Source organism: Streptomyces sp. NPDC088732, from assembly GCF_044751205.1.
Taxonomy (GTDB): domain Bacteria; phylum Actinomycetota; class Actinomycetes; order Streptomycetales; family Streptomycetaceae; genus Actinacidiphila.
Genome location: NZ_JBIVLI010000002.1, coordinates 1 through 112894, shown reverse-complemented (window position 1 = coordinate 112894; position 112894 = coordinate 1). Strand labels below are relative to the sequence as shown.

The 112894-nt window shown below is 73.2% G+C and carries 102 protein-coding genes, 3 tRNA genes and 1 pseudogene (1 of these 106 cut by a window edge); 55 read left to right on the top strand and 51 right to left on the bottom strand.

What is annotated here, in order from left to right; genetic code table 11:
• Window positions 1–997, bottom strand: partial view of a DHA2 family efflux MFS transporter permease subunit gene (locus tag ACIP9H_RS03375; RefSeq protein WP_401582628.1) — the 5' portion only. The gene continues 416 nt to the left of window position 1, outside the view; the window shows 997 of its 1413 coding nt (coding positions 1–997); its start codon is at window positions 995–997; its stop codon lies beyond the left edge, outside the window.
• A 119-nt stretch (window positions 998–1116) separates the two neighbouring features.
• Here ACIP9H_RS03375 and dusB point away from each other — a divergent pair, with 119 nt between their 5' ends.
• The 3 genes from dusB to ACIP9H_RS03360 all read left to right on the top strand — a co-directional run bounded on the left by dusB (window position 1117) and on the right by ACIP9H_RS03360 (window position 6876).
• Window positions 1117–2268, top strand: a complete 1152-nt coding sequence (gene dusB, locus ACIP9H_RS03370) for a tRNA dihydrouridine synthase DusB (RefSeq protein WP_360906739.1) — start codon at window positions 1117–1119, stop codon at window positions 2266–2268.
• Between the two features lie 417 nt (window positions 2269–2685).
• Entirely contained in the window at window positions 2686–5382 is a 2697-nt protein-coding gene (gene ppdK, locus ACIP9H_RS03365; RefSeq protein WP_401583196.1) for a pyruvate, phosphate dikinase, read from the top strand.
• A gap of 132 nt (window positions 5383–5514) precedes the next feature.
• Entirely contained in the window at window positions 5515–6876 is a 1362-nt protein-coding gene (locus tag ACIP9H_RS03360; RefSeq protein WP_401582625.1) for an O-antigen ligase family protein, read from the top strand.
• Window positions 6877–6930: 54 nt separating this feature from the next.
• Here ACIP9H_RS03360 and ACIP9H_RS03355 read toward each other — a convergent pair whose 3' ends face one another.
• Complete coding sequence (locus ACIP9H_RS03355; RefSeq protein WP_401582623.1) at window positions 6931–7128, bottom strand: antitoxin; 198 nt, start codon at window positions 7126–7128, stop codon at window positions 6931–6933.
• 107 nt (window positions 7129–7235) lie between these two features.
• Window positions 7236–7937, bottom strand: a complete 702-nt coding sequence (locus ACIP9H_RS03350) for a vancomycin high temperature exclusion protein (RefSeq protein WP_401957624.1) — start codon at window positions 7935–7937, stop codon at window positions 7236–7238.
• A gap of 38 nt (window positions 7938–7975) precedes the next feature.
• Between ACIP9H_RS03350 and ACIP9H_RS03345 the strand changes: the two genes are divergently transcribed.
• From ACIP9H_RS03345 to ACIP9H_RS03320, 6 genes are all read left to right on the top strand, one after another.
• The gene (locus tag ACIP9H_RS03345) at window positions 7976–8404 is read left to right on the top strand and encodes a gamma-glutamylcyclotransferase family protein (protein WP_401582621.1); all 429 of its coding nucleotides are present in this window, start codon (window positions 7976–7978) and stop codon (window positions 8402–8404) included.
• Window positions 8405–9083: 679 nt separating this feature from the next.
• The gene (locus ACIP9H_RS03340; protein ID WP_401582620.1) at window positions 9084–10391 is read left to right on the top strand and encodes a deoxyguanosinetriphosphate triphosphohydrolase; all 1308 of its coding nucleotides are present in this window, start codon (window positions 9084–9086) and stop codon (window positions 10389–10391) included.
• Window positions 10392–10553: 162 nt separating this feature from the next.
• Window positions 10554–11816 (top strand): NAD(P)/FAD-dependent oxidoreductase, encoded by a 1263-nt coding sequence (locus ACIP9H_RS03335; protein WP_401582619.1) that lies wholly within the window; start codon window positions 10554–10556, stop codon window positions 11814–11816.
• Between the two features lie 30 nt (window positions 11817–11846).
• Window positions 11847–12299: a GNAT family N-acetyltransferase gene (locus tag ACIP9H_RS03330; protein WP_401582617.1), complete on the top strand. Its 453-nt coding sequence runs from the start codon at window positions 11847–11849 to the stop codon at window positions 12297–12299.
• A 31-nt stretch (window positions 12300–12330) separates the two neighbouring features.
• Window positions 12331–14244, top strand: coding sequence for a DNA primase (gene dnaG / locus ACIP9H_RS03325; RefSeq protein WP_401582616.1), 1914 nt, complete (start codon window positions 12331–12333; stop codon window positions 14242–14244).
• Between the two features lie 1064 nt (window positions 14245–15308).
• Window positions 15309–16586 carry an RNA polymerase sigma factor gene (locus ACIP9H_RS03320; RefSeq protein WP_401582614.1) on the top strand — a complete coding sequence of 426 codons (1278 nt, stop codon included), beginning with the start codon at window positions 15309–15311 and terminating at the stop codon, window positions 16584–16586.
• 82 nt (window positions 16587–16668) lie between these two features.
• Here ACIP9H_RS03320 and ACIP9H_RS03315 read toward each other — a convergent pair whose 3' ends face one another.
• The 4 genes from ACIP9H_RS03315 to ACIP9H_RS03300 form a co-directional block, all read right to left on the bottom strand.
• The gene (locus ACIP9H_RS03315; RefSeq protein ID WP_401583194.1) at window positions 16669–18576 is read right to left on the bottom strand and encodes an ABC transporter ATP-binding protein; all 1908 of its coding nucleotides are present in this window, start codon (window positions 18574–18576) and stop codon (window positions 16669–16671) included.
• 44 nt (window positions 18577–18620) lie between these two features.
• On the bottom strand, window positions 18621–20363 hold the full coding sequence (locus tag ACIP9H_RS03310) for an ABC transporter ATP-binding protein (protein ID WP_401582613.1): 1743 nt from the start codon (window positions 20361–20363) through the stop codon (window positions 18621–18623).
• Window positions 20364–20465: 102 nt separating this feature from the next.
• A complete protein-coding gene (locus ACIP9H_RS03305) occupies window positions 20466–21920 on the bottom strand; it encodes an FGGY family carbohydrate kinase (RefSeq protein WP_401582611.1) in 1455 nt (484 codons plus the stop codon).
• Between the two features lie 62 nt (window positions 21921–21982).
• On the bottom strand, window positions 21983–22279 hold the full coding sequence (locus ACIP9H_RS03300) for a YtxH domain-containing protein (RefSeq protein WP_360906713.1): 297 nt from the start codon (window positions 22277–22279) through the stop codon (window positions 21983–21985).
• 179 nt (window positions 22280–22458) lie between these two features.
• On the opposite strand from ACIP9H_RS03300, the gene ACIP9H_RS03295 reads away from it, so the two are divergent.
• From ACIP9H_RS03295 to ACIP9H_RS03270, 6 genes are all read left to right on the top strand, one after another.
• Window positions 22459–22531, top strand: a tRNA-Asn gene (locus ACIP9H_RS03295).
• A gap of 14 nt (window positions 22532–22545) precedes the next feature.
• Window positions 22546–22618: transfer RNA gene (locus ACIP9H_RS03290), tRNA-Asn, on the top strand.
• 165 nt (window positions 22619–22783) lie between these two features.
• Window positions 22784–22857 (top strand) — tRNA-Ile (locus ACIP9H_RS03285).
• A gap of 363 nt (window positions 22858–23220) precedes the next feature.
• A complete protein-coding gene (locus tag ACIP9H_RS03280; RefSeq protein WP_401582609.1) occupies window positions 23221–23499 on the top strand; it encodes a hypothetical protein in 279 nt (92 codons plus the stop codon).
• A 56-nt stretch (window positions 23500–23555) separates the two neighbouring features.
• Entirely contained in the window at window positions 23556–23753 is a 198-nt protein-coding gene (locus tag ACIP9H_RS03275) for a hypothetical protein (protein ID WP_401957203.1), read from the top strand.
• Window positions 23754–23993: 240 nt separating this feature from the next.
• The gene (locus ACIP9H_RS03270; protein WP_401582607.1) at window positions 23994–24221 is read left to right on the top strand and encodes a hypothetical protein; all 228 of its coding nucleotides are present in this window, start codon (window positions 23994–23996) and stop codon (window positions 24219–24221) included.
• Between the two features lie 32 nt (window positions 24222–24253).
• Here the strand turns inward: ACIP9H_RS03270 and ACIP9H_RS03265 are convergent, their stop codons facing one another.
• The 3 genes from ACIP9H_RS03265 to ACIP9H_RS03255 form a co-directional block, all read right to left on the bottom strand.
• Entirely contained in the window at window positions 24254–24664 is a 411-nt protein-coding gene (locus ACIP9H_RS03265; protein WP_401957200.1) for a hypothetical protein, read from the bottom strand.
• Window positions 24665–24774: 110 nt separating this feature from the next.
• On the bottom strand, window positions 24775–26010 hold the full coding sequence (locus tag ACIP9H_RS03260; RefSeq protein ID WP_401957197.1) for a glycoside hydrolase family 88 protein: 1236 nt from the start codon (window positions 26008–26010) through the stop codon (window positions 24775–24777).
• A gap of 116 nt (window positions 26011–26126) precedes the next feature.
• Window positions 26127–26285: a hypothetical protein gene (locus ACIP9H_RS03255; RefSeq protein WP_360906700.1), complete on the bottom strand. Its 159-nt coding sequence runs from the start codon at window positions 26283–26285 to the stop codon at window positions 26127–26129.
• A 177-nt stretch (window positions 26286–26462) separates the two neighbouring features.
• Here ACIP9H_RS03255 and ACIP9H_RS03250 point away from each other — a divergent pair, with 177 nt between their 5' ends.
• Window positions 26463–27377, top strand: a complete 915-nt coding sequence (locus ACIP9H_RS03250) for an NmrA family NAD(P)-binding protein (RefSeq protein WP_401582603.1) — start codon at window positions 26463–26465, stop codon at window positions 27375–27377.
• Window positions 27378–27420: 43 nt separating this feature from the next.
• Here the strand turns inward: ACIP9H_RS03250 and ACIP9H_RS03245 are convergent, their stop codons facing one another.
• The 3 genes from ACIP9H_RS03245 to ACIP9H_RS03235 all read right to left on the bottom strand — a co-directional run bounded on the left by ACIP9H_RS03245 (window position 27421) and on the right by ACIP9H_RS03235 (window position 30717).
• Window positions 27421–28065 (bottom strand): hypothetical protein, encoded by a 645-nt coding sequence (locus tag ACIP9H_RS03245; protein ID WP_401582601.1) that lies wholly within the window; start codon window positions 28063–28065, stop codon window positions 27421–27423.
• The gene (locus ACIP9H_RS03240) at window positions 28062–29777 is read right to left on the bottom strand and encodes a PHP domain-containing protein (protein WP_401582600.1); all 1716 of its coding nucleotides are present in this window, start codon (window positions 29775–29777) and stop codon (window positions 28062–28064) included. Before ACIP9H_RS03240 ends, ACIP9H_RS03245 begins: the two co-directional genes overlap by 4 nt.
• 283 nt (window positions 29778–30060) lie before the next feature.
• Entirely contained in the window at window positions 30061–30717 is a 657-nt protein-coding gene (locus tag ACIP9H_RS03235) for a YoaK family protein (RefSeq protein ID WP_401582599.1), read from the bottom strand.
• Window positions 30718–30862: 145 nt separating this feature from the next.
• Between ACIP9H_RS03235 and ACIP9H_RS03230 the strand changes: the two genes are divergently transcribed.
• The 7 genes from ACIP9H_RS03230 (at window position 30863) to ACIP9H_RS03200 (ending at window position 37022) form a co-directional block, all read left to right on the top strand.
• A complete protein-coding gene (locus ACIP9H_RS03230) occupies window positions 30863–31894 on the top strand; it encodes a Dyp-type peroxidase (RefSeq protein ID WP_401957192.1) in 1032 nt (343 codons plus the stop codon).
• On the top strand, window positions 31891–32697 hold the full coding sequence (locus ACIP9H_RS03225; protein WP_401582596.1) for a family 1 encapsulin nanocompartment shell protein: 807 nt from the start codon (window positions 31891–31893) through the stop codon (window positions 32695–32697). Before ACIP9H_RS03230 ends, ACIP9H_RS03225 begins: the two co-directional genes overlap by 4 nt.
• Before the next feature lie 28 nt (window positions 32698–32725).
• Window positions 32726–32911 (top strand): hypothetical protein, encoded by a 186-nt coding sequence (locus ACIP9H_RS03220; protein WP_401582595.1) that lies wholly within the window; start codon window positions 32726–32728, stop codon window positions 32909–32911.
• 61 nt (window positions 32912–32972) lie between these two features.
• A complete protein-coding gene (locus ACIP9H_RS03215) occupies window positions 32973–33431 on the top strand; it encodes an SRPBCC family protein (protein ID WP_401582593.1) in 459 nt (152 codons plus the stop codon).
• A 101-nt stretch (window positions 33432–33532) separates the two neighbouring features.
• Complete coding sequence (locus ACIP9H_RS03210; protein ID WP_401582592.1) at window positions 33533–34426, top strand: cupin domain-containing protein; 894 nt, start codon at window positions 33533–33535, stop codon at window positions 34424–34426.
• A complete protein-coding gene (locus ACIP9H_RS03205) occupies window positions 34423–35787 on the top strand; it encodes a beta-ketoacyl-[acyl-carrier-protein] synthase family protein (protein WP_401582590.1) in 1365 nt (454 codons plus the stop codon). Before ACIP9H_RS03210 ends, ACIP9H_RS03205 begins: the two co-directional genes overlap by 4 nt.
• Complete coding sequence (locus tag ACIP9H_RS03200; protein ID WP_401582588.1) at window positions 35784–37022, top strand: beta-ketoacyl synthase N-terminal-like domain-containing protein; 1239 nt, start codon at window positions 35784–35786, stop codon at window positions 37020–37022. Before ACIP9H_RS03205 ends, ACIP9H_RS03200 begins: the two co-directional genes overlap by 4 nt.
• Window positions 37023–38120: 1098 nt before the next feature.
• Here the strand turns inward: ACIP9H_RS03200 and ACIP9H_RS03195 are convergent.
• Window positions 38121–38441, bottom strand: coding sequence for a chaplin (locus ACIP9H_RS03195; RefSeq protein ID WP_401582587.1), 321 nt, complete (start codon window positions 38439–38441; stop codon window positions 38121–38123).
• A 171-nt stretch (window positions 38442–38612) separates the two neighbouring features.
• Here ACIP9H_RS03195 and ACIP9H_RS03190 point away from each other — a divergent pair, with 171 nt between their 5' ends.
• Window positions 38613–39884: a S8 family peptidase gene (locus tag ACIP9H_RS03190; protein ID WP_401582586.1), complete on the top strand. Its 1272-nt coding sequence runs from the start codon at window positions 38613–38615 to the stop codon at window positions 39882–39884.
• 74 nt (window positions 39885–39958) lie between these two features.
• Here the strand turns inward: ACIP9H_RS03190 and ACIP9H_RS03185 are convergent, their stop codons facing one another.
• Entirely contained in the window at window positions 39959–40327 is a 369-nt protein-coding gene (locus ACIP9H_RS03185) for a chaplin (RefSeq protein ID WP_401582585.1), read from the bottom strand.
• 294 nt (window positions 40328–40621) lie between these two features.
• On the opposite strand from ACIP9H_RS03185, the gene ACIP9H_RS03180 reads away from it, so the two are divergent.
• Together ACIP9H_RS03180 and ACIP9H_RS03175 are read left to right on the top strand one after the other, a co-directional pair.
• Complete coding sequence (locus tag ACIP9H_RS03180; protein ID WP_401582584.1) at window positions 40622–41398, top strand: IclR family transcriptional regulator; 777 nt, start codon at window positions 40622–40624, stop codon at window positions 41396–41398.
• On the top strand, window positions 41395–42258 hold the full coding sequence (locus ACIP9H_RS03175; RefSeq protein WP_401582583.1) for an SMP-30/gluconolactonase/LRE family protein: 864 nt from the start codon (window positions 41395–41397) through the stop codon (window positions 42256–42258). The genes ACIP9H_RS03180 and ACIP9H_RS03175 overlap by 4 nt, the downstream gene beginning before the upstream one ends.
• Before the next feature lie 471 nt (window positions 42259–42729).
• On the opposite strand, the gene ACIP9H_RS03170 is transcribed toward ACIP9H_RS03175, so the two are convergent.
• Both ACIP9H_RS03170 and ACIP9H_RS03165 read right to left on the bottom strand, forming a co-directional pair.
• The gene (locus ACIP9H_RS03170) at window positions 42730–43104 is read right to left on the bottom strand and encodes a hypothetical protein (protein ID WP_401582581.1); all 375 of its coding nucleotides are present in this window, start codon (window positions 43102–43104) and stop codon (window positions 42730–42732) included.
• A gap of 182 nt (window positions 43105–43286) precedes the next feature.
• Window positions 43287–43712 carry a MarR family winged helix-turn-helix transcriptional regulator gene (locus ACIP9H_RS03165; RefSeq protein WP_401582579.1) on the bottom strand — a complete coding sequence of 142 codons (426 nt, stop codon included), beginning with the start codon at window positions 43710–43712 and terminating at the stop codon, window positions 43287–43289.
• An 86-nt stretch (window positions 43713–43798) separates the two neighbouring features.
• Between ACIP9H_RS03165 and ACIP9H_RS03160 the strand changes: the two genes are divergently transcribed.
• The gene (locus ACIP9H_RS03160) at window positions 43799–44806 is read left to right on the top strand and encodes an NADP-dependent oxidoreductase (protein ID WP_401582577.1); all 1008 of its coding nucleotides are present in this window, start codon (window positions 43799–43801) and stop codon (window positions 44804–44806) included.
• A gap of 145 nt (window positions 44807–44951) precedes the next feature.
• On the opposite strand, the pseudogene ACIP9H_RS03155 reads toward ACIP9H_RS03160, so the two are convergent.
• A pseudogene (locus tag ACIP9H_RS03155) lies at window positions 44952–45508 on the bottom strand (TetR/AcrR family transcriptional regulator).
• 161 nt (window positions 45509–45669) lie between these two features.
• On the opposite strand from ACIP9H_RS03155, the gene ACIP9H_RS03150 reads away from it, so the two are divergent.
• Window positions 45670–48153, top strand: coding sequence for a glycoside hydrolase family 3 protein (locus ACIP9H_RS03150; protein WP_401582576.1), 2484 nt, complete (start codon window positions 45670–45672; stop codon window positions 48151–48153).
• A 909-nt stretch (window positions 48154–49062) separates the two neighbouring features.
• Here ACIP9H_RS03150 and ACIP9H_RS03145 read toward each other — a convergent pair.
• Window positions 49063–51099, bottom strand: coding sequence for an alpha-galactosidase (locus tag ACIP9H_RS03145; RefSeq protein WP_401582575.1), 2037 nt, complete (start codon window positions 51097–51099; stop codon window positions 49063–49065).
• A gap of 390 nt (window positions 51100–51489) precedes the next feature.
• On the opposite strand from ACIP9H_RS03145, the gene ACIP9H_RS03140 reads away from it, so the two are divergent.
• The 8 genes from ACIP9H_RS03140 to ACIP9H_RS03105 all read left to right on the top strand — a co-directional run bounded on the left by ACIP9H_RS03140 (window position 51490) and on the right by ACIP9H_RS03105 (window position 58810).
• Window positions 51490–52068 carry a hypothetical protein gene (locus ACIP9H_RS03140; protein ID WP_401582574.1) on the top strand — a complete coding sequence of 193 codons (579 nt, stop codon included), beginning with the start codon at window positions 51490–51492 and terminating at the stop codon, window positions 52066–52068.
• Window positions 52069–52129: 61 nt separating this feature from the next.
• On the top strand, window positions 52130–52939 hold the full coding sequence (locus ACIP9H_RS03135) for an EI24 domain-containing protein (protein WP_401582572.1): 810 nt from the start codon (window positions 52130–52132) through the stop codon (window positions 52937–52939).
• Between the two features lie 37 nt (window positions 52940–52976).
• A complete protein-coding gene (locus ACIP9H_RS03130; protein WP_401582571.1) occupies window positions 52977–53177 on the top strand; it encodes a hypothetical protein in 201 nt (66 codons plus the stop codon).
• Between the two features lie 37 nt (window positions 53178–53214).
• A complete protein-coding gene (locus tag ACIP9H_RS03125; RefSeq protein WP_401582569.1) occupies window positions 53215–53409 on the top strand; it encodes a hypothetical protein in 195 nt (64 codons plus the stop codon).
• 60 nt (window positions 53410–53469) lie between these two features.
• A complete protein-coding gene (locus ACIP9H_RS03120) occupies window positions 53470–54252 on the top strand; it encodes a class I SAM-dependent methyltransferase (RefSeq protein ID WP_401582568.1) in 783 nt (260 codons plus the stop codon).
• 102 nt (window positions 54253–54354) lie between these two features.
• Window positions 54355–55575, top strand: a complete 1221-nt coding sequence (locus tag ACIP9H_RS03115; protein ID WP_401582566.1) for an exo-alpha-sialidase — start codon at window positions 54355–54357, stop codon at window positions 55573–55575.
• Between the two features lie 110 nt (window positions 55576–55685).
• A complete protein-coding gene (locus ACIP9H_RS03110) occupies window positions 55686–56903 on the top strand; it encodes a pyroglutamyl peptidase (protein ID WP_401582564.1) in 1218 nt (405 codons plus the stop codon).
• Between the two features lie 287 nt (window positions 56904–57190).
• Window positions 57191–58810 carry a pyridoxal phosphate-dependent aminotransferase gene (locus tag ACIP9H_RS03105; protein ID WP_401582563.1) on the top strand — a complete coding sequence of 540 codons (1620 nt, stop codon included), beginning with the start codon at window positions 57191–57193 and terminating at the stop codon, window positions 58808–58810.
• A gap of 79 nt (window positions 58811–58889) precedes the next feature.
• Here ACIP9H_RS03105 and ACIP9H_RS03100 read toward each other — a convergent pair whose 3' ends face one another.
• The 8 genes from ACIP9H_RS03100 to ACIP9H_RS03065 form a co-directional block, all read right to left on the bottom strand.
• Window positions 58890–60077: an aldose epimerase family protein gene (locus ACIP9H_RS03100; protein WP_401582562.1), complete on the bottom strand. Its 1188-nt coding sequence runs from the start codon at window positions 60075–60077 to the stop codon at window positions 58890–58892.
• Between the two features lie 27 nt (window positions 60078–60104).
• Window positions 60105–61361, bottom strand: a complete 1257-nt coding sequence (gene mmsB, locus ACIP9H_RS03095; protein ID WP_401582561.1) for a multiple monosaccharide ABC transporter permease — start codon at window positions 61359–61361, stop codon at window positions 60105–60107.
• Window position 61362: 1 nt separating this feature from the next.
• Window positions 61363–62913 (bottom strand): multiple monosaccharide ABC transporter ATP-binding protein, encoded by a 1551-nt coding sequence (gene mmsA, locus ACIP9H_RS03090; RefSeq protein WP_401582560.1) that lies wholly within the window; start codon window positions 62911–62913, stop codon window positions 61363–61365.
• Between the two features lie 65 nt (window positions 62914–62978).
• Entirely contained in the window at window positions 62979–64103 is a 1125-nt protein-coding gene (gene chvE / locus ACIP9H_RS03085; protein WP_401582559.1) for a multiple monosaccharide ABC transporter substrate-binding protein, read from the bottom strand.
• Between the two features lie 6 nt (window positions 64104–64109).
• A complete protein-coding gene (locus ACIP9H_RS03080; protein WP_401582558.1) occupies window positions 64110–65156 on the bottom strand; it encodes a hypothetical protein in 1047 nt (348 codons plus the stop codon).
• 136 nt (window positions 65157–65292) lie between these two features.
• Complete coding sequence (locus ACIP9H_RS03075; protein ID WP_401582557.1) at window positions 65293–66315, bottom strand: zinc-binding dehydrogenase; 1023 nt, start codon at window positions 66313–66315, stop codon at window positions 65293–65295.
• Window positions 66312–67472 carry a mandelate racemase/muconate lactonizing enzyme family protein gene (locus tag ACIP9H_RS03070; RefSeq protein WP_401582556.1) on the bottom strand — a complete coding sequence of 387 codons (1161 nt, stop codon included), beginning with the start codon at window positions 67470–67472 and terminating at the stop codon, window positions 66312–66314. Before ACIP9H_RS03070 ends, ACIP9H_RS03075 begins: the two co-directional genes overlap by 4 nt.
• Before the next feature lie 188 nt (window positions 67473–67660).
• On the bottom strand, window positions 67661–68572 hold the full coding sequence (locus tag ACIP9H_RS03065; protein ID WP_401582555.1) for an SGNH/GDSL hydrolase family protein: 912 nt from the start codon (window positions 68570–68572) through the stop codon (window positions 67661–67663).
• 236 nt (window positions 68573–68808) lie between these two features.
• On the opposite strand from ACIP9H_RS03065, the gene ACIP9H_RS03060 reads away from it, so the two are divergent.
• Entirely contained in the window at window positions 68809–69303 is a 495-nt protein-coding gene (locus ACIP9H_RS03060; protein ID WP_319662641.1) for a DUF3145 domain-containing protein, read from the top strand.
• Here ACIP9H_RS03060 and ACIP9H_RS03055 read toward each other — a convergent pair.
• From ACIP9H_RS03055 to ACIP9H_RS03040, 4 genes are all read right to left on the bottom strand, one after another.
• Window positions 69291–71429: an MMPL family transporter gene (locus ACIP9H_RS03055; protein ID WP_401582553.1), complete on the bottom strand. Its 2139-nt coding sequence runs from the start codon at window positions 71427–71429 to the stop codon at window positions 69291–69293. The genes ACIP9H_RS03060 and ACIP9H_RS03055 overlap by 13 nt on opposite strands.
• A complete protein-coding gene (locus ACIP9H_RS03050; RefSeq protein WP_401582551.1) occupies window positions 71426–72247 on the bottom strand; it encodes a hypothetical protein in 822 nt (273 codons plus the stop codon). Before ACIP9H_RS03050 ends, ACIP9H_RS03055 begins: the two co-directional genes overlap by 4 nt.
• 89 nt (window positions 72248–72336) lie before the next feature.
• Window positions 72337–73848 (bottom strand): SDR family oxidoreductase, encoded by a 1512-nt coding sequence (locus ACIP9H_RS03045; protein ID WP_401582549.1) that lies wholly within the window; start codon window positions 73846–73848, stop codon window positions 72337–72339.
• The gene (locus tag ACIP9H_RS03040) at window positions 73845–74561 is read right to left on the bottom strand and encodes an alpha/beta hydrolase (RefSeq protein WP_401582547.1); all 717 of its coding nucleotides are present in this window, start codon (window positions 74559–74561) and stop codon (window positions 73845–73847) included. Before ACIP9H_RS03040 ends, ACIP9H_RS03045 begins: the two co-directional genes overlap by 4 nt.
• 176 nt (window positions 74562–74737) lie before the next feature.
• Here ACIP9H_RS03040 and ACIP9H_RS03035 point away from each other — a divergent pair, with 176 nt between their 5' ends.
• Genes ACIP9H_RS03035 through ACIP9H_RS03015 form a run of 5 tightly spaced genes read left to right on the top strand, consistent with a single transcriptional unit; the run spans window position 74738 to window position 80112 of the window.
• On the top strand, window positions 74738–76009 hold the full coding sequence (locus ACIP9H_RS03035; protein WP_401582545.1) for an NAD(P)/FAD-dependent oxidoreductase: 1272 nt from the start codon (window positions 74738–74740) through the stop codon (window positions 76007–76009).
• Window positions 76003–76752: a DUF1365 domain-containing protein gene (locus ACIP9H_RS03030; RefSeq protein ID WP_401582543.1), complete on the top strand. Its 750-nt coding sequence runs from the start codon at window positions 76003–76005 to the stop codon at window positions 76750–76752. The genes ACIP9H_RS03035 and ACIP9H_RS03030 overlap by 7 nt, the downstream gene beginning before the upstream one ends.
• Window positions 76638–78026 carry a class I SAM-dependent methyltransferase gene (locus tag ACIP9H_RS03025; RefSeq protein WP_401582542.1) on the top strand — a complete coding sequence of 463 codons (1389 nt, stop codon included), beginning with the start codon at window positions 76638–76640 and terminating at the stop codon, window positions 78024–78026. Before ACIP9H_RS03030 ends, ACIP9H_RS03025 begins: the two co-directional genes overlap by 115 nt.
• On the top strand, window positions 78023–79309 hold the full coding sequence (locus ACIP9H_RS03020) for a class I SAM-dependent methyltransferase (RefSeq protein ID WP_401582540.1): 1287 nt from the start codon (window positions 78023–78025) through the stop codon (window positions 79307–79309). Before ACIP9H_RS03025 ends, ACIP9H_RS03020 begins: the two co-directional genes overlap by 4 nt.
• Window positions 79303–80112, top strand: coding sequence for a DUF1295 domain-containing protein (locus tag ACIP9H_RS03015; RefSeq protein ID WP_401582538.1), 810 nt, complete (start codon window positions 79303–79305; stop codon window positions 80110–80112). Before ACIP9H_RS03020 ends, ACIP9H_RS03015 begins: the two co-directional genes overlap by 7 nt.
• On the opposite strand, the gene ACIP9H_RS03010 is transcribed toward ACIP9H_RS03015, so the two are convergent.
• The 3 genes from ACIP9H_RS03010 to ACIP9H_RS03000 form a co-directional block, all read right to left on the bottom strand.
• Window positions 80025–81383: a cryptochrome/photolyase family protein gene (locus tag ACIP9H_RS03010; protein WP_401582536.1), complete on the bottom strand. Its 1359-nt coding sequence runs from the start codon at window positions 81381–81383 to the stop codon at window positions 80025–80027. The genes ACIP9H_RS03015 and ACIP9H_RS03010 overlap by 88 nt on opposite strands.
• A gap of 95 nt (window positions 81384–81478) precedes the next feature.
• Window positions 81479–82258 carry an anti-sigma factor domain-containing protein gene (locus ACIP9H_RS03005; RefSeq protein WP_401582535.1) on the bottom strand — a complete coding sequence of 260 codons (780 nt, stop codon included), beginning with the start codon at window positions 82256–82258 and terminating at the stop codon, window positions 81479–81481.
• Window positions 82255–82815, bottom strand: a complete 561-nt coding sequence (locus ACIP9H_RS03000; RefSeq protein WP_360906609.1) for a sigma-70 family RNA polymerase sigma factor — start codon at window positions 82813–82815, stop codon at window positions 82255–82257. Before ACIP9H_RS03000 ends, ACIP9H_RS03005 begins: the two co-directional genes overlap by 4 nt.
• Before the next feature lie 172 nt (window positions 82816–82987).
• Here ACIP9H_RS03000 and ACIP9H_RS02995 point away from each other — a divergent pair, with 172 nt between their 5' ends.
• Complete coding sequence (locus ACIP9H_RS02995) at window positions 82988–83884, top strand: NAD(P)-dependent oxidoreductase (protein ID WP_401582533.1); 897 nt, start codon at window positions 82988–82990, stop codon at window positions 83882–83884.
• A gap of 608 nt (window positions 83885–84492) precedes the next feature.
• On the opposite strand, the gene ACIP9H_RS02990 is transcribed toward ACIP9H_RS02995, so the two are convergent.
• The 3 genes from ACIP9H_RS02990 to ACIP9H_RS02980 all read right to left on the bottom strand — a co-directional run bounded on the left by ACIP9H_RS02990 (window position 84493) and on the right by ACIP9H_RS02980 (window position 86634).
• Complete coding sequence (locus tag ACIP9H_RS02990; RefSeq protein WP_401582532.1) at window positions 84493–85254, bottom strand: hypothetical protein; 762 nt, start codon at window positions 85252–85254, stop codon at window positions 84493–84495.
• Between the two features lie 3 nt (window positions 85255–85257).
• Complete coding sequence (locus ACIP9H_RS02985) at window positions 85258–85959, bottom strand: hypothetical protein (RefSeq protein WP_401582531.1); 702 nt, start codon at window positions 85957–85959, stop codon at window positions 85258–85260.
• 72 nt (window positions 85960–86031) lie between these two features.
• The gene (locus tag ACIP9H_RS02980) at window positions 86032–86634 is read right to left on the bottom strand and encodes a TetR/AcrR family transcriptional regulator (protein ID WP_401582530.1); all 603 of its coding nucleotides are present in this window, start codon (window positions 86632–86634) and stop codon (window positions 86032–86034) included.
• Between the two features lie 62 nt (window positions 86635–86696).
• Here ACIP9H_RS02980 and ACIP9H_RS02975 point away from each other — a divergent pair, with 62 nt between their 5' ends.
• Complete coding sequence (locus ACIP9H_RS02975; protein WP_401957166.1) at window positions 86697–87665, top strand: beta-ketoacyl-ACP synthase III; 969 nt, start codon at window positions 86697–86699, stop codon at window positions 87663–87665.
• A gap of 87 nt (window positions 87666–87752) precedes the next feature.
• Here ACIP9H_RS02975 and fabF read toward each other — a convergent pair whose 3' ends face one another.
• The 9 genes from fabF to ACIP9H_RS02930 form a co-directional block, all read right to left on the bottom strand.
• Window positions 87753–89015, bottom strand: coding sequence for a beta-ketoacyl-ACP synthase II (gene fabF / locus ACIP9H_RS02970; protein ID WP_401957163.1), 1263 nt, complete (start codon window positions 89013–89015; stop codon window positions 87753–87755).
• 63 nt (window positions 89016–89078) lie between these two features.
• Window positions 89079–89327 carry an acyl carrier protein gene (locus ACIP9H_RS02965; protein WP_319662619.1) on the bottom strand — a complete coding sequence of 83 codons (249 nt, stop codon included), beginning with the start codon at window positions 89325–89327 and terminating at the stop codon, window positions 89079–89081.
• A gap of 75 nt (window positions 89328–89402) precedes the next feature.
• Complete coding sequence (locus tag ACIP9H_RS02960) at window positions 89403–90437, bottom strand: ketoacyl-ACP synthase III (RefSeq protein WP_401957160.1); 1035 nt, start codon at window positions 90435–90437, stop codon at window positions 89403–89405.
• 14 nt (window positions 90438–90451) lie between these two features.
• A complete protein-coding gene (locus ACIP9H_RS02955) occupies window positions 90452–91375 on the bottom strand; it encodes an ACP S-malonyltransferase (RefSeq protein ID WP_401582525.1) in 924 nt (307 codons plus the stop codon).
• A gap of 101 nt (window positions 91376–91476) precedes the next feature.
• Window positions 91477–92676: a helix-turn-helix domain-containing protein gene (locus tag ACIP9H_RS02950; protein WP_360906590.1), complete on the bottom strand. Its 1200-nt coding sequence runs from the start codon at window positions 92674–92676 to the stop codon at window positions 91477–91479.
• 65 nt (window positions 92677–92741) lie between these two features.
• Window positions 92742–93566, bottom strand: coding sequence for an ABC transporter permease (locus tag ACIP9H_RS02945; protein WP_401582523.1), 825 nt, complete (start codon window positions 93564–93566; stop codon window positions 92742–92744).
• A 12-nt stretch (window positions 93567–93578) separates the two neighbouring features.
• Window positions 93579–94466: an ABC transporter permease gene (locus ACIP9H_RS02940; RefSeq protein WP_401957156.1), complete on the bottom strand. Its 888-nt coding sequence runs from the start codon at window positions 94464–94466 to the stop codon at window positions 93579–93581.
• A 7-nt stretch (window positions 94467–94473) separates the two neighbouring features.
• A complete protein-coding gene (locus tag ACIP9H_RS02935) occupies window positions 94474–95667 on the bottom strand; it encodes an ABC transporter substrate-binding protein (protein WP_401582519.1) in 1194 nt (397 codons plus the stop codon).
• A complete protein-coding gene (locus tag ACIP9H_RS02930; RefSeq protein WP_401957153.1) occupies window positions 95658–96764 on the bottom strand; it encodes an ABC transporter ATP-binding protein in 1107 nt (368 codons plus the stop codon). Before ACIP9H_RS02930 ends, ACIP9H_RS02935 begins: the two co-directional genes overlap by 10 nt.
• Window positions 96765–96876: 112 nt before the next feature.
• Here ACIP9H_RS02930 and ACIP9H_RS02925 point away from each other — a divergent pair, with 112 nt between their 5' ends.
• Entirely contained in the window at window positions 96877–97617 is a 741-nt protein-coding gene (locus ACIP9H_RS02925; RefSeq protein WP_401582515.1) for a FadR/GntR family transcriptional regulator, read from the top strand.
• Window positions 97618–97670: 53 nt separating this feature from the next.
• A complete protein-coding gene (locus ACIP9H_RS02920; RefSeq protein ID WP_401582514.1) occupies window positions 97671–98387 on the top strand; it encodes a cache domain-containing protein in 717 nt (238 codons plus the stop codon).
• A gap of 313 nt (window positions 98388–98700) precedes the next feature.
• On the opposite strand, the gene ACIP9H_RS02915 is transcribed toward ACIP9H_RS02920, so the two are convergent.
• Window positions 98701–99519, bottom strand: a complete 819-nt coding sequence (locus ACIP9H_RS02915; protein ID WP_401582512.1) for a serine hydrolase domain-containing protein — start codon at window positions 99517–99519, stop codon at window positions 98701–98703.
• Window positions 99520–99580: 61 nt separating this feature from the next.
• Between ACIP9H_RS02915 and ACIP9H_RS02910 the strand changes: the two genes are divergently transcribed.
• Both ACIP9H_RS02910 and ACIP9H_RS02905 read left to right on the top strand, forming a co-directional pair.
• Window positions 99581–100042 (top strand): MerR family transcriptional regulator, encoded by a 462-nt coding sequence (locus tag ACIP9H_RS02910; RefSeq protein ID WP_401582510.1) that lies wholly within the window; start codon window positions 99581–99583, stop codon window positions 100040–100042.
• Window positions 100043–100047: 5 nt separating this feature from the next.
• A complete protein-coding gene (locus ACIP9H_RS02905; RefSeq protein ID WP_401582508.1) occupies window positions 100048–101067 on the top strand; it encodes an aldo/keto reductase in 1020 nt (339 codons plus the stop codon).
• Here ACIP9H_RS02905 and ACIP9H_RS02900 read toward each other — a convergent pair.
• Genes ACIP9H_RS02900 through ACIP9H_RS02890 form a run of 3 tightly spaced genes read right to left on the bottom strand, consistent with a single transcriptional unit; the run spans window position 101028 to window position 103801 of the window.
• Entirely contained in the window at window positions 101028–101813 is a 786-nt protein-coding gene (locus tag ACIP9H_RS02900) for a DUF4429 domain-containing protein (RefSeq protein ID WP_401582506.1), read from the bottom strand. The two genes, ACIP9H_RS02905 and ACIP9H_RS02900, sit on opposite strands and share 40 nt — an antisense overlap.
• 54 nt (window positions 101814–101867) lie before the next feature.
• On the bottom strand, window positions 101868–103064 hold the full coding sequence (locus tag ACIP9H_RS02895) for an alpha/beta hydrolase (protein WP_401582505.1): 1197 nt from the start codon (window positions 103062–103064) through the stop codon (window positions 101868–101870).
• A 53-nt stretch (window positions 103065–103117) separates the two neighbouring features.
• Window positions 103118–103801, bottom strand: a complete 684-nt coding sequence (locus ACIP9H_RS02890; protein WP_401582503.1) for a TetR/AcrR family transcriptional regulator — start codon at window positions 103799–103801, stop codon at window positions 103118–103120.
• 107 nt (window positions 103802–103908) lie between these two features.
• On the opposite strand from ACIP9H_RS02890, the gene ACIP9H_RS02885 reads away from it, so the two are divergent.
• Together ACIP9H_RS02885 and ACIP9H_RS02880 are read left to right on the top strand one after the other, a co-directional pair.
• Complete coding sequence (locus ACIP9H_RS02885) at window positions 103909–105510, top strand: MFS transporter (protein ID WP_401582501.1); 1602 nt, start codon at window positions 103909–103911, stop codon at window positions 105508–105510.
• A 137-nt stretch (window positions 105511–105647) separates the two neighbouring features.
• On the top strand, window positions 105648–106022 hold the full coding sequence (locus ACIP9H_RS02880) for a peptidase inhibitor family I36 protein (protein ID WP_401582499.1): 375 nt from the start codon (window positions 105648–105650) through the stop codon (window positions 106020–106022).
• 72 nt (window positions 106023–106094) lie between these two features.
• Here ACIP9H_RS02880 and aceE read toward each other — a convergent pair whose 3' ends face one another.
• Window positions 106095–108836 (bottom strand): pyruvate dehydrogenase (acetyl-transferring), homodimeric type, encoded by a 2742-nt coding sequence (gene aceE / locus ACIP9H_RS02875; protein ID WP_401582497.1) that lies wholly within the window; start codon window positions 108834–108836, stop codon window positions 106095–106097.
• 403 nt (window positions 108837–109239) lie between these two features.
• On the opposite strand from aceE, the gene ACIP9H_RS02870 reads away from it, so the two are divergent.
• The 5 genes from ACIP9H_RS02870 to ACIP9H_RS02850 all read left to right on the top strand — a co-directional run bounded on the left by ACIP9H_RS02870 (window position 109240) and on the right by ACIP9H_RS02850 (window position 112744).
• Window positions 109240–109680, top strand: a complete 441-nt coding sequence (locus ACIP9H_RS02870) for a DUF3052 domain-containing protein (protein WP_319662596.1) — start codon at window positions 109240–109242, stop codon at window positions 109678–109680.
• A gap of 148 nt (window positions 109681–109828) precedes the next feature.
• Entirely contained in the window at window positions 109829–110287 is a 459-nt protein-coding gene (locus tag ACIP9H_RS02865) for a peroxiredoxin (RefSeq protein WP_401582496.1), read from the top strand.
• 73 nt (window positions 110288–110360) lie between these two features.
• On the top strand, window positions 110361–110936 hold the full coding sequence (locus ACIP9H_RS02860) for a TerD family protein (protein ID WP_360906988.1): 576 nt from the start codon (window positions 110361–110363) through the stop codon (window positions 110934–110936).
• 67 nt (window positions 110937–111003) lie between these two features.
• Entirely contained in the window at window positions 111004–111579 is a 576-nt protein-coding gene (locus ACIP9H_RS02855; RefSeq protein WP_401582494.1) for a TerD family protein, read from the top strand.
• A gap of 16 nt (window positions 111580–111595) precedes the next feature.
• Window positions 111596–112744 (top strand): DUF475 domain-containing protein, encoded by a 1149-nt coding sequence (locus tag ACIP9H_RS02850; protein ID WP_401582492.1) that lies wholly within the window; start codon window positions 111596–111598, stop codon window positions 112742–112744.
• Window positions 112745–112894 lie beyond the last annotated feature (150 nt).

The following is a 112894-nucleotide window of genomic DNA, read 5'->3' as shown; positions in this document are numbered from 1 at the left end:
GTGGCAGCCGCGGCCCGCGGCTGCCGACCATGCGGCCGGACAGCGGGGCGAAGACGAGCGCCATGGCGGCCATCGGCAGCAGGTGCAGTCCGGCGTCCAGGGCGGACAGCTTGCGTACGTCCTGGAGGTAGAGGGTGTTGAGGAAGAGGAAGCCGGCGAGCGCGGCGAAGGCGCTCACCGCTATCACCGTGGCCCCGCTGAAGGGCGCGCTGCGGAAGAAGCGGGGGTCGATCAGCGGTTCCCTGCGCCGCCGTTCGTAGCCGATCAGGCCCGCCGCCGAGCACGCGGCGACCACCAGGCAGCCGATGATGAGGGGCGAGCCCCAGCCCGCGCCCGGCGCCTCGATGATCGCGTACGTCAGCGAGCCGAGCAGCGCGATGATCAGCAACTGGCCGACGGGGTCGATGCGGCGCGGCCTGGGCGCCCGGGACTCGGGGACGAACAGGGCGGTCAGCACCAGGGCCAGGAAGCCGATGGGCAGGTTGATCCAGAACACCGAGCGCCAGCCGATGGACTCCACCAGCGCGCCGCCGACGATCGGGCCGGCCGCCATGCTGATGCCGACGACGCCGCCCCACACGCCGATGGCCCGTGCCCGCTCCCGCGGGTCGGTGAAGACGTTGGTGATGATCGACATCGCCACGGGGTTGAGCATCGAGCCGCCGACCGCCTGGAGCATGCGGAAGACCACCAGCCATTCCAGGCTGGGGGCGATGCTGCACAGCCCCGAGGCAACGGTGAAGATCACCAGCCCGATGCGGAAGATCCTGCGCCGTCCGATGCGGTCGGCGGTCGATCCGGAGAGCATCAGGAGCGAGGCCAGCACCAGGGTGTACGCGTCGATCGTCCACTGCAGTCCGGAGATCGAGGCGTGCAGGTCCGCGCGCATGGAGGGCAGCGCCACATTGAGGATCGTGTTGTCGAGGCTGACGATGAGCAGGCTCATGCAGCAGATGGCCAGCACCAGCAGACGCCTGCGGTGGCTGAGCTCCGGCATCGGTACCCCGTCCGCTCCGCCGGGACTCCCGCCCCGGACTTTGATTGTATTTGTGTAACCATTTCAATCTACACCCACCTCGGGCCCGGGTCTCCCGTGCGTACGCGAGAATGGGTGGCATGACTGCAGACGCCATCACCGCCCCGTCGCTCACGATCGGCCCGCACACCGTGTGGCCGCCTGTGGTGCTGGCGCCGATGGCGGGCATCACCAACGCCCCCTTCCGCACGCTGTGCCGGGAGTTCTCCGGCGGCAAGGGGCTCTTCGTCTCCGAGATGATCACCACTCGGGCGCTCGTCGAGCGCAATGAGAAGACCATGCAGCTCATCCACTTCGACAAGAGCGAGAACCCCCGCTCGATCCAGCTGTACGGGGTGGACCCGGTGATCGTCGGCAAGGCGGTCCGGATGATCGTCGACGAGGACCTGGCCGACCACATCGACCTCAACTTCGGCTGCCCGGTCCCCAAGGTGACCCGCAAGGGCGGCGGTGCGGCCCTGCCGTACAAGCGCAACCTGTTCCGGTCGATCCTGCGCGAGGCCGTCGCGGGCGCGGGCGACCTGCCGGTCACCATCAAGATGCGCACGGGCATCGACGACGATCACGTCACCTACCTGGACGCGGGCCGTATCGCCGTCGAGGAGGGGATCGCCGCCGTCGCGCTGCACGGCAGGTCGCTCGCCCAGCACTACGGCGGCTCGGCCGACTGGGAGAAGGTCGCCCGCTTGAAGGAGCACGTCCCGGAGATCCCCGTGCTCGGCAACGGTGACATCTGGAGCGCCGAGGACGCGGTCCGGCTGATGCGCGAGACCGGTTGCGACGGCGTGGTCGTGGGCCGTGCCTGCCTGGGCCGGCCCTGGCTGTTCGGCGACTTCGTCGCCGCCTTCGAGGGCGGCGGCGACCTGGCCACCCCGGCGCTGCGCGAGGTCGCGGGGGTGATGCGGCGCCACGCCGAGCTGCTCGGGGAGTGGCTGGGTGACGAGGAGCGCGGCGTGATCGACTTCCGCAAGCACGTGGCCTGGTACACCAAGGGCTTCTCGGTCGGCTCCGAGATGCGCCGCAAGCTCGCGATGGCGTCCTCCCTGGCCGAGCTCGACGCGCACCTCGACGGACTCGAACTCGACCAGGAATGGCCGGATGGCGCCGAGGGCCCGCGCGGCCGTACGGCGGCGGGCAAGCGCGTGGCGCTCCCGGACGGCTGGCTGGAGGACCCGTACGACTGCTCGGTGGTCGTCGACGCGGACGCGGAATCGGACACTTCCGGCGGCTGACGGCATTCCGGGCGGCCGTGGGGCCGTCCGCCGGGCCTGATGCGGCGTCGGCGGGGCGAGTGATTCTCGCCACGTCTGATAGGTGCGTTGCTCAGATGAGCACGCCGAGTGTCGCATCACCTCTCTTAGAGGTGGCACTGGGTGCCATCGTTGTCGTCGCCATCCGGTCAAGCCATCCCTCGCATGGAGTAACAGAAACCGCTGACAGTGATCACCGGGCGGCATCATGTGTTCGAGGATTGAATGCATCCGATGCCCGCCCGAACCGGTCCCGCGCTTTCGATCTGTCGGCCGATGGGTGGTTACAGCCGTGTGACCTGGTGATGGACGTACTGCAGCGCCTTAGGGATGGGTACGCTCCCCGCCGTCAGGGCATCCCGGCCGCGAGGAGCGAGTCCCGTGTCGGAAGAACAAGAAATCCAGAAGTTCGTCTACGACTTCACCGAGGGCAACAAGGACCTCAAGGACCTTCTCGGCGGCAAGGGCGCCAACCTGGCCGAGATGACCAACCTCGGCCTGCCCGTCCCTCCGGGCTTCACGATCACCACCGAGGCCTGCAAGGTCTACCTGGGCTCCGGCTCCGAACCCGCGGCCCTGCGCGACGAGGTGAGTGCGCACCTCGACGCGCTGGAACAGCGGATGGGCAAGAAGCTCGGCCAGCCGGACAACCCCCTGCTGGTCTCCGTGCGCTCCGGGGCGAAGTTCAGCATGCCGGGCATGATGGACACCGTCCTCAACATCGGCCTGTCCGACGACTCCGTGGCCGGGCTCGCGGCGCAGGCCGGCGACGAGCGCTTCGCCTGGGACTCCTACCGCCGCCTGATCCAGATGTTCGGCAAGACCGTGCTGGGCGTGGAGGGCGACCTCTTCGAGGAGGCCCTGGAGGACGCCAAGCGCGCCAAGGGCACCCACAGCGACCTCGACCTGGACGCCGCCGACCTGCGCGGCCTGGTCGAGCAGTTCAAGGCCGTCGTGGCCAAGGAGACCGGCCGGGACTTCCCGCAGGACCCGCGCGAGCAGATGGACATGGCCGTCCGGGCCGTCTTCGAGTCCTGGAACGGCGAGCGCGCCATCCTCTACCGCCGCCAGGAGCGCATCCCCGGCGACCTCGGCACGGCCGTCAACATCTGCTCCATGGTCTTCGGCAACCTCGGCCCCGACTCCGGCACCGGCGTCGCCTTCACCCGCGACCCCGCCACCGGCCACCAGGGCGTGTACGGCGACTACCTGTGCAACGCGCAGGGCGAGGACGTCGTCGCGGGCATCCGCAACACCGTCCCGCTCGCCGAGCTGGAGCAGCTCGACAAGACCTCGTACGACCAGCTCATGAAGATCATGGAGACCCTCGAGACGCACTACAAGGACCTGTGCGACATCGAGTTCACCATCGAGCGCGGCAAGTTGTGGATGCTGCAGACCCGGGTCGGCAAGCGCACCGCGGCCGCCGCCTTCCGCATCGCCACCCAGCTGGTCGACCAGGGGCTCATCGACGAGGCCGAGGCCCTGCAGCGGGTCAACGGCAGCCAGCTCGCGCAGCTGATGTTCCCGCGCTTCGACGAGAAGGCGAAGTCCGAGCGGATCGGCTGGGGCATCGCCGCCTCGCCGGGCGCGGCGGTCGGCAAGGCCGTCTTCGACTCGTACACCGCGGTGAAGTGGTCGCGCTCCGGCGAGAAGGTCATCCTCATCCGCCGCGAGACCAACCCCGACGACCTCAACGGCATGATCGCCGCCGAGGGCATCCTCACCTCGCGCGGCGGCAAGACCTCGCACGCCGCCGTCGTCGCCCGCGGCATGGGCAAGACCTGCGTCTGCGGCGCCGAGGAGCTGGAGGTCGACACCAAGCGGCGGCGCATGACGGCGCCCGGCGGGGTGGTGGTCGAGGAGGGCGACGTCGTCTCCATCGACGGCTCCTCCGGCAAGGTCTACCTGGGCACCGTCCCCGTCGTGCCGTCCCCCGTCGTGGAGTACTTCGAGGGCCGCATGCACGCGGGCGCCGACGACGCCGACGAACTCGTGCAGGCCGTGCACCGGATCATGGCCTACGCCGACCGCGTCCGCCGGCTGCGGGTGCGCGCCAACGCCGACAACGCCGAGGACGCCTCGCGCGCCCGCCGCTTCGGCGCCCAGGGCATCGGCCTGTGCCGCACCGAGCACATGTTCCTCGGCGAGCGCCGCGAACTCGTCGAGCGCCTCATCCTCGCCGACACCGACACCGAGCGCGAGCAGGCACTGAGCGCCCTGCTGCCGCTCCAGCGGTCCGACTTCGTCGAGCTCTTCGAGGCGATGGACGGCCTGCCGGTGACCGTGCGCCTGCTCGACCCGCCGCTGCACGAGTTCCTGCCCGACATCACCGAGCTGTCGGTGCGCGTCGCGCTCGCCGAGTCCCGCAAGGACGCCAACGAGAACGACCTGCGGCTGCTCCAGGCCGTCCACAAGCTCCACGAGCAGAACCCGATGCTGGGCCTGCGCGGCGTACGCCTCGGCCTGGTCATCCCCGGCCTGTTCGCGATGCAGGTGCGGGCGATCGCCGAGGCCGCGGCCGAGCGCAAGCACGCCAAGGGCGACCCGCGGGCCGAGATCATGATCCCGCTGGTGGGCACCGTCCAGGAGCTGGAGATCGTCCGTGACGAGGCCGAGTCGGTCATCGCCGAGGTCCAGGCCGCCACCGGCACCGAACTCGCCCTCGCCCTCGGCACGATGATCGAACTGCCCCGGGCCGCCCTGACCGCCGCGCAGATCGCCGAGGCCGCGGAGTTCTTCTCCTTCGGCACCAACGACCTCACCCAGACCGTGTGGGGCTTCTCCCGCGACGACGTGGAGGCCAGCTTCTTCACGGCGTACCTGGAGAAGGGCATCTTCGGCGTCTCCCCGTTCGAGACCATCGACCGCGACGGCGTCGGCTCGCTGGTGAAGTCCGCCGCCGAGGCCGGCCGCGCCACCCGCCCCGGCCTCAAGCTGGGCGTCTGCGGCGAGCACGGCGGCGACCCCGAGTCCGTCCACTTCTTCCACGAGGTGGGCCTGGACTACGTGTCCTGCTCCCCGTTCCGCATCCCCGTCGCCCGCCTGGAGGCGGGCCGGGCCGCGGCGCAGAACAGGGGCAACGGCACCCGGTAACCAACCCGGCACCCAGAGACCATCTCCCACCCTCACCGGGGGCGGCACCTTTGTGCGAAGGTGCCGCCCCCGCTTCCCTTTGTTCGTCCCCACGACACCGGGCCGCCCGGTTCCGCGGTCAGGGTGGGGCGCATGGCAGCTCCCCGGCCCCTGCAGGCGGTCCTCCACGTCGTGCCGCTCATGGTGCTCGCGGTCGTCCTCCTCGACTCCGCGACCGACTTCTTCCCCGACGACCCGCTGACCGGCGTCGTCACCCCGGCGCGCCTCGCGCTCGGCCTCGGCCTCGTGGCGCTGGTGGCCGGCGGCGCACGGCTGAGCAGCTTCCGCACGCGGCTGGACCTGCCCGTCGTGGTCCTGCTGGGTGCCGCGACGGCGACCACCTTCCTCGGCGGGCACCCCACCGCCCCGCTGCGCGGACTGCTGACCGTGGTCGCCGGCTTCTACTTCGTCGTCGGGCTGCGGCGCACCCAGCCCGAGTCCTGGCGGGCCTTCGGCCTGCTGGCGACGGTCTGCGTCGCGGCGGCCGGCACGGCGGCCTTCACCCAGGTCACCAATGACGTGCCCACCGGCTTCTGCCGCACCGGGCTGCTCACCGACGTGGGCTGCGGCGCCGGCGGCGACGCGGCGCTGACCCGGGCCGTGGGCACCTTCTCCAACCCGAACCTGCTGTCCGCCTTCCTCGTCCTGCTGACCCCGTTCCTGCTGCTCGCCTTCGTGGCGGTCGGCGAGCGCACGGCGGCGACCGCGGTCACCCTGGTGGCGGTGGTGGCGTACGGGGCCGTGCTCACGACGTACTCGCGCGCCGGCTACGTGGCCGCCGTCGCGGGCCTGCTGGTGCTGGGCGGCGCCTACTGGGTCGCGCCCCGCCTCGACCGGCGGCAGCGCCGGATCGCGACCGCCGGAGGCCTGCTGCTCCTGCTGGGCGGCGGTGCGGCGATCTGGCAGACGTCCCGGGCCGGCGACTCGCTGGGCGTGCGCGGGGGCGTGTGGGAGGCGGCGCTGCGGATCGCGGCCCACAACCCGATGGGCGTCGGGCTCGACCGGGCCGGCGCGGTCGTCTCCGCGGCCGTCCCCGGCGACCAGGTCTTCGTGCACACCCACAACATGTGGCTGAACTGGCTGGTGGAGACCGGCCCCGTCGGACTGCTGGGCATGCTCGGCATCACGGTGGTGGCCCTGCTGAGCGCGGCCCGGGCCGCGCGCGAGAAGTCGGTGATCGGCACCGCGGGGCTGGCCGCCCTCACCGGGTTCTTCCTGAGCGCGATGGTGGACCACCCCGCCAACCAGGACCGCATCGCCGCGCTGCTCTGGCTCGTTCTGGGCGTCGTCATGGCCGAGGTGCCCGCACGCTGGCGCCGCCCCGCCCCCACGGCCCCCCACACGCCCCCGGCCGCCGCCCTGCCCGCGCCCCGGCACGGCGCCGGACGGCCCATCTCCGCCCGGCCGGCGGCACCGGTGCCGGCCCTGACGCAGCGGCCGGAAACCCTGGGCTGAGCGCGGGCCGGGCCGCCGCGCGCCGCCGGAAGCGGGCGCGGCGGCCCGCCGGCGTCAGGGCTGCGGAGGCCGGTTCCCGCCCGATTCGCCCGTGCCGTACTCGTCGCTCAGCTTGTCCTGGGCGGTGTCGACCTGGCGCTGGTACTTGCCGCCGGTCCTCTCGTCGATCGTGTCGCCACCCTTGTCGATGCCCTTCTGGGCCTGACTCTCGTGGCCCTTCAGCTTGGCCTTGATCTTGTCCAACATGGACATCGCTGTCCTCCTTGCCGTGAGGCGGGACTCCTCCCAGCATCACCGCCCCACTGAAGATCCGCATCCGGAACCGCGCCCAATGCCGCAGGTGGGGAGCGGTTCGGCGGTCAGCGCAGCGCTCGCGCGACGCCCTGTTCGCGAGGGCCGAGGAACCGCGGGTCCGGGGTGAGGACGGCGTCGACGGCGGCCTTGGCGGCGCCGGCGATCTCGCGGGCGCCGCCGTAGTACCAGGTGACGTCGCGGGGCTCGTCGACACCGACCCCGTACGCGTCGATGCCCGCAGCACGGCACAGGGCGAGCGCACGGCGGATGTGGAACCCCTGGCTCACCAGGAGCGCGTGGTCGACGCCGAAGATGCGCCTGGCGCGGGTGCAGGAGTCCCAGGTGTCGAAGCCGGCGTAGTCCAGGACGACCTTCGCGCGCGGGACGCCGTGCGTGGCGAGGTAGTCCCGCATGGCCGTCGGCTCGTCGTAGTCGGTGCGGCTGTTGTCGCCGGTGACCAGGACCGCCCGCACCTTCCCGGCGGAGTACAGGGCCGAGGCCGCGTCGAGCCGGTGGGCCAGATAGGGCGAGGGCTCGCCGTTCCACAGCCCGGCGCCGAAGACGACCGCGACCGGTTCGGCGGGCGCGTCGGCCAGGGTGCGGACCCGCGGGTCCGCGGTCAGCTGGAGCCATGTGGCGGGCAGCAGCGCCAGCACGCACACCGCCACGGCCGCACGCAGCAACCGCCGCCTGCCCCGCCTGGACCTGGGCAGGCGTGCCGCCAGGGCCCCGGCACCTGTCCGTACCTTCCCGCGCAACCGCTTCACGCCCGAGTCGACGCCGCCCACGTCCCTGCGGTTCCATGATGACCGTGCGAGACGACCACTCCCGCCTCCCGTTCTTCGTGTACGGGACCTTGCGGCCCGGCGAGATCAACCACTCCTGGCTGCTGCGCGGCCGCATCGCCACGGAGACCCCGGCCGTCCTCCACGGCGCCCTGCTCTTCGACGGCCCCGGCTACCCGTACGCCGTGTCCGACGCGCGCGGTCATGTCCAGGGCGATGTCGTGCGTCCGGTCGACGACCTCTACGAGGACGTCCTCGCCGACCTCGACCGGCTGGAGGAGTACACCCCCGGCGCGGCCGACAACCTCTACGAACGCGTCGTCCGCGACGTCCGCACCTACGCCGGCCGGACCCTCCCCGCCTGGGTGTACCTCGCCGCCCCCGCCCACGAACGCGACCTGCGCGCCTCCGGCCGCCCCATCCACGGCGGCGACTGGAAACACCGCTGACACGGCGGCTGCGCCGCGCCGTGCGGGTCCCGCTCATGCGGGCGCAGGCATCCGGGCGGCCGGGGCCGGGGTCGTCGCGGATGGTTGCGGTGGCCCTGGGGCCCGCGGACGGAGCGGGCGCTGACGGTGCGTCCGGGCTGTCCTGACCACGATGAGTGCTCGCGGCCTGCGTTGCGCTGCGCGGTGAGGCCGTGACCCGGCGGCGCCGCGGACGCTGACGGTGTGCTGGGCTCCGGAGTTGAACGCCGTGCCGGTCCGTCTCATGCCGGCGCGGGGTCAGCATGTCGCCGCCGGTCCCCCCGGGTCTTGGCCCCGGGCCGCAACTGGGCGGCCCGGATCGCCGGGCCGCACGCCCCGCTTGCGGAAGCACTGCACGTCCCGGTGGCCGGGGCCGGCCGCCGCGGGGTCGTGCGACCCGAGGTCCGCGCAGGACGCGGGTCCGTTGCGGGCACGGCCGGCGGCGCCCCGATGGGTACGGGGTGCCCGAGCCGGTTGCCGAGGGGCCGAGGCGCCGCCTCGCGAATTGCCGGGCCGGACTGATTCGCGGCCGCCGCGCCACCGGGTGCGGCACCCCGCTGCGACCAGGCACGGGCCGCGCCCGGAAGGTCCACCCAGCGGCGCGGACCGGCCGGGCGGCGCGGAGCGGCCCGTGCGGGGCCGCGCCGGATACTGTCGCCGTATGGACCTGAACCACCAGGCAGCGGACGAGTACGCCCCCTACAGCCAGGCCGACACCGAGCGCTATGTGCCCGAGCCGGACAAGCGGCCCGGCCGCACCTCGTTCCAGCGGGACCGCGCGCGCATGCTGCACTCGGCCGGGCTGCGCAAGCTCGCCGGCAAGACCCAGGTGGTGGATCCGGTCGACGACGAGCGGGCGATCAACAGCAGCCCGCGCACGCGGCTCACCCACAGCCTGGAGTGCGCCCAGGTCGGCCGGGAGCTCGGTGCCGCGCTCGGCTGCGACCCGGACCTGGTGGAGACGGCGTGCCTGGCGCACGACATCGGCCACCCGCCCTTCGGGCACAACGGCGAGATGGTGCTCGCCGAGGTCGCCCAGGACTGCGGCGGCTTCGAGGGGAACGCGCAGAGCCTGCGCATCATCACCCGCCTGGAGCCCAAGCGCTTCACGCACGACGACGACGGCGCGCTGGTCAGCGTCGGCCTCAACCTCACCCGTGCGGCGCTGGACGCGGCCACCAAGTACCCCTGGCCGCGGGGGGCCCATCCCACGCAGCCCGGCAGTCCGAAGTTCGGGGTCTACGAGGACGACCTGCCGGTCTTCGCGTGGCTGCGCCGCACCGCGCCGGCGGACCGCCCGTACGGGCAGTGCTTCGAGGCGCAGGTCATGGACTGGGCGGACGACGTGGCGTACTCCGTCCACGACGTCGAGGACGGGCTGCACGCCGGCCATCTGGACCCGGCCGTGCTGCTGGCCGAGCCGGAGCGGCGCGAGATCTTCGCCGTGGCCGCCGCGCGCTACGCGCCGGGCGCCGCCGAGGACGAGCTCGCCGAGACCCTGGACCGGCTGCTGGACATGGAGTGGTGGCCGCACGGCTTCGACGGATCGGCCATCGCGCAGGCCCGGTTGAAGGACGCCACCTCTCAGCTCATCGGCCGGTTCTGCCTCGCCGCCGAGCGCGCCACCCGGGACGCCTACGGCACCGGCCGGCTCACGCGCTACCGCGCGCAGCTGGTCGTGCCGCGCGAACAGCGCCTGGAGTGCGCGGTGCTCAAGGCGGTCGCCGACCGCTATGTGATGCAGCGAGAGGCGCAGGAGCGGCGGCGCGCCCAGCAGCGGGTGGTGATCGGCGAGCTGGCCGAGGCGCTGCTCGCGCGGGCGCCCGAGGGGCTGGACCCGCAGTTCCGCGGGATGTTCGACGCGGCCAAGGACGACCGGGCCCGCAAGCGGGCCGTCGTCGACCAGATCGCCTCCCTGACCGACTCGGCGGCGACCGCCTTGCACGCCCGGCTCACCGCCGGGCGGTGAGCCCCCGGCGGGCCCCCGGCCGCCCCCTGGAGGGTGTCCGGGAGACGCCCGACCCGGCGCGGCACTCTTCCCGTGGGCCGTGCCGTGCGGGACGCTCACCTCACTGGCAATTGCCAGAGGGAGGGCACCCGGGCACCCGAGGGACTTTCAGGGAGGCGCACAGTGGTGGACGCAGACCAGACATTCGTCATCGTCGGGGCGGGACTCGCGGGGGCGAAAGCGGCGGAGACGCTTCGCTCCGAGGGGTTCACCGGCCGCGTGATACTGATCGGGGACGAGCGCGACCACCCGTACGAGCGCCCACCGCTGTCCAAGGGGTTCCTGCTGGGCAACGAGGAGCGCGACTCGGTCTTCGTGCACCCCGCCGCGTGGTACGCCGAGCACGACGTGGAGCTCCATCTCGGCCAGCCGGTCACCGGACTGGACCGGGCGGCCAAGCGCATCACGCTGGGCGACGGCACCTCCATCCCGTACGACAAGCTGCTGCTGGCCACCGGGGCGGAGCCGCGCCGGCTGGACATCCCCGGCACCGACCTCGCGGGCGTGCACCACCTGCGGCGGCTCGCGCACGCCGAGCGGCTGAAGAACGTGCTGACCACCCTCGGCCGGGAGAACGGCCATCTGGTCGTCGCCGGGGCGGGCTGGATCGGCCTGGAGGTCGCGGCGGCCGCCCGGGGCTACGGCGTCGAGGTCACCGTGGTGGAGGCGCAGCCGTGCCCGCTGCACTCGGTGCTCGGCCCCGAACTGGGCGAGGTCTTCGCGGACCTGCACCGCGAGCACGGCGTGCGGTTCCACTTCGGCGCGAAACTCACCGGGATCACCGGCCAGGACGGCATGGTGCTGTCCGCCCTCACCGACGACGGCGAGGAGCACCCCGCCCACGACGTGCTCGCCGCCATCGGCGCCGCGCCGCGCACCGCGCTGGCCGAGGCCGCCGGGCTCGCCCTCGCCGACCGCGAGGCCGGCGGCGGCATCGCCGTCGACGCGTCGCTGCGCACCTCCGACCCCGACATCTTCGCGGCCGGGGATGTCGCCAACGCCGAACACCCGCTGCTGGGCGGCCGGTTGCGGGTGGAGCACTGGGCGAACGCGCTGAACAGCGGGCCGGTGGCGGCGCGCGCGATGCTGGGCAAGGAGGTGAGCTACGACCGCGTCCCGTACTTCTTCACCGACCAGTACGACCTGGGCATGGAGTTCTCCGGGCACGCCGCCCCGGGAACGTACGACCAGGTGCTGGCCCGCGGCGACGTCGGCAAGCGGCAGTTCATCGCGTTCTGGCTGCGCGAGGGCCGGGTGCTCGCCGGGATGAACGTCAATGTGTGGGACGTCACCGACAGCATCCAGAAACTCATCCGCTCCGGCCGCCGGGTCGACGCCGAGGCGCTCGCCGACCCCGCCGTGCCCCTGAACTCCCTGCTGGAATGAGCGCCCGCACGGTCGCCTAGCATGGTCCTCATGGAGTTCCGTACCGCTGTCGTGCCCGTCGAGGAGATCTTCGATCTGCGCTGGACCGTGCTGAGGCCGGGACTGCCGCGCGCATCCGCGATCTTCGTCGAGGACGGCCACCCGGCCGCGTTCCACATGGCGGGCTACGACGGCGAAGGCGCCCTCGCCCCGGTCGTGACATGCGTCACGCTCTTCCCGGAGCAGCTGCCGGGGCACCAGGAGGCCGCCTACCGCATCCGCGGCATGGCCACCGCCGCCGAGGTACGCGGCCGCGGACTGGGCTCCGCGCTGCTGGGCGCGGCCCTCGCGGAGGCCCGGGAGCGCGGGGCGGAGCTGGTCTGGTGCAACGGCCGCACGTCGGCCCGCGGTTTCTGGGAGGGCCAGGGCTTCACGGCGGTGGGCGAGGAGTTCGTCCTGCAGCCCGCGGGCCCGCACTTCCTGTTCGTCGCCAAGCTGGTCTGACCGCGCCCGGGCGGCGCCGTAGAATCCCTGTGTGGCAGGGCGGATCAGGGACGAGGACGTCAGGGCGGTGCGGGACGCGGTCCCGATCGACGCCGTCGTCTCGGAGTACCTGCAGCTCAGGAACGCCGGCGGAGGCAACCTCAAGGGCCTGTGCCCCTTCCACGACGAGAAGTCCCCCTCCTTCCAGGTGAGCCCCAGCAAGGGGCTGTACCACTGCTTCGGCTGCCAGGAGGGCGGCGACACCCTCGACTTCGTGATGAAGGTCGACCATCTGTCCTTCTCCGAGGCCGTCGAGCGGCTGGCCGCCGTCGCCGGCATCACCCTGCGGTACGAGGACGGCGGCTACACGCCGGGCCGCCAGCAGGGCGAGCGGATCCGCCTCATCGAGGCGCACAAGGCCGCCGCGCAGTTCTACGTGGAGCAGCTCGGCAGCCCCGAGGCGGAGATCGGCCGCGCGTTCCTCGCCGAGCGCGGCTTCGACCAGGCGGCCGCCGAGCACTTCGGAGTGGGCTACGCCCCGGCCGGCTGGGACCACCTGGTGCGCTTCCTGCGCGGCAAGGGCTTCAGCGACCGTGAGCTGATCGTCTCCGGCCTGGCCAGCGAGAGCCGCCGCGGCGGGGCCATCGACCGGTTCCGCGGCCGGCTGATCTGGCCGATCCGCGACATCACCGGCGAGGTCATCGGCTTCGGCGCGCGCCGGCTCCGCGACGACGACCAGGGCCCGAAGTACCTCAACACGCCCGAGACGCCGATCTACAAGAAGTCGCAGGTCCTGTACGGCATCGACCTGGCCAAGAAGGAGATCGCCCGCACCAGCCGGGCCGTCGTCGTCGAGGGCTACACCGATGTCATGGCCTGCCACCTCGCCGGCATCACCACCGCCATCGCGACCTGCGGCACCGCCTTCGGCGGCGACCACATCAAGATCCTGCGCCGGCTGCTGATGGACAACGCCAACGCGGAGGTGGTCTTCACCTTCGACGGCGACGAGGCCGGCCAGAAGGCCGCCCTGCGCGCCTTCGAGGACGACCAGAAGTTCGCCGCCGAGACCTCCATCGCCATCACGCCCGGCGGCATGGACCCGTGCGACCTGCGCCTGGCCGAGGGCGACGCGGCCGTGGAGCGGCTGGTCGACTCCCGTACTCCGCTGTTCGCGTTCGCCCTGCGGTCGGCGGTGGCCCGCTACAACCTGGAGACCGCAGAGGGCCGCGCCTCCGCGCTGGAGGCGGGCGCGCCCATCGTCGCCGGCATCAAGAACTCCGCCATCCAGCACGAGTACGCCGTGCAGCTCGCCGGCATGCTGGGCATCCTCGACACCCAGTTCGTCGTGCGCCGGGTGGGCCAACTCGCCCGCTGGCAGCGCGAACGCCGCCAGTCCGGTGCGGGAGCCGCGGGCCCCCGCACCGCACGTCCCGCGGCACCCCCGGCCGGCCCCGCCGCGCCCGCGGGTCCCCGCGGCCCGCGGCTGGACATGCGCAGCCCCGCCCAGCGCGTCGAGCGTGAACTGCTCAAACTCGCCCTCCAGTACCCGGAGTTGGTCTCGCCGGCCTTCGACGCGTACGGCGAGGACGAGTTCACCGCCCCGCCCTACATCGCCGTGCGGCGCGCGATCAGCGAGGCGGGCGGCGCGGAGTACGCGGACCCGCAGTTCCTGACCCGGGTGCGCGACGTCGCCCCGGACGACACCGTGCGCTCGCTGGTCACCGAACTCGCCGTGGAGCCGGTCCAGCACAAGACCCCCGAGGTCTACGCCGGCAAGATCCTCGTCGACGTACGCCGGCAGGCCGTCGCCCGCCGCGTCGCCCAGCTCAACGCCGACCACACCCGGCTCACCGCCCAGGGCCCCCGCGCCGACCAGGACCAGCTCGCGGCGATCGGCGGCGAACTGTGGGCGCTCCAGCAGTACGACCACCGCCTCCGCGAACAGGGCGCTGCCGCCCTGTAACCGTGCCGTGCCCCGTCCGCCCCTGTGCCGGGCGGGCATGCGGAGCCTCTTGCGAGCCGCACCCGGAACGCGGGGCACCGGTACGCCGCCGCCCGGCATGCGGCGGCCTCCCACGGCGTTGCGCGTCGGCGCGGGCCGCCCCGTCCGTCCCTGTGCCGATCGACCCGAGTGCGGCTGGTCGGGCGGGCATGTGAAGCCCCTTGCCTGCCGCGCCCGGAACTCTGGCCGCCGGTACGCCGCCGCCCGGCACGCCGCGAGGACCGCCCGCCGCGCCGGGCACGCCCCGTCCGTCCCTGTGCGGATCGGCCCGAGTGCGGTCGGCCGGGCGGGCGTGTGAGCGTTTTGCGGGTCGGGCCCGGAACGCGGGGTGGGGGCGGCCTGCCCGCGTGGTTGGTCCGGGTGGCCTGGTGGCCCCCCGCTGGTCTGCTGCCGCCCGGCTTGCCGCGGGGGCCGCCCACGGCGTTGCGTGTCGGCGCGCGGGCCGACCCGTCCTGGGGGTGTGTTCCTGCCGCATGCCGCGGGGACCGCCCGCCGCGCCGGGCACGCCCCGTCCGTCCCTGTGCGGATCGGCCCGAGTGCGGTCGGCCGGGCGGGCGTGTGAGCGTCTTGCGGGTCGGGCCCGGAACGCGGGGTGGGGGCGGCCTGCCCGCGTGGTTGGTCCGGGTGGCCTGGTGGCCCCCCGCCGGTCTGCTGCCGCCCGGCTTGCCGCGGGGGCCGCCCACGGCGTTGCGTGTCGGCGCGCGGGCCGACCCGTCCCGGCAGTGCGCTCTCCAGGGCGGCGGCGAGCATGCGGCGGCCCAGCGGGGTCGGACCGAACGGGGGGACCAGGGGCGGGTCTTGTGCCCGGAGGTCCACAGTCCCGTGCAGCGGCCACCCAGGGCGACGGCCGACGGCGCGTGGTGCCCGAGCCGGAGGTGGAGAAGCTGCCGTCCGGGACAGCGGTCACCCGGGACCGCCCGCCGCGCCGGAGGCGTGACCGCGGGGTCGCCCTCGGTCACACTCGGCCGGAAAAAGCGGCGCACGACCCTCGTGGGCCCGGTGTGCCGTACGCCACACTGGGGGCGGTGCAAGAGTCCTCGGAGCGCGGAATTCCGGGAGGCGCCGACGCCGGCGCCCAGGGAGTACCGCTGACGGCGAACTCCCGGACGGGCCGCGGCGAGGGCGCCGCAACCGTTCCGCTGCCGCGCGCCTCCGAGTCCGTGGTTGCGCACACCGTGGAGGTCGCTCCCGTGCAGATCCAGACCCTGACGCCCCCGGCCCTCGTGACGGACGACCTGCTGGAACGGGTCCCGGAGCAGCAGCACGCCGCCCTGCACCCGGAGGGGGCCGCCGCGCCCGGGCCGGACCCGGAGGCCGGTCCTGACCCGGACGGGGAAGGCCCGGAGGACGACGACCCGGGCCCGGTACGGCCGTTCAAGGAGGACGTGGCGGGGCCGTCCGCCGACCTGTTCCGGCAGTACCTGCGGGAGATCGGCCGCATACCCCTGCTCACCGCCGTCGAGGAGGTCGAACTCGCCCGCCGCGTCGAGGCCGGCCTGTTCGCCGAGGAGAAGCTGAGCAGCACCCCGGACCTCGACTCGCGGCTCGCCGTGGACCTCGACCGCCTGGTCGTCCTCGGCCGGATGGCCAAGCGGCGGCTCATCGAGGCCAACCTCCGCCTCGTCGTCTCGGTCGCCAAGCGCTACGTCGGCCGCGGCCTGACCATGCTGGACCTGGTGCAGGAGGGCAATCTCGGCCTGATCCGGGCCGTGGAGAAGTTCGACTACGCCCGCGGCTACAAGTTCTCCACCTACGCGACCTGGTGGATCCGGCAGGCCATGAGCCGCGCCCTGGCCGACCAGGCCCGCACGATACGCGTCCCGGTGCACGTCGTGGAGCTCATCAACCGCGTCGTCCGCGTCCAGCGCCGGCTGCTCCAGGAACGCGGCTACGAGCCCTCCAACGAAGAGGTCGCCGCCCATCTCGACATCCCGACCGAGCGCGTCGCGGAGGTCCTGCGCCTGGCCCAGGAACCCGTCTCGCTGCATGCTCCCGTGGGCGAGGAGGAGGACGTCGCCCTCGGCGACCTCATCGAGGACGGTGACGCCGCCTCGCCCGTGGAGTCCGCCGCCTTCCTGCTTCTGCGCGAGCACCTGGAGGCCGTCCTGTCCACCCTCGGCGAGCGCGAGCGCAAGGTCGTCCAGCTCCGCTACGGACTCGACGACGGCCGGCCGCGCACCCTGGAGGAGATCGGCCGCATCTTCGGCGTCACGCGCGAGCGCATCCGCCAGATCGAGTCCAAGACCCTCAACAAGCTCCGCGACCACGCGTTCGCCGATCAGCTCCGCGGCTATCTGGACTGAGCGCTCGGCGTCCCGGCCGACGGCAGGGACCCCCGGCGGAGCAGTCCGCCGGGGGTCCCTTTCGCTTCCGCGGGAGTCGCGGTCAGTCGACCTCGGCGACCGCCTGGGCGAACTGCGCCGCGTACAGGCGGGCGTAGGCGCCGTCCTTGAGCAACAGCTCCTCGTGGGTGCCCTGTTCGACGATGTCGCCGCTCTCCATGACGAGGATGACGTCCGCGTCGCGGATCGTGGAGAGCCGGTGGGCGATGACGAAGCTGGTGCGGCCGTGGCTGAGCTGGGCCATCGCCCGCTGGATCAGCACCTCGGTGCGGGTGTCGACCGAGCTGGTCGCCTCGTCCAGGACGAGGATGACCGGGTCGGACAGGAACGCCCGGGCGATGGTGATCAGCTGCTTCTCGCCCGCGCTGACGCCCGTGCCCTCGTCGTCGATGACGGTGTCGTAGCCGTCGGGGAGGGTGCGGATGAAGCGGTCGGCGTGCGCGGCGCGCGCGGCCTCCTCGATCTGCTCGCGGGTGCTGCCCTCGGTGCCGTAGGCGATGTTCTCCGCGATCGTGCCGCCGAACAGCCAGGTGTCCTGGAGCACCATGCCGATCCCGGACCGCAGTTCCTCCCGCGACATGGACGCGATGTCGGTGCCGTCCAGCGTGATCCGCCCGCCGGTGACCTCGTAGAACCGCATCAGCAGGTTGACCAGGGTGGTCTTGCCCGCACCGGTCGGGCCGACGATGGCCACCGTGTGGCCGGGCTCGACGGCCAGCGACAGGTCGTCGATGAGCGGCTTGTCGGGCTCGTAGCGGAAGGCGACGTCCTCGAAGCGGACCTCGCCGCGCAGTTCCTTGCGCAGGCTGGGCGTCTTCGGGTCGGCGCTCTGCTCCGGTGCGTCGAGGAGTTCGAAGACCCGCTCGGCGGACGCCACACCGGACTGCACCAGGTTGGACATGCTCGCCACCTGCGTCAGCGGCTGGCTGAACTGCCGCGAGTACTGGATGAACGCCTGCACGTCGCCGATGGACAGCGCGCCGCTGGCCACCCGCAGACCGCCGACGACCGCCACCAGGATGTAGTTGATGTTGCCGATGAACATCATCGCGGGCTGGATGATGCCGGAGATGAACTGCGCCCGGAAGCCCGACTCGTAGAGCGCCTGGTTCTGCTCGTGGAAGGCCTGCGCGGACTCCTCCTGGCGGCCGAAGACCTTCACCAGGGTGTGCCCGGTGTACATCTCCTCGATGTGGGCGTTGAGCTTGCCCGTGGTCCGCCACTGCGCGACGAACTGCGGCTGCGCGCGCTTGCCGACGGCGGTGGCGACCACCACCGACAGCGGCACCGTGACGAGCGCCACCAGCGCCAGCAGCCACGAGATGGAGAACATCATCGCGAGCACGCCCACGATCGACAGCAGCGCGAAGATGATCTGGCCCAGCGTCTGCTGCATCGTCTGGCCGATGTTGTCGATGTCGTTGGTGGCCCGGCTCAGCACCTCGCCGCGCGGCTGCTGGTCGAAGTACGACAGCGGCAGCCGGGCCAGCTTCTCCTCGACGTCCCGGCGCAGCCGGTAGATCGCGCGCTGGATGATCCGGGTGGCCAGCCGGCCCTGGACGATCGAGAAGACCGCGGCGGCCGCGTAGATCGCCACGGCGATCAGCAGCACATGGCCGACCGCGTCGAAGTCGATGCCGTGCCCAGGGGTGAAGTCGATGGACCGGAGCAGGTCGGCGACGGTGTCGTTGCCCTGCTGCCGCAGGTGCTCGATCGCCGTGGCCTTGTCGGTGCCGGCGGGTATGGACCGGCCGATGACGCCCGCGAAGATCAGGTCGGTGGCACGGCCCAGGATGCGCGGCCCGAGGACGTTGAGGCCGACGCCCAGGATCGTGCACGCCAGCATCGCGTACAGCAGGGTGCGTTCGGGGCGCATCAGGCCGAGCAGGCGCTTGCCCGAGCCCTTGAAGTCCATGGAGCGCTCGGTGGGCTGGCCGCTCATGAAGCGCATCGGTCCCGCCGCCGGCACAGGCCCGCGGCGGGGGGTGGGGACGCTCACGCGGCCTCCTTCTCGGTGAGCTGGGAGAGCACGATCTCCCGGTACGTCGGATTGCCGTCCATCAGTTCGCGGTGGGTGCCGGTGCCCACGACCCGGCCCTCGTCGAGGACGACGATGCGGTCGGCGTCGCGGATGGTGCTGACCCGCTGGGCGACGATCACGACCGTGGCCTGCGCGGTCTGCCGGGCCAGTGCGCGCCGCAGGGCGGCGTCGGTCGCGTAGTCCAGCGCCGAGAAGGAGTCGTCGAAGAGGTAGATGCGCGGTTTGCGGACCAGGGCCCGGGCGATCGCCAGGCGCTGCCGCTGACCGCCGGAGACATTGGTGCCGCCCTGCGCGATGGGGGCGTCGAGCCCGGAGCCGTCCTCGGAGAGCCGCTCCACGAACTCCCGCGCCTGCGCGGTCTCCAGGGCCTGCCACAGCTCCTCGTCGGTCGCCTCCGGGTTGCCGTAGCGGAGGTTGGAGGCGACGGTGCCGGAGAAGAGGTAGGGCTTCTGCGGGACGAGGGCGACGGTCTCGGCGAGGTCCACCGGGTCCAGTTCGCGGACGTCGACCCCGTCGATCAGCACCTGGCCGCCCGTGGCGTCGAACAGCCGCGGCACCAGCCCCAGCAGGGTGCTCTTGCCGCTGCCCGTGGAGCCGATGACCGCGGTGGTCTCACCGGGCCGGGCGACCAGGCCGATCGCGTGCAGCACCTCGGCCTCGGCCCCCGGGTACTTGAAGTCCGCGGCGCGCAGCTCCAGCTCGCCGCGCCGCACCGGCAGCCGCACGGGCTGCGCGGGCGGCACGACGCTGGTCTCGGTGCCCAGCACGTCCTCGATGCGCTCGGCGCAGACCTCCGCGCGGGGCACCATCATCACCATGAAGGTCGCCATCATGATCGACATCAGGATCTGCATCAGATAGCTGATGAAGGCGGTGAGCGCGCCGATCTGCATGCCCCCGCTGTCGATGCGGTGCGCGCCGAACCACAGGACGGCGACGCTGGTGAGGTTCACCACCGCCATCGCGATGGGGAACATCAGCGTCATCATCCGCCCCGCGCGCAGCGAGACGTCGGTGAGTTCGTCGTTGGCCTTGCCGAAGCGCTGCTGCTCGAACTCGTCCTTGTTGAAGGCCCGGATGACCCGGATGCCGGAGATCTGCTCGCGCAGGACGCGGTTGACCGTGTCCAGCCGCTGCTGCATCCCGCGGAACAGGGGGCGCAGCTTCCGGACGAGCAGCACGATCAGGACCGCCAGCACGGGCACGACCGCGAGCAGCAGGGAGGACAGCGGAACGTCCTGGCCGAGCGCCATGACGATGCCGCCGAAGCACATGATCGGCGCCGTGACCATCAGCGTGAAGGTCATCAGCACCAGCATCTGGACCTGCTGCACGTCGTTGGTCGAGCGGGTGATCAGCGACGGGGCGCCGAACTGCCCGACCTCGCGGGCGGAGAAGCGCTGCACCCGGTCGAAGACCGAGGCGCGGATGTCCCGGCCGACGGCCATGGACGTACGGGCGCCGAAGAAGGTGGCGCCGACGGAGCAGGCGAGCTGCGCGAGGGTGACGGCGACCATGATGCCGCCGAGCTTCAGGATGTAGCCCGTGTCACCCTTCACGACGCCGTTGTCGATGATGTCGGCGTTCAGCGTGGGCAGGTAGAGCATGGCGATGGTCGCCACGAGCTGGAGGACCACGAGCACGGCTATGGAACGCCGGTACGGGCCCAGGTGGGAGCGGAGGAGTCGGATCAGCACGACCGCTGACCCTATAGTCCGAAGGTTGCCACAGGCACCCGATTTACCGGGGCATTCCTCACACCCGGAAAGACTCTGACGGACATCCGCGCGCCGAGCGGATCAGCCCCCGAACGCCCCCGGATGCGTCTGCTCACGCACCGCGACGAACTGCTGCCGCACCGAGTGCCCGATCGCCCCGTCGTCCGGCCCGGCGTCGACGACCGCGTACTCCGCCTGCTGCCAGTACGGGGGCTGCTCGGGCGAGCCCTTCCCCTCCGCCACCGCCAGCGCCCACGCCGCCTGCCGGGCCGCACCCAGCGCCGCGTACTCCGCCGGCGGCGGGATCACGATCTGCGCGCCCAGCAGCGCCGGGGCCAGCGACCGCACCGCCGGCAGATCGCCCGCGGGGCCCAGCAGGAAGATCCGGCGCACCTCCACACCCCGCCCGCGCAGCATGTCGAGCGCGTCCGCGAGCCCGCACAGCATGCCCTCGAAGGCCGCCCGCGCCAGGTGCTCGGGCTTCATGCTCTCGCGCCGCAGGCCGGTGAGGGTGCCCGCGGTGTGCGGCAGATCGGGGGTGCGCTCACCCTCCAGATAGGGGAGCAGCACCAGTCCGTACGAGCCCGGGGTGGAGCGCAGCGCCAGCTCCGACAGCCCCGCGAGGTCGGTGCCCAGCAGATCGGCGGTGCCGCGCAGCACCCGCACGGCGTTGCGGGTGTGCAGCATCGGCAGATGGTGTCCGGTCGCGTCCGCGAAGGAGGTGATCGTGCCGGACGGGTCGTTCAGCGCCTGGTGGTGCACCGCGAAGACGGTGCCGGCGGCGCCCAGCGACACCACCGCGTCACCCGGCCCGACGCCCAGTCCGAGCGCGGCCGCCATGTTGTCCCCGGTGCCGGCCGAGATCAGCAGCCCCTCCGGGGTGCGTCCGGCGGGCTGGGCCGGCGCCAGCACCTCCGGCAGCGCCACCGCGTGGCCGAGCGCCCGCTCCACGATGTCGGTGCGGTACTGGCCGGTGGCCGCCGACCAGTAGCCGGTGCCGGAGGCCTCGCCGCGGTCGGTGGTCCGCCGCTGCGGCCGGCCCATCAGCTGCCAGACCAGCCAGTCGTGGGGAAGCAGCACCTCGGCGATGCGCCCGGCCGCGGCCGCCTCGTGCTGCGCCAGCCAGCGCAGCTTCGCCACCGGGTACGCCGCCTGCGGCACCGACCCGACCGCCGCCGCCCAGCCGGCCTTGCCGCCCAGTTCCTCGGTGAGGTCCGCGGCCTGTATCTGCGCCCGCTTGTCGTTCCGCAGCAGTGCGGGCCGCACCAGCGCGCCGCCGGCGTCCAGCGCCAGCAGGCCGTGCTGCTGCCCCGACACGCCGATCGCCTGGACGCCCTCCAGCATCCCGCTCCTGGCCGCCTCGCCGAGCGACAGCAGCCACGCCTCCGGATCGATCTCCGTCAGCGCCCCCGCGTCCTCCGCCCCCTGCGCCGGATGCGGGGCGTGGCTCTGCCGGAGCACGGCCCCGCTGTCCGCGTCGCACACGACCACGGTCGTACCGGCACCGGAGCTGTCGATCCCCGCCACAATCCCCATGCGTCGCATCATGCCGTACGCGCGCCGCACGCAGGGCGACCGGGCCGGGCCGGCCCCGGCCGTCAGGTGGTGCCGGTGCCCCAGTCGTCCTGGTCCCCGCCGTTGCCGCGCAGCCGGCGCACCCGGTCGGCCACCGCGGGCGGCAGCCGGTCGCCGACCTTCGCCGACACCGCGTCCACGGCCTTCACGGCCGCCTCGCGCCCGGTCTGCCCGGCGGTCTCCACGGTGTTCCGCACCGCGGGGTTCTGGGCGATCCGCTGCGCGCTCTTGCGCAACTGCTCGTACCGCTCGCGGCCGGCCCGCGCCCCGAGCACGTACCCGACGGCGATCCCGCTGATGAACGTCAGTCGGTAGCGCATGGCTCCACCTCTCGTGGGTCCTCTGGGGCTGTGTTCCGCGCCTACCCGCTGTGGCCTGCGGACAACCGCGGCGTTACCGGTTGGCGGAGCACCCCCCACCTTGCGCTAATGTATGTGTCGCAGCGAGCGCACGCCGTCCGGGATGCCGGAAACGGGTACATTCGGTGCAAGCGGAGCAATCCCCTGTAGCTCAATTGGCAGAGCAGCCGGCTGTTAACCGGCAGGTTACTGGTTCGAGTCCAGTCGGGGGAGCTCGCGCAAGTCTTTCCCCTGTAGCTCAATTGGCAGAGCAGCCGGCTGTTAACCGGCAGGTTACTGGTTCGAGTCCAGTCGGGGGAGCGGTGATCAAGGACTCCTTCGGGGGTCCTTTTTCGTGTGCGGGAACCGATCACCGGGTGATCGAGGTCTCCCAGGTGGTGCGTCTGTGACCCGCGAGGGCGACAGATCGTATGAGCAGCTATGCTGCGGCAGACGGCGTGCACGACACGTGAAGGCGCGCCGTACGGGGCGGTAGCTCAGCCGGTTAGAGCAGCGGACTCATAATCCGTCGGTCGTGGGTTCGAGTCCCACCCGCCCCACCCTGGGCGGCAGGTCGGCAATCCAGCCGGCCTGCGCCAAGCCCCCAACTGGGGCCCGCACACGGCCCGTCGGCCCGCGGCACCGATCGCCTGCCGGCCCGGGCGCGGAACGGTCGCGCCCAACCGGGCAGCGGGGCCGCCCGTGTGGCCAAGCCGTCGCCGCTTCGCGGCTGATGGGGAAATCGCCGTCGCTCGCCCGGACATGCCATGGCGACGCCGTTGGGGCCAGGACGTGCCGACCGGTCAGGGCGGTGCGGGAGGCTGGACGTACGGCATGGCCGGTGCCATGATCACGCGAACATCGCGGTGGGGTCCGGCTTCCAGGGGGGAACCGTGAAGCTCTGGCTAGGAATAGCTCTCGTTGTGCTGGCATCGCTCTTTGCCGCCTCCGGTGTTGCGGGGATCACCCAGGGCTGGGTGGTTCCGTGGAACCGGCGCCGTGTCAGCCGTCCGGGCCTCTACGGCTGCGGCCAGTTGGTGTTTGCTTTCGGGCTCTACTGGCAGGCGCTGTTCGCATGGGTGATCAACGACCCCGGCGCCCGGGCCTGGGGCACCTTGGCCGGCAGTGCGATCCTGCTGGCCGGTGTCATCGTGCTGTTGCCGGCCCAGTTCATGAGCAGCGATCGAGGGGCAGGGCGGTGAACAGCCCCGCGGACGCCCACCCTTGACCCCGTACGGCGGCGTTCTAGGGTGCCGTCATGAGAACCGTGCTGTGGGCGCTGGCCGCGCTCTTCTTCGGCGCTCTTGCCGTGTCCGCCGTGGTCGGGATCATCACCGGGTTCCCGAGCGGGCTCGCCGGCGTTGCCGTCGATGCGGGGCACGTGATCGTCAGCGGCCTGGCCACGGGCTGGGCCGTCGGCAAGGCACGTGAGGGCCGTGCCGCCCGCAACAGGTGACGTTCGCCCGCCCGGCGGCGCCCCGGGTGCGGGCGGACCGGGCCTCGGGCAGGCTCGGATGCGGCGGGCTTCGCGCCTCTCCCTCAGCGGAGCCCGCGGCCCGAGTCGGCCCCCACCACAACGGCGTGGCGGGGGCCTGCTTCGTTCGGGCCAAGGGAATTGCGGGAAAGGTGACTTGGCCGGGCTGCGCGCGGCACCCTCGTGATCGGGCGCGGTGGCGGGCTGGCTAGGGTGCGCGGCATGAAATCCGTTCCCTGGACCCTTGCCGGCACCGTGCTCGGTGTCATGGCACTGTCGACCGTCGCGGGCATCGTCGTCACCCTGAGCCGCGGAGTGTCGGCCCAGACCGTCTGGGCGCTGCCCTTCTCCCTGGCCTGGCTGGTCGGGCTCGGCTTCGCGTCCCGCATCGCGTGGCGCAAGGCCCTGGGCCGCAACAACGAACTGCCCGAAGGTCGTTCGGAGGGCTGAGCGCCCGGCCGCCTGCCCGTGCCGCGCGGGGGTCAGGACACGCAGAGCGTCTTGCGCAGCGCCGCGTTGACGGCCTCGGCCTGCGCCGCGGTGACCTGGTGGTCGCCGGTGCCGAAGCGGGCCTGGGCCGACGAGACCGCGTCCCCGCCGCCGCTGATGGTCGCGCACTGGTTGCGGGCGTTGGCGATCGCCTTGTCCGCGTCCTTGGTGTACGCCGGGTCGATGGCCGTCAGCGCGGCCAGCAGGGCGGTGCGCTCGACGCCGGTGGGCTCGTCCGGCAGCAGGTCCGCGATGTCGGGCACGTGGGAGCCGGCGGCCGTGGGGGAGGACGTCGGGTGGCTGTCCGCGGGCGCGCCGCTGCCGTCGCCGCCGGAGGTGCACGCGGTGAGCCCGAGCAGGAGGGCGGCGCCGGCGAGGACGGCGGCTGTCAGGTGAGTACGCATGCCCGGCATTGTGACGGGGCCCGGGCGTGCGGGGGCCGAGTCGGCGCATCCGCGTGTCGCGGGCGGGGACGATCCCGTGGCCCCGGCGGCGCAGGGCGCCGCCCCGGCCGTCACACGGACGACAGGTCGATCGCGCGGTCGACGTCGGCGGGGCGCAGGACGCGGAGGATGCCCTCCAGGAGGTAGTAGTCGCCGTAGGGGACGGAGACCTCGACGCCGTCCTCGGCGGGGCGGTTGCGGGTGGCGCGGGCGAGGACGGCCTGGGCGCGGGTGGACCTGGTCGTGAGGCAGGTGGTGGCCAGGGCGGTGAGGATCCGGAGCGCGGCCTCGCGGTAGGACGTGCGGCCGGTGGCGGCGGAGAGGTCGAGCAGCCCGCAGGCCAGGACGGCGCCGGCGGAGGAGTCCTTGACGTCGTTCGGCTGCTGGGGCGCGAGGTAGTCCCAGACGGGGACGTTGTCGGGGGTGAGGGCGCCGAGCGCGTAGTCCGCCAGCTTCGCCGCCGTGGTGAGGAACTGGGGGTCGCCGGTGCGCCGGTGCATCGTGGTGAAGCCGTAGACGCCCCAGGCCTGGCCGCGGGACCAGCAGGAGGCGGGGCTGTAGCCCTGCACCGTGTTGGGGCCGATCGGGGCGCCGGTGGCCGGGTCGAAGTCGTACACGTGCGGTGTGGAGCCGTCCGGGCGGGGGAAGTTGCGCTGGGTCGTGCGCGCGTGGGCGGTGGCGGCGTCGAGGTAGCGCGAGTCCCCGGTCTGCTCGGTCGCGAAGGCGAGCAGGTCGAGGTTCATCATCGTGTCCATGATCACGCGGCCCGCATTGGCCGGGTCGTTCAGCGCGCCCCAGGCGCGGATGAACCGGCCCGCGCTGTTGTAGCGCTTGATGAGCGAGGACGCCGCCTGGACCGCCCCGTCGCGCCACTTGGGGTCGCCGGTGAGCCGCCAGGCGGTGACCCACGAGGGGGAGAAGAGGAAGCCCAGGTCGTGCGTGCCGGTGTCGGTGCGGCGCGGGGCGAGGCGGTCGGCGGCGGCGAGCGCGAGGGAACGGAAACGGGCGTCGCCGCTGTGCAGCCAGGCCATCCACAGCGTGCCGGGCCAGAAGCCGCCGACCCAGTCGCCGTTGTCGGAGTAGGTCCACTTCTCGAACTTCGTGATGACGGGGAACGACGTGACGCCGGGGGCGACCGCCCGCAGCTTGGTCACGGCGTAGTCCGCCGCCGCGCGCAGGGTCTGCTCGGTCTCGGCCGGATCGGGGGCCGGGAGCGAGGACGCGGCCCGCGCGGAAGGTGCGGTGACGGTGGTCGCGGCCGCGGCGCCGGCCGCGGTGCTCAGCAGGTGTCGCCGGGAGATGCTCATGGGTGCCCGCCGTTTCGAGTGGGGGGACGGATCACGAAGAGGCGAGGCAAGCGTGGCACGGCGTTCCCGCTGAAGTACATATACGTGGCGTGGATTTATGTATGTGAACCCGGGCGTCACTCCGTTCCCGGCGCGCCCCCCGCGGCCTCGGCCGCGCCGTCCTCGCGGCCGGCGGCGTAGACGCGCTGGACGAACTCGGCGGCGGTCGCCTGGTCGAGGTCGTCGGTGAGGCGCATCAGTTCGGTGGTGAAACGGATGATCGGGTTCTGTGCCATGCGTACAGGAGACCGCGCCGAGGGGCCCGCTGCCAATCGGTGATTCGCACTAATGTGCGGGTCCTGGTCTGTGGAACCCCGCCGGACCGGGACACTCCCGTGATCGCCGTTGCCGGCCGGCGCGGGGTGCGACTGCGATCCTGTGGATGCCGCACAGCCACGGAGAAGGAGAAGGCGATGCCCGGAAAGCCGAGGATTCTCGTGACCGGTGCCGCGGGGAGCGTGGGAGGCGTCGGCCGCACCGCGGTCGAGGTCCTGCGGGACCGCGGCTTCCCCGTGCGCGCGTTCGTCCGCCGCGAGGACGACCGGGCCGAGGCGCTGCGGGCCATCGGTGCCGAGGTGTTCGTCGGGGACCTGACCAGCACCGCGGACGTGGCCGAGGCGGTGCGCGACTGCGCGCGGATGTACTTCGGGATGAGCGTGTCGGCGGAGTACCTCCAGGCCGCCCTGGTCGCGGCGGCCGTCGCCCGTGACTACGGCCGGCTGGAGGTGCTGGTCAACATGTCGCAGATGACCATCTCCCAGATGGACCTCACCGGCGGCTCGGACTCCCGGCAGCACCGGCAGCAGTGGCTTGTGGAGCAGGTCATGGACTGGTCCGGGGTCCCCGTCACCGAGGTCCGGCCGACCGCCTTCATGGAGAACCCGATCTTCCTGGCGGCCGGTTTCGGCTCGGTCACCCGGGACGGCACGATCCGCCTGCCCTTCGGCTCCGGCCGCACCTCGCCCATCATGGGGCGCGACGTCGGGGAGGCGGTCGCGGCGATCCTGGCGGACCCGGCACCGCACATCGGGCAGGTCCGCGAGCTGACTGGGGCGGCGTCCCGCGACATGAACGCGATCGCGGCGGAGTTCTCCGAGGTGCTCGGACGGCCCGTCAGGTACGTCGACGTCCCCTACGAGGAGTGGGTCGCCGAGGATCTGGGCGCGCTGGGGCTGCCGGAGCACGTCCGGCAGCATCTGTCCGTCATGGCGCGCCTGCACGCGCAGAACCGCTACGACCGGGCGACCGGCGACCTGGAGCAGCTCATCGGGCGTCCGGCGTCGGGCGTCCGGGAACTCGTCGCGGCGCACCCGGAGGTCTTCGCCTGACGTGCGGCCCGTCCCGGCCGGGGGCGGGACGGGCCGCACGCACTCAGTGGTCGGCGCAGCAGGGCGTCGGGTTGGGCACCTCGAAGGGGGCGAGGCGCCCGCCGACGGCGGGGACCAGCGGCAGGACGAGCCGGCCGGCCTGCCACTCCGGGCGGACGTGGTCCCTGGTGAGGACCTCGACGCCGGGCTCGGGCCGCTCGTCCGCCGGGGAACCGAGGACCATGAGCCCGGTGATGGGGGTGTGCGCGAGCACATCGGCCACCGTGATCACGCCGGTGAGGTGTTCCACGCCGGGGAAGACCACGGCGCGGCCGCCGGTACGGGCGGCGGCCTCCTCCGCGGCCTGAGAGGCGGCGGCGGCGAGCGGGGCCGGGCCGTGGGTGCGGCCGGCCAGATGCACGCCCCACGGCTTCGGTCCCGCGGTCTCCGGCCCGTCCGCGCCCTCATCGGCGGCTGCGGCGTCCGGAGCGGTCAGCGCCCGCCAGGCCGCCTCGGCCGCCGCGGGCCCCTCCTCGTCCGGCAGGGTGAACGACACCGCCGTGTGCGGGGTGCCGGTCCGGATGAGGTGGGTGCAGGCGACCGTGCCCGCGGGAAGGCCGAGCCGGTCCACCAGATGGTGGATCAGGTGGTCGGCCTCCCGCAGGCCGGACGTTCCGGCGTCGACGCCGAGGACCGTGCCGTTCGTCACGCGGGCAGCACCCAGATCGGGTTGGTGTAGAACCACAGGTCGCGCCACGGGTCGGCGTCGCCCACGACGTCGATCGCGGGGCCGTGCGGGTCCACCGCGGGACCGTTCAGGCCGACGGCGCTGCGGTTGCCGTCCGTACCGCGCAGGCGGACGTACAGCGGGCGGTCGACGCGGCCGAGCGACCAGCGCAGACGCACCGAGCCCACGGACTGGTTGACCTCGAAGGACGTCACGACCTTGGCGGTGGGCGCGGCGAAGGTGTCCTTGTCGGAGGCGCGGCCGGTGACGTCGCCCTGGATGACGTCGACACGGGCGAGGGTCGGCACGAACTGCGCCCAGTTGGGGCCGTTCGCCAGGTCGATCTCGAGGATCAGGTCGACCTTGTCGCCGCGGCGGATGCGCAGCATGCCGCCGAGGGTCTGCTCGTCGCCGCCGGCCTTCAGGCGGGCGTTGAGACCGCTGATCAGACCGCCGTGGTCGACCCAGACGCGGCCGTCGCGGATGCCGTCCATCACGGCGCGGTAGGAGAAGCTGACGGCGCCGACGTGGGTGCGGCTGTACTGGCCGGGCCAGAAGTCGCCGTCGGTCAGGTTGAGCGCGCCGCCGTAGACCGGGTCGTTGTACTTGCCGTTGGCGTTGAAGTCGCTGCCCGGGCCGCGCACCGAGTTGTCCGCGTACACGTTGTGGGCGTCGGAGTTGGCGGTGATCCACCACGGCTTGCCCTCGGCGAGCAGGCTGTCCCACAGACCGCCGACCGTGGCGGTCATCCAGTCGAAGCCGCCCCAGGTGCGGTAGCTCACCAGGGGGTAGCCGGCCCAGGACTGGGCGCTCGGGCTGCTGTCGTACGCGCCGCGGCCGGCGCCGGGGCCCTGCGGGGCGCGGATGCCGGAGGCCTGGTGGCCGGGGGCGCCCTCCATGCCGACCGCGATGGTCGGCTGGGCGTCGCGCCAGGCGCGGATCTCGTGCGGGGAGTCCAGGCCCTTGCGGGCCGGGTGGTTCGCCAGGAACAGCGCGTCGCGGACGCGGCGCTGGTCGACGGCGTCGGCGAGGAAGTTCAGGCCCGCGATGGCCAGCGCCTCGTTGGCCGGGGTGCTGTCCGTGGCGCCCTTGACCGAGCCGTCGAAGGAGTTCTCGAACTCCTTGAGCACCGCGACCTCGTTCGCGCCGGGGTGCACGAAGACGGTGCCGTGCTCGGCGCCCGGGATGTTCCACTCCAGGCCCTGGAAGACCAGGGTGTCCTCGACCTCGTCGCGCGCGGCGAGGATGTCGGGGTTGACCTTCTCCACACCGATCTTGGCGTGCTGCTCGCTGCCGTGGTCGGTGATGACCATCCAGTCCAGGCCGTTGCCGTTGGCGTGCCGGACGTGGTCGGCGACGCGGTACTTCGCGTCGGAGCTGTACTGGGTGTGGATGTGGTGGTCACCGGCCAGCCACAGGAAGTCGCCGTTCCAGGTGCCGCTGCGGCCCGTCTTCTCGTCCGCGAAGGCGGGCGTCGCGCCCGTCGCCGCGCCGGCGAGCACGCCGCTCGCGGCCAGGCCCGCGCCGAGCAGGCCGGTGCGCCGCAGCATCCCGCGACGGGAGAGCTGGTTCGGCGTCAGTTCCTCGTCGGGCACGGACATGTCCAGGGCGGGCGGCAGCGACTGCGAGGCGTCGCCGTGCCCGTGGTGGTGTCCGTGGCTGTGGTCGTGTCCGTGGTGGTGGCCGTGGCCCATGTTTCGCTCCTTGCTCTGAGCGCCGGTCCGCGCTGTTAGGAGACGTGCAGGAAGAGAGCCTGCGGAGGCTGGATGAATTCTTCGGACCGGCAAGGTGGAGGCGAGAGTTACGCCACATGTGATCCGGGTCGCTTGTTCCGGAACGTGTCAGTTCGCCTCACGCCGGGGGCTGATGGGCCGTGGGTTGTCTGAACAGCCGCTTTTTTACCGTGAGTTGGGCGTACGCGCTGGTCCGGGGCCCGCACGGGCGTTCCCGCTGCGCGCGGGCTGCTGGGGCCCGGTCTCAGGCCTCGGCGACCGCCGCCGCCCCCGCGACCAGCAGCGCGCAGCCCGCCGCGGCCGCGATCGCGGCGGCCGCGCTCACATGGAGCACGACGAGGGCGCCGATCGCGGCCCCGGCGATCAGCGCGACGACACTCAGCGCCTGCCGCACGGCCAGCGGCCGGGGATGCCTCGGGGCGCCGGCGTCACTGACCAGGGCGACCAGGGTCCGGGTCATCACGCTCGTCGTCAGTCCGCCGACCTTCAGCCGTCCGGCCATGGCGTTCTGCATGCCGAGCGCGACCGCGCAGATCGCGACCAGGGCGTCGTGCGGCACGCCCACCGCCGACAGCCCCGCCGCCGTGCCCAGCAGCACGGCCTCGCAGCCCGCACCGGCCCGCACCAGCGCCGTCGGCGGCTCCAGCCGGCCCACCGTCGCCCGGCAGATCAGGATGCCGGCGACGAATCCGCCGAGGGCCACCACGGAGGTGACGGGGGAGAAGCCGGAGACGCCCGCCATGCCGAGGCTGACGAAGACGAGGTTGCCGGTCATGTTGGCCACGAACACATGGCCCAGGCCGATGATGCTCACCGCGTCGATCAGCCCGCTCAGCACGGTGAGGGCGAGCAGCAGCGCGGGAAGCAGGCGTCCGGGCCCGGCGGCCGCTCCACCGCTCATGTCCGCCGCCCTTCGCCGATGCCGTGCCCTTTCCCGGTCAGGATGCACCGCGCAAGCGCGGGGAGCAGACTGGTGCGTGGCCGATCAGGGGTACGGGTCCGGAACGGGCCGGGCCGGACCGGGCCGGACCCGAAGGAGCGTGGTGATGGCGGAACCCTCCCCGGAGGCGCTGTCGCAGTCGGTGCTCAGCCCTCTCACGACCTCCGCCATCTTTCTGGTCGTCACCGTCGACGACGGGGGTGAGGACACCGTCCGCGATCTGCTGGAGGACCTGTCCGGCCTCCGGCGTTCGATCGGCTTCGGCTCCCCGGGCGGCAGGCTCAGCGTCGTCGCGGGCCTCGGTTCGCAGGTCTGGGACCGCCTCTTCGACGCGCCGCGGCCGGCCCACCTGCACCCCTTCGAGGAGCTGACCGGGCCCGTCCACCATGCCCCCGCCACCCCCGGCGACCTGCTCTTCCACATCCGGGCCACCCGGCAGGACCTGTGCTTCGGGCTCGCCGTGCAGATCATGGAGCGGCTGCGCGGCGCCGTGACGGTCCGCGACGAGGTGCACGGCTTCACCTACCTCGATGTCCGCGACCTGCTGGGCTTCGTCGACGGCACCGAGAACCCCGTCGGCGCCGAGGCCGCCGCGGCCGTCCTGATCGGCGACGAGGACCCCGGCCACGCCGGCGGCAGCTATGTGATCGTGCAGAAGTACCTGCACGACATGGACGCCTGGAACGCCCTCACGGTCGAGCAGCAGGAGCTGGTCATCGGCCGGAGCAAGATGGGCAACATCGAGATGGACGACGACGTCAAGCCCGCCGACTCGCACGTCGCCCGCACCACGGTCGTCGACCCGGACGGCACCGAGCGGCAGATCCTCCGCGACAACATGCCCTTCGGGACCGTCGGGAGCGCCGAGTTCGGGACGTACTTCATCGGCTACGCGCGGACGCCGGAGGTCACCGAGACGATGCTGCGCAGGATGTTCCTCGGCGACGACGAGGCGTCCCACGACCGCATCCTGGACTTCTCCACCGCCGTGACCGGCACCCTGTTCTTCGCCCCGCCCGCCGCCTTCCTCGACGACCTGCCCGGCCCGCCCGCCCCGGCGGCGACCGCGGTGCCCGCGACCGTACCGGCCCCGCAGTCGCTGGGGATCGGAGACCTCAGGAAGACCGCCACGCCATGAACAACCTGCACCGAGAACTCGCCCCGATCTCCGACGCGGCCTGGGCGGACCTGGAGGACGAGGCGCGGCGCACCTTCGAGCGCCACGTCGCGGGCCGCCGGATCGTGGACGTCCCCGAGGCCGAGGGGCCCGAACTGGCCGCGGTGACGACCGGTCACCTGGCCGACGTGGAGGCGCCCTCGCCGGACGTCCTCGCGCACCTGCGCCGCTCGCAGCCGGTCGTCGAGCTGCGGGTGCCGTTCACGGTCGACCGCCGCCAGGTGGACGACGTGGAGCGCGGCGCCAAGGACGCCGACTGGCAGCCGGTCAAGGACGCCGCCCGGCGGCTGGCCTTCACCGAGGACCGGGCGATCTTCGAGGGCTGGGCGGCCGCCGGCATCGACGGCATCCGCGCGAGCGCGTCGAACCCGCCGCTCACCTTGCCGTCCGACGTGCGGGACTACCCCAACGCCGTCAGCCAGGCCGTCTCGGCGCTCCGCCTCGCCGGAGTGGGCGGCCCCTACACGCTCGCGCTCAGCGCGGAGGCGTACACGGCCGTCAACGAGACGTCGCACTACGGCTATCCCATCCAGACCCACCTGGCCCGCGTCCTGGACGGCGAGATCGTCTGGGCCCCCGCGATCGACGGGGCCTTCCTGCTCTCGACGCGCGGCGGCGACTTCGAACTGCGCATCGGCTCGGACGTCGCCATCGGCTACCTGTCGCACGACGACACCAGCGTGCGGCTGTACTTCCAGGAGACGCTGGCCTTCCTGGTGCACACCGCCGAGGCGGCGGTCGCCCTCGCCCCGGCCGCCGCGTAGCCCGGCCGGTTCCGGGTAACGGACCGATATGACCGGAAAGCACAGGAAACCGTCGCTCTGGCCGCACCGCCACCCCGAGCGCCGGGAGCCGCACACCCGCCACGCGGCCGGCCCGCCCGGCGCCGGCGTCATCGGCGAGGGCCCCGCCACCCCGCCGCCGCTGGTCCCCGGCACCCACGTCGACGGAAGCCAGGCGCCGCACCACAGGGCCTGAACCGGCCCCCTTCTGGGAGGATCGCCGGTGCCGACGCGCCGTGCGTCCAAGGGGGTTGAACGTGCCGTCCACCGAACTGACGCATGTCTTCCGGATCGCCGCGCCGCCGCGGGAGGTCTACGAGCACCTGGCGGAACCGGAGCACTACATCGGCCTGTCGCCGCTGGTGGTCGCCGTCCGCGAGGTGCGCCGCGAGGACGATGGCACGGTGCGCTACACCGCCGTGGAGCGCTTCAGGTTCCTCGGCCTGCGCCACGACAACGCCATCGACGTCACGTTGAACGCCGACCCGGCCGGCCTGCCGGACACCGCGTCGGTCGGCGGCGAGGTGCGCAGCCCCGGCCGGGTCCGCATGGGCTACCGCTTCGCCATCGCGGCTGACGGCTCCGGCAGCGTCGTCACCGACGTGCTGCGCCTCAGTACCCCGCCGGGCCTGCTGCGCTTCGCCGCCTCCCAGGCGAGCGCGGTGCAGGCGACACGGGCCGCGGTGCTGGCCGAACGCCTGGAGCGGCGCGCCTGACGTCCGTACGGGTGGACCGGGCCGGGAGCGCGTGACACGTTCCGTCACGGTGGGGACCGTTTGTGTGATCATTCGCCGTCCCTTCTGGAGGAATCCCCACGATGAGCGCGCACACGGAGAACGAGATCGTCATCGACGCGCCGTTGCAGTACGTCTGGCTGCGCACGAACGACGTCGCCGCCTGGCCCTCGCTCTTCAGCGAGTACGCGTCGGCCGAGGTCATCGCGCAGGAGGGCGACACCGTGCGCTTCCGGCTCACGATGCACCCGGACGAGAAGGGCCGCGTCTGGTCGTGGGTCTCGGAGCGCACCGCGGACCCGGTGACGCGCACCGTGCGGGCGCGGCGGGTGGAGACCGGCCCGTTCGAGTTCATGAACATCTTCTGGCAGTACGAGGAACTGGGCCCGGAGAGCACGCGGTTGCGCTGGGTGCAGGACTTCCGCATGAAGGCCGACGCGCCCGTCGACGACGAGGGCATGCGGCAGCGCATCAACGGCAACTCCAAGGTGCAGATGCAGCTCATCAAGGAGCGCCTGGAGGCCCGCCGCATCCGCCCGGTCGGCACCCTGGACGTACCGGCCGACACGCGCCGCGGCGGCGACATCCGCACCCTGCTCGCGACGGGTTCCGTCGGCACGACGGACGGCTTCTGCGGCATGGTCACGGTCGGCCCCGGCGAGGCGGTGGCCGAGCACTACCACCCCTACTCGCAGGAGTACCTGGTCGTCGTGGAGGGCGAGTTGCGGGTCGACCTCGACGGCGTGCCACGCAGCGTCGCCGCCAACGAGGCCCTGCTCATCCCCCGCGAGGTGCGGCACCGCGTGGTGAACGCCTCCGGCGCGGTCGGACGCGCGGTGTTCTTCCTGAGCCCGCTGGCGCCCCGCCCCGACCTCGGCCACGTGAACACCGAGAGCCGGGAGGAGGCGGCCGCCGTGGCGCAGGCCGCCGTCACCGAGGGCCCGTCGGAGCCGGGCCGCGAACTGGTCGACCGGTGACGGGACGCCCGGCCGCGCGCCGCGTCGTGGTCACCGGCGTCGGCGCGGTCGCACCCGGCGGCGCCGGGCGGGAGGCGTTCTGGCGGCGGATCGTCGGGGGGCAGCCGGCGGTCCGCCGGATCAGCCGCTTCGACGCCTCCGGCTACCGCTCGCAGATCGCCGCCGAGGCCGACTTCGACCCGGTCGCGGCCGGGCTCACCCCGCAGGAGGTGCGCCGCAACGCCCGCTACGCGCAGTTCGCCCTGGTGGCCGCCGCGGAGGCGCTCGCCGACAGCGGCATCACGCCGCAGGAGGAGGACACCGACCGGATCGGGGTGTGCCTCGGCACCGCCGCGGGCGCCACCGCCACCCTGGAGGAGGAGTACGCCGTCGCCAGCGACGGCGGCCGCGACTGGGAGGTGCGCGCCGAGTACGGCGTCCCCTTCCTGCACCGGGCCATGCACCCCTCCTCCGCGGCGGCCGAACTGTCCCTGCGCTACGGGCTGCACGGCCCCTCCGTCGTCGTTTCCACCGGCTGCACCTCGGGCATCGACGCGATCGGCCACGCCTTCCAGACCCTGCGCGACGGCGAGGCCGACGTGGTGCTCGCGGGTGCCGGCGACGCGCCCATCTCGCCCGTCACGGTGGCCTGTTTCGACGCGGTCCGCGCCACCACCGACTTCGACGGCGACCCCGGGCGCGCGGCGACCGCCTTCGACGCGCGCCGCAGCGGGTTCGTCCTCGGCGAGGGCGGCGCCGTGCTCGTCCTGGAGGAGATGGAGCGCGCCGTCGCCCGCGGCGCCCGCGTCTACTGCGAGGTCCGCGGCTACGACAACCGGGCCAACGCCTACCACATGACCGGGCTGCGTCCCGACGGCTACGAGCTGAGCGAGGCCATCATCACCGCCATGTCCGAGGCCGGCATCTCCCCCGAGGAACTGGACTACATCAGCGCCCACGGCTCCGGCACCACGCAGAACGACCGCCACGAGACCGCCGCCTACAAGCGGGCCCTCGGCGAGCACGCGCGGAAGGTGGCGATCAGCTCCATCAAGTCGGTCATCGGCCACTCCCTCGGCGCGATCGGCGCCCTGGAGACGGCCGCGTGCGCCCTGGCCATCAGCCGCGGCAAGATCCCGCCGACGGCGAACCTGGTCCACCCCGACCCGCTGTGCGACCTCGACTACACGCCCGTCTTCGCCCGCGAGCAGCGGGTGCGGCACGCGCTGTCGGTCGGCAGCGGCTTCGGCGGCTTCCAGTCGGCGATGGTCTTCTCCGCCCTGGACGCGGACGGGCGCGACGCGGGCGCGCGCGGGGTCGCGGAACGCGACGGCCGTGCCGACCGGGACAACCGTGCCGACCGGGACGAGGCGGCGGCATGACCACGCGCGCGGTCGTCAGCGGCATCGGCGTGATCGCCCCCACCGGCATCGGCACCGGCCCCTACTGGCGGGCCACCCTCGCCGGGCGCAACGGCCTGCGCCCGCTGGGCCGACCGGACGCCGGCCGCTCCCCGGTCGTTGTGGCCGGTGAGATCACCGGCTTCGACGCGGGCGAGTGGATCGGCGACCGGCTGCGGGCGCAGACCGACCGGTGGACCTGGTTCGCCCTGGCCGCCGCCGAGATGGCGCTGACCGACGCCGCCCTCAAACCGGCCGACCATCCCCCGTTCCATCTGTCGGTGGTCACCGCGGGCGGCTCGGGCGGCAACGAGTACGGGCAGCGCGAACTCCACCACCTGCTGGCCGGACGGTCCGGCAGGACGGCCGCCCGCGGACCGGCGGCGTCCTTCTACGCGGCCAGCACCGGGCAGATCTCCATCCGGCACGGATTCACCGGCGGCTGCGGGGTCGTCGCCTCCGACGGGGCGGGCGGCCTCGACGCGCTCAAGCAGGCGTGGCGGCTGCTGCGCCGCGGCAGCAAGGCCGTGCTCGTCGGCGGGACCGAGGCGCCGCTGTCCCCGTACGCGCTGGCCTGCCAGGCGACCCTGCCGACCGTGCACCGGGGCACCGATCCCGACCGCGCCTACCTGCCGTTCAGCCCCGACGCCTCCGGCTTTGTGCCCGGCGAGGGCGGCGCGCTGATGGTGCTGGAGGAGAAGGCGTACGCCGCGGAACGCGGCCGGCTCGCCTACGCCGAACTGCTCGGGCACGCCGCCACGCACGACGCGTACCACCACACCCTGCCCGCCCCCGACGGCGCACAGCTCGCGCGGGCGATGACCACCGCCCTGGAGCAGGCCGGCCGCGAACCGCAGGACGTGGACGTGGTCTTCGCCGACGGCGCGGCGGACCCGGACGGCGACGCCGCCGAGGCCGCCGCTCTGCGCCGGGTCTTCGGCGACCGGCTGGCCGCGCTCCCGGTGACGGTCCCGAAAGCGGCGGTCGGCCGCCTCGTGTCGGGCGCGGGCGCACTCGACGCCGCCACCGCCGCGCTCTCCCTGCGCACGGGCCTGATCCCCCCCACCCGCGGCGCGGACGAGGCGACCTGCCGGGACCGGTACGGGCTCCGCCTGGTCACCCGCTGGCACCGCCCGGACCACCTGCGCACGGCACTGGTGGTGGCCCGCGGCACGGGCGGCTTCAACAGCGCGGTGGTGCTGGGGTCGTTGGGGTGAGGCCCGTGGGCCTCCTGCTTCCGGTGCCGGCGGTGGCTCGCGGTGCGGGCGGTTGCACCAGCGCGGTTGTGCGGGGGCGGGGCAACGGCTTCCGTTCCACGGGACCGCGATGCGCTCTGCCTTGGCGCCTGCCAGTCGCGGCCGGGCCGGCCGCGTGTTCAACAGCACGGTCGCGCGGTGTGTGCCGCCTGGGGCGACGGCGGACGCCCGACGGGTGCGGCGCGGGGCTGACTGCTTCCGGTGCTGGTGCTGGCTCACGGTGCGGGCGGGTGACGGAGGGCGGCAGTCCCACGGGATCGGCGGCGCCTGCCGGTGGCGGCGGGGCCGGGCTGACTGCCTCCCGTGCTGGTCGTGCCTCCCGACGCGGCGGCTTCAACAGCACGGTCGTGGCAGGGCGTTGGAGGGACGCGGGTGGGCCGTCCGGGACCACGGGCCCGCGGTGCGTCTTGCCGTGGTGCCTGCGGGGGGCGGCCGGGTGCTTCAACCGTACGGTCGAGCCGGGGCCTTGGGGGGAGTGCCGCGTGGGCCGGCGCCCGCGTATGCCTGACGGGTGCGGGGCCGAGCTGCCGGCGCCGGCGGTGGCTTGCACTGCGGACGGCTTAAACAGCGTGGTTGTACAGGGGCGTTGGCGAAGCCCGTGCAGGCCGTCCAGGGCGGCGGCCGACGGGTGGGGGGGCCGGGCCGGCTGCTGCCGGCGCCGGTGATGGCTCCAGGTGCGGGTGGCTTCAACGGCGCGGTTGTGCGGAAGCGTTGGCGAGGCCCGCACAAGCCGCCGGGGGCGATGGCGGCCGTCCCCCGGGGTCGCGGGGTGTCTGCCAGTGGCGGTCGGGACGGATGGGTGGAGCGGAGGCTTCAACCGCGCGTTGGCGCCGGGACGTTGGCGCGAGGCCCGAGCGGAGCGCCCGGGCACGACGACGGCCGCCCCACGGGTGTGGGGCGGCCGTAGTCGGGGATCGCCGATGCCGCCGCTTCGGGCGGTGCACCTTCGCGCGACCGTGGACGTCGTTGGCCAAGGCCGGGAGCGGGAGGGCCGCGGCGCTGCCGATGGCGGGGACGGACAGGGCCGCGCGGGAGAGTGCGCCGGCGAGGGGGGTGCCGTCAGGAGTTGATGCAGACGTTCCCGACGGTCGGGTTGACCAGCGAGAGCAGGAGGTTGACGCTGTTCCCGCAGACGTTGACCGGGATGTTCACCGGGACCTGGATCGCGTTGCCGCTGACCACGCCGGGGGAGCCGATCGCGGCGCCGTCCGCGTGCGCACCGCCGCGGCCGAAGCCGCCGTAGCCGCCCGCAAAGCCACCGCCGTGGCCGCCACCGTAACCGCCGCCGTAGCCGCCGTCGGCAAGGGCTCCGCCCGCGCTGCCGAGGACCGCGGCGCCCGCCGCGACGGTCAGGACGGCTGCCTTCGAAAAACGCTTCACGAGCTGTTCCTTTCATTGATCACTGCCTGCCGACTGGTCAACGAAGCCCCCGCGTCGCGGATGCGGAGCGTCACCCGGATAGCCGTCCGGGCCGGGCGGGCGGGAATACCAGCTGATAACCAGGGGTCCGGGGGGCCGTCCGATCCACCGAGCCGTCAAGGAGCCCCGCACATGCGCCTGTCCTTGCGGCGGACCGCGTCCGCCGCCCTCATAGCCGTCCTGCCGGTCCTCGCCCTCGCCCTGCCCGCGGCACCCGGTGCCGCCGAGCCCCGGCCCGGCCCACCGGGGGCGATACCCGGGCGGTACATCGTCACGCTGAAGCCGGGCGCCTCGCCCGACGCGGTGCTCGGCGGGCTCGGGGCCACGCCGCTCTTCACCTACCGGCACGCACTGACCGGCTTCGCGGCGCAGCTGACGCAGGCCCAGGCGGAGAAGGCGCGCACCGCGGCCGGGGTGGACGAGGTGGAGCAGGACGCGATGGTGAACGTGCCGCCCGGCGAGGACGCCCCCGCGGACAGCGACCTCGAACCGCCGTACTCCGGCGGCCCGGACGGCGGGCCCGTGGACCTGCCGGAGGAGACCCCGGCCCCCCTGCCGTCCGCCTCCGCGCTCCGCATGGGCGGTTTCACGCCCTGGGGGCTGACCCGCATCAACAACCGGGCGCTCGGCGGTACCGGGTTCTCCGTGAAGGCGACGGGGGCCAAGGTGACGGCGTATGTCGTCGACAGCGGCATCGAGTTCTCGCACCCGGACTTCGGCGGCCGCGCGGTGCCCGGGTACGACGCGATCGGCGACGGCCTGGACGGCGGGGACTGCAACGGCCACGGCACGCATGTGGCGGGCACGGTCGGCGGCAGCTACACGGGGGTCGCGCGCAAGGTGTCGCTGGTGTCGGTGCGGGTCTTCCCCTGTGTGGGGCGGACCGCGAACTCGGTGATCCTCGCGGGCATCGACTGGGTGGCCGGGCACGCGAAGCGTCCCGCCGTGGCCAATCTGTCGTTCGCCGGACGCTGGTCCCTGGCGGTGAACCGCGCGGTGGAGGCGCTGTCCAGGACGGGGGTCTTCCCGGTGGTGGCGGCCGGGAACGACAACATCAACGCCTGCTTCGTCTCCCCGGCCTCCTCGCCGGGCGCCTTCACCGTCGGCGCCATCGACCAGGAGGACCGCCGGGCCTGGTTCAGCGACTGGGGCACGTGCGTGGACATCCACGCGCCCGGCACGGGCATCCTGTCCGCGTACCTCAACGGCAGCTTCCGCGACATGGACGGCACGTCGATGGCCGCCCCGCATGTCACCGGGATCGCCGCGCTGTACAAGGACACCTACGGCGACGCGTCCTTCGCGGCGCTGTCGGCGTGGCTGGGCGAGCACGCGATCCGCAATGTCCCGCTGGACGGGGGGTTCGGCACGGTCCGGCTCGCTGCCTTCACCAACGGCCTGTGACACGGCGGGCGGAGAGCGCGACGAGGCCGCCGGAGGAATCCTCCGGCGGCCTCGATCGAGACAGTAGGACTGCGTCAGCTGTTGATGCAGACGTTGCCGGCCGTCGGGTTCAGCAGGGCGATGATGCCGATGCCGTTGCCGCAGACGTTGATCGGGATGTTGATCGGCACCTGGACGACGTTGCCGCTCAGGATGCCGGGCGAGCCGATGGCGGCGCCCCGCGCGTGGGCACCGCCGCCGCGGCCGAAGCCGCCGAAGCCGTTGCCGTAGCCACCGCCGTGGCCGTAGCCACCGCCGTAGCCACCGCCGTGGCCGAAGTTACGGCCGCCGCCGAAACCGCCGCCGCGGTTGTCGTTGCCACCGGCGACAGCCGCCGTGCTGGCGCCGAAAACGGTGACCCCGGCGATGATGGTCGAGATGGCGACCTTGGTGAAGCGGTTCACTTTTATTCCCTTCGGATCGGTCCGACTCCAAACGTCGTGACCGAATCAACGCCTGCTGATGTCCGGAGATGCGAACCATCACCCATATAGTCCTGTCAGATAAGCACACTGGGTGATGGATCGTCAGGTGGGCCAGTCGTTCGGACGTGCCCCTGGTGTCGCGTGTGCACGGTGCGCGGCCATTGCCCGGCCCGCCCCGGCGCGGATACGCTGCGTTCGCGATACCGATCGCTTTTCGGAATCTCGAACAGCCGAGAACGGCCGTGAACGACCGCTCGGAGAGAGCGAGCAGAGATGGGACGTCTCGTACCCGCGGTGACCAGAGCGCTGGACATCCTGGAACTCTTCCTCGAGGGGGACGGCACGATGTCCGCGCCGGAGATCACCCGCAGGCTGGAGCTCCCGCGCACCACCGTGCACGAGCTGGTGACGACACTGGCCGCGCGCAACTACCTCGTCCCGCTGCCGGGGCAGGCCGGCCGCTACCGGCTCGGCGTGCGCACGTACCAACTGGGCAGCCGCTACGCCGAGCAGCTGGACCTGGCCGCCGAGGGGCAGCAGGTCGCCCGGTCCGTCGCCGAGACCTGCGACGAGACGGTGCACGTGGCGGTGCTCGAGGGTACCGACGTCATCTACATCGCCAAGGTCGACAGCACCCACGCGGTGCGGATGGTCTCCGCGGCCGGCCGGCGGCTGCCCGCGCACTGCACCTCGGTCGGCAAGATGCTGCTCGCCGCGCTGCCCGCCGCCGCGATCGACGACCGCTTCCCCGACGACCGCCCGCTGACCGCGATGACCCCGCACAGCATCACCTCGCCGCGTGAACTCCGCCGCCAGCTGGACCTGGTGCGCGAGCGCGGCATCGCCGTCGAGCAGCGCGAGTCCAACCCCGACGTCTCCTGCGTGGCCGCCCCGGTGCGGGACTCCGCCGGGCACGTGGTGGCGGCGCTCAGCATCTCCGTGCCGATGGTCCGGTGGAGCGACGAGCGCCTGACGGAGCTGGAGGGCCTGGCGGTCAAGGGGGCCGCCGAGCTCTCCGAGCGCCTCGGCCACCGCGGCGGTATGCGATGAGCGGCGTCGAACTCGCCCTCGCCGCAGGGGCGTCGCTCGGTGAGGGGCCGACCTGGGACGCGGCCGGTGCCCGACTGCTCTGGGTGGACATCCTCGCCTCCCGCGTGCACGGGTACGACCCGCTGGACGGCCGGACCTCGGTCCTGGCGACCGGGCAGCACGTCGGCGCCGCCAAGCCGCGCGCGGGCGGCGGCATCGTGGTCAACCTCCGTGACGGCGTGGCGGTGTACGACGCCGACGGCGCCTTCCGCTGGCTGCACCGCGAGCCGGTGCCGGGGCGGCGGGCCAACGACGCCGCGGTCGACGCGTCCGGCGCCCTGTGGGCCGGCACCATGCGCTACGACGAGGCGCCCGGCGGCGGGACGCTGTCCCGGGTGGCCGCCGACGGCACGGTCGAAACGGTCCTGGACGACGTGGCCGTCAGCAACGGGACCGGCTGGAGCCCCGACGGCTCGCTCATGTACTACGTGGACAGCCCCACCCGCCGGATCGACGTCTTCGACGTGGACCCCGACACAGGGCAGGTGCGCAAGCGGCGCCCGTTCGCGGTGGTCGAGGAGGGCGCGGGCTTCCCCGACGGGCTCACCGTGGACGCCGACGGCTGCGTGTGGGTGGCGCTGTGGGACGGGGCCGCGGTGCGCCGCTGGACCCCGCGCGGCGCCCTGGACCGGGTGGTGGAGGTGCCCGTGCGGCGGCCGACGGCCTGCGCTTTCGGCGGGCCGCACCTCACCGACCTCTACATCACCTCGGCGCGGACCGGGCTGGGGGAGCGGGAGCTGGCCGCCCGGCCGCTGGCCGGGTCGCTGCTGGTGCTGCCCGGAGCCGGGCAGGGTATGCCCGAAGTGCCGTATGCGGGCTGATTGGAGCGGAATTCAGGGCTGATCGGGTTCCTAAACCCGCATGTCCCGGCTTTCACAGAGGTTTCACCAGTTCGACGAACGGCTCATGTGTACGTCGTACCAGTGCCTCACATACGCTGCCCGGACGATGGACTACTGCGCAGCCTGCCGACGGCACATCAACGGCGCCCTGTCTTGCCCGGGGTGCGGAGCGCCCGCCCACCAGCTCGGTGAGAAGGGTTCCGGCGGCGTGCCCGCGGCGCAGGCCGCGTCCGCCGACACCGAGGCGATGGAGACCGTCGCGCCCGGCCGGGCCGAGCGCCGCCGCGCGGCGGCCCGCGGCGGCGACCCGGCGGCGCCGCGCCGCTCCGGCCGGCGCAACCGCACCCGCAGCATTCGCACCCGGCGCAAGTCCCGCCTGCTGGTGGGCACGTTGATCGGTGCCGCGATCGTGCTGGTCGGCTGGAGCGTCGCCGAACTGCCGCTGGCCGGCTATGTCACCGGTGACCGGACCCAGTCCGCCGGTTCCGACGAGGTGCCCAGCCCGAGCGCCTCACCGGGTGCGACGTCCTCGGCGCACGCCTCCTCGGCGGCGAGCGTCACCACGAAGCCCGCGTCCGACGCCTCCTCCGCCTCGGCCTCGGCTTCGTCCAGTGCCTCGGCGTCGTCGAGTCCTTCGGCGAGCGGCAAGGGCTCGCCGACCGCGACGGCGTCCGGCGCGGTGAGCCAGAACCCGGCGACCTCCGGGCCGCCGACCGCCCCCGGCGGCAGCGGCGGCGGTTCGGGTTCCTCCAGCCCGGCCTCGAACCCGGCCAGCGCGCCCCCGCCGCCCCCGTCCTCGACGCCGTCGCCCACCTGCACCCGCATCCTGTGGTGGTGCAGCTGACGGGTCGCCGCCCGTCGCCTCGGCATCAGCCTCGTCGAGCCCTTCGGCGACCGCGTCCGGCGCGGTGAGCCGGAACCCGGCTGTCGCGCCTCCGCCGCCCACCTGCACCCGCATCCTGTGGTGGTGCGGCTGCCGGCTCGCCGGCCGTCGTCGGCGGGGCGGATCAGTCCCGGCCCACCATCCGCTTGAGCAGGTCGCGCAGTGTCGCCCGCTCGTCCGCGGAGAGCGCGGCCAGCGGTTCCCGCGCGAAGTCCAGTGAGCCGCGCAGCCGTCCCGCGGTGACCTCGCCCGCGTCGGTGGGGGCCGCGAGCTTGACCCGCCGGTCGGCCGGGTCCGCGCGCCGCTCCACCAGGCCCTGCGCCTCCAGGCGGTCCACGATGCCGGTCACGTTCGACGGCTCGCACTTCAGCCGTGCCGCTATGCCGCGCATGGGCAGCGGCTCGCGGGCGAGCAGCGTCAGCACGCGTGCCTGGGCGCCGGTCAGCCGGTGGGCCGCGGCGGCTTCCTCGTACTCCTCGTGATAGCGCGCCACGACGGTGGCGATGAGGTCGACGACCTCCACGGTCAGCGGATCGGTGCGGCGTGGCATGACCCCAGGCTACCTGTTGCTTGACATCATCAAACATTCAGGTACATGGTTGATTGAGAACCTAAAGCTTTTGGAGGCGTTTCCCCATGCCGCAGAGCCGTGAATGGCACCTGGTCTCCCGCCCGCACGGGTGGCCGAAGCCGGAGGACTTCGCGCTGCGCGAGACCGAGGTCGGCGAGCCCGGCCCCGGGCAGGTCCTGGTCCGCAACCTGTACGTGTCCGTCGACCCGTACATGCGCGGCAGGATGAACGACACGAAGTCGTACGCGGAGCCGTACCGGCTGGACAAGCCGATGCAGGGCGGCGCGGTCGGCCGGGTCGTCGCCTCCGACGCCGAGGGCTTCGCCGTCGGCGACCACGTGCTGCACTTCCTCGGCTGGCGCGAGTACGCCCTCGTCGACGTGAAGACCGCGGTCAAGGTCGACCCCGGCCTCGCGCCGCTGAGCACCTACCTCGGCGTGCTCGGCATGACCGGCCTCACCGCCTACGCGGGCCTGCTGCGGGTCGCGGAGTTCAAGGAGGGCGACGTCGTCTTCGTGTCCGGCGCGGCCGGCGCGGTCGGCAGCCAGGTCGGCCAGATCGCCAGGCTCAAGGGCGCCTCGCGGGTCGTCGGCAGCGCCGGCTCGGACGAGAAGGTCAAGCTGCTCACCGAGGAGTACGGCTTCGACGCCGCCTTCAACTACAAGAACGGCCCCGTGGCCGAGCAACTGGCCGCCGCCGCCCCCGACGGCATCGACGTCTACTTCGACAACGTCGGCGGTGAGCACCTGGAGGCCGCCATCGGCGCCCTCAACCTGCGCGGCCGCGTGGCCGTCTGCGGCATGATCGCGATCTACAACGCCACCGAACCCGCCCCCGGCCCGCGCAACCTGGCCCGCCTCATCCAGAACCGCCTGCGCATCGAGGGCTTCCTCGTCGGCGACCACTACGACCTCCAGCCGCAGTTCGTCCAGGAGGTCGGCGGCTGGATCCGCGAGGGCAAGCTGCGCTACCGCGAGACCGTCATGGACGGCATCGAGAACAACCTGGAGGCCTTCCTCGGCGTCCTGCGCGGCGACAACACCGGCAAGATGCTGGTCCGCCTGCCCGAATAGGCCGGTTCCCGGTCCGTGTCCAGGGGTGCGCTCCCTCGGGGGGCGTGCCCCGGACGCCGTCGAGGCGGGCGGCAATGCCCCACCGTGGCCGCCCGGTTCGGGCCCGCCCGGTCCCAGGTGCCTCCCCTGGCCGCGAGGAGCGATGTCACGCGCCGCCGCATGATCCGGGCGGAACCGCCCGCTGGGCGGTTCCCGGCGTCCCGTCCGCCGCGTGCGGCGCGGTCAGCGGCGCGACGAAGTCCCGGAAGGCGGCGGGCATGTCCACCGCGCCGGGGTCGTGCAGCCACTGCGTCCGCAGGCCGTCCATCACCGCGACGAGCAGCGGCGCGGCCTGCTCGGGGGTCAGGCCCCCGGGCAGCGTGTCGCCGTACTCGCTGCGCAGCGACTGCGCCGCCCACGCGCGCACCCCTCGGTGACGCTGTCGCCCGCGAGCACGGTGAAGACCTGGACGACGCCCGGCCGGGTCGCGTTGTACTCGACGAGGCCGGCGATCATCTCCAGCGGCCAGGCGGTGCCGTGCAGCGCCGCCGAGGCCATGTCCCACTGGTCGCGCGTGTCCAGCACCGCGATCAGCAGGGCCTCCTTGCTCGGGAAGCAGTGCAGCAGCCCCTGCTGCGTGAGGCCGGCCCGCTCGGCCACGGCCGCGAGCGAGGCACCCCGGTAGCCGCGCTCGGCGATCACTTCGAGGGCGGCCTGGACGATCCCGGCCGCGGTCGTCGGCTGTCACGACGGCGAGCCTGACCGGGCCGCGGCGCGTCCAGGTGACGAGCGGGGGACGACACCTGGCGATCATCAGGTGAGAGGGCCAGGATGCCCCGTGGGCAAGGCGACGACAACCCGTCCCCGACATGGGAGTTGACCGGATGACCGACACCGAGCGCGCGGCCGCCGTGGAGCAGGCCCTCGGCAAGCTCGACCTCGACACCAAGGCACGTCTGCTGGCCGGGCAGAACATGTGGTCGCTGCCCCCGGTCCCCGAGATCGGACTGGGCTCCCTGGTCATGTCGGACGGGCCGGTCGGCGTACGGGGCGTGCGCTCCACCGCCGACGACCCGTCCGTCGCCCTGCCCAGCCCCACCGCGCTCGCCGCCTCCTGGGACCCCGGGCTCGCCCGCCGCACCGGGCGGCTGCTCGCCCAGGAGGCCCGCCGCAAGGGCGTGCACGTCCTCCTCGCGCCGACGGTCAACCTGCACCGGTCGCCGCTCGGCGGGCGGCACTTCGAGGCCTACTCCGAGGACCCATACCTCACCGGCGAGATCGGCACCGGCTATGTCGCCGGCGTCCAGGACGGCGGTGTCGGCACCACCGTCAAGCACTTCGTGGCCAACGACGCCGAGACCGAGCGCTTCACCGTCGACAACGCCGTCGGCGAACGCGCCCTGCGCGAGCTCTACCTCGCGCCCTTCGAGGCCATCGTCCAGAACGCCCGCCCCTGGGGCGTCATGGCCGCCTACAACGGGGTCAACGGCTCCACCATGACCGAGCACCACCGCCTCCAGAACGAAGTGCTGCGCGAGGAATGGGGCTTCGACGGCTTCGTCGTCTCCGACTGGCTCGCCGCCCGCGACACCGTCGCCGCCATCACCGGCGGTCTCGACGTGGCCATGCCCGGCCCGCACACCGTGTACGGCGAGGCCCTCGCCCAGGCGGTGCGGGACGGACGGGTGGAGGAGTCCGTCGTCGACGCCGCCGTGCGCAACGTCCTGCTGCTCGCCGCCCGCGCCGGGCTCCTGGAGGGCGTGCCCGCCGCGGTGCCCGCGGACGCGCTGCCCGCCGCGGTCGACGGCGAGGCCCTGGCCCGCGAGATCGCGCGGCGCTCGTTCGTCCTGCTGCGCAACGAGCTGCGCGAGGGGCGGCCCGTGCTGCCGATCGACTCCTCCGGGGTGGGCTCTGTCGCGCTCATCGGCGCCGCCGCGCGCGACGCCCGCGTCCTCGGCGGCGGCTCCGCGCACGTCTTCCCGGCACACGTCGTCTCCCCGCTGGACGGGCTGCGCGCCGCGCTCCCCGCGGGCACCCGGCTGACGTACGCCGTCGGCGCCGACCCCAGCGACGAACCGGCCCCCGCCGGCCAGGGGTTCGCGCTGCGCGCGCAGTGCCGCGACGCCGCGGGACAGCTCCTGGGGGAGACCGCCCTGCCGAGCGGACAGGTGCAGTGGACGGGCGACGCCCTGCCCGACGGCGTCGCCTACGACGCGCTCCACACCGTCGAGATCACCGGCACCTTCACCCCGCGCGAGAGCGGTGCCCACCACTTCGGCACCCGCGGGACCGGCGGGTTCCGGCTGGTCGTCGCGGACACGGTCGTCTTCGACGGCGTGCAGGAGATGGGCCAGGAGTCCGACCCGTTCGAGGCGTTCTTCGGCGCGCCCCTGGACCGGGGGACCGTCGAACTGGAGGCGGGTGCGACCGTACCGGTGTCCCTCGCCTACGACGTCTTCAAGATGGAGGGCATGCCGATCCAGGCCGTCGCGTTCTCCCTCGTCCACCGCGGACCGCGGCGCGACCCGGACGAGCTGATCGCGGAGGCGGTCGCGGCCGCCCGCGACGCCGAGGTCGCGGTCGTGGTCGTCGCCACCACCGAACGGGTCGAGAGCGAGGGCTTCGACCGCCGCGACCTGCGGCTGCCGGGGCGCCAGGACGACCTCGTGCACGCGGTCGCCGCCGCCAACCCGCGCACCGTCGTCGTCGTCAACTCCGGGGCCCCCGTGGAGCTGCCGTGGCGCGAGGAGGTCGCGGCCGTGCTGCTCGGCTGGTTCCCCGGGCAGGAGGCGGGCGCCGCGCTGGCCGACGTGCTGCTCGGCGCGGAGGAGCCCGGCGGGCGGCTCCCCACCACCTGGCCCGTGAGGCTCGCCGACGCCCCGGTCACCCGGGTCGAGCCGCGCGGCGGCGTCCTGGCCTACGAGGAGGGCGTCTTCATCGGCTACCGCGCCTGGGACCGGTCGGACGTCGCCCCGGCGTACGCCTTCGGGCACGGACTCGGCTACACGGACTGGGAGTACGAGGGCGCCGGCCACGAGGCCGACGGCGACCCCGGCACCCTGGGCGCGGTGACGGTGCGGCTGCGCAACACCGGGGACCGGGCGGGCCGCGAGGTCGTCCAGGTCTACCTGGCGGTCCCCGAGGACGACACCGTCGACCGGCCGCGCCGCGTCCTCGCCGGCTTCGTCTCCGTGGAACTGCCCGCGGGCGGCGCCACGGAGGTCCGCGTACCGCTGACCCGGCGGGCCGCCCGCACCTGGGACGAGACGGCCGCCGCCTGGCGCACCCCCGCCGGCACCTACACCGCCGAGATCGGCCGCAGCCTGACCGACCCCCGCCTCACCGTGCCGGTGGTGGTCTCTGGTTGACGCGTGGCTGCCTCCCTCCCTGGGGGGCGAGCCGCGCGGAGGTCGGCACGGCTGCGGGCCCACCGTGGCGAGGCACGCGGCCGGTTGACGGTGGAGGCCCTGCCGCCTCCACGGGCATGCTGGGCCTTTGCCCAGGTCGACTGCGGCGCTGCAGACCGCGGCCCGCGCTGTCGGCCGGCCGGTACGCGGGGCAGGGGGCTTGCCGTGGTCGGCCCAGGAGCAGGACGGCTGAGGCTCACCGTGGGATGTACGGCGCCGGTTGACGGGGGCGGTCACGGCATCCCGTGGCCAGGGGCCCCTGTCGGGGTCGGCGCTCTCCGGTCGCCCTCGTGCCCACCGTGCGGCAGTGGCCGGGGGGCCGGGCATTGCGCCGCCGTGGCCCGGCTTGGCAGAGGTCGTAGTGCCGGGGGCCGCCGCCGCCTGCCGGGATCGGCTGCGGCTGCGGTCCTGCTGACGACGGGCTCGTGGTGCGGCAGTTGCGACGGCCGGGGCCGGCGGTGCGGCAGGCGTATCGGGCGGGGGACTGTCGCGGCCGGTCCTGGCTTGCCGGGACGGCTGCGGGCTCACCGTGTGGGCGGCCGTCGCCGCCCGCTGAGGTCGGCCGCAGTCGTGCTGACCACGGGATCGGCGTGCGGCAGTTGCCCGGGTCCGGACCCGCGGTGCGGTCGGCATCGCGGGCCGCGGGATTGCGGCGGTCGGTCATTGCCGGGACGGCTGCGGGCAGCCGTCCCCGCCGCCGCGGCGGCGAGACAGGCCTATGCCGAGGCACGTCGTGCCGGTGGCGGTCTCCGGTTGGGCGCGGGGAGTGCCGTGGTCGGTCGCGGGCCGGCAGGGCCCGGGCATGGTGCCGCGCCGACGCCAGGGCGGGGTGTCCCCGGGGAGGCCGTCGCAGCCTCCCCGGGGGCGGGATCAGGGGCGGGGGGTCGCGGACAGGAGGGCCACTGCGCCTGCCCAGGGGCCCGGGTGGTGCCAGCGGAGGCGGGCGCCTGCCAGGGACAGCGGGGCGCCGAAGGGGGTGAGCGCGGCGTCGACGGTCCACAGGCCCTCGGGGAGGACGAGGCCGGCCGAGTCGCCGGGGTCGCCGAAGGTGTGCAGGACGGCGAGGGCGCGCAGGCCGTCGGGGGAGACGCGCAGCACGGACTGGGAGCCCGTGGCGTTGCCCGCGGCGTCGGCGGCCCGCGTACCGCCGTGCCGGGAGATCCCGTCCGCGATGACGGGCGCCGCGCGCTCGTACAGCGCCAGCGCCCGCCGCACCAGCGCCCAGCGGCCCGCGTCGAGCCGCGCGGGGTCGCCGGTGAGGCACATGCGGCCCAGGAAGCCCGCGGCCAGGCGGGAGACGAGGGTGCGGTCGTCGTCCTCGGCCGCGAGCTCCACCGGGACCACGGACTGCCGGGGCAGCAGCACGCGGTGCAGGTTCGCCGCGACGACGGGGACCTCGCGCGCGTCGACGGCGCCCGCTCCGCAGGACAGTGCGGTGACGGCGGTGTACGCGGGGGTGACGCGGTGGCCGCCCGCACGGTTCTCGATCACGAGATCCGGCAGGCGCGCGGCCAACGCGGTGAGGAAGGAGACGGCGGCGTCGCCCAGTTGGCGGGCGGTCTCGCCGTCGAGGGCCGGGTCCGCGCCGCAGTCGACGCTCACGTGCCCGAAGTCGCGCAGCACCGCCGTCATCCGGTCGAGCAGCGGTTCCGCGACGTCCGGGCGGCGCAGGTCGAGCAGGCGCCGTCCGGCGGCCGCCGCCGGGCCGTCCTCGCCGGCGACGTGCCCGTCCTCCGTGGCGTGGCGCTTGGACAGTTCGCCGGTGGTCTCCGGTGCCCACCACAGGCCCGGCACGAAACCGCGCTCCCGCAGCGCGCGGGCGGTCGCGGCGAGGCCGTCGGGGAAGCGGGCGGCGCTGGGCTCCCAGTCGCCGTGGGTCCGGTCGGCGTCGGTGCCGGGGTCGCCGTACCAGCCGGGGCCCAGGGTGACGGTACGGACGGGCGTGCCCGCGAGGCGGTCGGCGAGTGCGAGGGCCCGGTCGTGGCCGGGGTCGTCCACGACGAAGCCGACGGGCAGCGAGGTCTCGGCTCCCGGTCGCGGATGCCCGGACTGCGCCGACGTCAGCCGGTGGCACAGCTCGTCGAGGCCGCCGCGCACCACGGACAGCACCGCTTCGGGCGCGTCCAGGCGGCCGCCCGGCGGCAGCGTGCGGCGCCACCCGCCGAAGGCGGCGTCGGCGGGACCGCCGCCGATGGCCAGCCCCGCGCCGGAGCGCAGCACCTCCAGCTGCCACGGCCCGGACGCGGCCAGCTGGACGCCCCACAGGACGCCCGCGACGGTGTCCTCCACGGCCAGGAAGGGCAGCCATCCCGCCACCGGCAGCAGCCCGGTGGCGCCGAACCGCTCCGCCACCGTGCCGGCGTCGCCGTCCCGCGGACCCTCCAGGCCGAGCCGTTCGACCGGCTCGGAGACCAGCCGGGCCTCGGCGCCGCGGGCGCAGCGCAGGCGGTGCACGACGTAGCGCCCTTCGGTCTCCGGGGCCTCCGCGTCCTCCGCGGCGAACGCCGTCAGCCCGCCGAGGGTGAAGGAGCTGAGCATCTCCAGCGTCTGCGGCCGGTCGCCCTCGTTGACCGCGCTCGTACGGACCCGGACGAAGCGGTCCCCCCGCACGATCCGGTGGTGCAGGACGAGTCCGTCGTCCGTGGCCAGTTCGGTGGTGACGGCGTCGTCCGCGGCCTCGTGCGCGCGCTCGCGCACCGCGGCCGCGGTCGTCCCGCGCCGCAATGTGCGTGCGGCGACGTGGGGTTCGGTCGCCATGTCGCCCGCGCGCGCCGCCGTGGCCAGCGGCTCGGCGGCCCGGCCGTCACCCGTGGCGGCCCGCGCCGCGAGCGCGGTGGGAAGGAGCTCCAGCGCCCGCACACCTCGGTCGGCGGGGCAGCGGACGGTCAGGTCTCCCCATGCGTACACACGGACTCCAATGCTCTTCAGGGCGTCGAGATGCGGCGTGTTGACGTGCGGCCGTGCGATCTCACGTTCCCCACTCGACGTTACGAGCACCTGACGCGCCCCCGAACGCAAGACTGAGGCCCGGCGTGTGGCCGCTCCGCTTTGCCCGCGGACGCACCGCGCGCGGCGGTCCCGCCCCTGTTCACGGGCGCGTGCCGGGCTGGCGGGGTCTGGCGGGGCGTGTTGGCGCGTCCGGCGGCACGGCGGCGGCGGATCGCCGCGCGGCCCGCTCCGGCGCGCGCGGGCGCCCGGCGTCCCCCGGCCGGACGCGGCCCGATTGCGGGGCGGGGCGGGCGCGGTGACGCTCGTGGCATCCGCGCCGACCCGAGGCGTCCCCCCAAGGAGCCGTAGATGCCCGCTATACGTCCCCGGATACGTCCCCGGCCGGTCGCGGCCGGCGCAGCGCTCGTCCTCGCCGCCGCCACCGCCCTGCTGTCGGGTTCCGCGACGGCCGTCGCCGGTCCGCCGGACCCGGCGGACCCCACCGCGGTGGTGGCCGCCGCCGGCTGCACGGTGAACGGCACGGCCGTCGCGGGCGCGGTGGTGACGGGGACGGAGGGCGCCGACGAGATCGACTGCCCGGCGGGAGTGCCCGCCGGGACGGTGGTCAGCGGCGGGGGCGGCGTGGACGTGATCACGGTCACGGGGGTCAACGCGGGCACGGTCGACGGCGGCGCCGGGACCGACCTGATCGAGATCGACGGCGGCAACACCGGCACGGTGACCGGCGGCACCGAGGCCGACATCATCGACCTCTCCGCCGACACCGTCGCCAACTCCGGTGCCGTGAACGGCGGTGCGGGAGCCGACTTCATCTCCGTCGAGGCCGACGACGCGGGCCCGGGCAGCGTCACCGGCGACGCCGACACCGACGTGTGCCTCTTCGACGCCGAGCCGACGGGCCCGGCGGACTGCGAGATCCTGGCCTGATCCCGCTCCGCGGCGGCCGGACGGTCCCGCCGTCCCGGGGAGGTCGCATACCCTGTCGCGCATGCGAGATCTTGCGACCGGGATACGTCACTTCGTGGACGGCCAGCGCTGGGTCGTCCGGCACGGCCGCTGGTTCGGTTTCGGGCTGCTGCCCGCGCTCATCACGCTCGTCGGCTACGTCGCGGCGCTGGTCGTGCTGGCGTTCTGGGCCGACGACGCGACCGCCTGGGCGACCCCCTTCGCCGACGGCTGGGGCTCGCCGTGGCAGGGGCTCTTCCGCGGTCTGCTCACCGCCGTCGTCTTCTGCGGCGGCCTCGTGCTGGCGGTGATCTCCTTCACCGCGGTGACGCTGCTGGTCGGGCAGCCCTTCTACGAGTCGCTGGCGGAGCGCGTCGACGACACCGAGGGCGGCGCCCCGGCCGGCCCGGACCTCCCCCTGTGGCGGGAGCTGCTCCAGTCCGCCTGGGACAGCCTGCGGGTGCTGGTGCGGGTCACGGCCTGGACGGTCGCGCTGTTCGCCGCCGGCTTCATCCCCGTCGTCGGGCAGACCGTCGTGCCCGTGGTCGGCTTCTGCGTGTCGGGCTTCTTCCTGGCCCTGGAACTCAGCGGCGTCGCCTTCCAGCGCCGCGAGGTGCCGCTGCGCGAGCGGCTGCGGATACTGCGCGGCCGGATGATGCTGAGCCTCGGGTTCGGTGTGCCGCTGGTGCTGTGCTTCCTCGTGCCGGTGGTCGCGGTCTTCCTGATGCCGGGAGCGGTGGCCGGTGCCACCCTTCTCGTCCGCGACCTGCTGCCGCCGCGGGTGGAAGGGGAGCCCGGTACCGTGCCCGTGCCCGCGCCCGCGTCGCGTCCCCTGGACTTCCGCAAGCCGTAGCGCGGTCCGCTGTCCGGAGGGAGCCGTTCCCCGTCCGGTGTGTCGGACCTATGGGGACGGCCGCGGCCACGAGCGCGACGCCGAGGTCGCCGCGCTGCGTCGGCTGCCGGCGGTGGCCGGTGCCACCCTTCTCGTCCGCGACCTGCTGCCGCCGCGGGTGGAAGGGGAGCCCGGGGAGCGCGGTCCCGTGCCCGTGCCCGCGCCTGCGTCGCGTCCCCTGGACTTCCGCAAGCCGTAGCGCGGCCCGCTGTCCGGAGGGAACTGTTCCCCGTCCGGTGTGTCGGACCTATGGGGACGGCCGCGGCCGCGAGCGCGACGCCGAGGTCGCCGCGCTGCGCCGGCTGCCGGCGGTGGCCGGTGCCACCCTTCTCGTCCGCGACCTGCTGCCGCCGCGGATGGAAGGGGAGTCCGGGGAGCCCGGTACCGTGCCCGCGCCTGCGTCGCGTCCCCTGGACTTCCGCAAGCCGTAGCGCCGCCCGCCGTCCGGAGGGAACCGTTCCCCGTCCGGTGTGTGACCTGAACGGTGAAGGGTGACGGCAGGACGCGAGGGGGACGCGATGGAGCAGCGGGCCGACCAGTACGACGACAACCAGCGCAGCTACCGGACCTATTGGGACGGGCGCGGTTACGAGCACGACGCCGAGGTCGCCGCGCTGCGCCGGCTGCTGGCAGGCCGCCACTTCGGCCACGCTGCGGACGTCGGCGGCGGGTACGGGCGTCTGGTGCCGGTGCTGCGGGAGTTCGCCGACCGGGTCACGCTGCTGGACTCCAGCCGCCGTCAACTCCAGGACGCGGAGGAGTACCTGGCGGGCCTGGCGGGCGTCACCATGCGGCTGACGACCGTGGCCGGGCTCGGCCTGCGCTCCGGCAGCGTCGACCTGGTGACGATGGTGCGGGTCATGCACCACCTGCCGGACCCGGCGCCCGCGCTGGCCGAGATCGCCCGCGTCCTGCGACCCGGGGGCACCGCGGTCGTGGAGAGCGCCAATCTCGCGCACGCCGCGAACCGGCTGCGGTACGCGGCCCGGCGCCGGCGCGTCCCGCGGCAGCCGGTCGACATACGCTCCGCCGCCAACCGCGAACGCGACAGCATCCCGTTCGTCAACCACCACCCGGCCACCGTGGCGGCCCAGTTGGAGGCCGCCGGGCTGCGGGTGCAGCAGCGGCTGTCGGTGTCGAACCTGCGCAGCACGCGGCTGAAGCGGGTGGTGTCGCGGGGCGCCCTGGCCCGCGCCGAGGTGGCGCTGCAGCGGCCGCTGGCCCGGGTGACGTTCGGGCCGAGCATCTTCTTCCTGGTCCGCAAGGCCGCGTAAGCCGTCAGGCACGCCGCGCCGGACGGACGCCGGGACGGAGGCCGCGGCATCCCTTTTGTTACTGTCCGGAGTGTTTGCGGCGGCCGGTACGGGGAGTGGCGCGTGGTGCGGTGGGCTGGGCGTCTGGTGACGGCCGTGTGCGCGGTCCTGGCCGCGGCGTGCCACTCCACGAACACCACGGAACTGGCGGCGTCCGGCGCCGGGTGCGCGCCGACCCGTGTCTTCGTCGCGGGCCAGAAGGGCTACAGCGCCTTCCGTATCCCCGCGGTGGTCCAGGTGCCGGGGTCCGGTGCTGAGGGCCCGGTGCTCGTCGCTTTCGCCGAGGGCCGGCGGGAGTCCGGCGCGGACCACGGGGACGTCGACGTCGTCGAGCGCCGCTCGACGGACGGCGGCTGCACCTGGACGGCGCTGCGCAGGATCGCGGACGCCGGGCCGAACACCCTGGGCAACCCGGCGCCGGTGGTGGCCCCGTCCGGCCGGCTGGTGCTGCTGACCACCCGCAACGGGGCCGCGGCCACCGAGGCCGACATCATGTCCGGCGACGCCGTCCCCGCCGACGGGCGGCGCGTCTTCGTGCGGTCCAGCGACGACGCCGGGGTCACCTGGTCGCGTCCGCGGGAGATCACCGCGCAGGTCAAGCGTCCCGGCTGGCGCTGGTACGCCACCGGCCCCGGGCACGGCGTCGCGCTGACCACCGGCCCGCACAAGGGCCGGCTCGTCGTCGGTGCGAACCACTCCGTCACCCCGTCGCCGGGCAGCGGGGACAACGGCTCGGAGCCGCGCTGGTACGCGGGCCACAGCCTGCTGAGCGACGACGGCGGCAGGACCTGGCGGATCGGCTACGTCGACACCGACGTCGACGGCCGGGTCAATGTCAACGAAACGGCCGTCGCCCAACTCCCGGACGGCCGGGTCTACTTCAATGCGCGCGACCAGAAGGGCAGCGAGCGCGGCAGCCGGGCCCACGCCTGGAGCGACGACGGCGGCGCGACACTTCAGGCACCCTTCAGGACGGTGCCCGGGATCATCGCGCCGTCCGTCGAGGGCAGCCTGCTGCAGACGTACAACGGCCGCGGTTCGGGCCCGCTGCTGCTGGCCGCTCCCGGCGAGCCCCGGGACCGGGTGGGGATGACCGTGCGGGCCAGCTTCGACGGCGGCGCGACCTGGTCGCGCGGATACCGGGTGTCGGACGCCAAGGCGGCCTACTCGGACCTGGTGCAGATCGACAGCGAGCACGTGGGCCTGCTGTACGAGACCGGGCGCGACACCCCCTACGACACCATCACCTTCACCCGGCTCACCCTCGCCTCGATCCTGCGCTGACCCGCCGGGTGCCGGGGCGGGGGCCCCTGGCGTTCCGCCGGGCCGGTCGGCGATGCTGGGAGCGCGCGTCCGCCGGGCGCGCACCTGATCGGCTCGGAGGGTCCCGGACAGTGCGGCTTCCCACCCAGAGCGGCGTGCCGGCCCTCGCGCCGCCCGCGTCCGCCCCGACCCTTGCTGCGCCGACCGTGGAGGAGGCCCGGCTGGACCGGGCCGCGCCCCAGGAGATCCTGCGCCGCAGCGGCTTCGACGCCGCGGCCCCCCGCTTCGCGCGGGAGCTGGCGGCGGCGCACTCCAGGGCCGCGGCGCAACGCGTCGTGCGCCGCCACGGCCGCGCCCTGTGGCAGGACGCGGTCGGCAGGGCACAGGGACGCGGCCCGGCCGGCGGCGACCTCAGCCCCGACGACGACCGGCCGCTGTACTGGGCCCGGCTGTCCCTGACCCGGGCCCTGGGCGCGTGGCAGCCGTCCTTCCCGCTGGGGGACGCCGGGCGCGCCGCCCTGCTGGACCGGCTGGAGTGGACCTCACGCGGTCATGACACCGTCCTGCCGCCCGTGGAAGAGGGGGTCGGACGTATCCTGCTGACCGGCTTCGACCCCTTCCGGCTCGACGCCGACGTCCGCCGCAGCAACCCCTCGGGCGCCGCCGCGCTCGCCCTGGACGGCGTCATGCTCCGCACCGCCCGCGGGCCGGCCCGCGTGGCGGCCGTCGTGTTCCCGGTCCGCTGGGCCGACTTCACGCGGGGCAGCGTCGAACGCGCGCTGCGCCCGTGGTTCCGCCCGGGCCCGCACCGCGTCGACCTGTTCGCCACCGTCAGCCAGGGCCGCGACGGCCGCTTCGACCTCGAACGCTTCAACGGGGCCTGGCGCGGCGGCCTCCCGGACAACGCCGGCGTCCCGGCCACCGGTCCCGTTCCCGTCCCGTACGGCCACGAGCCGCCGCAGTGGACCACCACGGGACTGCCGTACCGGGCGGTCGCCGCGGCCGGGACCGGCCCCTTCCCGGTGTACGACCGCACCGAGGTCACGGAGCTCCCCGCCGGGGCCGGTGTGCCCGTGGTCAGCGACTTCGGTCCGACGCCCGGTTCCGCGGCGCGCGCCGGAGGCGGCGGCGACTACCTCTCCAACGAGATCGCCTACCGCGCCACCCTGCTCCGCGACGAACTCGCGCTCCACGCGCCGGGCGGGCATGTCCACACCCCCCTCCTGCACTTCGGCCCCGGCAACACCGACCCCGGCACCGGCAGCGTCACCGATCCCGCGTTCGTGGCCGACCGCCAGGCCATCACCGCCCAGATCAGGGCGATCCTCACCGCGGCCGCCGGCGCCTGAGGCCCGAGCCACCCGACGACCGCCGGGGCGCGCGGCGCCGGCGGGGCGCCCCGCCGCCACCACCGCGCACCGGTCCGCGGCCGGTGGCGGCCGCGGAGGGCTGAACGGAAGCCGGGACGGAGCCGTAAGGGACTGCGGAAGACCGCAAGACAGACACCTCGCGCACCTCAGGTCCCGTTCGTGTCCCGCATGCCCGCCGGTGCGGGGCGGGCGACCGGGCCGGGCTGCGCGGGCAAGGGGAAGCAGGCCGCCGCGGGGCGGCCCGCGTGATCGAGGGAGGTCCTGCCGTGACCGTCGCCGTCGGCGTCACCGGTAATGCCACCGAGTTGTTCCGCGCCAATACCGCGCACAGTCCCTCGTACTTCGCCCTGCGCCGCGCGGGCGGTGCGTCCTCCCCCGAAGGCGCCGCCGGCATCGTCGACTTCTGCATCCCGTGCAATCCGTACTTCCCGAGCCCGGCGATGTACGAGAAGCTCCAGCAGTCGATGCAGGACATCCTCACCTACTACCCGAGCAGCACCGACGTCATCACGGGCGAGCTGTGCTCGCTGCTCGGCCTCAATCCGCAGACCGTCGCCATGGGCAACGGCTCGACCGAGCTGATCACCTGGATCGACCACCTCCTGGTCCGCGACAGTCTCGCCATCCCCATACCGACCTTCGGCCGCTGGACCGATCAGCCGATGGAGACCGGCAAGCGCGTCGACATGTTCCTCCTCCCCGAGGCCGCCGGGTTCGCACTCGACCCGGCGGCCTTCGTCTCGTTCGTCCGCGCCCGCGGCTCGCGCACCGCCGTCATCTGCAACCCGAACAACCCCGACGGCGGCCTCCTCCCCAAGCACGCGGTCGTCGGCCTGATGGACGCCCTCGCGGATCTCGACCTGGTCGTCATCGACGAGTCGTTCCTGGACTTCGCCGACGCGGAGGCGTGGCCCAGCGTGGCGGACGAGGCCGTGCTGCGGCCCAATGTGATCGTGCTGCGCAGCCTCGGCAAGAACTTCGGCCTGCACGGCATCCGCTTCGGCTACATGGTCGCCAACCCGGCGCTGGCCGGGAAGGTGCGCCGGATGCTGCCCAAGTGGAACCTCAACTCCTTCGCCGAGGCCGTGGTCTTCATGCTCAAGGACCACCGAGAGGAGTACGCGCAGAGCCTGCGCATGGTCTCCCGCGACCGCCAGGAGATGATCTGGCAGCTGGCGGCGCTGCCCGGCCTGACGGTCTACCCGTCGCAGGGCAACTTCGTCTTCGTCAAGCTGCCCGACGGTGTGGACGGCGCGATCCTGCGCGACCGGCTGCTGGCCGAGCACGGCGTCCTGGTCCGCGAGTGCGGCAACAAGCTGGGCAGCAGCAGCCGTTTCATGCGCCTGGTCGTGCGGCCGCAAGGAGACGTCCAGCGGCTCCTGACCGGGCTGAGCACGGTGCTGTACGGCAGCACCTGGTACGCCGCCGAGCCCGAGGCCGCGCCCGTCCCCGAGCCGGAACCGGCGCCGCAGGTGCAGCAGCTCCCGCAGATCCAGCCCGCGCCGCAGCCGGTGCCCGTACCGCAGCTCCAGCTGCCGCAGGCGCAGCCCCCGCAGCCTGTGTACGAGCAGCCCGCCCCGCTCCCGCCGGCGCCCCCGCAGCCGGTGTACGAGCCGCAGCGGATGGGTCCGCAGCCGGTGTACGAGCCGCAGCGGATGGGTCCGCAGCCGGTGTACGAGCCGCAGCGGATGGGCCCGCAGCCCGTGTACGAGCAGCAGCCGATGGCCACCCAGATGATGCCGCCGCAGCCGGCCCCCCAGCCGCAACCGCCGCAACCCCCGGCCCCCGACCTGTACCCGGCGCCGGCCGCCGACGTGCCGCCCGCCTTCGCGTCCGCCGCCCCGGGCTCGCCCAGACCGGCGCGCTACTGGCAGGACCCGGTCTGACCGCGGCGCGGGACCGGCCCCGGAAACGGAACGACGGCGGCCGGGGCACGGGCCCCGGCCGCCGTCGCGGACGTCCGGATCAGTGGACGCCGAAGGAGTGCACCGTGGTGGAGCGGTACGTCTGCCCCGGCCGCAGGACCGTCGAGGGGAACGACGGCTGGTTCGGCGAGTCCGGGAAGTGCTGGGTCTCCAGGCAGAAGCCGTCGCTCTGCCGGTAGACGTGCCCGGAGGAGCCCGCGAAGGCGCCGGTGAGGAAGTTGCCGGTGTAGAACTGCACGCCCGGCTCGGTGGTGGCGACGCGCAGGATGCGTCCGGAGACCGGCTCGGTGACCGTGGCCGCGTGCTCGGGACGGGCCGTGCGGCCCTTGTCGAGCACGAAGTTGTGGTCGAAGCCCTGCCCGTACAGCACCTGCTGGTGGGCCGTGCGGATGTCGCGGCCGATCGCTTTCGCGGTGCGGAAGTCGAACGGGGTGCCCGCGACGGGCGCCAGCTCGCCGGTGGGGATCAGCGTGGAGTCCACCGGGGTGAAGCGGCGTGCCGCGATCGCGACCTGGTGGTCGTAGACGCCGCCGTTGCCCTCGCCGCGCAGGTTGAAGTACGTGTGGTTGGTGAGGTTCACCACCGTCGCCTTGTCGGTCGTGGCGCTGTAGTCGACCCGCCACTCGCCGCCCGAGGTCAGCGTGTAGACCACCCTGACCTTGAGCGTGCCGGGGTAACCCATCTCTCCGTCGGCACTCGTGTAGCGCAGCACCAGGCCCGCGTCACCGCCGGCGGTGAAGCTCTCGACCGCCCAGACCCGCTTGTCGAACCCCTTGTCGCCGCCGTGCAGGCTGTTGGGCCCGTCGTTGACCGGCAACTGGTAGGTGGTGCCGTCGAGCGTGAAGCGGCCCCGCGCGATCCGGTTGCCGTACCGCCCGATCAGCGCGCCGAAGTACGGGCTGCTGGCCACGTAGGCGTCGAGGTTGTCGAAGCCGAGGGAGACATTGGCCGGGCGCCCGTGACGGTCGGGCAGTTCCAGGGTCTGCACGATCCCGCCGTACGACAGCACGCGCAGGGTGATCCCGCCGTTGCGTACGGTCCAGATGTCGACCTTGGTGCCGTCCTCCAGGGTCCCGAAGTGTTCCTTTGTCACCTTTGTCCTACCTGCGGGCCCCTTCTTGACAGGGGCGGCCGACCCGGTCGTGCCGGCCGCTTGGGCGCTGGTCCCGCTGATCACGGGAGCGACCGCCCCAAGCGTCGCGCCCGCGATCAATGTACGTCTGTCCACGTGCGGCTCCTTCGTTAGGTGCCTGCTTTACGAACCGACCTTGCGCTTGTTCCAGACGTCGAAGCCGACCGCGGCCAGGAGCACCAGGCCCTTGATGACCTGCTGGTAGTCCGTGCCGATGCCGACGAGCGACATCCCGTTGTTGAGGACTCCGAGCACCAGGCCGCCGATGATGGCGCCCAGCACGGTGCCGACACCGCCGGTGGCGGAGGCGCCGCCGATGAAGGCGGCGGCGATCGCCTCGAGCTCGAAGTTGATCCCGGCCTGCGGGACGCCCGCGTTGAGACGGGCGGCGTAGACGAGGCCGGCGAGAGCCGCCAGCACGCCCATGTTGACGAAGACCAGGAAGACCACGCGCCGGTCCTTGACGCCCGAGAGCTTGGCGGCGGCCTGGTTGCCGCCGAGGGCGTAGACGTGCCGGCCGATCACCGCGTTGCGCATCACGAAGCCGAAGACGATCAGCAGTCCGGCCAGGATGAGCAGCACGATGGGCACGCCGTGGTAGCTGGCCAGCGTCATCGTGAAGGCGACCACGCAGGCGACGATGGCGAGCAGCTTGAGGAGGAAGAAGTTGCGCGGCAGCACGTCGAGGTCGTAGGCGACCTGCTGGCGGCGGTCGCGGATCTCCTGCACGACGGTGATGGCGATGACCAGGAGGCCGATCAGCAGCGTGAGGTTGTGGTAGTTCGTGTGCGGCCCGACCTCGGGCAGGAAGCCGTTGCCGATCTTCTGGAAGCCGGTGGGGAAGGGCGAGATGGACTGGCCCTCCAGGAAGATCTGCGTGCCGCCGCGGAAGAGCAGCATGCCGGCCAGCGTCACGATGAAGGACGGGATGCCGACGTAGGCGATGAAGTAGCCCTGCCAGGCGCCGGCGACGGCGCCGATGAGCAGGGACACCACCAGGGCCAGCGGCCAGGAGACATGGTGCTGGACGATCATCACGGCCGCCGCGGCGCTGACGAAGGCGGCCAGCGAACCGACGGAGAGGTCGATGTGGCCGGCGATGATCACCACCATCATGCCGATGGCCAGGATGAGGATGTAGCTGTTCTGGCCGATCAGGTTGGTGACGTTCTGCGGCTTGAGCAGGATGCCGCCGGACCATATCTGGAACAGCGCGGCGATCAGCACGAGCGCGATGATCATGCCGTACTGGCGCATGTTGCGCCGCGCGGCCTGCAAAATGTACGCGGCGGTGCCCGCCGGTCCGCCCCCGGTCGCGGCCGCGGCCGCCCCTCCGGCGGGCGGCGGAGGAGTCATGTCGGTCTTCACCGGGCTGCCCATCTCAGTTCCCTCGGTCCATGGTCATGTGGCGCATCAGTACTTCCTGGGTCGCGCTCTCGCGCGGGATCTCCCCTGTCAGCCGGCCCGCCGACATCGTGTAGATGCGGTCGCACATACCGAGCAGTTCCGGCAGTTCGGAGGAGATGAAGACGACGGCCTTGCCCTGGGCCGCCAGGTCGTTGATGACCGTGTAGATCTCGTACTTGGCCCCGACGTCGATGCCGCGCGTGGGCTCGTCGAGGATGAGGATCTCCGGTCCCGCGAAGATCCACTTGCTGAGGACGACCTTCTGCTGGTTGCCGCCGCTCAGCTTGCCCGTGGTCTCGAAGACCGTGGGCGCCTTGATGTTCATCGTCGAGCGGAAGGACTCGGCGACCCGGGCCTCCTCGTGCTGGTTGACGACGCCGCGCCGGGCCACCTTGGACAGCGCGCTCAGCGAGATGTTGCGGCTGATGTCGTCGATCAGGTTGAGCCCGTAGTGCTTGCGGTCCTCGGTGACGTAGGCGATGCCGTGGGCGACCGCCTCCGGGACGGTACGCGTGCGGATCTCCTTGCCGCGCAGGTAGACCCGGCCCGAGATGCCGCGCCCGTAGGAGCGGCCGAAGACGCTCATGGCCAGTTCGGTGCGGCCGGCGCCCATCAGCCCGGCGATGCCGACGATCTCGCCGCTGCGGACATTGAGCGAGACCCCGTCGACGACCTTGCGCTGCTGGTCGATCGGGTGGTGCACGGTCCAGTCCTCGACCGCGAAGGCCACCTCGCCGATGTCCGGCTCCCGCTCCGGGAAGCGGTGGTCCAGGTCGCGCCCGACCATGCCGCGGATGATCCGCTCCTCGGTCACGGCCGGCGTGCCGTCCTCGGCGCCGGCCTTCATGTCCAGCGTCTCGATGGTCCGGCCGTCCCGCAGGATGGTGATGGAGTCGGCGACCCGCGCGATCTCGTTGAGCTTGTGCGAGATGATGATGCAGGAGATGCCGTGCTCCTTGAACTCCAGGATCAGGTCCAGGAGTTTGCGGCTGTCCTCGTCGTTCAGGGCGGCCGTCGGCTCGTCCAGGATGAGGAGCTTGACCTCCTTGGACAGCGCCTTGGCGATCTCGACGAGCTGCTGCTTGCCCACGCCGATGTCGGCGACCCGGGTGCTCGGCGGGTCGGCGAGCCCGACCCGCTTGAGCAGCCGGCCCGCGTGCCGCAGCGTCTCGTTCCAGCTGATGACGCCGCGGCTGGAGTGCTCGTTGCCGAGGAAGATGTTCTCGGCGATGGACAGGTAGGGCACCAGGGCGAGTTCCTGGTGGATGATCACGATGCCGCGCTGCTCGCTGGCGCGGATGTCGCGGAAGACGCAGGGCTCCCCCTGGAAGAGGATCTCGCCTTCGTAAGTGCCGTGCGGATAGACCCCGCTGAGCACCTTCATCAGGGTCGACTTGCCCGCACCGTTCTCACCGCAGATGGCGTGGACCTCGCCCTCGGCCACTGTCAGGGTGACATCGGAGAGCGCCTTGACCCCTGGGAAGGTCTTGGTGATGGAGCGCATTTCGAGGACGGGTCCGGCCATTCCTGCTTTCCGTTCTCCTCGGGTGGAGGGGTGACGATCGTCGGTCGTGCGGTCCGGCTCCGGGACTACTGGAGCTCGGACTCCTTGATGTAGCCGGAGTCGACGACGATCTCCTTGTAGTTGGACTTGTCGACGCTGACCGGCGGCAGCAGGTAGGTCGGGACGACCTTGGTGCCGTTGTCGTACGTCTTGGTGTCGTTGACCTCGGGCTTGCCGCCGGTGAGGACCGCGTCGCCCATCTGGACGGCGACCTTCGCCAGTTCGCGGGTGTCCTTGTAGACGGTCTGCGCCTGCTCACCCGCGATGATCGACTTGATCGAGGCGACCTCGGCGTCCTGGCCGGTGACGACCGGCAGCGGCTTCTTGCCGGTGCCGTAGCTGACGCTCTTGAGCGCCGAGATGATGCCGCGGGAGATGCCGTCGTACGGGGACAGGACCGCGTCCACGTCGTCGGAGGTGTACGACTTGCTCAGCAGGTCGTCCATGCGGGCCTGGGCGGTGGCGCCGTCCCAGCGCAGGGTGGTGACCTGGGTGAGGCCCGTCTGGCCGCTCTTGACCACCAGCTGCTTCTTGTCGATGTACGGCTGGAGCACGTCCATCGCGCCGTTGAAGAAGTACTTGGTGTTGTTGTCGTCGGGCGAGCCGGCGAACAGCTCGATGTTGAAGGGGCCCTTCTTGCTGCCGTCCTTCAGACCGAGCTTCTCGACGATGTAACCCGCCTGGAGCTGGCCGACCTTGAAGTTGTCGAAGGTGGCGTAGTAGTCGACGTTCTGCGAGCCGAGGATGAGGCGGTCGTAGGAGATGACCTTGATGCCCGCGTCGTGCGCCTGCTGGAGCACGTCGCTGAGGGCCGAGCCGTCGATCGCCGCGACGACCAGGAGCTTGTCGCCCTTGGTGATCATGTTCTGGATCTGCGCGACCTGGTTCTCCACCTTGTCGTCGCCGTACTGCAGATCGGTCTTGTAGCCCTTGGCCTGGAACTGCTTGACCATGTTGTCGCCGTCGGCGATCCAGCGCTCGGAGGACTTGGTGGGCATGGCGATGCCGATGGTGCCGCCCTTCCCCCCGTCCTTGTCGCCGCCGCCGCCCCCGTTGTCGCTCTGCCCGCAGGCGGTCGCGGTGGCACCGAGGGCGAGGGTGGCTATCAGCGCGGCAGTGGTGCGCAGGTGGGCGGCTCTCGCGATGCGCATGGCTGATCAGATCCTTTCGGGGGCCAGGCGGGGGTCGGCCGCGTGGTCCTGGTCGGTCGTGATGTCGAGGGGGAAGCGGTGGAGCGGGCCCGGCAGCCGCGCGCCCAGCGGGGAGAGCCCGCCGTCCGCGCCGAGCCGGGAGAGCAGGTCGAGCACGAGGCGTCCGCGGCGGACCCGTTCGCGGGCGGTCGCCAGGGCGACGTCCCGGAACTGCCGTCCGTACGGGTAGATGCCGGGGGCCTTGCTCAGGCCGAACTTGAGGTAGATCGGGGCGCCGCGGCGGATCAGTTCGGCCGCGTCGTAGAGCCGGACGAAGCCGCCGAGGTCGTCGGGGGCCTCGATGTAGAAGTCCATCGGGGCCCGGCTGGTCCGGCGGATCTCGGTGATCTGCTGGAGGGTCAGGTCCGAGGGGATGTTGACGGAGTCGGCGCCGAGCCGCTCCCACACCGCGTAGGCGGCCGGGTTGACCGGGCCGACCAGCGCGGAGACCTTGAAGGTGGTGTCGGCGGGCAGCAGTCCCTGCTCGCGGAGCCGGTGCAGCAGCCACAGCACGCCCTCGTCGGCGACGAGCAGGCAGCGCACGCCCAGCGCGGCCGCCCGCAGGGCGTCCTCGACGCAGCCGGCCACCTGGTCGTGGCCGCGGGCGCGCAGGCCGCCGCCGCGGGAGTCGGTGCGGGTGGCCGAGCCGATGTCCCAGGTGCCGCGGGGACCGGTGAACAGGCAGAGCTCGACGTCGCGTTCGGCGCAGGCGGCCACCATCTCGGTGATCTCCGCGTCCGTCAGCATCCAGACGCCGCTGCCCTGGCTGATCCGGTGCACGGGCACCTCCAGCAGTTCGGCCTCCTCCAGCACGGTGGCCAGCGCCTCGGGGCCCTCCACGGAGGGGATCTCGGTGCGCCAGGTGCCGCCGTCGGGGAAGGAGTGCGGGGAGGCGTCGGCCGGGTCGTCCGCCGGGGCACCGTGGCCGAGCAGGGCGAGCGCGTGCTGCCCTGGGCGACGGGGGCCGGGGGCGGTACCGGTCCCGTCGGGACTCGGGGTGGAAGCGTCGTTCACGGTGCTCCTTCGTCGGTGCCGGTGGTGCCGTTCCGGATCGGTGCGGGCTGCGGGTTGTTCGGGATGTCGGACGACGTTCGGGTCATTGGGTGCGGGCCGGTACGGAGCGGACATCGTTGTCCGGGGCGGGCCGGGGTCATGGGCGCAGCAGCACCTTGCCCACCTTCGGGTCCCGGCCCGCCAGCAGGCCGAGCGCCCCCGCGTAGTCCTCCAGGGGCAGTTCGTGCGTGATCAGGGGAGCCGGGGTCAGCACCCCCGCGCCGAACGCGCGCACCGTGTGCGCCCACGCGGCCGGCGGCGCCCCGAACACCGTGTGCACGGTCAGCTGCCGCACCACCAGATCGGTCGGGTCCAGCCCCTGCGCGGAGCCCGCCTCCGGGATGCCGGTCAGCGCCAGCCGGCCGCCCCGGCGCAGCAGCCCCGCACCGATCCGGGCCGCGGCGGGCGAACCGGCCGCCTCAACGACGAGGTCGAAGTCCGCGGCGCCGGGGCCCGTCAGCTCGGCCGTGGTGCGGAACGTCGTGGCGCCGAAGGACGCCGCCAGCTCCTCCCGGTCGTTCCGGGTGCCCACCACGAGCAGTTCGGCGGGGGACACCGCGGCCAGGAACTGCACCGCCAGCATCCCGAGCGTGCCGGTGCCCACGACGGCCACCCGGTCGCCCGGCGCGGCGGGGGCCTTCAGCAGCGCGGCCGCCACGCACGCCGCCGGTTCCAGCAGCGCGGCGGAGCGCAGGTCGGCGTCGTCGTCCAGCACGTGCAGCAGCCGGGCGGGCAGGGTGAGGGTGTCGGCCATCGCGCCGGGCTGCGTGAAGCCGGTCTCCTCGTACGGGGCGCCGCACAGCGTGGTCTCCCCGGCGTGGCAGCGGTCGCAGACCTGGCAGTTGCGGAAGCCCTCGCCGACGACCTTGCGGCCGGCCAGGTCCGCGGTCACACCGGGGCCCACCGCCTCCACCGTGCCGGACCACTCGTGGCCGGGGGTGACGGGGTAGCGGACGTAGCCCTCGGGGCGGGTGCCGGCGTGGACCTCGCGGTCGCTGCCGCAGATCCCGGCCGCGTGCACGCGGACCAGTGCCTCGCCCGGGCCGGGCGCGACCGGTTCCGCGGGCACGATCCGGTGCCGGCCGGGCCCGTCGAGGACGACGGCGCGCGGGGCGGTCACTGGGTGCCCTTGGGCTGCCGGCGCTCCCAGCCCTCGGCCCACAGGTCGAAGCGGGCCTGCTGCTGGGGGAATTCGGCGGCGGCGTCCACGTCGAGCTCGACACCCAGGCCCGGCGCGTCCGACAGGGTGAAGTACCCGTCGGGCCCGACCACGGGGGCGCCCTTGACGACCTTCTTGATCTCGGAGTCCGCGAAGTCGTTGAAGTGCTCGAGGATCTTGAAGTTGGGGGTGCAGCCGGCCAGTTGCAGGCTCGCCGCGGTGAGCACCGAGCCGCCGACATTGTGCGGGGCGACCAGCACGTAGTGCGTCTCGGCGGTGGCGGCGAGCTTGCGCACCTCGTTGATGCCGCCGATGTGCCCGAGGTCGGGCTGGATGATGTCGGCGGCCTGGAGCTCGAACAGCTCGCGGAACTCGTAGCGGTCGTGGATGCGTTCGCCGGTCGCGATCGGCAGGTCGGTGTGCGCGGCGACCTTCGCCAGCGCCTTGAGGTTCTCCGGCGGCACCGGCTCCTCGATCCAGCTGGGCTTGAACGGAGCCAGGTCCTTGGCGACCCGGATCGCGGTGGCCGGGCTGAAGCGCCCGTGCATCTCGACCAGCAGCTCTGCCTCGGGCCCGATCGCGTCGCGGACGGCCTCGATGAGGGAGACGGAGTACGAGGTGGCCGCGTGGTCGAGCTCGAAGTGGCCGGTGCCGAAGGGGTCGATCTTCAGCGCCCGGTAGCCGCGCTCCACGACCGCGCTCGCGGCCTTGTGGTAGGCCTCCGGGGTGCGCTCGGTGGTGTACCAGCCGTTGGCGTACGCCTTGACCTTCTCGTTCACCTTGCCGCCGAGCAGCTGCCACACCGGCACGCCGAGGGCCTTGCCCTTGATGTCCCAGCAGGCCATCTCCACGACCGCGATGCCCGACATGACGATCTCTCCGGCCCGGCCGTAGTCGCCGTACTTCATCCGCCGGACGAGGTCCTCCACCGCGAAGGGGTCGGAGCCGGTGATGTGGTTGGCGGCGGCCTCGTGGAGGTAGCCGAGCAGCGCGTCGGTGTGGCCCAGCATGCGCGTCTCACCGACGCCCGTCAGGCCCTCGTCGGTGTGGACGAGCACGTAGGTGAGATTGCGCCAGGGAGTGCCGACCACGTGGGTACTGATGCCGGTGATGCGCACGGAAGTTGCCCCTTAAGGACGGTCGTTCGAGATTTCGTCACCCGTTCGAAATGTTGAAGGGACCGTAGTTACGGGCTCCGGGCGGTGTCAATGGCTGAGTCGCCCAGGTGTCGGCGTTGTTGCCGAAGTGAGTCCGGACCGCCCGCCGGACCCCTAGGCCCCGTCGTGCGCAGGCGCGTTCGCGCGCCCTACCGGGCGACGGCGCCGGAGCCGAAGGCCGCGCCGTAGACGATGCCCGCGAGCCGCGACTGTCCCCGGGCACTGGGATGGAACCAGTCCCAGGGGCTCAACTCCGCTTCGGTGAAGCGGTAGTCGAAGACCGCGCCGCCGTCGGAGCGGCAGTGCTCCCAGCGCGCGCACTCCTGCGCCAGCACCCCGTTGTACGCGATCACGCGCTCCCGTACCGCCTGCCGGCGGGCGTTCGCCGCGGCGTTCGTCGCCTCGGGGTCCGCCAGCATCGAGGGGCACAGGCCGAGCTTCCAGATCTGCCGGCCCAGCGCGTTGCGCCGTCCGACGTCCCACAGCCGCAGCAGGTCGGGCACGCTCGCCACGAAGACCTGCGCCTCGGGCAGCCCCCGGTGCAGGGTGCGCAGCGCGGCGGCGAAGTCCCGGCGATAGGCGTCCACCGGCGTCATCCGGGCCGTGCTGGGCGCGCACGCGTCGTTGGCGCCCATGAGGATCATCACCTGCTGGGGGCGCAGCGCCACGGCCCGCTCGGCCTGGGCCGGCAGGTCGGCCATCCGGGCGCCGCTGGCCGCCAGGTTCCAGCTCCTGGCGGCGGGGCGGGTCAGCAGCCGGCCGGCGACGCTGGTCACCGAGGCCCCGCTGCCCGTCGCCCAGGACAGTTCCGGACAGTCCGTCAACACGCCGCACGCGTCGAAACCCCTGGTGATGGAATCCCCCAGGGCGGCCAGCGAGGCCGGCCGGGTGTTCCAGTCGAGGGCCGCCGAGGCGCTCGGGCGGGGGCTCGCGGCCGCGCTCTCGGCGGCCGCCGTAGCCCCTGTGCCGCCCACGGAACAGGCCGTCACCAGCGCCGTCGTCAGCAGGCCGGTCAGGGCGGCGGTGGCGCCGCGCACTCCGCGCCGGAGCGACTCCCGCATCGCTGCTCCCTCGGACGAGTGGGTGACTTCTCGGTGATCCCGACAGTACGTCACTCCTCGCGTGACGCCGCGCGGTAGCTTTTTCCTTGACGCCTGATGGGAAAGAGGTGATCAGAAGTCAGATCTTGTCTCATTCGTTATGATTAGTGCAGAATGTCCACTGCTGTCCCGGATGGCTCGGTTATGGGCATGAGGCCGCTGGGGAAGGCGTACCTCGTCCCACACTGGAGGTCCCGGTGACGACACGTGGAGTTCTGTACGTGCACTCCGCACCGCGCGCGCTGTGCCCACACGTCGAGTGGGCCGTCGCGGGCGTGCTCGGCGTGCGCGTGAACCTCGACTGGATCCGCCAGCCCGCCTCCCCGGGCACCTGGCGGGCCGAGTTCTCCTGGCAGGGAGACCCCGGCACCGCCTCCAAGCTGGCGTCCGCGCTGCGCGGCTGGCATCTGCTGCGCTTCGAGGTGACGGCGGAGCCGTGCCCCTCCGCCGAGGGGGAGCGCTACAGCAGCACCCCCGAACTGGGCATCTTCCATGCCGTCACCGGCATCCACGGCGACATCCTCATCCCCGAGGACCGGCTGCGCGCCGCGCTCGCGCGGGCCCGCAAGGGCGAGGCCGACCTGGAGACCGAGGTCGCCAAGCTCCTCGGCAAGCCCTGGGACGACGAGCTGGAGCCCTTCCGGTACGCGGGCGAGGGCGCCCCCGTCCGGTGGCTGCATCAGGTGGTCTGACGCTCCCTCGGCTCCACGGCCCCCGCCGCGGGGCCCTGCGGCGTGCCGCCTGGCTCCGCGCACCGCGCCGCGGCCCCCGGCCACCACACCCGCGGCCCGATGTCCCGGACCAGCGCGGGCACCAGCAGCGACCGCACCAGCAGCGTGTCCAGCAGCACCCCGAACGCCACGATGAAGGCGATCTGCACCAGGAAGGCCAGCGGGATCACGCCCAGCGCCGCGAAGGTCGCCGCCAGCACCACGCCCGCAGAGGTGATCACGCCCCCGGTGGCCGTCAGGCCGCGCAGGACGCCCTGCCGCGTCCCGTACCGCAGCGTCTCCTCGCGGACCCGGGTCATCAGGAAGATGTTGTAGTCGACGCCGAGCGCGACCAGGAAGACGAAGCCGTACAGCGGGACCGAGGCGTCCGTCGCCGAGAAACCGAACACGTGCGGGAAGACCAGCGCCGACACACCCAAGGTGGCGGCGAAGTTCAGCGCCACCGTGGCGACCAGCAGCAGCGGCAGCAGCGCACTGCGCAGCAGCGCCGCCAGGATCAGCAGGATGATCGCGAGGACGACGGGGACCACGAGCGTCCGGTCGCGCTCCGCGGTCGCCTGGGTGTCCACCTGCTGCGCGGTGTAGCCGCCGACGACCGCGTCCGCGCCGGGCACCGCGTGCACGGCCCGCCGCAGCCGCTCCACGGCGGCCTTGGCGGCGTCGCTGTCGGCCGCGTCCCGCAGCGTCACCTCCAGCAGCGCCCGGCCGCCGGCGACCAGCGGCTCGCCCTGGCCGGGGCGGCCGGAGGCCGTGACCGCGGTGGCGGAGGAGACTCCCGCGGTGCGTTCCGCCACCCGGGTCACCTGGGGGAGCCGGTCCGCGGCCGTGACCACCACGGCGGGGTTCCCCGAGCCGCCGGGGAAGTGCTCACCGAGGACGCGCTGCGCGGTCACCGACGGGGCCCGGTGGACGAAGATCTCGTCGAGCGGCACGCCCCGGGCGGTCAGGGCGGGGGAGAAGGCCGCGCAGGCGGCCAGCACCGCCAGAGCGACCGCCCAGACCCGGCGCGGCGCCCGGTCCACGAGCGCGGCCACCCGCTGCCACACCCCCCGGCCCCCCTCCCGCGCCGGACGCGGCCGGGCGGGCCAGTAGGCGGCCGGGCCGAGCAGCAGCAGGACGGCGGGCAGGAAGGTGAGGCTGCTCGCCACGGCACAGACGATGCCGACGGCGCCGACCGGGCCCAGGGCCCGGTTGTTCGTCAGATCGCTGGCCAGCAGGGCGAGCAGCCCGAGCGCCACGGTGGCGGCGCTGGCCACGATCGCCCCGGCCGAGCGGCCCAGCGCCGCCCGCATGGCCGCGAACCGGTCGCCGCGCCCGGCGAGTTCTTCCCGGAAGCGGGCCGACAGCAGCAGGGCGTAGTCCGTGGCGGCGCCGATGACGAGGATCGACAGGATGCCCTGCACCTGGCCGTCCACCCGGACCGTGCCGTGGTCGGCGAGCACGTACACCACGCCGCAGGCGAGGCCGAGGGAGAGGACCGAGCCGGCGATGATCACCAGGGGCAGCAGCACCGCGCGGTAGACCAGCAGCAGGATCACCAGCACCACACCGAGGGCGACGAGCAGCAGCAGCCCGTCGATGCCCGCGAAGGCGTCGCCCAGGTCGGCCTGCGAGGCGGCCGGTCCCGCGACGTGCGCGGTGGTGCCCGGCACCCGCCCGGCGGTCGCGGAGATCCGGTCGACGACCTCCTGCACCTGCCGCCCGAGATCGGGCCGCAGTTGCAGCACGCCCTCCAGCGCCCGCCCGTCCCGCGAGCGCACGGCGGGCGAGGGGTGCCCGGTCACGCCCTCCGTCCCGGCCAGGGAGGCCAGCGCGGCCGTGGCGGCGTCGCGCTGGGCATCGGTGACCGGGCCGCGGGCCGCGGTCCAGACGACGACGGCCGGCACGGTCTCGCCCCGGCGGAACACCTGCCGTTCGGCGAGCGCCTTCGTGGACTCGGCGCTTCGGGGGAGGAAGGCCGCCTGGTCGTTGGTGGAGACCTCGCCCAGCTTGCCCGCGTACGGGCCGAGAGTGCCGCCGATCCCCATCCAGGCGACCAGGAGCACCACGGGGAGCAGCCATCGGACGGTGCGTGGCACGGATGTCATCGCTTCTCCCGTGGGGGTGCGTGCGGGTGTCTCCCTCTGCTGCCCTCAGCATGGACGGCGACGCCCACGGCGGCGCGACGACCCCCGGCTCCGTCACCGCCCGCCCGGACCGGCCGGCTCGGACCGGCCGCCTCCGCCGCGCCGGTCCCGCCGAGGGCGGACTCCTGACGGCGGGGGACGGGGAGCCCGCCGTCGGCGGACCGCCCCGGGATCAGGCGGTGGCCTGCGCCCGCCCGGCCGAGCGTGGACCCGCGGTCGCCGTAGGCCTCCTGGCGGCGGGGGACGGCGAACCGGCCCCGCGCCACCGTGCAGCTGCCGTCGGCGGGCCGCCTCGGCGTCGCGCGGTGGCCTCCGCCGGTCCCGCCGAGGGCGGACTCGCGGTCGCCGTTCGCCTCCTGACGGCGGGGGACGGGGAACGCGCCGTCGGCGGACCGCACCGGGATCAGCCGGTGGCCTGCGCCCGCCCGACCGAGCGTGGACTCGCGGTTGCCGTAGGCCTCCTGGCGGCGGGGGACGACGAACCGGCCCCGCGCCACCGTGAAGCTGCCGTCGGCGGACCGCCTCGGCGTCGCGCGGTGGCCTGCGCCCGTCCCGCCGAGGGCGGACCTGCGGTCGCCGTTCGCCTCCTGACGGCGTGGGACGGGGAACGCGCCGTCGGCGGACCGCCCCGGCTCCGGCGTGAGGCCGCCGTCGGTGGACCGCCTCGGTATCGGGCGGTGGCCCGCGCCGGTCCCGTCGAGGGCGGACGTGCGGTCGCCGTGTGACTCGTCCGGCGACCGCACGTGCGTGAACGCGGCGTCGGGGGACCGTTCCGGCATGGGGCGGTGACCTGTGCCCGTCCTGCGGAGGGCGGACTCGCGGTCGGCGTCCGCCTCTTGGCGGCGGGGGACGACGAACCGGCCCCGCGTCACCGTGCAGCCGCCGGCGGCGGAGCCGCGGCCTGCTTAGCCGCCGAGGCGATGTTGCGGGCCATGCCGCCGAAGACGACGGAGTGGAACGGCGACACGCTCCACCAGTACGCGTGGCCGGCCAGCCCCCGCGGGTGGAACAGCGCCCGCTGCCGGTAGACCGTGCGCCCCCGGTCGTCCTGCCCGGCCGACAGCTCCAGCCAGGCCAGTCCCGGCAGCCGCATCTCCGCCCGCAGCCGCAGCAGCCGCCCGGGTTCGATCTCCTCGACCCGCCAGAAGTCCAGCGAGTCGCCCGTCCGCAGCCGCGCCGCGTCCCGACGCCCCCGGCGCAGCCCCACCCCGCCGACGAAGCGGTCGAGCCAGCCGCGGACCGCCCACGCCAGCGGGCAGGAGTACCAGCCGTTCTCGCCGCCGATGCCCTCGATCACCCGCCACAGGGCTTCCGGCGAGGCGTCGACCACCCGGGCCCTGCGGTCGCTGTAGAGGCTGCCGCCCGCCCAGTCGGGGTCGGTGGGCAGCGGGTCGCTGGGCGCACCGGGCACCGAGGCCGAGGACCAGCGGGTGACCACATTGGCGTCCCGGATGCGCTGGAGGGCGAGCTCCAGCGCCCCTTCGACGCCGATCATGCCCTCCGGCGGATCGGGCACCCACCGGGCGATGTCGTGGTCGTGGCAGACCACCTCGTGCCGCAGCGACTCGGTCAGCGGACGCGCCAGGCCCGCGGGCACCGGGGTCACCAGCCCCACCCAGTGGCTGGACAGCCGGGGCGTGAGCACCGGCACCGGCACGATCAGCCGCGGCGGCAGCCCGGCCACCTCGGCGTACTTCAGCATCATCGCCCGGTACGTGAGCACGTCCGGCCCGCCCACGTCGAAGGCGCGGTTCACCTCGGGCGGCAGCGCCGCGCAGCCGACGAGCAGGCGCAGCACGTCCCGTACGGCGATCGGCTGGATGCGGGTGTTGACCCAGCGCGGGGTCACCATCACCGGCAGCCGCTCGGTCAGATAGCGCAGCATCTCGAACGAGGCCGAGCCCGAGCCGATGATGACCGCCGCCCGCAGCACGGCCGTCGGCACCCCCGAGGCCAGCAGCACCCGGCCCACCTCGGCGCGCGAGCGCAGGTGCGGCGACAGCTCCCGCTCGGGCACCCCGTCCGGGGTGAGCCCGCCCAGGTACACGATCCGGCGCACACCGGCGGCCTTCGCCGCGCGGCCGAAGGTCTCGGCGGCACGGCGGTCGGTCTCCTCGAAGTGCCGGCCGCTGCCGAGCGCGTGCACGAGGTAGTACGCGACGTCCACGCCCTCCATCGCCGCGAGCACCGACTGCTCGTCGGTCACGTCGCCCCGCACCACCTCGGCGCGGGGCGCCCAGGGGTGGTCGCGCAGCTTTCCCGGGGTGCGGACGAAGCAGCGCACCTGGTGGCCGGCGTCGAGCAGTTCGGGCACCAGGCGGCCGCCGATGTAGCCGCTGGCCCCGGTCACCAGGCAGGTGAGGGCGGTCTTCGCAGTCATCCGGGTCGTTCCTTTCCGGCGGCCGGGGCCGCCAGGGCGCTCGCCACGTCCGGCGGCAGCGGGGCGAGCCGCAGCAGCCCCGCCACCACGCGGGCGGTGGTCGCGTGCCAGGTACCGGCGTCCCGCAGCATCGCGTGGTCGCCGCCCGGCACCGTCAGGTGGCAGGCCAGGGCGCCCGCCGCGCGCGCCCGGTCGGCCAGGGCCAGCGACGCGGCCGGATCGGTGACCCGGTCCCGGTCGCCGTGGAGCAGCACCAGGCGTCGCCCGGCCAGCTGCTCCACCGGTTCGCCCGCCGGGCACCAGGGGGCCAGCCCCACGACCCCGCCCACCAGCGGATGCCCGGCCACCCGCAGTGCGGCCCGGCCGCCCATCGAGTGGCCGACCAGTACGACGCGCACCGCCCCCGCGCGCCCCCGCAGGGCCTCCAGCGTCCGCCACGCGTCGTGCGCGGCGTCCTGCCGGTCGCCGTTCCAGCCGCGGTGCCGGTAGCGGACCCCGGCGAGCGCCACCGGGTGCCCGGCCGTGGCCCGGCCGATGGCCCGGACGAACGGCCGCATCCGGGCCCCGGGGAGGTTCCACCGCGTGGGCGGCTCCAGGCCCTCGGCGCGGCCCCCGTGCAGCAGCAGGACGGCGGCCGACGGGCGCTCCGGGAAGGCGTACGGAACCAGCGTCGCGGCGCCGTCGCCACCCGCCGCGTCGTCACCGTACGTCATCGGATCGCCTCTCCTCGCACTCTCCGTCATTGTCCGCCGCTCCCTCCGCCGCCGCCCGTCCTGATACCTGCCCGGGATTCGGAACCGCGCCCCCACCGGATTGCCCGATCGGCCAATCCGGTGGCCGCAGGCCTACGAATCACCATCAGGGAGAGACGGGGCACGAAGGGAGCGGCATGAACGGCACAGGGCGCCGGATCGCGGTCGTGGGGAGCGGGGTGGCCGGCCTGACCGCCGCGTACGCACTGCAACGGCACGGCGACGTATCGCTGTTCGAAGCGGACGACCGGCTGGGCGGGCACGCCCACACCCACGACGTCCCCTCGTCCGACGGCCGGGTGGCGGCCGTCGACAGCGGCTTCATCGTGCACAACGAGCGCACCTACCCCACCCTGTTGCGGATCTTCGCCGAACTCGGCGTCCGCACACAGGAGTCGGAGATGAGCATGTCCGTGCGGTGCGAGGGCTGCGGCCTGGAGTACGCCGGGGCCCGCGGGCCCGCCGGGCTGTTCGCGCAGCCGCGCAACGGGCTGCGCCCGGAGTACCTGCGGATGCTGGCCGAGGTGCCGCGCTTCCACCGCAGGGCCCGGCGGCTGCTCGCCGGGGACGGCGGCGACGACACCACCACCCTGGGGGAGTTCCTGCGCGCGGGGGGCTTCTCGGCGTACTTCGTCGCGCACTTCACCACCCCCCTGGTGGCCTGCGTCTGGTCCTGCTCGCCGCGGACCGCCGCCGACTACCCGGCGGCGTACCTCTTCCGGTTCCTGGACCACCACGGGATGCTGTCGGTGTCCGGCTCGCCCACCTGGAAGACCGTCACCGGCGGCTCGCGCACCTACGTCGAGCGGATCGCGAAGCGGCTGACGGCCCTGCGCACCGCCACCCCCGTACGCGCCCTGCGCCGGCACGCCGACGGCGCCGAGATCGTCACCGACGACGGCGAGAGCGAGGAGTACGACGCGGTGGTCGTCGCCACCCACGCCGACCAGGCGCTGCGCCTGCTGGCCGACGCCACGGCGGCGGAGCGCGCGGTGCTCGGCGCGATCCCGTACTCCCGCAACCCCACGCTGCTGCACACCGACACCTCGCTGCTGCCGCGCAGCACCGGGGCCCGCGGCTCGTGGAACTACCGGATGCCCTCCTGCGCCCCCTCGCCCGGCGGCGTACGGGTCACCTACGACATGAACCGCCTCCAGCGGCTGGACAGCCCCGAGCGCTTCCTGGTCACCCTCGGCGGTGAGGAACTGGTCGACCCCGGCCGGGTGCTGGCCCGCATGGTCTACGAACACCCCGTCTACACCCCGGAGTCGGTCGCCGCGCAGCGCCTGCTGCCCACCCTGAACACCCCCGTCACCGCCTTCGCCGGGGCCTACCACGGCTGGGGCTTCCACGAGGACGGCTGCCGCTCCGGCGCCGAGGCCGCCCGCGCGCTGGGGGCGCGATGGTGACCGCCGCGGCCCCGCCGGACGTGCCCGCCCTGTACGAGTGCGTGATCACCCACGTCCGTACGCGCCCGGTCCGCCACGCCTTCACCCACCGCACCTACCTGTGGCTGATCGACCCCGACCGGCCGCCCCGGCTCCCCGCGCCGCTGCGCCCCTTCGCCCGCTTCGACGCCCGGGACCACTTCGGCGGCCGGCAGCCCACCGTACGGGCCGCCCTGGAGACCTGGCTCGCCGCGCGCGGGGTGGACCTGCGGGGCGGCCCGGTGCGGATGCTCACCCACGCCCGGGTCCTCGGGTACGTCTTCAACCCGCTGACGCTGTACTGGTGCCACCTGCCGGACGGCGCCCTGGCCTGCGTCGTCGCCGAGGTCCACAACACCTACGGCGAGCGCCACGCCTACCTGCTGCGCACCGACGGGTCCGGCGCGGCGAGCGTGGCCAAGGACTTCCACGTCTCGCCGTTCTTCCCCGTCGACGGCGCCTACCGCATGCGGCTGCCGGAGCCGGACGCCGCGCTGCGCCTCACCGTCCACCTGGAGCGCGCCGGGACCCGGCCGTTCACCGCCACGGTGCGCGGCGAACGGCGGCCCGGCACCGCCCCGTTCCTGCTGCGCGCCGCGCTGCGCCACCCATGGTCCACCGCCGCCGTGTCGGCCGGCATCCGCCGCCACGGCATCCGACTGCTGCTGCGCGGACTGCCCGTGCTGCGGCGCCCCGTTCACCCGCCTCAGGAGGGTTTCGAGTGACCACGTCCGTCCCCGTCCCCGCACCCGCTCCCGCCTCCTCCGGCGGCGTGGACCCGCGCCGCTGGCCGGACGTCGCCGCACCACCGCGGTGCTCCCGCGCACGGGCCGCCGTCGCCGGCGCCGTCGTGCGCCGCGCCCTGTCCCGGCTGCCGCTGAACTGCCGCCTCGGGCCCGGCGGCCCGGTGCTCGGCACCGGTGGCCCCGTGGTCGAGATCGCCGACCCCGAGGCCTTCTTCCGCCGCGTGGGAGCCGGCGGACTGATCGGCTTCGGCGAGTCCTGGATGGCCGGCGAGTGGGACGCGCCCGACCTCGTCGCGGTGCTCACCGTGCTGGCCGCCAACGTCACCGCACTCGTCCCCCGGCCGATGCAGCGGCTGCGCGCCCTGTGGGCACGCCGGGAGCCCCGCGAGCGCCGCAACACCCTCGACGGCGCCAGGGACAACATCCACGCCCACTACGACCTGTCCAACGAGCTGTTCGCGCTCTTCCTGGACGAGACCCTCACCTACTCCTCGGCGGTCTTCGCCGGCCTGCCCGCCGGCCCGGAGGCGCTCGCGGACGCCCAGCGCCGGAAGATCGACCGCCTGCTGGACCTCGCGCGGGTCGGCGAGGGCACCCGGCTGCTGGAGATCGGCACCGGCTGGGGCGAACTCGCCGTGCGCGCCGCCCGGCGCGGCGCCCAGGTCGTCACCGTCACCCTCTCCGAGGAGCAGCGCCGGCTGGCCGCCGAGCGCATCGAGGAGGCCGGCCTGTCCGGCCGTGCCACGGTGCTGCTGCGCGACTACCGGCAGGTGACGGGCCGTTACGACGCCGTCGTCAGCGTCGAGATGATAGAGGCCGTCGGCGCCGAGTACTGGCCCGCCTACTTCACCGCCCTCGACCGGCTGCTCGCCCCCGGCGGCCGGATCGCGCTCCAGGCCATCACCATGGCCGACGACCGGATGCGGGCCACCCGGCACACCCATACCTGGATCCAGAAGTACATCTTCCCCGGCGGCCTGATCCCCTCCCCGGAGGCGATCGAGCGCACCCTCGCGGCGCACACGACGCTGCGCGTCGAGGAGAGCACGGGCTTCGCCGCGCACTACGCCGAGACGCTGCGGCTGTGGCGCGAACGCTTCACCGACCGGGCCGCCGAGGTCGCCGCCCTCGGCTTCGACGAGGTCTTCCGCCGGATGTGGACCCTCTACCTCGGCCACTCCGAGGCCGGCTTCCGCTCCGGCTACCTCGACGTGCGCCAACTGCTGCTCACCCGAGGGGAGACCGCCCGGTGAAGAGTGCCGCGGACACCCTCGTCCCCCTGCTGGAGCAGTTCACCGGCGGCCCGCTGCCGTTCCGGCTGCGGGCCTGGGACGGCAGCACCGCGGGGCCCCGCGATGCGCCGATGGTGGTGCTGCGCTCCCGGCGCGCGCTGCGCCGGCTGCTCTGGGAGCCCGGCGAACTCGGCCTGGCCGAGGCCTACATCACCGGCGAGCTCGACGTGCGCGGCGACCTCACCGAGAGCCTGCGCACGATCTGGGCCGCGGTGCGCGAGGGCCGCGTCACCCCGCCCCGGCTGACCGCCGCCGACCGCCTGCGGGCGGCCGGCGCTGCACTGCGGCTCGGCGCGGTCGGCCCCCGGCCGCCCGCCCCGCGCGGCCGGGCCCGGCTGAACGGGACCTTGCACAGCCGCGGCCGCGACCGCGCCGCCATCAGCCACCACTACGACCTGTCCAACGCGTTCTACGCCCTGCTCCTCGACCCCTCCATGGCGTACTCCTGCGCCTACTGGACCCGCGCCGACGACCCCTCGTACGGCCTCGCCGACGCCCAGCGCGACAAGCTGGAACTCATCTGCCGCAAGCTGGGACTGCGCCCCGGCATGCGGCTGCTCGACATCGGCTGCGGCTGGGGCGCGCTGTCGCTGTACGCCGCCGAGACCCACCGCGCCCAGGTGCACGCGGTCACCCTGTCCGCCGCGCAGCGCGACGCCGTCCAGGCCCGCATCCGCGAACGCGGCCTGGAGCAGTACGTCCGGGTCGAACTGCGCGACTACCGCGACCTGGAGGGCAGCGGCGGCTACGAGGCCGTCACCGCGATCGAGATGGGCGAGCACGTCGGCGACGCGCACTACCCCGCCTTCGCCGCCACCCTGCACCGCGTGCTGCGCCCGCACGGCCGGGCCCTGGTGCAGCAGATGTCCCGCGGCCGGGTCGCGCCGGGCGGTGGCGCGTTCATCGAGACGTACATCGCCCCCGACATGCACATGCGCCCCCTCGGCCGTACCGTCGCCCTGCTGGAGGACGCCGGGCTGGAGGTGCGCGCCGTGGAGTCGCTGCGCGAGCACTACGTGCGCACGATCCGCGCCTGGCTGGCCACACTGGAGGCGCGCTGGCCCGAGTTCACGGCTATGGCGGGGGAGGAGACCGCCCGCGTGTGGCGGCTGTACCTGGCCGGCGGCGCGCTGGCCTTCGCCGAACGGCGCATGGGCGTCGACCAGATCCTCGCCGTGCGGCCCACCGAGGACGGCGGCACCGGGCTGCCGGACACCCAGGACGGCTGGTACGGGCGATGGTGACCCTCGCGGCAGCGGGCGCGGCGCTCGCGGTGATGCTGGTGGCCTTCGCGGTCGGCCGGGCCCGCGGCATGCACCGGTACGTCGACATCGCCTGGGGCGCCGGCTTCGCGGCCGTCGGGGCGGTCGCGTACGCGATGTCGGCCGGGCACGGTGACCCGGCCCGGCGTGCGCTGGTGCTGGTGATGGTGGCGGTGTGGGGGCTGCGGCTGGCCGCCCACATCGCCTGGCGGGGCCGGGGGCACGGCGAGGACCCGCGCTACGAGGCCCTGCTGGACAAGGCGCGCGGCAACCGCACCCTGTACGCCCTGCGCATGGTCTACCTGCTCCAGGCCGCCCTGGTCTGGCTGGTCTCACTGCCGGTGCAGGCGGCCTCCTACCTCCCCGGCCCGCTCGGTCCCGCCGCCGCGGTCGGCGTCGCGCTGTGGGCCGTCGGCCTGCTCTTCGAGGCGGTCGGCGACCGTCAACTGGCGCGCTTCAAGGCCGATCCCGCGAACCGGGGCAAGATCATGGACCGCGGGCTGTGGAGCTGGACGCGGCACCCCAACTACTTCGGCGACTTCCTCGTCTGGTGGGGGCTGTTCGCGCTGACCTGCGACGCCTGGCAGGCGGCGGCGGCCACCGTGGTCTCCCCGCTGGTGATGAGCCTGCTGCTGATCCGCGGCAGCGGGAAGGCCCTGCTGGAGCGGCGGATGGCCGGCCGCCCCGGCTGGGACGACTACGCCTCCCGCACCGCGGGCTTCTTCCCCCGGCCGCCGCGGAAGCGGGCGGCGCCCTCGTCCAGGTCCACCAGCGGCGCCGGGTAGTCCAGCTCGCGGCGCCGCTCCTCGTCCAGCAGCCAGGGACGGTGGACAGCGCCGCCCGCCACACCGGCCAGCTCCGGCAGCCAGTGGCGGACGTACGCCCCGTCGGGGTCGAAACGGCGCGCCTGGGTCAGCGGGTTGAGGACGCGGTTGGGGCGGGTGTCGGTGCCGGTGCCCGCCACCCACTGCCAGTTGAGCTGGTTGTTGGCGATGTCGCCGTCCACCAGCAGGCTCAGGAAGTGCGCGGCGCCGACCCGCCAGTCCACGTACAGCGTCTTGGTCAGGAAGCTGCCGGCCAGCAGCCGCGCCCGGTTGTGCATCCACCCCTCGTGCCGCAGCTGCCGCATCGCCGCGTCCACGATCGGATAGCCGGTGCGGCCCTCCCGCCAGGCCTCGGCCTCCGGGCCGTCGCCCTGCCAGGAGTCGTGACGCGGGCGCAGGTCGCGGTGGGCGGCGTACGGGCGGGCGGCGAGCACCTGGTGGTGGAAGTCCCGCCAGGCCAGCTGGCGTACGAAGCCGCCGTGGGCGCCGGCGGCCAGTTCCGTCGCCGACAGGCAGCCGAAGTGCAGGTACGGCGAGAGCCGCGAGGTCCCGTCGCCCTCCAGGTCGTCGTGGCGCTCGTCGTACGTGTCCACGCCGCCGCCCGAGCGCCAGGCCCGCCAGAGCCGGCGGCCCTCGCTCTCGCCCCCGGCGGGCAGGCCCGGCGAGACCCCGCCCGGCGCGTCCGGCACCGCGAGCGACCGCGGGCCCTCCGGCACCCGGACCACCCGCGGCGCGCCCAGCACGTCCCGGACGTCCTCCTGCTCCCAGCGCCGGAAGTACGGCGTGAACACCTCGAACAGGTCCTTGCCCGCCGGGGTGAGGGCCCCGGGCGGCACCACGGTGAGCACGCCGTCATGGACCCGCAGCTCCCGCCGCGCCCCCTCCAGCGCCTCCCGCAGCCGCGTCTCCCGGCGGCCGGCGTAGCCGCTCACCCCGGCCGCGATGTGGACCTGCCGCGCACCGGTCTCCTCCGCGACCCGGCACACCTCCTCGACCACGTCCCCCGCGCGCAGCACCAGCCGGCCCCCGCGGTCCCGCAGCCGGGCGTCCAGGTCCGCCAGGCACTGCGCCAGGAACGCCGCGCGGTTCGGCACCGCGAAGCCGGCCGCCCCGACCCCGTCGTCCAGCACGAACAACGGTACGACCTCGTCGGCCGAGTTCAGTGCCGCACGCAGCACGGGATTGTCGTGCACCCGCAGATCCGCGGTGAACAAGCAGACGGCCACGGACACGCGTGCACCTCGTACCTTTGATTGCCTTGTCCCGCCCGAGCCTAGGCCGCCCGCGCGCCCGGCTCCCGCATTCGCCGGGCGCGTCACCCCGCCGGTCAGGCCTTCGCGAAGGACATGAGCGCGAGCGGCTGCGTGGTGGGGCGCGGGGAGCCGCCCGCCGGTTCGACGGTGATGCCCATGCCGGAGGCGCCGCCGACGGGGCCGTCGAGGAGCACGGCCTCGCTGCCGCCCGGGCCGGAGCGGGGGACCAGCCCGGCGGAGCGCATGGTGCCGCCCGCGTCGGAGAACCAGAGTTGGTAGACCCGGCCGCCGGACAGCTGGGGCAGGCCCTGGGCGAAGAACACCGCGCGGTCCTGGCTCCGGGACACCACGACCGTGCCGCTCGCGCCGCCGGAGAGCTTCCCGGTGGTGGCGGCGGCGTCCGGCGCGGCGAGGACCCGGGCGACGGACTCGGCGCCGGCCTGCGCCTGCCGGGCCTCCTGGCGGGCGTCGCCCAGTTGCTGCTGCTGCCGGACGGCGACGCCGCCGAGCGCGGCGGCGGCCACCAGGCAGGCGGCCAGGGCGAATCGGGTGACCAGCGGGGTCCGCGGGGCGCGGCGGACACGGCGGCGGTCCCGGACGGGGACCTCGGCCACCCGCGGCGGCTCCTGCCGGACGGTGGCGATCCGCCGCATCACCTCGTCCTTCATCCGCTGCGGCGCGGGTTCGGCCGCGGCGAGCCCGAGCCGGGCGGCGGTCGCGGTGAGCTCGCGCACCTCCAGGGCGCAGGGCTCGCAGTCCGCCAGGTGGCTCTCGAACTCGGCGCGCTCGTGCCGGTCCAGGGCGTCCAGGGCGTACGCCCCGGTGAGGGTGTGCAGCTCGGCGTTGGTGCTCATGCGGTCACCCCCAGGCAGTCGCGCAGCCGGATGAGGCCGTCCCTGAGCCGGGTCTTGACCGTCCCCAGGGGCAGCGACAGCAGTTCCGCCACCTCGCGGTAGGTCAGGCCCCGGTAGTACGCCAGCATCACCGACTGGTGCTGCAACTCGGTGAGGGTGCGCATGCAGCGCCTCACCTGCTCCCGTTCGAGCCGGGCCTCGACCTGCTCGGTCACCTCGTCGTACGCGGGCGTGCGGTCCAGCAGGGCCGCCTTGTGCTCGCGGTCGGCGGCGGCGCTCGCCGACCGGACGCGGTCGACCGCGCGGCGGTGGGCCAGGGTCATCACCCAGGTCATCGCACTGCCTTTCTCGGGGCGGAAGCGGGCCGCCGTGCGCCAGACCTCCACCAGGACCTCCTGGGCGACCTCCTCGGACTGCGCGGGGTCGCGCAGCACGCCGCGGACCAGCCCCAGCACGGGTCCGCTCACGGCGTCGTACAGCCCGGCGAAGGCCTCCTGGTCGCCGCGCGCGACCGCGAGCAGCAGTTCCGTGAGGTCCGGCCCCTGGCGCGCGGGCATGCCGATTCGCACCGGTTCCCTCTCCACATCTCCCGCTTTCGTCGTTGTGTCGGTCCGCTGTCGTGTGCTCGGTGCCCGGCCGCCGCGGTCCTGCCGTCGCCCCGTGCACAGTCTCCCGTCCGGCATTCGGCGCCGCGAGCGGTTCGGATTGGTCCGTCGTACGGTGGCTCCCATGTCCGACACCACCTCAGTAGCAGTCCTCGGCACCGGGATCATGGGTGCCGCGATGGCCCGCAACCTCGTCAGGGCCGGCCTCGACGTCCGCGTGTGGAACCGTACGAGCAGCAAGGCCGAACCGCTCGCGGAGGACGGCGTCCGTGTCGCCGCCACGCCCGCGGAGGCCGTGGAGGGCGCCGACGTCGTGCTGACCATCCTCCACGACGGCCCGGCCGCGCTGGAGACCATGCGGCAGGCGGCGCCCGGGCTGCGGCCCGGCGCGGTCTGGGCGCAGGCCACCACGGCCGGCGTCGAAGCGCTCGGCGCGTTCGCGGAGTTCGCCGCCGCACACGGCATCGTCTTCGTCGACTCGCCGGTCCTCGGCACCAGGCAGCCGGCCGAGGCCGGGGAGCTGCTGGTGCTCGCGGCGGGGCCGCAGGAGGTGCGGCAGGCCCTGGAGCCGGTCTACGGGGCCATCGGCAGGCGCACCCAGTGGGTGGGCGAGGACGCCGCGGAGGGCGCCGCCAGCCGGCTCAAGCTCGTGGTCAACAGCTGGGTGCTCACCGTCACCCACGGCACCGCGGAGGCCCTGGCGCTGGCCGAGGGACTCGGGGTGGACCCCCGCGCCTTCCTGGACGCGGTGGCCGGCGGCGGCCTCGACATGGGCTACCTGCGGGGGAAGGCCGATGCCATCCTGCGCGGCGACTTCGCGCCCAGCTTCGCGCTGCAGACCGCGGAGAAGGACGCGCGGCTGGTCGTGGCGGCCGGTGAGGCCGCCGGGGTCCGCCTCGACGTGGCCGCGGCCGGCGCGGAGCGCTTCCGGCGGGCGGCGGCCCAGGGCCACGGCGAGGAGGACATGGCGGCCACCTGGTTCGCGAGCTTCGGCGACGGCCGGGACGCGAAGCAGGCCTAGGCGGCCGGGCCGTCGTCCGCCCCCGGCTCCGCCGGAAGGTGCCTGCGGTCACGGCACTTGGCAGGCCTTCGGCCGGGGGGAGGGGTCGTATCCCGCGGGCTGCGGGGACGGCCGGGGCGCGAAGGGGGCTCCCCGGTTCCGCCGGAGGGTGCTCACAGGCGCGGCACTCGGCCGGCCTTCGGCCCGGGGGAGTGGTCGTATCCCGCGAGTTCCGGCGACGGCGGGGGCGCGAAGGGGGCTCCCCGGTTCCGCCGGAAGGTGGCCCCGGGCACGGCACTTCGCTGGCCTTCGGCCGGGGGGAGGGGTCGTATCCCGCGGGCTTCGGCGACGGCCGGGACGCGAAGCGGGCCCCCCGGCTCCGCAGGAAGGTGCCCTCAGGCACGGCACTTCCCCGGCCGTCGGCCGGGAGAGCCGCCGCATCGTCCGGGTGGTCCGGCCGCGCCGACCGCGGGACGGCTGTCCGCCGTGCGATGCACCGGGCCGGGCGGCACCCCCGGCGGTGGCCGGGGGTGCCGCGGGCCCTGCCCGTCGGCGGTGGGGGCACCCGGCGGTGGCCGGGCGGGCTCATCCGGCGGCATCGCCCGAACGGCCGCCCGGCCGCCCCGCGGCTATCCCACGTGCGGGAAGAGCGCGGCGAAGGACGCCGCCGCCTCGGCGGGGTCCCGTCCGTAGGGGGCGTTGAAGTCCCAGATCAGGAAGAGGAGGAAGGCGATCAGGGCGCTGTAGAGCCCGGCCAGGAGCAACTCCCGGCGGGAGCGCCGGATCTGCAGGGTGAAGATCAGTCCCACCGCGACCAGGCCGCCCACGATCAGCCCGAACCAGACCACGCCCGGCATGGTGGGCGAGGAGCTGTCGGCGCGCGCGTTGCGCGCGTCGTCGGCCGCGGCCACCTGGTCGACGACGGGCTGGTAGGCCTGGTTGGCCAGCGGGGTGCGCGGCTCGAACGCGGTCACGTCGCGGCGCACCACGCCCAGCAGTTCGCTGCCGCGCTGGGTGTTGTCGCCGTTCTTGACCATGTACGGGATCTCTTTGTCCACGACGTACGACACGTAGGTGTCGATGTCCTCGCGCACCCGGTCGCGGACGGCGGCCGGGTACACCTGGACCCGCTCCTGGACCTCGTGCAGCGCCTGGGCCTCACGGCGCGCGGCGTCCTCGGCGGCGCCGCGCCCCTCCCAGACGCCGGCGATGGCCAGTCCCAGGACGATCGCGTAGACCACGCCGATCATCATCGTCATGTACTCGATGACGTCCGGGGTCTCGCTGGGGTCGTCGTCCTCGCTCAGCCGGCGGTTGTTGATCGCCACGATGCTCAGCACGACCACGCAGCTCGCGGCCATTCCGATGGCCAGGACAATCCAGTCCGACATGCGTCACCTCCGGGAACGAGCTTGGGAACGGGGTTTGAGCGCGGCGGCCGACAGCACCGCGGGAGCGGTGATCAGCAGCATCAGATGGACGAGGCTCGGCCCCTCGGGCGGTGGGAGCGCGGTCACCTTGTGGTAGGCGACCGGCGGCAGTTCGACCCGGCGGCTGGGTGTCGGCGTCGGGGTCGGTGTCGGGGTGGGCGTGGGTGTCGGCGTCGGTGTGGGGGTGGGCGCCGGGGTCGGCGCGGGGGCGGGCCGCTGCCGTACGGGCGCGGGCGCGGGGGCGGGTTTCGGGCGTGGGGCCGGTCCGCACGGATGCCGCCAGGACACCGAGCCGCGGGCTCCCGAGGAGTCCGTGGAGGCGTCCACGGAGGCCTGGTAGCGGGGGCAGTGCTCGCGCCGTACGCGGGCCGACGAGCCGCCGGGGCCGGTCTGGGCCTCCACGGTGTCACCGCCGTGCCGGATGCGGACACGGGTCCGCGGCACCCCTCCCGCCCCGCCGTCCGGTTTCGTCTCCACGCGGACGGCGCCGCCGCCCGTCTCCACCCGTACGGTGCCGTCCGGCAGGAACCGCACGACCGGCGGTCCCGGGACGCCGGGGCGCTCGTCGGCACGGGCGGTTCCCGCTCCGCCCCCGGGACCCCCCGGACCCAGTACCACCAGCACGGCGGCCGCCGTGAGGCCGGCCCCCCTCAGCCATATGGTCATGTCCCAGATGTTGTGCGGCGGCAGGGCCGCCCATCCGGCAATCCGGGCCAATCCCCCCGAAGGGCTGATTCGTCAGCGCAGGACGCGGCGCAGCGCACGCCGGGCGCGGTCGGGGGCGCTCCGGTCGCCGAAGAGCTGGACGGCGTGATTGAGCGCGAAGTAGACGCCGTTGAGCTCGAACACGATCTGGTCGGGATCGGTGTCCGGGGGCAGTTCGCCCTGTTCGACGGCGGCCCGCAGATCCCGCACCAGGCGCCGCTTCCACACGGTGTACAGCCGTGCCACGGCGTCCCGCACCGGCCCCTCGCGCCCGTCGAACTCCACGGCGGAGGCGGTGAACAGGCAGCCGCCGGGGAAGGCCTCCCGCTCGCGGTCGAGGTAGGTCACCCAGGCCTCGCAGATGGCCGTCAGCCGGGCCAGGCCGGGCGGGTTGCCCGCGGCCGGCAGCCACACGGCGCGGGTGAAGATCTCCGACGCCCGGCGCAGCGCGGCGATCTGCAGCGCCTCCTTGGTGCCGAAGTGGCCCAGCAGCCCGGACTTGCTCATCCCGAGGTCGGTGGCGAGCCGGCCGATGGTCAGGCCCTCCAGGCCCTCCACGGAGGCGACCGCGACGCTGCGTTCGATGATCCGCTCGCGGGTGTGGCGGGCCTCGGTGGCGGACTTGCGTGGGCTCATGGGGCCATCGTAGCGAGCCGCCCCTCTTTAGAGTCCGATCGGTCGGTCGCTATAGTTCCGGCATGACCTCGACCCGTATCGTCGCCCTCGGCCACCACCAGCCCGAACGCGTCCTCACCAACGACGACTTGGCCGCCATGGTCGACACCAGCGACGCCTGGATCCGGCAGCGCACCGGCATCGCCACCCGCCGCATCGCCGCCGACGACGAATCGGTCGCCGACATGGCGACGGCCGCCGCCGGCAAGGCCCTGGCCTCCGCGGGCCTGGCGCCCGCCGACATCGACCTGGTCGTCGTGGCCACCTCCAGCGCCATCGACCGCTCCCCGAGCACCGCGGCCCAGGTCGCCGCCCGGCTCGGGGCGGCCGCGCCCGCGTCCTACGACCTCAACAACGCCTGCGCGGGCTTCACCACCGCGCTGGCCGCCGCCGACCACTCCGTGCGCGCCGGGGCCGCGCGGCACGCCCTCGTCATCGGCGCCGAGAAGATGTCCGACCTCACCGACTGGACCGACCGCAGCACCTGCGTGCTGCTCGGCGACGGTGCCGGGGCGGCCGTCCTCAGCGCGGTGCCGGACGGCGGCACGGAGGGCCCTGGCGGGCTCCAGGGCGTCGGCCCCGTGGTCTGGGGCTCCGACCCCACCCGGGCGGACGCCGTGCGGCTCACGGGCGCCTGGCAGCCGCGCTTCGCCCAGGACGGGCAGGCGGTCTTCCGCTGGGCCACCACGACCCTCGCCCCGATCGCGGAGGAGGCCTGCCGCCGCGCGGGCGTCGCCGTGGCCGACCTCGGCGGCATCGTGACGCACCAGGCCAACCTGCGCATCATCGAGTCGGTGGTCCGTCAGCTCGGCGCCACGGAAGCCGTCGTGGCCAAGGACGTCGTCGACTCCGGCAACACCTCCGCCGCCTCCGTCCCCCTGGCCTTCTCCAAGCTCGTCGAGCGCGGTGAACTGGCGCCGGGCGCCCCCGTGCTGCTGCTCGGTTTCGGCGGCGGGCTGTCCTGGGCCGGACAGGTCGTCAGCTGCCCCTGACCGGGCGCCCGCCCGCAACGCAGAGGGCCGGCCCACCGCGTGAGCAGTGGGCCGGCCCTCGGGGTCCGCGGCCGGTCGGCCCTGCTGTCAGACGGTGCGCAGGGCCAGGACGACGTTGTGGCCGCCGAAGCCGAAGGAGTTGTTGACGGCCACGATCCGACCGTCCGGCAGCTTGCGCGGCTCACCGGAGACCAGACCCGGGTCGATCTCGTCGTCGAGGTCGGTGAGGTTGATCGTCGGCGGGGCGGTGCGGTGGTACAGGGCCTGGACGGTCGCGACCGTCTCGATGCCGCCCGCGCCGCCCAGGAGGTGACCGGTCATCGACTTCGTGGCCGAGATGGCCACGTGGTCGAGGTGGTCGCCGAGGACCTTGCGCAGCGCCTTGATCTCCGCGACGTCACCCTGCGGGGTGGACGTGGCGTGCGCGTTGAGGTGGTGGATCTGCGCCGGGTCGATGCCCGTCGCGGTCAGCAGCTGCTCCAGCGCGGCGGCGATGCCGCGGCCGGTGGGCTCCGGCTGCGCGATGTGGTGGGCGTCGGCCGACAGGCCCTGGCCCAGCACCTCGGCGTAGACCTTGGCGCCGCGCTTGGCGGCGTGCTCGGCCGACTCCAGGATGACGACGCCGGCGCCCTCGCCGAGGACGAAGCCGTTGCGGGCCTTGTCGTACGGGCGGGAGGCGCCCTGCGGGTCCTCGTTGTTTTTGGACATCGCCATCATGTTGGCGAAGGCGGCGATCGGCAGCGGGTGGATGGCCGCCTCGGTGCCGCCGGCGACGACCACGTCGGCACGGCCGGAGCGGATCATCTCGTACGCGTAGCCGACGGCCTCCGCGCCCGAGGCGCAGGCGCTGACCGGGGTGTGCACACCGGCCCGGGCGTTGACCTCCAGGCCGACGTTGGCGGAGGGGCTGTTGGGCATCAGCATCGGCACGGTGTGCGGGGACACCTTGCGCGGGCCGGACGCCAGCAGGTTGTCGTACTGGTCGAGCAGGGTGGTGACGCCGCCGATGCCGGAGGCGATCACCGCGCCCAGGCGGTCGGGGTCGACCGAGCTGTCCTCGCCGGCCTTGGCGGTGAAGCCCGCGTCGGCCCATGCCTCACGGGTGGCGATCAGAGCGAACTGGGCAGAACGGTCGAGCTTGCGTGCGACCGGGCGGGGCAGAACCTCCAGCGGCTCCACGGCGATCTGCGCCGCGATGCGCACGGGCAGGTCGGCCGCCCAGTCCTGGGTCAGGGCGGTGACGCCGGAACGGCCGGCGAGCAGCCCCTCCCAGCTCGACGCGCTGTCCCCGCCCAGCGGAGTGGTTGCGCCGATACCGGTGACGACCACGGTGTGATTGGTCGGGCTCACAGGGATTGTCTCTCCACGTCTAGAAGGGCGGGCGACAGACACGTCGTCCGGGGCCGGCCTGGATCAGGCCTGAGCCTTGAGGATGTAGTCGACGGCGTCGCCGACGGTCTTGAGCTGCTTGACGTCGTCGTCCGGGATCTTGACCTCGAAGCGCTCCTCGGCGGCGACGACGACCTCGACCATGGACAGCGAGTCGACGTCCAGGTCGTCGGTGAAGGACTTGTCCAGCTGGACGTCCTCGGTGGGGATGCCGGCGATCTCGTTCACGATCTCGGCGAGACCCTCGACGATCTCTTCCTGGGTGGCGGCCATTGCGGCGCTCTCCTTCTTCGGTGCTGTTACTACGGGCTGCGGCGGGCGGGAGTGCGGCGCCGCGTGGGGTGTTGACTAGGGGAGGGTAACGACCGTGGCGGCGTACACGAGACCCGCCCCGAAACCGATGATCAGGGCCGTGTCGCCGCTCTTGGCCTGTCCGGTCGCCAGCAGGCGCTCCATCGCGAGCGGGATCGACGCGGCGGAGGTGTTGCCGGTGGTCTCGATGTCGCGGGCCACGGCGACGTGCTCGGGGAGCTTGAGCGCCTTGATCATCGAGTCGATGATCCGCATGTTGGCCTGGTGCGGAATGAAGACATCGAGGTCGTCCGCGGTGATCCCGGCGGCGTCCAGCGCCTCCTGGGCGACCTTGGCCATCTCGAAGACCGCCCACCGGAAGACCGTCTGGCCCTCCTGGGTGATGGCGGGGAACTTCACCTGTCCGTCGGCGTCCACCGGAGGCCCCGAGACATCACCCGCTCGGAAGCGGTCCCATGCGACGGTCTGGGTGATGGTGTTGGACTTGTCACCCTCAGAACCCCACACGGTCGGGCCGATCTCCGGCTCGTCGGCGGGGCCGATCACGACCGCGCCGGCGCCGTCGCCGAACAGGAAGGCGGTGGCCCGGTCGGACTTGTCGGTCAGGTCGCTCAGCCGCTCGACGCCGATCACCAGGACGTGCTTGGCACTGCCCTCGGTGACCATGCCCTTGGCGAGCGTCACGGCGTACGTGAAGCCCGCGCAGCCCGCGGAGATGTCGAAGGCGGCCGGCTTGACGGCGCCGATCCGGTGCGCGATCTCGGTCGCGACCGCCGGGGTCTGCTTGAAGTGGGAGACCGTCGCGACGATGACGCCGCCGATGTCCTCGGCCGAGATCCCCGCGTCCGCGATGGCCTTGCCCGCCGCGATCACGGACATCTCGGAGACCGTCTCGTCGGGGCCGGCCCAGTGCCGGGAGGCGATGCCGGAGCGGGAGCGGATCCACTCGTCGCTGGAGTCGATGTGCTCCAGGATGACCTCGTTGGGCACCACGCGGGTCGGCCGGTAGCCGCCGACACCCATGATCCGTGCGTACGGGGAGCCCTTGGCGGGCCTGATCTTCGCGGTCATGTCTGCGAGGACTCCTATTCCTGGGTGCCGTGCTCGGCGACGATCGCGCGGGCGGCCTCGAGGTCGTCGGGGGTCTTGAGGGCCAGGGTCGCGACGCCGGGCAGCGCGCGCTTGGCCAGGCCCACCAGAGTGCCACCCGGCACCAGCTCGATGATGGCGGTGACGCCGAGTTCCTTGAAGGTGTCCATGCACAGATCCCACCGCACGGGGTTGGAGACCTGCGACACCAGCCGCGCGACGATCTCGGCGCCGCCGGCGACGACCTTGCCGTCGGTGTTGGACACGTACGGCAGTACCGGGTCGGAGACCTCCAGCGTGCCCGCCAGCGCGTCCAGGGTGGCCACGGCCGGGGCCATGTGGTGGGTGTGGAAGGCACCCGCGACCTTCAGCGGGATGACCCGCGCCTTCTCCGGCTTGTCCGCGGTCAGCGCGGCCAGCTGTGCGGCCGTGCCGGCTGCGACGATCTGGCCGGCCCCGTTGATGTTCGCCGCGGTGAGCCCGAGGTTCTCCAGGTGCGCCACGACCGTGTCCGGGTCCCCGCCGAGCACCGCCGACATGCCGGTCTCGGTGACGGCGGCGGCCGCGGCCATCGCCGTGCTGCGGGTGCGGACGAACGCCATCGCCGCGTCGGCGCTCAGCACCCCGCCGATCGCCGCGGCGGTGATCTCACCGACGCTGTGGCCGGCCACCGTGTGCGGCGCGCCGGCGCCGGGCAGCAGCCGCTCCGCCGCGACCAGGCCGGCGGCGACCAGCAGCGGCTGGGCGACGGCCGTGTCGCGGATCTCCTCCGCTTCGGCCTTGGTGCCGTAGTGGGCGAGGTCGAGTCCGGCGGTCGCGGACAGTTCCGCGAGGCGGTCGGAGACGCCGGGCAGATCGAGCCATGGGGCGAGGAAGCCGGGGGCCTGGGCACCCTGGCCGGGAGCGACGAGTACGAGCACGCTTTCAACTCTCTCTTGAGCGAGGTCGTCCCCGCCCGTGGGGACAGGGACCAAGAACCGACGGGCGATTTGTTGGTGTCCCACAAATGCCCTGCGTACACCTACGGTGTCTGTCCGGAGTCGGAGAGCCGGCCCAGGATGAGTGCGATGCGAAGGGTGAATGCGGATCGTACATCCGAGGGGGACCAGCCGGTGACGTCCGTCACACGTCGGAGCCGGTACCGGACGGTGTTGGGGTGAACGAACAACATACGGGCCGCGCCTTCGAGCGACGAGGCCTGCTCGAGGTAGACCGAGAGCGTTTCCAGCAACGCCGAACCGGCTTCCTCCAGCGGTCTGTAGATCTCCTCCACCAGCTGATCGCGGGCGTAGCGGTCCCCCGCCATCGCCCGCTCCGGCAGCAGATCGTCCGCCTGCACGGGGCGCGGGGCGTCCGGCCAGGCGGCGCAGGCCCGCAGGCCGGCGGCCGCGGCCTGCGCGGAACGGGACGCCGACAGCAGGTCGCCGACGACCGGTCCGGCCACCACCGGGCCCGCCGCGAAGGGGCCGATCAGCGCCTTGGCGACGCGCAGCGGCTCGTCGTCGCCGCCCGCGACCACGATCAGCCGGTCGCCCAGCACACCGGTCAGCACCTGGAGCTTGGCGTGGCGCGCGGCCCGGCGGATCGCCTCCACGGTCAGTTCGCTGTCGCCGTTGGGTGCCGTGCCCAGCACGACCACGATCTTGTCCGGCGAGCTCCAGCCCAGCGCCGCCGCCCGGGACAGCACGCCCTCGTCGGCCTCCCCGGACAGCACCGCGTTGACCACCAGGGACTCCAGCCGGGCGTCCCAGGCGCCGCGCGCCTCGGCGGCCTGGGCGTACACCTGGGCCGTTGCGAAGGCGATCTCCCGCGCGTACACCAGCAGCGCCTCGCGCAGCACCGACTCGTCGCCGGGGGCGGCGACCTCGTCGATGGCCGCCTCCATCACCTCGATGGTGGTGCGCACCATCTCCACCGTCTGGCGCAACGAGATCGCCCGGGTCAGCTCCCGCGGCGCGGTGCCGAAGACGTCGGTGCTGATCGCCTGCGGCGTCTCCGGGTGCCGGAACCATTCGGTGAACGCCGCGATGCCCGCCTGCGCGACGAGCCCGATCCACGAGCGGTTCTCCGGCGGCATGGCCCGGTACCAGGGCAGCTGCGCGTCCATCCGAGCGATCGCTGCCGCCGCCAGGCGCCCCGCGGACTTCTCCAGCCGTCGCAGGGTGGCGATGTGGGAGTGGTCGCGGGCGGGGTCGAATGCGTTCTGCGCGGGTTCTGGCACGGTACAAGCCTGCCTTATCCGGGCGGAAGGATGGCACGGACCCCTCTTCTGCGCGCGTCCGCGCGTCAGATCCGGCCGCCTGCCGCGTGTCCGGCGGTGTCCGCGGACAGCCGCTGGGCGAGGTAGATCGGGACCACCGACAGCACGATCAGCACCGCGGCGACCACGTTGACCACGGGCGCCTGCTGGGGCCTGGCCATATTGCTGAAGATCCACACCGGCAGCGTCTGGATGCCGGGCCCGGCGGTGAAGGTGGTGACCACGATCTCGTCGAAGGAGAGCGCGAAGGCCAGCAGCCCGCCCGCCAGCAGCGCCGAGCGGATCAGCGGGAAGGTGATGTCGCGGAAGACCTGGAAGGTGTCGGCGCCCAGGTCCATGGCCGCCTCCTCGTACGAGCCGGAGGTGCGCCGCAGCCGGGCCAGGACGTTGTTGAAGACCACCACGACGCAGAAGGTGGCGTGGCCCACGACGACGGTGAACAGCCCGAGCCCCACGCCGAGCGGTTCCAGCACCGTGCGGAACGCCGTGTTCAGCGCGATGCCGGTGATGATGCCGGGCAGGGCGATCGGCAGGACCACCACGAAGGACAGCGCCTCACGGCCGAAGAACCGGTGGCGCTGGACGGCGAGCGCGACCAGGGTGCCCAGCACCAGCGACACCGCAGTCGCCCCGAGCCCGGCCTTCACCGAGGTCCACAGCGCCGCGCGGGCACCGTCGCTCTGCCAGGCGTCGCCCCACCAGCGCAGGGTGAGCCCGGAGGGCGGCCAGCCGAAGCCGCGGTCGGCGTTGAAGGAGTTCAGCAGGACCAGCAGCAGCGGTACGTAGATGACGGCGAAGCCGAGCGCGGCCGCGGCGCGCAGCGCGATCCGGGCGGGTCGGGACAGGTGCATGGCGTACGGCCCTCACAGACTCTGGAGCGCGCCGGTGCGTCGCACGGCCAGCAGGTAGACGACGATGATCGCGACCGGCACCGTGCCGAGCGCGGCGGCCAGCGGCAGGTCGAGCGTGATGTTGGAGTAGACGACGTTGCCGATGAGCTGGGTCTTGCCGCCGACGATCTGCACCGCGATGTAGTCGCCGAGGCTGAGCGAGAAGGTGAAGACCGAGCCCGCCGCGACCGAGGGCAGCACCATCGGCAGCACCACGGACCTGAAGGTGCGCCAGGTGCGCGCGCCCAGGTCGGCGGAGGCGTCCAGCAGGCCGGCCGGCAGCTGTTCGAGGCCCGCGTGGATCGGCAGGATCATGTACGGCAGCCACAGGTAGGCCAGCACCATGACGGCCGCGGGCAGGCCGTAGCCGGGGCCGCTGAGGCCCAGCGGCTTCAGCACCCAGTCCAGCGGCCCGTTCTCGGAGAGCATGATCCGCCAGGCGTACGCCTTGACCAGGTAGCTGGCCCACAGCGGGGTGAGGACGGCGACGACCAGCAGGTGGCGGTACTTCGGGGCGGCCACCCGCGCGGTGTAGAACGCGATCGGGAAGGCGACGACGATGTCGATGGCGGTCACCGCGACCGCCACACCGAGGCTGCGCAGCGCGACGTCCCGGTAGACCGGGGTCGTCCACAGGGCGTGGAAGTTGTCGGTGCTCCAGACCTTCACCACGTCCGAGGTGAAGGGGTCGGTGGTCCAGAAGGCGGAGAGGAACAGCGCGGCCAGCGAGCCCAGGTAGGCGAGGACGAGCCACAGCAGCGGGGCGGACAGCAGCAGGGACAGCCGCAGCCGCGGGCGGCGGTGCAGGAAGCCTGCCAGCCGCCGCCCGGGCGTGCCGGACGTGGGGATCGTGGTGGTCACCGACGGCTCAGCCCTTGATCTCGGTCCAGGCCTGGACCCACTTGGCGTAGGGGACGCATGTCACGTCGGTGCGGCCGTCGAGGCACTGCGGGATCGGGGTGTTCCAGAAGTGGACCTGCTTCCAGTACGGCTCGTCGGCGGCGTGGAAGACGGTGCAGTGGTTCTTGTCGGCGGTCAGCGCGCAGGACTTGGCGTTCGACGGGGCCTCGCCGAACCACTCGGCGACCTGGGCGTTGACCTTGGGCGAGACGATCCAGTCCAGCCATTTGTAGGCGCAGTTGGGGTGCTGGGCCTTCGCGGAGATCATCCAGGTGTCGGACCAGCCGGTCGCGCCCTCGCTCGGCAGGACGGCGGCGACCTTGGCCTTCTCGGCCTCCGCGAGGTTGGCGATGACCTGCCAGCTGGTGCCGATGACGGAGTCGCCGCTCTTGAACGCGGAGATCTCCTTGAGGTAGTCGCTCCAGTACTCGCCGATGTTGGCGTTCTGCTCCTTCAGCAGTGCCACCGAGGCGTCGAACTGCTTCTGGTCCAGGGCGTACGGGTCCTTGATGCCCAGCTCCGGCTTCGTCTTCATCAGGTACAGCGCGGCGTCCGCGAGGTAGATCGCCGAGTCGTAGGCGGTGACATGGCCCTTGTACGGGGCGGACTTGTCGAACACCGCGGACCAGGAGGTGGGCGCGGGGGAGACCTTGTCGGTGCGGTACATCAGCAGGTTGGCGCCGCGGCCGTGCGGGATGCCGTAGGCGACACCGCCCACCGAGTTCCACTTCTGCATCTTCAGACTCGGGAAGATGTCCTTGTAGTTGGGCACCAGGGCGGTGTTGACCGGGGCGGCGTCGCCGGAGGCGATCAGGCGCAGCGAGGCGTCGCCGGAGGCGGAGACGGCGTCGTACTGGCCGGTCTTCATCAGGCTGACCATCTCGTCGGAGGTGCCGGCCACCTTGGTGTTGACCTGGCAGCCGGTCTCCTTCTCGAAGGGCGTGACCCAGTCGACGGACTTGTCGTTGGAGCCGTCCTCGGCGTATCCGGCCCAGGCGATCAGGTTGACCGCGCCCTCGGTCTTGCCGAGGGTCTTCTGCGCGCTGAGTTTCGGCGGGGTGAAACCGCTCCCGGAGCCGGAGCCCTTGTCGGAGGAGGACCCGCCGCAGGCGGTGGCCAGGGCCAGGACGGTGCAGGCGGCGAGGGTACGGGTCAGACGCACGTGGACTCCGTTTCCGGTGCTGCGGGCTGGACGGTGACGTGGTGGCGGCGGTGCCACTGGAGGCGGACGCGGGTGCCCCGGTACGCGGCGACGTCCGCCGAGGAGGTCTCCCGGTTCTGCTGGAGGGCGGTCACCCGGCCGCCGTCGTCCAGGTCGACCAGGAACCGGGTGGCGTCGCCGAGGTAGACGACCTCGGCGACGGTGCCGGAGACGGTGCGCAGCGCGTCGTCGCCCGTGCCGTCCCCGGCGGGCGCCTTCTCCCCGGGGCCGAGCAGCCGGATCTTCTCGGGCCGGACGCTGTACGTCCCGCTCTCGTCGGTGAGCAGGTTGGACGTGCCGACGAAGCCGGCGACGAAGGGGGTGGCGGGCCGCTCGTACACCTCGGCGGGGGTGCCGACCTGCTCGATCCGGCCGTTGCTGAAGACGGCGATCCGGTCGCTGAGGGCCAGCGCCTCCTCCTGGTCGTGGGTGACGAGGACGAAGGTGATGCCGACCTCGCGCTGGAGCGCCTTGAGTTCGACCTGCATCTGCTCGCGCAGGGTGAGGTCGAGCGCCCCCAGCGGCTCGTCCAGCAGCAGCACCTTCGGGCGGTTGACCAGGGCGCGGGCCAGTGCGACGCGCTGCCGCTGACCGCCGGAGAGCCGGTCGGGGCGGCGCCCGCCGAAGTCCGCCAGCCGGACCGAGGCGAGGGCGGCGCGGACGCGCTCGGCGCGCTCGGCCCGGGGCACCTTGCGGACCTTCAGCCCGTAGGCGACGTTCTGCTCGACCGTCATGTGCGGGAAGAGGGCGTAGTCCTGGAAGACGGTGTTGACGTCCCGCTCGAAGGGGGCGAGGCGGGTGACGTCCCGGCCGGCGAGTTCGACGGTGCCTGCGGTGGGCGTCTCGAAGCCCGCGACCATGCGCAGCACGGTGGTCTTGCCGGAGCCCGAGGGGCCCAGCATCGAGAAGAACTCGCCGTCGCCGATCTCCAGGTCGATCGTGTCGACCGCGTGCACCGGTCCGAACGACTTGTCGAGGCCCCGCAGGCGCACGGCAGGTGTCCCGGCGGGCGATCCGTCGGCCGTCCCCCCGGCCGTTCCGCTGTCCGTTCCCTCCATGGGCGGGGAACCTTTCTGTTCGCGCGGGCGTTGATCGAAAACCTATGAAGTTATATTTCAGAGGACAAGGCCTGGCCGGGGTAAAACTTTCGCCAAGTGAGAAGGTGACCGGGTGAGCAAACTTTCGAATGGCGCGCTGCACGCCGTCTTCGCACCCGTCGGCAACCTCGCCCGGGTGGACGCGGTCGTACGGCGGCTGGCGGACGCCATCGAGCTGGGCCTGCTGGCCGACGGGGAGCAACTGCCCGGCGAGAGCGAACTGGCCACCCGGCTGGGCGTGTCCACGGTGACCCTGCGCGAGGCGCTCATGGCCCTGCGGCAGCAGGGGCTGGTCACCACCCGCCGCGGCCGCGGCGGCGGCAGCTTCGTCACCGCCCCCGGCCGGCCCCGGGACGTCCGGCTCGCCCACCGGCTCGCCGACTGGAGCACCGAGGAACTGCGCGACCTCGCCGACCACTGGGCCGCCGTCGCCGGATCCGCCGCCCGGCTGGCCGCCGAGCGCACCGGGCCGGACGACCTCGCCCCCCTCCAGCGCTCCCTGGAGGAGTTCGAGGCCGCCGACGAACTCACCGCCCGCGGCCGGGTCTACGGCCGGCTCCATGTGGAACTCGCCGCCGCCTCCCAGTCGGCCCGTCTCACCAAGGAGGAGATCCGTATCCAGGCGGAGATCGGAGCGCTAATCTGTCTCGCACTCGGGGAGGACGACGCCCGCGCGGCGGCCGTCGCGCTGCACCGCGCGCTGATCGGCGCCGTGCGCGAAGGCGACGCGGAACGGGCCAGGTCCCTGGCCGAACGGCGGGTGCAGGACGCGATGGAGCGCCTGATCGGACTGCGACTGGCCGCCGCCGGCTGACCCGGGCGCCCCGTACCTCCCGTCCTCCCGCACCGGAGGCATTCGCCGTGGTCATGAGCTCATCAACCGTCGTCGAGTCCGTCGCCGCCGGTGTCGTGGACCGGGTCCGCGCCGCGCTCGAGGACGTCTTCGCCGCCGTCACCCAGGTCGCCGAACGCACCACCGCCGTCGCCGCGGTGCGCGCCGCCGGCCGCGCGCCGACCACCGCCGACCTCGCCGCGCTGCGGCCGCTGCTGCACGACCGGCTGCGCGGCCAGGGCGACTTGATCTCCGGCATCGGCTTCATCGCCGAACCCGGGCTGCTCGGCGACGTACCGGCCTGGCTGGAGTGGTGGCAGACCCACCGCGACGGGGAGTTGCGTCCGCTGCTGCTGGACCTCGACCCGGCGACCTCGGCCTACTCCGACTACACGCACTGGGACTGGTTCGCGCTGCCCCGCGCCACCGGCGAGCGCGCGGTCGCCGGGCCCTACGTCGACTACCTGTGCTCCGACGAGTACAGCCTCACGCTGTCGGTGCCGGTCCGGTACCGCGGGCGCTTCCTCGGCGTGGCCGCCGCCGACGTCTACCTGCGGCACTTCGAGGCCGCTGTGCTGCCGCTGCTGCGGCGGCTGCCCGCTCCGGCCGCATTGGTCAACGCCCGTGGCCGGGTGGCGGCCTCCACCGATCCGCGGCATCTGGCGGGCTCGCTCCTGCGGAGCTTCAGCGGGCGTTCCTGCGGGCCGATCCCGCTGACGCTCGTGACGCTTTCGCGAGCACCGCGTCCGTGAGCGGGCCGGTGCGGCACGGCGGGCGCTTCCTCGGTGCGGCCGCGGCCGATGTCCACCTGCGGCACTTCGAGGCCGCTGTGCTGCCGCTGCTGCGGCGGCTGCCCGCTCCGGCCGCACTGGTCAACGCCCGTGGCCGGGTGGCCGCCTCCACCGATCCCGCTGACGCTCGTCACGCTTCCGACAGCACCGCGTCCGTGAGTGCGGGCCGGAGCGGCGATGCCCACGCGACGGAGCCGGGGAGACGCCCGTTCTCGTGGCCCGGGGGAAGCCGGCTCCGCGGCGCCCGCACCTCGGTGGCGAAGCGCCGGCCGCGTCAGACTTCCGACAGCACCGCGTCCGTGAGCGCGGGCCACAACGGCAGGGCCCACTCGCCGAAGTCACGGTCCGTCAGCACCACGCAGGCCGCGCCGGCCTCCGGGTCGACCCACAGGAACGTGCCGGACTGCCCGAAGTGCCCGAAGGTGCGCGGCGAGGAGGAAGCGCCGGTCCAGTGGGGGGACTTGTGGTCCCGGATCTCGAAGCCCAGGCCCCAGTCGTTGGGGTTCTGGCCGCCGTAGCCGGGCAGCACGCCCCTGAGCCCGGGGAAGGCCACCGAGGTGGCCGCCGCCACCGTCTCCGCGGCCAGCAGCCGCGGCGCCTGCACCTCGGCGGCGAAGCGCACCAGGTCGTCCACGGTCGAGATCGCGCCCGCGCCCGCCGAGCCCGGGCAGTCGGTGGCGTGCATGCCGAGCGGCTCCAGCACGGCCAGCCGCAGGTACTCGGCGAAGGGGATGTCGGCGGCCTTGGCAATGTGGTCGGCCAGCGCCTCGAAGCCCGCGTTGGAGTAGATCCGCCGGGTGCCGGGGGCGGCCATCACGCGGTGCTCGTCGAAGGCGAGACCGGAAGTGTGCGCGAGCAGATGCCGTACGGTCGAGCCCTCGGGGCCGGCCGGCTCGTCCAGCTCCACCGCGCCCTCCTCGACCGCGACCAGCGCCGCGTAGGCGGACAGCGGCTTGGTCACCGAGGCCAGCGGGAAGCGCCGCCCGGTGTCGCCGTACGCTCCCAGGAGCGTGCCGTCGTGGCGGACGACCGCCGCCGCGGCCGTCGGGACAGGCCAGTTCTCTATCGCGCTCAGGCTGCTCAGGCTCCGCATGACGGTGAGCCTAACGAATGGCCTTGCCTGGAGTGCACTCCAGGGTTTTAGCGTGGAACCCATGACCGTGACGCAGGTGGCCAAGAACAAGCCCGGCAGCGTACGCAACTGCGCCGACGAGGCGCCGCAGCCCCTCCCGGCCGGCCGGGACCGCTACACGATCAGCGAGGTGGCGGCCTTCACCGGGCTGAGCGCGCACACCCTGCGCTGGTACGAGCGCATCGGGCTGATGCCGCACGTCGACCGCTCCCACACCGGGCAGCGCCGCTTCACCAGCCGCGACCTGGACTGGCTGGCCTTCGTCGGCAAGCTGCGGCTGACCGGGATGCCGGTCGCGGACATGGTCCGCTACGCCGAGCTGGTGCGGCTGGGGGACCACACCTTCCCCGACCGCCGGGACCTGCTGGAGTCCACCCGGCGCGACGTGCTCCAGCGGATCACCGAGCTCCAGGACACCCTCGCGGTCCTCGACCACAAGATCAACGTCTATGCCGACGCCCCCAGGGCGTCCGAGAGGGCATGAAGCGCATGAGCGACACACACGAGCCGATCGCCAAGGTCGGGCTCGGCACGGACGGCCCCCTGGTCGGCGTGCAGGGCCTGGGCTGCATGGGCATCAGCGAGTTCTACGGACCGACCGACGAGACCGCCGCCCGCGCCACGCTGGAGGAGGCCCTGGCCCTCGGCGTCACGCTCTTCGACACCGCCGACGTCTACGGGCTGGGCGCGAACGAGGAGTTCCTCGCCCCCTTCGTGCGGGCGCACCGCGACGAGATCACCCTCGCCACCAAGTTCGGCATCGCGCGCAAGGCCGACGACCTGCGGTACCGCGGTGTCCGCAACGACCCCGAGTACATCCGGCAGGCCGTCGACGCCAGCCTGCGCCGCCTCGGCGTGGACGTCATCGACCTGTACTACATGCACCGCCGCGACCCGGCCGTGCCGTTCGCCGAGTCGGTGGGCGCGATGGCGGAGCTGGTGCGGGCCGGCAAGGTCAGGCACCTCGGCCTGTCCGAGGTGACCGGCGCCGAACTGCGCGAGGCGCACGCGGTGCACCCGGTCGCGGCGGTGCAGTCGGAGTGGTCGCTGTTCAGCCGGGACGTGGAGGTGTCGCTCGCCGGTGCCGCCGCCGAACTGGGCGTGGCCGTGGTGCCGTACTCCCCGCTCGGGCGCGGCTTCCTCGCCGGCTCCTTCCGGAACGCGTCCGAGCTGGGGGCGGACGACTTCCGGCAGGCCCAGCCGCGCTTCACCGGCGAGAACGCCGAGCGCAACGCCGATCTGCTGGAGCCGCTCCGCGCGGCCGCGCAGGCGCACGACGCCACGCCCGGCCAGATCGCCCTGGCCTGGGTCCAGCAGCGGGCGCAGGTGCACGGACTGGCCGTCGTCCCGATCCCGGGCACCCGCAGGGCCGACCGGGTGCGGGAGAACACCGCCGCCACCCGGATCGTCCTCGACGAGGCCGAGCTCGGCCGGCTGGAACCGATCGCGGGACAGGTCGCCGGTGACCGCTACGCGGACATGTCGTCCACGTCGGCGGCGCGCGAGTAGCCGTCGCGCTCCAGGGCGGGCCGCGACCGCGCGGCCCGCTGGACGGCCGCCAGCACGGCCGCGGCCAGCGGCAGCGACTCGTGGACCGGGCCGTAGCCGAGGCCGAACACCACGGCCGCCGGGTCGTCGTCCGCGCTGCCCGGCAACCGGCCGCCGCCGTCGCGGGGGAGCAGCCGCAGGTGGCCTCGGGGCGCCTCGGGTGAGCGCCACTCCAGGCCGGTCAGCCCGGCGACGGGGAAGTGCTGGTCGCCGGCCCGCCACTTGGGCGTGGAGGCGCCGGTCCAGGACCACCGGAAGGTCACCGTGTGCCCGTCGAAGGACGCCCGCCCGTCGTACGCCTTGAACGACAGCGGCGGCGCGGGGACGTCCACGAGGTGGCGCGGGGCCGGCTCGTCCTCACCGGCGCCCAGGGCGCCGATCGCGGTCAGCAGCCGCTCGGCGCACTGCTCCGCGAGCGGTTGGCCGGCGGTGGGCAGCACCAGGCGGTAGGGGTCGGCGGCCTCCTTGAGCTGGCCGTCCGCCGCGTCCATCAGAGGGTCGGCGCCGCGCCGCGGCAGGGCGCGCAGCACGAGGGTGCCGCGTCTGCCCGGCGCGAGCTCCACGCCCGTCAGCGCCGCGTAGGGGACGCGGCGCTGACCGAGGACCTGGAGCAGTCTGGAGTTGCGCAAACCGCGCTCGTAACGGATGAGGACCGCGTCGGCATCGAACTCCCATACGGCGTTGGATCCGGCCAATACGTCACCCATACGAGTCATCGTAGGCCGGGTTCCCGCCGGGGGAACCCGCCGCGTCAGGCCGGTCTAGGCCACGCCCGCCGTGCAGGACCGCCCCTGGGCGCAGCGGATGTCCGGAAAGCGCCCCAGCGCGATACGGGTGAAGTTGGCGAGGCTGCCGGTGCCCGAGCGGAAGTAGCCCGCGTGGCCCTCGGCGCCGTCGGAGCTGACCACCCGGGCGCCGAAGTCCCGCGAGACCGGGTCCGCGCCGTGGCCCAGGCCCGCGATCTCCAGGTGCGGCACGTCGCCGATCCAGTCCGAGCTGTCGCGGGTCGCCCACACGCGGGCGCCGGTGCGCAGATCGGCCGCCCGGTCCACCCGCATGCCGGGGCTGCCGAAGACCGTGATGTCCGAGACCCGGCCGGCCGGCAGGCCCGGCGCGGCCACCCCGCACAGCACCGAGCCGTACGAATGGCAGAACAGCGCGACGTCGCCGCGCGTCGGCAGCGCCCCCACCAGGGCGGTCAGCCGGACGGCACCCTGCTCGGCGAGTTCGCCGGTGGACGCGTCCAGGCCCACGCCCAGCGGGGTGGTCCAGTCCGCCCACGCGATGACGGCCGTGCGCGCCCGCGGGTCGGCGGCCCGCTCGGCGCCGTACAGGGAGCGGGCCATGCCCACCGGGGCCCGGTAGGGGAGGGCGGTGCGCTCGAAGGACATCACGTCGGTGTCGACCCCGGGCACCACGATCGAGACCCGATGTGCGTGCTGGAGGTCGCCGAAGACCTCGGCGACCCGGCCCCGGCCCGCGGGGTCGAAGGCCAGGATCTGCCGGCCGGGCCGCTGGAGGGAGGCGTAGCGGCTCGCCCGGCCGGCCGCGTCCTGCCGGCCCTCGGTGGTGAGCAGGGGGCTGTGCGAGCGGGCGTTCTCCCGGGCCCGCTCGGTGCCGAGCGCGATCCGGTTGGCCTGGTAACGCAGGGCCAGTGGCGCGCCGTTGAGGTTGCCCACGATCAACGGGTAGCGCTTCGCCAGGCGCTGGGCCTGCTTCGGGGCGAGTGTGCCGAAGAAGCGTGCCAGCGCCTTCGCCCCCGCCTGCGGGTCGGGCAGCGCACGGCCGCCCACCGTCCCGTGCCGCCAGGCGGCCAGGGCAACGGACTTGGCGTCGTTGTCACCTTGGTGATGACGCAGCGCCGTCCAGCCGGTGGTCGACAGCATGACGAAGACCACGGCAAGAGCCAGGAGGGCGCGCAGGGAGGGGGAGCTGAAACGCTCGTCGGCGAAATTCACTGCGTGCCACCATAGGAGACGCCGCAGGTCCCCTGAGCACGCCGTGACTCAAGTCACGTTTGAAAGAAGGAGATTCCGGACACACCCTTGTGCTCGTCCCACGGTTGTGTCAGCACGGGGACCAGCAGGGCCAGGTGCTCCTCGGTGATCCTGCGGATCGACTCCACGGTGGTCTCGTCGCCGTCCCCCCACAGCCGCTGGGCGGCCCTCAGCACCCCGCCGACGGCGCCCACGAGCACCCGCGGCCGCGGGTCGGCCGCGTCCAGTCCCTCGCGTGCGGCGATGACGGCCGCCAGTCGCCCCTCCACCACCGACGAGCGGCGCAACTGCGCGGCCAGCAGCGTCGGCGTCGACTCGATCACCCGGTACATCGCCATGTACGTCGGCAGCGGCACGACGGCCACGATGAGCGCGCCGATGCCGTCCCACGACGCCCTCAGCGCCGCGTGCAGCGCCTCGAACGGCGGCTCGCCGGGCGGCCGGGCCGCCACCGCGGTGACATAGGCGTCCTCGACGGTGTCCTCCAGCGCGAGGGCGACCTCCTCCTTGCCCGCGAAGTAGCGGAAGAAGGTGCGCTGCGAGACGTCCACCGCGTCGGCTATCTCGTCGACGGTCGTCCCGTCGTACCCCTGCGCCACGAACAACTCCACCGCGGCCCGCACCAGCGCGTCACGCGTGCGCTGCTTCTTGCGTTCCCGCAGACCGCACACGGGCGTCTTGGGCATCGCGTACGTCATCTGCCGTCCACCTTTCGGGACCCCCTTCGAACCGGTCGCGCTTCCTGTCAGTAACCGACGGATGAATGCTTTGGTCAAATGTCAGATGCTGCCATAATCTCTTGCCCATGACCCAAGCCTCCGTCGTCACCGACCAGGCACCGGAGCCCATACCGGCGCCCTCCAAGAAGCCCCTCCGCGGCCATCCCTGGCTGACCCTCTTCTCGGTAGCCATCGGCGTCATGGTGGTGGCGCTGGACGGCACCATCGTCGCCGTCGCCAACCCGGCCATCCAGGCCGACCTCGGCGCCTCCCGCGAGCAGATCCAGTGGATCACCACCGGGTACATGCTCGCGCTCGCCGTGTCGCTGATCACCGCCGGCAAGCTCGGCGACCGCTTCGGGCACCGCCAGACCTTCCTGATCGGCCTCGCGGGCTTCGCCCTCACCTCGGGGCTGATCGGCCTCTCCAGCGGGGTCGGCATGGTGATCGCGCTCCGCGTGCTGCAGGGTGTGTTCGGCGCGCTGCTCCAGCCTGCCGCGCTCGGCCTGCTGCGGGCCACCTTCCCGGCCGAGAAGCTCAACATGGCCATCGGCATCTGGGGCATGGTGATCGGCGCCTCCACCGCCGCCGGGCCGATCGCGGGCGGTCTGCTGGTCGAGCACGTCAACTGGGAGTCCGTCTTCTTCATCAACGTGCCCGTCGGCCTGGTCGCGCTCGCCTTGGGCCTGGTGATCCTCAAGGACGTCCGCGCCGAGAAGGCGCCGCGGTCCTTCGACATCCCCGGCATCCTGCTGCTCTCCGGCGCGATGTTCGGCCTGGTGTGGGGCCTGATCAAGGCTCCGGAGTGGGGCTGGGGCAATGCGCAGACCCTGCTCTTCCTGATCGGCTCCGTGCTGCTGTTCGTGCTGTTCGCGTTCTGGGAGACCAGGGCCTCCGAGCCGCTGATCCCGCTGCGGATGTTCCGCTCGGTACCGCTGTCGGCGGGCACCCTGCTGATGGTGCTGATGGCCTTCGCCTTCCTCGGCGGCCTGTTCTTCGTCACGTTCTACCTGCAGAACGTCCACGGGATGTCGGCGGTGGAGTGCGGTGTCCATCTGCTGCCGCTCACCGCGATGATGATCGTCAGCTCGCCGGTCGCCGGCCTGCTGATCACCAAGTTCGGCCCCCAGGTGCCGCTGGTCGGCGGCATGGTCTGCACGGCGGTCGCCATGTTCGGCATGACCGGCCTGGAGGCCGACTCCGGTTCGCTGATCATGTCCCTGTGGTTCGCGCTGCTCGGCCTCGGCCTCGCCCCGGTGATGGTCGGCGCCACCGACGTCATCGTCGGCAACGCCTCGCTGGAGCTGTCCGGCGTGGCCGGCGGTCTCCAGGGCTCCGCCATGCAGGTCGGCGGCAGCCTCGGCACCGCCGTCCTGGGGACGGTCATGGCCTCGCGGGTGGACAGCGCGCTGCCCGAGAAGTGGGCCGCCGCGGGGCTGCCCCCGCTCAAGGGCGACCAGGCCGCGCAGGCCGCCGACGCGGTCGTGGTGGGTGTGCCGCCGGTCGCCCCGAACACCCCGGCCGAGGTCGTCGCGATGATCACGAAGGTCACGCACGAGACCTTCCTGTCCGGGATGGGCCTGGCCTTCACGGTCGCCGGCGTCGTGGCCGCCTTCGCGGCGGGTGTCGCCTTCCTGACCCGGCGCGGCGTCAACGCGGACGCCGCGGGCGGCGCGGTGCACGTCTGACACGGGTGAACTCCCTATCAGGGTGATCGAGGCCCGGGGCCCTTGGCGGCCCCGGGCCTCGTCGTTCACGGTGGTGCTCCGTACCGGTGCCTTCGGGTGCCGCGACGACGCCGTACCGACAACGGGGAGTGATCCACATGCGCCGTGCCCTGACCCTGACCCTGACCCTGCCGCTCGCCCTGGCCGCGAGCGCCGCCGCCCTGGTGTCCCCCGCCGCGGCGGGCGCGGCCCCCGCGGGCGGCTGCGACCCCGGCGAACTGTGCCTGTGGGCCCGGCCGGACTACGGCGGCACCCGCGCGGTCCACGAACTCGCCGACACCGACGTCAACTCCTGCGTGCCGCTGCCCGCCGGTGTCACCGCGAAGTCCTTCGCCAACCGCACCCGCAAGCTCGTGACGACCTACCAGAGCGCCGAGTGCTCCACCGAGGGCGACTTCGAGACGTTCCCGTCCGGCACATGGGTGCCCGAGTCCCGGCACACGATCCGGGCCTTCCAGATCGTCGACCAATGACGCCGTGCAGACAGGCAGACGGGCAGGGCCCCCACCGCGACCGCGGTGGGGGCCCTGGTGGAGCGGGGACCGTCAGGCGTCGCCGCCGGCCGCGCCGGGGTCGGCGGCGGCCACGTCGAGCAGCTGGTAGCGGTCGATCGCCTGCTTCAGCACCGAGCGGTCGATCTTCCCCTCCTTGGCGAGCTCGGTGAGCACGCCGAGGACCACCGACTGCGCGTCGATGTGGAAGAAGCGCCGCGCCGCGCCGCGGGTGTCCGCGAAGCCGAAGCCGTCCGCGCCCAGCGACTGCCAGGTGCCGGGCACCCAGCGCGCGATCTGGTCCGGAACGGCCCGCATCCAGTCGGAGACGGCCACGAACGGGCCCTCGGAGCCGGAGAGCTTCCGCGTCACGTACGGGACGCGCTGCTCCTCCTCCGGGTGGAGCAGGTTGTGCTCCTCGGCCTCGACCGCGTCGCGACGCAGCTCGTTCCAGGAGGTCGCGGACCAGACGTCGGCCCGCACGTTCCACTCCTCGGCGAGGATGCGCTGCGCCTCGAGGGCCCACGGCACCGCGACACCGGACGCCAGGATCTGCGCCGGGACCGCGCCCGCCTCGCCGGCCTTGTACTTGTACAGGCCCTTGAGGATGCCGTCGACGTCGACGCCCGCCGGCTCGGCCGGCTGCACGATCGGCTCGTTGTAGACGGTGAGGTAGTAGAAGATGTCCTCGTTCGCCTCGGGCGTCCCGCCGTACATGCGGCGCAGACCGTCCCGCACGATGTGCGCCATCTCGAAGCCGTACGCCGGGTCGTAGGCGACCACGGCCGGGTTCGTGGAGGCGAGCAGGTGCGAGTGGCCGTCGGCGTGCTGCAGGCCCTCACCGGTCAGCGTGGTGCGGCCCGCGGTGGCGCCGAGCACGAAGCCGCGCGCCAGCTGGTCGGCCATCTGCCAGAACTGGTCGCCCGTGCGCTGGAAGCCGAACATCGAGTAGAAGACGTAGACCGGGATCAGCGGCTCGCCGTGCGTGGCGTAGGCCGAGCCCGCGGCGATCAGCGAGGCGGTGCAGCCCGCCTCGGAGATGCCGTCGTGCAGCATCTGGCCGGTCGGGGACTCCTTGTAGGCCAGCAGCAGCTCGCGGTCGACCGACTCGTACGTCTGGCCCAGCGGGTTGTAGATCTTGGCCGACGGGAAGAGCGAGTCCATGCCGAAGGTGCGGTACTCGTCGGGGGCGATCGGCACGAAGCGCTTGCCGATCTCCTTGTCCCGCATGAGGTCCTTCAGCAGCCGGACGAACGCCATGGTGGTGGCGATCGTCTGCTGGCCGGAGCCCTTGCGGGTCGCCGCGTACGCCTTGTCGTCCGGCAGCGCAAGGGGCTTGGCACGCACGACGCGGGTCGGGACGTAACCGCCCAGGCCCTTGCGGCGGTCGTGCATGTACTGGATCTCCTCCGAGTTCCGGCCGGGGTGGTAGTACGGCGGGGCGCCGGACTCCAGCTCCTTGTCGGCAATCGGCAGGTGCAGCCGGTCGCGGAAGCGCTTGAGGTCGTCGACCGTCAGCTTCTTCATCTGGTGCGTCGCGTTGCGGCCCTCGAAGTTCGGGCCGAGGGTCCAGCCCTTGACGGTCTGGGCCAGGATCACGGTCGGCTGGCCCTTGTGCTCGCGGGCCGCCTTGTACGCCGCGTAGATCTTGCGGTGGTCGTGGCCGCCGCGGCCGAGGTGCAGCACCTGGTCGTCGGTGAGGCCCTCGACCATCGCGCGCAGGCGCTGGTCGTCGCCGAAGAAGTGCTCGCGGATGTACGCGCCGGTCTCGGTGGCGTACGTCTGGAACTGGCCGTCGGGCGTGGTGTTGAGCTTGTTCACCAGCACGCCGTCGCGGTCCTGGGCCAGCAGCGGGTCCCAGGTGCGGTCCCAGATCAGCTTGATGACGTTCCAGCCGGCGCCGCGGAACTGCGACTCCAGCTCCTGGATGATCTTGCCGTTGCCGCGCACCGGGCCGTCGAGCCGCTGGAGGTTGCAGTTGACGACGAAGGTGAGGTTGTCCAGGCCCTCGCGGGCGGCCAGGGACAGCTGGCCGAGCGACTCCGGCTCGTCCATCTCGCCGTCGCCGAGGAAGGCCCACACGTGCGACTGCTCGGTGTCGGCGATGCCGCGCGCCTGCATGTAGCGGTTCATCCGGGCCTGGTAGATCGCGCCCAGCGGGCCGAGGCCCATGGACACGGTCGGGAACTCCCAGAAGTCCGGCATGAGCCGCGGGTGCGGGTAGCTGGACAGGCCGTAGGGCGCCTTGGACTTCTCCTGGCGGAACGCGTCGAGCTGAGTGGCGGAGAGCCGGTCCAGCATGAAGGCGCGGGCGTACACACCCGGGGAGGCGTGTCCCTGGAAGAAGATCTGGTCCCCGCCCTTGCCGTCGTCCTTGCCCCGGAAGAAGTGGTTGAAGCCCACGTCGTAGAGGGAGGCCGAGGAAGCGAAGGTGGCGATGTGGCCGCCGACGCCGATGCCGGGACGCTGCGCACGGGACACCATGACCGCCGCGTTCCAGCGGGTCGCGTTCAGGATGCGGCGCTCGATCTCCTCGTTGCCGGGGAAGAACGGCTCGTCCTTGGTCGCGATGGTGTTGACGTAGTCCGAGCTGCGCATCTCGGGCACGGCCACGCGCCGCTCGCGCGCGCGCTCGATCAGCCGGAGCATCAGGTAGCGGGCGCGCTCGCGTCCGCGCTCGTCGATAGCGGCGTCAAGCGAGTCGAGCCATTCCGCCGTCTCCTCGGGATCGAAATCCGGGACCTGGCTGGGAAGGCCGCCAATGATGATCGGGTTGCGATCTGATCCGGAAGCCACGCTAATCCTTCGCTGATAGATAGTGCTACGGGGTCACGCCGCCTCCATCGTGTACCGCGCGTTCGGGATACGTCATCTCTACTGAGCGGTAACCGTAACGTAGCGCCACAGACCCACCTGCAAGGCCCCTGGCGGGGCTCCTGTGTGGCTTCCGGTGGCCGAGCGACCAAATCGCAACTGTACGCCCACTCGGACGTACGACCGACCGCGACTCCGATTCGGGAGAAATGCTGGCATAGTGGAGTGAGCCACGTCACCCTTCGCAGTTCGGGTTGCGGTGACACGTCAACGTTTGGGCGGGATGGGCGGCCGGGTACTTGCGCGATCCGCCGCGCCCGTGTGGACTACCGCCCATAACCCCGCACAGGAGCGGGAAGACAACCCCCATGACAGGAGGCAGAGCGTGAGCGCGACCGCGGGCCACGCGGAGGAGCGGACCAACCCGGCAAGCCGGCTTGGTTTCGAGCCCGGACAGGTGGTCCAGGAGCTCGGCTACGACGACGACGTCGATCAGGAGCTCCGTGAGGGTATCGAGGAGATCACGGGCGAAGAGCTCGCGGACGAGGACTACGACGACGTCGCCGACGGTGTCGTCCTGTGGTTCCGCGACGATGACGGCGACCTGACCGACGCCCTGGTCGATGCCACGTCCGCCGTCGACGACGGCGCCCAGATCTGGCTCATGACCCCGAAGACCGGCCGTGACGGGCACGTCGAGCCGAGTGACATCGGAGAGGCCGCGCAGACCGCCGGCCTTGCTCAGACCAGCAGTGTCAACGTCTCCAAGGACTGGACCGCCAGCCGGCTCGTGACTCCGAAGTCGGCGAAGGCCGCCAAGCGCTGAGGCGTTCAGGACGGACCCTGGGCCCCCGCGGCAGCATGCCGCGGGGGCGTCTTGCATGGGGTCCGGCGGGCAGTGGTTGACTGGACGGCCGGCCGGCCGGGCCGCGAGGGTCCCGGCGCCGCCCCGTCACCGGAAAGGTGTGTCCCGTATGGCGCTCGGCGCAGGAGAGCAGGCCCCCGACTTCGAGCTGAGGGACCAGCACGGCCGGACCGTCCGGCTCTCGGACTTCCGCGGCGCCAGGAACGTCGTGCTGCTGTTCTTCCCCTTCGCCTTCACCGGCGTCTGCACCGACGAGCTCTGCGCGCTGCGCGACGCGCTCCCGGCGTTCCAGAACGACGACGTGCAGCTGCTGGCGGTCTCATGCGACTCCATGCACACCCAGCGCGTCTTCTCCGACCAGGAGGGCCTGGACTACCCGCTGCTGTCCGACTTCTGGCCGCACGGCGAGGTCTCCCGCGCCTACGGCGTCTTCGCCGAGGACAAGGGCTGCGCGGTGCGCGGCACCTTCGTCATCGACAAGGAGGGCGTGATCCGCTGGACGGTCGTCAACGGCCTGCCGGACGCGCGTGACCTGAACGAGTACGTCAAGGCGCTCGAAGCCCTGTAGCCGGAGGGAACCGGGTACTACCCTCAGGGCGTTGATCCTGTTACGAGCGACACGCGACGACATGGGAGGACTCGTGGGAGTCAGCCTCAGCAAGGGTGGCAACGTTTCGCTGACGAAGGAGGCCCCCAACCTCACGGCCGTCGTCGTCGGCCTCGGCTGGGACGCCCGCACCACCACGGGCGCGGGTTTCGACCTGGACGCCAGTGCCCTGCTCACGGGCACCGAGGGCAAGGTCCTCTCCGACCAGCACTTCGTCTTCTTCAACAACCTCAAGAGCCCCGACGGCTCCGTGGAGCACACCGGTGACAACATCACCGGTGAGGGCGAGGGCGACGACGAGCAGATCAAGGTGAACCTGGCGGCCGTCCCGGCCGAGGTCTCCAAGATCGTCTTCCCGGTGTCGATCTACGAGGCCGAGACCCGTCAGCAGTCCTTCGGCCAGGTCCGCAACGCGTTCATCCGCGTCGTGAACCAGGCCGACAACAACGAACTGGCCCGCTACGACCTCACCGAGGACGCCTCCACCGAGACCGCCATGGTCTTCGGCGAGCTGTACCGGCACGGTGCGGAGTGGAAGTTCCGGGCCATCGGCCAGGGATACGCCTCCGGCCTGCGCGGCATCGCGCAGGACTTCGGCGTCAACGTCTGATGTCCAGGGTCGTGCGGTCCGTCCGCCCGGGGCGGGCCGCGCACCCCGGCTGGGGGAGGAGAACAGTATGGGCGTGACGCTCGCCAAGGGAGGCAATGTCTCCCTCACCAAGGCCGCACCGAATCTCACACAGGTGATGATCGGGCTGGGCTGGGACGCGCGCTCCACCACCGGAGCGCCCTTCGACCTGGACGCGAGCGCCCTGCTGTGCGCCTCGGGGCGGGTCCTCGGCGACGAGTACTTCGTCTTCTACAACAATCTCAAGAGCCCTGAGGGCTCGGTCGAGCACACCGGGGACAACCTCACCGGCGACGGCGACGGTGACGACGAGATCCTGATCGTCGATCTCGTGGCGGTCCCGGAGCGGGTCGACAAGATCGTCTTTCCGGTCTCCATCTACGAGGCGGACCTCCGCGGCCAGACTTTCGGCCAGGTCAGCAACGCCTACATCCGAGTGGTCAACCAGCTCGACCAGAGCGAACTGGCCCGGTACGACCTGTCCGAGGACGCGTCCAGCGAGACCGCAATGATCTTCGGCGAGCTGTACCGCTACGGCGGCGAATGGAAGTTCCGGGCCGTTGGCCAGGGGTACGCGTCAGGGCTGCGGGGTATCGCCCTAGACTTCGGGGTCAACGTTTCGTAAAGGGATTGGATATCCAGTGCTCCTCCGTACATTCGGCTGGTCGCTCGGCGTCACTGCCATCGGCTTGGCCCTCGCCGGCTTCCTGTGGGGTGCGGAAGGTCTCGCACTCGTCGCGATCCTCTCTGTCCTGGAGATCTCGCTCTCGTTCGACAACGCGGTGATCAATGCCGGGATCCTCCGGAAGATGAATGCCTTCTGGCAGCGCATCTTCCTGACGATCGGCATTCTGATCGCCGTCTTCGGCATGCGCCTGGTCTTCCCGATCATCATCGTGTCGATCACGGCCAAGATCGGACCGATCGACGCGATCGATCTGGCGATCAACAACAAGGACCAGTACGAACACCTGGTGACCTCCGCCCACCCGGCGATCGCCGCGTTCGGCGGAATGTTCCTGCTGATGATTTTCCTGGACTTCATCTTCGAGAGCCGTGAGCACACCTGGCTGTCCTGGCTGGAGCGCCCGCTGTCCAAGCTCGGCAAGCTGGACATGCTCTCGGTGGTCGTCGCCCTGGTCGTGCTGCTGGTCACCGCCACCACCGTGGCCACCGCGGTGGCCCACGGCGGCGGCGACAAGACCTCCACGGTGCTGCTCGCCGGCGTCGGCGGTCTGATCACCTACCTCGTTGTCGGCGGCATCTCCAGCTACTTCGAGGACCGCCTCGACGAGGAGGCCGACGAGGCCGACGAGGAGCTGGAGGAGGTGGCCGGCGGCGGCAAGCCGAGCGGCAGCGGCTCCAGCGCCGTGGGCCTGGCCGGCAAGGCGGCCTTCTTCCTCTTCCTCTACCTCGAGGTCATCGACGCCTCGTTCTCCTTCGACGGCGTCATCGGCGCGTTCGCCATCTCCAACGACATCTTCATCATCGCGCTCGGTCTCGGCATCGGTGCGATGTACATCCGGTCGCTCACCGTGTACCTGGTCCGCAAGGGCACCCTGGACGACTACGTCTACCTGGAGCACGGGGCGCACTACGCCATCGGCGCCCTGGCCGTCATCCTCCTGGTCACCATCAAGTACGAGATCAACGAGGTCATCACCGGCCTCGTCGGTGTCGTCCTGATCGGCGCCTCCTACTGGTCGTCGGTGGTGCGAAACCGCCGCCTCGGGGAAAGCTCCGAGCAGCGGGACGACAACGACAAGACGGAAGTGACGAGCGGGGTCTGACCCCCGGCGCACGACCGGACCGTGCCGCCCCCCCCCCCCCCCCCGGGGGGGGGGGGGGGGCCGGGCGGGGGGGGGGGGGGCCCCAATGTGGGAAATTGTGGGGGCCCGCCGCGGCGTCAAACTGCAGGTCGACCACGCGCACCGGGACAC

Bases quoted from the DNA above. Each gene is read 5' to 3' on its own strand.
- dusB (WP_360906739.1), top strand. From the start codon at position 1,117: ATGACTGCAGACGCCATCACCGCCCCGTCGCTCACGATCGGCCCGCAC.
- ACIP9H_RS03360 (WP_401582625.1), top strand. From the start codon at position 5,515: ATGGCAGCTCCCCGGCCCCTGCAGGCGGTCCTCCACGTCGTGCCGCTC.
- ACIP9H_RS03355 (WP_401582623.1), bottom strand. From the start codon at position 7,128: ATGTCCATGTTGGACAAGATCAAGGCCAAGCTGAAGGGCCACGAGAGT.
- ACIP9H_RS03345 (WP_401582621.1), top strand. From the start codon at position 7,976: ATGACCGTGCGAGACGACCACTCCCGCCTCCCGTTCTTCGTGTACGGG.
- ACIP9H_RS03340 (WP_401582620.1), top strand. From the start codon at position 9,084: ATGGACCTGAACCACCAGGCAGCGGACGAGTACGCCCCCTACAGCCAG.
- ACIP9H_RS03330 (WP_401582617.1), top strand. From the start codon at position 11,847: ATGGAGTTCCGTACCGCTGTCGTGCCCGTCGAGGAGATCTTCGATCTG.
- ACIP9H_RS03315 (WP_401583194.1), bottom strand. From the start codon at position 18,576: ATGCGCTTCATGAGCGGCCAGCCCACCGAGCGCTCCATGGACTTCAAG.
- ACIP9H_RS03305 (WP_401582611.1), bottom strand. From the start codon at position 21,920: ATGGGGATTGTGGCGGGGATCGACAGCTCCGGTGCCGGTACGACCGTG.
- ACIP9H_RS03300 (WP_360906713.1), bottom strand. From the start codon at position 22,279: ATGCGCTACCGACTGACGTTCATCAGCGGGATCGCCGTCGGGTACGTG.
- ACIP9H_RS03275 (WP_401957203.1), top strand. From the start codon at position 23,556: ATGAGAACCGTGCTGTGGGCGCTGGCCGCGCTCTTCTTCGGCGCTCTT.
- ACIP9H_RS03270 (WP_401582607.1), top strand. From the start codon at position 23,994: ATGAAATCCGTTCCCTGGACCCTTGCCGGCACCGTGCTCGGTGTCATG.
- ACIP9H_RS03265 (WP_401957200.1), bottom strand. From the start codon at position 24,664: ATGCGTACTCACCTGACAGCCGCCGTCCTCGCCGGCGCCGCCCTCCTG.
- ACIP9H_RS03260 (WP_401957197.1), bottom strand. From the start codon at position 26,010: ATGAGCATCTCCCGGCGACACCTGCTGAGCACCGCGGCCGGCGCCGCG.
- ACIP9H_RS03255 (WP_360906700.1), bottom strand. From the start codon at position 26,285: ATGGCACAGAACCCGATCATCCGTTTCACCACCGAACTGATGCGCCTC.
- ACIP9H_RS03250 (WP_401582603.1), top strand. From the start codon at position 26,463: ATGCCCGGAAAGCCGAGGATTCTCGTGACCGGTGCCGCGGGGAGCGTG.
- ACIP9H_RS03240 (WP_401582600.1), bottom strand. From the start codon at position 29,777: ATGGGCCACGGCCACCACCACGGACACGACCACAGCCACGGACACCAC.
- ACIP9H_RS03235 (WP_401582599.1), bottom strand. From the start codon at position 30,717: ATGAGCGGTGGAGCGGCCGCCGGGCCCGGACGCCTGCTTCCCGCGCTG.
- ACIP9H_RS03230 (WP_401957192.1), top strand. From the start codon at position 30,863: ATGGCGGAACCCTCCCCGGAGGCGCTGTCGCAGTCGGTGCTCAGCCCT.
- ACIP9H_RS03225 (WP_401582596.1), top strand. From the start codon at position 31,891: ATGAACAACCTGCACCGAGAACTCGCCCCGATCTCCGACGCGGCCTGG.
- ACIP9H_RS03220 (WP_401582595.1), top strand. From the start codon at position 32,726: ATGACCGGAAAGCACAGGAAACCGTCGCTCTGGCCGCACCGCCACCCC.
- ACIP9H_RS03210 (WP_401582592.1), top strand. From the start codon at position 33,533: ATGAGCGCGCACACGGAGAACGAGATCGTCATCGACGCGCCGTTGCAG.
- ACIP9H_RS03200 (WP_401582588.1), top strand. From the start codon at position 35,784: ATGACCACGCGCGCGGTCGTCAGCGGCATCGGCGTGATCGCCCCCACC.
- ACIP9H_RS03190 (WP_401582586.1), top strand. From the start codon at position 38,613: ATGCGCCTGTCCTTGCGGCGGACCGCGTCCGCCGCCCTCATAGCCGTC.
- ACIP9H_RS03180 (WP_401582584.1), top strand. From the start codon at position 40,622: ATGGGACGTCTCGTACCCGCGGTGACCAGAGCGCTGGACATCCTGGAA.
- ACIP9H_RS03175 (WP_401582583.1), top strand. From the start codon at position 41,395: ATGAGCGGCGTCGAACTCGCCCTCGCCGCAGGGGCGTCGCTCGGTGAG.
- ACIP9H_RS03170 (WP_401582581.1), bottom strand. From the start codon at position 43,104: ATGCGGGTGCAGGTGGGCGACGGCGTCGAGGACGGGGGCGGCGGGGGC.
- ACIP9H_RS03165 (WP_401582579.1), bottom strand. From the start codon at position 43,712: ATGCCACGCCGCACCGATCCGCTGACCGTGGAGGTCGTCGACCTCATC.
- ACIP9H_RS03160 (WP_401582577.1), top strand. From the start codon at position 43,799: ATGCCGCAGAGCCGTGAATGGCACCTGGTCTCCCGCCCGCACGGGTGG.
- ACIP9H_RS03150 (WP_401582576.1), top strand. From the start codon at position 45,670: ATGACCGACACCGAGCGCGCGGCCGCCGTGGAGCAGGCCCTCGGCAAG.
- ACIP9H_RS03140 (WP_401582574.1), top strand. From the start codon at position 51,490: ATGCCCGCTATACGTCCCCGGATACGTCCCCGGCCGGTCGCGGCCGGC.
- ACIP9H_RS03135 (WP_401582572.1), top strand. From the start codon at position 52,130: ATGCGAGATCTTGCGACCGGGATACGTCACTTCGTGGACGGCCAGCGC.
- mmsB (WP_401582561.1), bottom strand. From the start codon at position 61,361: ATGGGCAGCCCGGTGAAGACCGACATGACTCCTCCGCCGCCCGCCGGA.
- mmsA (WP_401582560.1), bottom strand. From the start codon at position 62,913: ATGGCCGGACCCGTCCTCGAAATGCGCTCCATCACCAAGACCTTCCCA.
- chvE (WP_401582559.1), bottom strand. From the start codon at position 64,103: ATGCGCATCGCGAGAGCCGCCCACCTGCGCACCACTGCCGCGCTGATA.
- ACIP9H_RS03065 (WP_401582555.1), bottom strand. From the start codon at position 68,572: ATGCGGGAGTCGCTCCGGCGCGGAGTGCGCGGCGCCACCGCCGCCCTG.
- ACIP9H_RS03055 (WP_401582553.1), bottom strand. From the start codon at position 71,429: ATGACATCCGTGCCACGCACCGTCCGATGGCTGCTCCCCGTGGTGCTC.
- ACIP9H_RS03050 (WP_401582551.1), bottom strand. From the start codon at position 72,247: ATGCCGGAACGGTCCCCCGACGCCGCGTTCACGCACGTGCGGTCGCCG.
- ACIP9H_RS03045 (WP_401582549.1), bottom strand. From the start codon at position 73,848: ATGACTGCGAAGACCGCCCTCACCTGCCTGGTGACCGGGGCCAGCGGC.
- ACIP9H_RS03040 (WP_401582547.1), bottom strand. From the start codon at position 74,561: ATGACGTACGGTGACGACGCGGCGGGTGGCGACGGCGCCGCGACGCTG.
- ACIP9H_RS03035 (WP_401582545.1), top strand. From the start codon at position 74,738: ATGAACGGCACAGGGCGCCGGATCGCGGTCGTGGGGAGCGGGGTGGCC.
- ACIP9H_RS03030 (WP_401582543.1), top strand. From the start codon at position 76,003: ATGGTGACCGCCGCGGCCCCGCCGGACGTGCCCGCCCTGTACGAGTGC.
- ACIP9H_RS03025 (WP_401582542.1), top strand. From the start codon at position 76,638: ATGGTCCACCGCCGCCGTGTCGGCCGGCATCCGCCGCCACGGCATCCG.
- ACIP9H_RS03015 (WP_401582538.1), top strand. From the start codon at position 79,303: ATGGTGACCCTCGCGGCAGCGGGCGCGGCGCTCGCGGTGATGCTGGTG.
- ACIP9H_RS03005 (WP_401582535.1), bottom strand. From the start codon at position 82,258: ATGAGCACCAACGCCGAGCTGCACACCCTCACCGGGGCGTACGCCCTG.
- ACIP9H_RS03000 (WP_360906609.1), bottom strand. From the start codon at position 82,815: ATGCCCGCGCGCCAGGGGCCGGACCTCACGGAACTGCTGCTCGCGGTC.
- ACIP9H_RS02995 (WP_401582533.1), top strand. From the start codon at position 82,988: ATGTCCGACACCACCTCAGTAGCAGTCCTCGGCACCGGGATCATGGGT.
- ACIP9H_RS02990 (WP_401582532.1), bottom strand. From the start codon at position 85,254: ATGTCGGACTGGATTGTCCTGGCCATCGGAATGGCCGCGAGCTGCGTG.
- ACIP9H_RS02985 (WP_401582531.1), bottom strand. From the start codon at position 85,959: ATGACCATATGGCTGAGGGGGGCCGGCCTCACGGCGGCCGCCGTGCTG.
- ACIP9H_RS02980 (WP_401582530.1), bottom strand. From the start codon at position 86,634: ATGAGCCCACGCAAGTCCGCCACCGAGGCCCGCCACACCCGCGAGCGG.
- ACIP9H_RS02975 (WP_401957166.1), top strand. From the start codon at position 86,697: ATGACCTCGACCCGTATCGTCGCCCTCGGCCACCACCAGCCCGAACGC.
- ACIP9H_RS02965 (WP_319662619.1), bottom strand. From the start codon at position 89,327: ATGGCCGCCACCCAGGAAGAGATCGTCGAGGGTCTCGCCGAGATCGTG.
- ACIP9H_RS02960 (WP_401957160.1), bottom strand. From the start codon at position 90,437: ATGACCGCGAAGATCAGGCCCGCCAAGGGCTCCCCGTACGCACGGATC.
- ACIP9H_RS02945 (WP_401582523.1), bottom strand. From the start codon at position 93,566: ATGCACCTGTCCCGACCCGCCCGGATCGCGCTGCGCGCCGCGGCCGCG.
- ACIP9H_RS02930 (WP_401957153.1), bottom strand. From the start codon at position 96,764: ATGGAGGGAACGGACAGCGGAACGGCCGGGGGGACGGCCGACGGATCG.
- ACIP9H_RS02920 (WP_401582514.1), top strand. From the start codon at position 97,671: ATGAGCTCATCAACCGTCGTCGAGTCCGTCGCCGCCGGTGTCGTGGAC.
- ACIP9H_RS02915 (WP_401582512.1), bottom strand. From the start codon at position 99,519: ATGCGGAGCCTGAGCAGCCTGAGCGCGATAGAGAACTGGCCTGTCCCG.
- ACIP9H_RS02910 (WP_401582510.1), top strand. From the start codon at position 99,581: ATGACCGTGACGCAGGTGGCCAAGAACAAGCCCGGCAGCGTACGCAAC.
- ACIP9H_RS02905 (WP_401582508.1), top strand. From the start codon at position 100,048: ATGAGCGACACACACGAGCCGATCGCCAAGGTCGGGCTCGGCACGGAC.
- ACIP9H_RS02900 (WP_401582506.1), bottom strand. From the start codon at position 101,813: ATGGGTGACGTATTGGCCGGATCCAACGCCGTATGGGAGTTCGATGCC.
- ACIP9H_RS02890 (WP_401582503.1), bottom strand. From the start codon at position 103,801: ATGACGTACGCGATGCCCAAGACGCCCGTGTGCGGTCTGCGGGAACGC.
- ACIP9H_RS02885 (WP_401582501.1), top strand. From the start codon at position 103,909: ATGACCCAAGCCTCCGTCGTCACCGACCAGGCACCGGAGCCCATACCG.
- ACIP9H_RS02880 (WP_401582499.1), top strand. From the start codon at position 105,648: ATGCGCCGTGCCCTGACCCTGACCCTGACCCTGCCGCTCGCCCTGGCC.
- ACIP9H_RS02865 (WP_401582496.1), top strand. From the start codon at position 109,829: ATGGCGCTCGGCGCAGGAGAGCAGGCCCCCGACTTCGAGCTGAGGGAC.
- ACIP9H_RS02855 (WP_401582494.1), top strand. From the start codon at position 111,004: ATGGGCGTGACGCTCGCCAAGGGAGGCAATGTCTCCCTCACCAAGGCC.